General features: G+C 43.7%; 98 protein-coding genes, 5 tRNA genes, 1 other RNA gene, 1 pseudogene and 1 riboswitch (2 of these 106 running past the window's edge). Of the genes and pseudogenes, 59 read left to right on the top strand and 46 right to left on the bottom strand.

The annotated features are described in order from the left end of the window. From fahA to CTT31_RS14185, 4 genes and pseudogenes are all read right to left on the bottom strand, one after another. Window positions 1-728, bottom strand: the 5' portion of a protein-coding gene (gene fahA / locus CTT31_RS14200) for a fumarylacetoacetase (protein WP_260491474.1). It extends 586 nt beyond the left edge of the window; only the first 728 of its 1,314 coding nucleotides appear in the window; it begins with the start codon at window positions 726-728; its stop codon lies beyond the left edge, outside the window. Window positions 729-860: 132 nt separating this feature from the next. Then, on the bottom strand, window positions 861-1,907 hold the full coding sequence (gene hppD / locus CTT31_RS14195; protein WP_017216450.1) for a 4-hydroxyphenylpyruvate dioxygenase: 1,047 nt from the start codon (window positions 1,905-1,907) through the stop codon (window positions 861-863). A 419-nt stretch (window positions 1,908-2,326) separates the two neighbouring features. Continuing rightward, complete coding sequence (locus CTT31_RS14190) at window positions 2,327-3,763, bottom strand: peptide MFS transporter (protein WP_017216449.1); 1,437 nt, start codon at window positions 3,761-3,763, stop codon at window positions 2,327-2,329. A 567-nt stretch (window positions 3,764-4,330) separates the two neighbouring features. Further along, window positions 4,331-7,212: pseudogene (locus CTT31_RS14185) on the bottom strand (hybrid sensor histidine kinase/response regulator). Window positions 7,213-7,478: 266 nt separating this feature from the next. Between CTT31_RS14185 and CTT31_RS14180 the strand changes: the two are divergent. From CTT31_RS14180 to CTT31_RS14155, 6 genes are all read left to right on the top strand, one after another. Continuing rightward, entirely contained in the window at window positions 7,479-8,687 is a 1,209-nt protein-coding gene (locus CTT31_RS14180; RefSeq protein WP_260491473.1) for a serine hydrolase domain-containing protein, read from the top strand. Window positions 8,688-8,993: 306 nt separating this feature from the next. Next, a tRNA-Phe gene (locus CTT31_RS14175) sits at window positions 8,994-9,069 on the top strand. 63 nt (window positions 9,070-9,132) lie between these two features. Next, a tRNA-Thr gene (locus CTT31_RS14170) sits at window positions 9,133-9,208 on the top strand. A gap of 73 nt (window positions 9,209-9,281) precedes the next feature. Beyond that, window positions 9,282-9,357: transfer RNA gene (locus tag CTT31_RS14165), tRNA-Phe, on the top strand. Window positions 9,358-9,369: 12 nt separating this feature from the next. After that, a tRNA-Thr gene (locus CTT31_RS14160) sits at window positions 9,370-9,445 on the top strand. A 141-nt stretch (window positions 9,446-9,586) separates the two neighbouring features. After that, window positions 9,587-9,662 (top strand) — tRNA-Phe (locus CTT31_RS14155). Window positions 9,663-9,769: 107 nt separating this feature from the next. On the opposite strand, the gene CTT31_RS14150 is transcribed toward CTT31_RS14155, so the two are convergent. Together CTT31_RS14150 and cysZ are read right to left on the bottom strand one after the other, a co-directional pair. Beyond that, window positions 9,770-10,987, bottom strand: a complete 1,218-nt coding sequence (locus tag CTT31_RS14150; RefSeq protein ID WP_260491472.1) for a glycerophosphodiester phosphodiesterase family protein — start codon at window positions 10,985-10,987, stop codon at window positions 9,770-9,772. A 78-nt stretch (window positions 10,988-11,065) separates the two neighbouring features. Next, window positions 11,066-11,791, bottom strand: coding sequence for a sulfate transporter CysZ (gene cysZ, locus CTT31_RS14145; protein ID WP_260491471.1), 726 nt, complete (start codon window positions 11,789-11,791; stop codon window positions 11,066-11,068). A gap of 416 nt (window positions 11,792-12,207) precedes the next feature. On the opposite strand from cysZ, the gene CTT31_RS14140 reads away from it, so the two are divergent. Next, window positions 12,208-12,483: a hypothetical protein gene (locus CTT31_RS14140; protein ID WP_211858427.1), complete on the top strand. Its 276-nt coding sequence runs from the start codon at window positions 12,208-12,210 to the stop codon at window positions 12,481-12,483. Window positions 12,484-12,530: 47 nt separating this feature from the next. After that, a complete protein-coding gene (locus tag CTT31_RS14135) occupies window positions 12,531-13,124 on the top strand; it encodes a CBS domain-containing protein (RefSeq protein WP_010606047.1) in 594 nt (197 codons plus the stop codon). Between the two features lie 205 nt (window positions 13,125-13,329). On the opposite strand, the gene trmL is transcribed toward CTT31_RS14135, so the two are convergent. Beyond that, the gene (gene trmL, locus CTT31_RS14130; protein ID WP_017216443.1) at window positions 13,330-13,794 is read right to left on the bottom strand and encodes a tRNA (uridine(34)/cytosine(34)/5-carboxymethylaminomethyluridine(34)-2'-O)-methyltransferase TrmL; all 465 of its coding nucleotides are present in this window, start codon (window positions 13,792-13,794) and stop codon (window positions 13,330-13,332) included. Window positions 13,795-14,117: 323 nt separating this feature from the next. On the opposite strand from trmL, the gene CTT31_RS14125 reads away from it, so the two are divergent. Then, window positions 14,118-14,963, top strand: a complete 846-nt coding sequence (locus tag CTT31_RS14125) for a cation diffusion facilitator family transporter (RefSeq protein WP_082086207.1) — start codon at window positions 14,118-14,120, stop codon at window positions 14,961-14,963. Here the strand turns inward: CTT31_RS14125 and CTT31_RS14120 are convergent. From CTT31_RS14120 to CTT31_RS14110, 3 genes are read right to left on the bottom strand one after another with little or no spacing between them, the layout of a single operon-like run. After that, entirely contained in the window at window positions 14,915-15,877 is a 963-nt protein-coding gene (locus CTT31_RS14120) for an alpha/beta fold hydrolase (protein WP_260491470.1), read from the bottom strand. The genes CTT31_RS14125 and CTT31_RS14120 overlap by 49 nt on opposite strands. Before the next feature lie 2 nt (window positions 15,878-15,879). Beyond that, the gene (locus CTT31_RS14115; protein ID WP_260491469.1) at window positions 15,880-17,241 is read right to left on the bottom strand and encodes an ATP-binding protein; all 1,362 of its coding nucleotides are present in this window, start codon (window positions 17,239-17,241) and stop codon (window positions 15,880-15,882) included. Between the two features lie 3 nt (window positions 17,242-17,244). Further along, the gene (locus tag CTT31_RS14110) at window positions 17,245-17,931 is read right to left on the bottom strand and encodes a response regulator (protein ID WP_069023059.1); all 687 of its coding nucleotides are present in this window, start codon (window positions 17,929-17,931) and stop codon (window positions 17,245-17,247) included. A 207-nt stretch (window positions 17,932-18,138) separates the two neighbouring features. Here CTT31_RS14110 and CTT31_RS14105 point away from each other — a divergent pair, with 207 nt between their 5' ends. Beyond that, on the top strand, window positions 18,139-18,600 hold the full coding sequence (locus CTT31_RS14105; protein ID WP_211858417.1) for a Spy/CpxP family protein refolding chaperone: 462 nt from the start codon (window positions 18,139-18,141) through the stop codon (window positions 18,598-18,600). 371 nt (window positions 18,601-18,971) lie between these two features. Further along, on the top strand, window positions 18,972-19,280 hold the full coding sequence (locus CTT31_RS14100) for a helix-turn-helix domain-containing protein (protein ID WP_017216438.1): 309 nt from the start codon (window positions 18,972-18,974) through the stop codon (window positions 19,278-19,280). Between the two features lie 83 nt (window positions 19,281-19,363). Here CTT31_RS14100 and yacG read toward each other — a convergent pair whose 3' ends face one another. Next, window positions 19,364-19,606 (bottom strand): DNA gyrase inhibitor YacG, encoded by a 243-nt coding sequence (gene yacG, locus CTT31_RS14095; RefSeq protein WP_026000869.1) that lies wholly within the window; start codon window positions 19,604-19,606, stop codon window positions 19,364-19,366. A gap of 157 nt (window positions 19,607-19,763) precedes the next feature. Here yacG and CTT31_RS14090 point away from each other — a divergent pair, with 157 nt between their 5' ends. Further along, entirely contained in the window at window positions 19,764-22,094 is a 2,331-nt protein-coding gene (locus CTT31_RS14090) for an ATP-binding protein (RefSeq protein WP_260491468.1), read from the top strand. A gap of 81 nt (window positions 22,095-22,175) precedes the next feature. Beyond that, window positions 22,176-22,625, top strand: coding sequence for a response regulator (locus CTT31_RS14085; RefSeq protein WP_039493814.1), 450 nt, complete (start codon window positions 22,176-22,178; stop codon window positions 22,623-22,625). Window positions 22,626-22,671: 46 nt separating this feature from the next. On the opposite strand, the gene CTT31_RS14080 is transcribed toward CTT31_RS14085, so the two are convergent. The 4 genes from CTT31_RS14080 to rapA form a co-directional block, all read right to left on the bottom strand. Beyond that, on the bottom strand, window positions 22,672-24,030 hold the full coding sequence (locus tag CTT31_RS14080; RefSeq protein ID WP_039493813.1) for an L-cystine transporter: 1,359 nt from the start codon (window positions 24,028-24,030) through the stop codon (window positions 22,672-22,674). Window positions 24,031-24,447: 417 nt separating this feature from the next. After that, window positions 24,448-24,630: non-coding RNA, 6S RNA (ssrS, locus tag CTT31_RS14075), on the bottom strand. Window positions 24,631-24,827: 197 nt separating this feature from the next. Then, the gene (gene rluA, locus CTT31_RS14070; protein ID WP_260491467.1) at window positions 24,828-25,481 is read right to left on the bottom strand and encodes a bifunctional tRNA pseudouridine(32) synthase/23S rRNA pseudouridine(746) synthase RluA; all 654 of its coding nucleotides are present in this window, start codon (window positions 25,479-25,481) and stop codon (window positions 24,828-24,830) included. A 103-nt stretch (window positions 25,482-25,584) separates the two neighbouring features. Then, on the bottom strand, window positions 25,585-28,482 hold the full coding sequence (gene rapA / locus CTT31_RS14065) for an RNA polymerase-associated protein RapA (protein ID WP_045987708.1): 2,898 nt from the start codon (window positions 28,480-28,482) through the stop codon (window positions 25,585-25,587). Here rapA and CTT31_RS14060 point away from each other — a divergent pair. From CTT31_RS14060 to CTT31_RS14040, 5 genes are all read left to right on the top strand, one after another. Then, window positions 28,481-28,687: a hypothetical protein gene (locus CTT31_RS14060; protein ID WP_211858410.1), complete on the top strand. Its 207-nt coding sequence runs from the start codon at window positions 28,481-28,483 to the stop codon at window positions 28,685-28,687. The two genes, rapA and CTT31_RS14060, sit on opposite strands and share 2 nt — an antisense overlap. Before the next feature lie 89 nt (window positions 28,688-28,776). Beyond that, a complete protein-coding gene (locus CTT31_RS14055) occupies window positions 28,777-30,177 on the top strand; it encodes a PhoH family protein (protein WP_211858409.1) in 1,401 nt (466 codons plus the stop codon). A gap of 122 nt (window positions 30,178-30,299) precedes the next feature. Further along, window positions 30,300-33,941: a hybrid sensor histidine kinase/response regulator gene (locus CTT31_RS14050; protein ID WP_260491466.1), complete on the top strand. Its 3,642-nt coding sequence runs from the start codon at window positions 30,300-30,302 to the stop codon at window positions 33,939-33,941. Window positions 33,942-33,950: 9 nt separating this feature from the next. Continuing rightward, window positions 33,951-34,853, top strand: a complete 903-nt coding sequence (locus CTT31_RS14045) for a GGDEF domain-containing response regulator (protein ID WP_010372328.1) — start codon at window positions 33,951-33,953, stop codon at window positions 34,851-34,853. Between the two features lie 191 nt (window positions 34,854-35,044). Continuing rightward, window positions 35,045-35,383 (top strand): hypothetical protein, encoded by a 339-nt coding sequence (locus CTT31_RS14040; protein ID WP_138556349.1) that lies wholly within the window; start codon window positions 35,045-35,047, stop codon window positions 35,381-35,383. Between the two features lie 132 nt (window positions 35,384-35,515). On the opposite strand, the gene CTT31_RS14035 is transcribed toward CTT31_RS14040, so the two are convergent. Together CTT31_RS14035 and CTT31_RS14030 are read right to left on the bottom strand one after the other, a co-directional pair. Continuing rightward, the gene (locus CTT31_RS14035; protein ID WP_010606064.1) at window positions 35,516-35,896 is read right to left on the bottom strand and encodes a DUF3192 domain-containing protein; all 381 of its coding nucleotides are present in this window, start codon (window positions 35,894-35,896) and stop codon (window positions 35,516-35,518) included. Window positions 35,897-36,094: 198 nt separating this feature from the next. Beyond that, a complete protein-coding gene (locus tag CTT31_RS14030) occupies window positions 36,095-37,042 on the bottom strand; it encodes a D-2-hydroxyacid dehydrogenase (protein WP_260491464.1) in 948 nt (315 codons plus the stop codon). A 91-nt stretch (window positions 37,043-37,133) separates the two neighbouring features. On the opposite strand from CTT31_RS14030, the gene zntR reads away from it, so the two are divergent. From zntR to CTT31_RS14015, 3 genes are all read left to right on the top strand, one after another. Next, window positions 37,134-37,541, top strand: a complete 408-nt coding sequence (gene zntR / locus CTT31_RS14025) for a Zn(2+)-responsive transcriptional regulator (RefSeq protein WP_010606066.1) — start codon at window positions 37,134-37,136, stop codon at window positions 37,539-37,541. Continuing rightward, on the top strand, window positions 37,534-38,808 hold the full coding sequence (locus CTT31_RS14020) for an SO_0444 family Cu/Zn efflux transporter (protein WP_260491463.1): 1,275 nt from the start codon (window positions 37,534-37,536) through the stop codon (window positions 38,806-38,808). Before zntR ends, CTT31_RS14020 begins: the two co-directional genes overlap by 8 nt. 167 nt (window positions 38,809-38,975) lie before the next feature. Then, on the top strand, window positions 38,976-40,070 hold the full coding sequence (locus CTT31_RS14015) for a 1-acyl-sn-glycerol-3-phosphate acyltransferase (protein WP_260491462.1): 1,095 nt from the start codon (window positions 38,976-38,978) through the stop codon (window positions 40,068-40,070). Window positions 40,071-40,121: 51 nt separating this feature from the next. On the opposite strand, the gene CTT31_RS14010 is transcribed toward CTT31_RS14015, so the two are convergent. Then, a complete protein-coding gene (locus CTT31_RS14010; RefSeq protein ID WP_260491461.1) occupies window positions 40,122-40,664 on the bottom strand; it encodes a GNAT family N-acetyltransferase in 543 nt (180 codons plus the stop codon). A 137-nt stretch (window positions 40,665-40,801) separates the two neighbouring features. On the opposite strand from CTT31_RS14010, the gene CTT31_RS14005 reads away from it, so the two are divergent. From CTT31_RS14005 to CTT31_RS13985, 5 genes are all read left to right on the top strand, one after another. After that, a complete protein-coding gene (locus CTT31_RS14005) occupies window positions 40,802-41,467 on the top strand; it encodes a tRNA-uridine aminocarboxypropyltransferase (protein ID WP_260491460.1) in 666 nt (221 codons plus the stop codon). A 1,342-nt stretch (window positions 41,468-42,809) separates the two neighbouring features. Continuing rightward, window positions 42,810-43,814 (top strand): Fe(3+) ABC transporter substrate-binding protein, encoded by a 1,005-nt coding sequence (locus CTT31_RS14000; RefSeq protein WP_010372304.1) that lies wholly within the window; start codon window positions 42,810-42,812, stop codon window positions 43,812-43,814. After that, a complete protein-coding gene (locus tag CTT31_RS13995; protein ID WP_260491459.1) occupies window positions 43,814-45,445 on the top strand; it encodes an ABC transporter permease in 1,632 nt (543 codons plus the stop codon). Before CTT31_RS14000 ends, CTT31_RS13995 begins: the two co-directional genes overlap by 1 nt. Then, the gene (locus CTT31_RS13990; protein ID WP_260491458.1) at window positions 45,445-46,476 is read left to right on the top strand and encodes an ABC transporter ATP-binding protein; all 1,032 of its coding nucleotides are present in this window, start codon (window positions 45,445-45,447) and stop codon (window positions 46,474-46,476) included. The genes CTT31_RS13995 and CTT31_RS13990 overlap by 1 nt, the downstream gene beginning before the upstream one ends. 30 nt (window positions 46,477-46,506) lie before the next feature. Further along, on the top strand, window positions 46,507-47,421 hold the full coding sequence (locus CTT31_RS13985) for a Dyp-type peroxidase (protein ID WP_260491457.1): 915 nt from the start codon (window positions 46,507-46,509) through the stop codon (window positions 47,419-47,421). Window positions 47,422-47,495: 74 nt separating this feature from the next. Here CTT31_RS13985 and CTT31_RS13980 read toward each other — a convergent pair whose 3' ends face one another. The 4 genes from CTT31_RS13980 to argR all read right to left on the bottom strand — a co-directional run bounded on the left by CTT31_RS13980 (window position 47,496) and on the right by argR (window position 56,809). After that, window positions 47,496-52,994: a DNA repair ATPase gene (locus tag CTT31_RS13980; RefSeq protein ID WP_260491456.1), complete on the bottom strand. Its 5,499-nt coding sequence runs from the start codon at window positions 52,992-52,994 to the stop codon at window positions 47,496-47,498. A gap of 70 nt (window positions 52,995-53,064) precedes the next feature. After that, window positions 53,065-55,242 carry an SPFH domain-containing protein gene (locus CTT31_RS13975; RefSeq protein ID WP_017216416.1) on the bottom strand — a complete coding sequence of 726 codons (2,178 nt, stop codon included), beginning with the start codon at window positions 55,240-55,242 and terminating at the stop codon, window positions 53,065-53,067. 83 nt (window positions 55,243-55,325) lie between these two features. Next, the gene (locus CTT31_RS13970) at window positions 55,326-55,937 is read right to left on the bottom strand and encodes an OB-fold-containig protein (protein ID WP_017216415.1); all 612 of its coding nucleotides are present in this window, start codon (window positions 55,935-55,937) and stop codon (window positions 55,326-55,328) included. A 404-nt stretch (window positions 55,938-56,341) separates the two neighbouring features. Then, window positions 56,342-56,809, bottom strand: a complete 468-nt coding sequence (argR, locus tag CTT31_RS13965) for a transcriptional regulator ArgR (RefSeq protein WP_010372285.1) — start codon at window positions 56,807-56,809, stop codon at window positions 56,342-56,344. Window positions 56,810-57,050: 241 nt separating this feature from the next. On the opposite strand from argR, the gene mdh reads away from it, so the two are divergent. Beyond that, a complete protein-coding gene (mdh, locus tag CTT31_RS13960; RefSeq protein ID WP_017216414.1) occupies window positions 57,051-57,983 on the top strand; it encodes a malate dehydrogenase in 933 nt (310 codons plus the stop codon). A gap of 63 nt (window positions 57,984-58,046) precedes the next feature. On the opposite strand, the gene serA is transcribed toward mdh, so the two are convergent. The 5 genes from serA to CTT31_RS13935 form a co-directional block, all read right to left on the bottom strand. Then, window positions 58,047-59,276 (bottom strand): phosphoglycerate dehydrogenase, encoded by a 1,230-nt coding sequence (gene serA, locus CTT31_RS13955; RefSeq protein WP_130163536.1) that lies wholly within the window; start codon window positions 59,274-59,276, stop codon window positions 58,047-58,049. Window positions 59,277-59,287: 11 nt separating this feature from the next. Beyond that, window positions 59,288-59,941 (bottom strand): ribose-5-phosphate isomerase RpiA, encoded by a 654-nt coding sequence (gene rpiA / locus CTT31_RS13950; protein WP_130163537.1) that lies wholly within the window; start codon window positions 59,939-59,941, stop codon window positions 59,288-59,290. Between the two features lie 104 nt (window positions 59,942-60,045). Further along, window positions 60,046-60,675 carry a 5-formyltetrahydrofolate cyclo-ligase gene (locus CTT31_RS13945; protein WP_211858387.1) on the bottom strand — a complete coding sequence of 210 codons (630 nt, stop codon included), beginning with the start codon at window positions 60,673-60,675 and terminating at the stop codon, window positions 60,046-60,048. Beyond that, a complete protein-coding gene (locus CTT31_RS13940) occupies window positions 60,672-61,205 on the bottom strand; it encodes a hypothetical protein (protein WP_045987695.1) in 534 nt (177 codons plus the stop codon). Before CTT31_RS13940 ends, CTT31_RS13945 begins: the two co-directional genes overlap by 4 nt. Window positions 61,206-61,344: 139 nt before the next feature. After that, a complete protein-coding gene (locus CTT31_RS13935; protein ID WP_211858385.1) occupies window positions 61,345-62,856 on the bottom strand; it encodes a S10 family peptidase in 1,512 nt (503 codons plus the stop codon). Between the two features lie 275 nt (window positions 62,857-63,131). Between CTT31_RS13935 and CTT31_RS13930 the strand changes: the two genes are divergently transcribed. The 4 genes from CTT31_RS13930 (at window position 63,132) to mrcB (ending at window position 68,615) form a co-directional block, all read left to right on the top strand. Continuing rightward, window positions 63,132-64,361, top strand: coding sequence for a GGDEF domain-containing response regulator (locus CTT31_RS13930; RefSeq protein WP_010372263.1), 1,230 nt, complete (start codon window positions 63,132-63,134; stop codon window positions 64,359-64,361). A gap of 189 nt (window positions 64,362-64,550) precedes the next feature. Further along, window positions 64,551-64,889: a P-II family nitrogen regulator gene (locus CTT31_RS13925; RefSeq protein ID WP_010372259.1), complete on the top strand. Its 339-nt coding sequence runs from the start codon at window positions 64,551-64,553 to the stop codon at window positions 64,887-64,889. Window positions 64,890-64,902: 13 nt separating this feature from the next. Beyond that, a complete protein-coding gene (locus tag CTT31_RS13920) occupies window positions 64,903-66,132 on the top strand; it encodes an ammonium transporter (RefSeq protein ID WP_045987693.1) in 1,230 nt (409 codons plus the stop codon). 161 nt (window positions 66,133-66,293) lie between these two features. Beyond that, window positions 66,294-68,615: a penicillin-binding protein 1B gene (gene mrcB / locus CTT31_RS13915; protein ID WP_045987692.1), complete on the top strand. Its 2,322-nt coding sequence runs from the start codon at window positions 66,294-66,296 to the stop codon at window positions 68,613-68,615. Between the two features lie 43 nt (window positions 68,616-68,658). Here mrcB and CTT31_RS13910 read toward each other — a convergent pair whose 3' ends face one another. From CTT31_RS13910 to CTT31_RS13890, 5 genes are all read right to left on the bottom strand, one after another. Beyond that, window positions 68,659-70,500 carry a methyl-accepting chemotaxis protein gene (locus tag CTT31_RS13910; protein WP_211858381.1) on the bottom strand — a complete coding sequence of 614 codons (1,842 nt, stop codon included), beginning with the start codon at window positions 70,498-70,500 and terminating at the stop codon, window positions 68,659-68,661. 183 nt (window positions 70,501-70,683) lie between these two features. Beyond that, the gene (gene hemL, locus CTT31_RS13905) at window positions 70,684-71,964 is read right to left on the bottom strand and encodes a glutamate-1-semialdehyde 2,1-aminomutase (RefSeq protein ID WP_211858379.1); all 1,281 of its coding nucleotides are present in this window, start codon (window positions 71,962-71,964) and stop codon (window positions 70,684-70,686) included. Window positions 71,965-71,976: 12 nt separating this feature from the next. Further along, the gene (locus CTT31_RS13900; protein ID WP_010372246.1) at window positions 71,977-72,993 is read right to left on the bottom strand and encodes an aspartate carbamoyltransferase; all 1,017 of its coding nucleotides are present in this window, start codon (window positions 72,991-72,993) and stop codon (window positions 71,977-71,979) included. 124 nt (window positions 72,994-73,117) lie between these two features. After that, window positions 73,118-73,552, bottom strand: a complete 435-nt coding sequence (locus CTT31_RS13895; protein WP_095729554.1) for a CopD family protein — start codon at window positions 73,550-73,552, stop codon at window positions 73,118-73,120. A gap of 20 nt (window positions 73,553-73,572) precedes the next feature. Next, window positions 73,573-75,255 (bottom strand): chloride channel protein, encoded by a 1,683-nt coding sequence (locus tag CTT31_RS13890; protein ID WP_010372240.1) that lies wholly within the window; start codon window positions 75,253-75,255, stop codon window positions 73,573-73,575. A gap of 327 nt (window positions 75,256-75,582) precedes the next feature. Between CTT31_RS13890 and erpA the strand changes: the two genes are divergently transcribed. Together erpA and CTT31_RS13880 are read left to right on the top strand one after the other, a co-directional pair. Next, on the top strand, window positions 75,583-75,921 hold the full coding sequence (gene erpA / locus CTT31_RS13885; protein ID WP_010372235.1) for an iron-sulfur cluster insertion protein ErpA: 339 nt from the start codon (window positions 75,583-75,585) through the stop codon (window positions 75,919-75,921). Window positions 75,922-76,658: 737 nt separating this feature from the next. Then, window positions 76,659-76,901: a helix-turn-helix domain-containing protein gene (locus CTT31_RS13880; protein ID WP_017216404.1), complete on the top strand. Its 243-nt coding sequence runs from the start codon at window positions 76,659-76,661 to the stop codon at window positions 76,899-76,901. A gap of 44 nt (window positions 76,902-76,945) precedes the next feature. Here the strand turns inward: CTT31_RS13880 and CTT31_RS13875 are convergent, their stop codons facing one another. From CTT31_RS13875 to CTT31_RS13860, 4 genes are read right to left on the bottom strand one after another with little or no spacing between them, the layout of a single operon-like run. Next, a complete protein-coding gene (locus CTT31_RS13875) occupies window positions 76,946-78,331 on the bottom strand; it encodes an AmpG family muropeptide MFS transporter (protein ID WP_260491454.1) in 1,386 nt (461 codons plus the stop codon). Between the two features lie 9 nt (window positions 78,332-78,340). Beyond that, window positions 78,341-78,958 (bottom strand): peptidylprolyl isomerase, encoded by a 618-nt coding sequence (locus CTT31_RS13870; RefSeq protein ID WP_010606092.1) that lies wholly within the window; start codon window positions 78,956-78,958, stop codon window positions 78,341-78,343. Next, on the bottom strand, window positions 78,958-79,515 hold the full coding sequence (locus tag CTT31_RS13865; RefSeq protein WP_211858376.1) for a YajG family lipoprotein: 558 nt from the start codon (window positions 79,513-79,515) through the stop codon (window positions 78,958-78,960). The genes CTT31_RS13870 and CTT31_RS13865 overlap by 1 nt, the downstream gene beginning before the upstream one ends. A 4-nt stretch (window positions 79,516-79,519) precedes the next feature. Continuing rightward, on the bottom strand, window positions 79,520-80,650 hold the full coding sequence (locus CTT31_RS13860; protein ID WP_039493752.1) for a methyltransferase: 1,131 nt from the start codon (window positions 80,648-80,650) through the stop codon (window positions 79,520-79,522). A 38-nt stretch (window positions 80,651-80,688) separates the two neighbouring features. On the opposite strand from CTT31_RS13860, the gene CTT31_RS13855 reads away from it, so the two are divergent. The 21 genes from CTT31_RS13855 (at window position 80,689) to ung (ending at window position 99,271) form a co-directional block, all read left to right on the top strand. Continuing rightward, entirely contained in the window at window positions 80,689-81,282 is a 594-nt protein-coding gene (locus CTT31_RS13855) for an alpha-ketoglutarate-dependent dioxygenase AlkB family protein (RefSeq protein WP_039493751.1), read from the top strand. 45 nt (window positions 81,283-81,327) lie between these two features. Continuing rightward, complete coding sequence (locus tag CTT31_RS13850) at window positions 81,328-81,642, top strand: BolA family protein (RefSeq protein WP_039493750.1); 315 nt, start codon at window positions 81,328-81,330, stop codon at window positions 81,640-81,642. Window positions 81,643-81,747: 105 nt separating this feature from the next. After that, window positions 81,748-82,938, top strand: coding sequence for an enoyl-ACP reductase FabV (fabV, locus tag CTT31_RS13845; RefSeq protein WP_260491453.1), 1,191 nt, complete (start codon window positions 81,748-81,750; stop codon window positions 82,936-82,938). Window positions 82,939-83,365: 427 nt separating this feature from the next. After that, a complete protein-coding gene (locus CTT31_RS13840; protein ID WP_260491452.1) occupies window positions 83,366-84,709 on the top strand; it encodes a Na(+)-translocating NADH-quinone reductase subunit A in 1,344 nt (447 codons plus the stop codon). A 2-nt stretch (window positions 84,710-84,711) separates the two neighbouring features. Then, window positions 84,712-85,914 carry an NADH:ubiquinone reductase (Na(+)-transporting) subunit B gene (locus CTT31_RS13835; RefSeq protein ID WP_010606097.1) on the top strand — a complete coding sequence of 401 codons (1,203 nt, stop codon included), beginning with the start codon at window positions 84,712-84,714 and terminating at the stop codon, window positions 85,912-85,914. Beyond that, window positions 85,904-86,653, top strand: coding sequence for a Na(+)-translocating NADH-quinone reductase subunit C (locus tag CTT31_RS13830; RefSeq protein WP_010606098.1), 750 nt, complete (start codon window positions 85,904-85,906; stop codon window positions 86,651-86,653). The genes CTT31_RS13835 and CTT31_RS13830 overlap by 11 nt, the downstream gene beginning before the upstream one ends. Continuing rightward, complete coding sequence (locus tag CTT31_RS13825; protein ID WP_010606099.1) at window positions 86,653-87,285, top strand: NADH:ubiquinone reductase (Na(+)-transporting) subunit D; 633 nt, start codon at window positions 86,653-86,655, stop codon at window positions 87,283-87,285. The genes CTT31_RS13830 and CTT31_RS13825 overlap by 1 nt, the downstream gene beginning before the upstream one ends. A 10-nt stretch (window positions 87,286-87,295) precedes the next feature. Further along, complete coding sequence (nqrE, locus tag CTT31_RS13820; RefSeq protein ID WP_045987684.1) at window positions 87,296-87,904, top strand: NADH:ubiquinone reductase (Na(+)-transporting) subunit E; 609 nt, start codon at window positions 87,296-87,298, stop codon at window positions 87,902-87,904. A gap of 20 nt (window positions 87,905-87,924) precedes the next feature. After that, on the top strand, window positions 87,925-89,151 hold the full coding sequence (gene nqrF, locus CTT31_RS13815; RefSeq protein WP_211858375.1) for an NADH:ubiquinone reductase (Na(+)-transporting) subunit F: 1,227 nt from the start codon (window positions 87,925-87,927) through the stop codon (window positions 89,149-89,151). Window positions 89,152-89,259: 108 nt separating this feature from the next. Beyond that, complete coding sequence (locus tag CTT31_RS13810; RefSeq protein ID WP_260491451.1) at window positions 89,260-90,291, top strand: FAD:protein FMN transferase; 1,032 nt, start codon at window positions 89,260-89,262, stop codon at window positions 90,289-90,291. A 100-nt stretch (window positions 90,292-90,391) separates the two neighbouring features. Beyond that, window positions 90,392-90,604 (top strand): (Na+)-NQR maturation NqrM, encoded by a 213-nt coding sequence (gene nqrM, locus CTT31_RS13805; RefSeq protein WP_010372193.1) that lies wholly within the window; start codon window positions 90,392-90,394, stop codon window positions 90,602-90,604. 80 nt (window positions 90,605-90,684) lie between these two features. Beyond that, window positions 90,685-91,284 carry a histidine phosphatase family protein gene (locus CTT31_RS13800; RefSeq protein WP_211858365.1) on the top strand — a complete coding sequence of 200 codons (600 nt, stop codon included), beginning with the start codon at window positions 90,685-90,687 and terminating at the stop codon, window positions 91,282-91,284. 18 nt (window positions 91,285-91,302) lie between these two features. Beyond that, a riboswitch (cobalamin riboswitch) is annotated at window positions 91,303-91,430 on the top strand. A gap of 69 nt (window positions 91,431-91,499) precedes the next feature. Then, window positions 91,500-92,297, top strand: coding sequence for an ABC transporter ATP-binding protein (locus CTT31_RS13795; protein ID WP_260491450.1), 798 nt, complete (start codon window positions 91,500-91,502; stop codon window positions 92,295-92,297). After that, complete coding sequence (locus CTT31_RS13790; RefSeq protein WP_045987679.1) at window positions 92,294-93,319, top strand: FecCD family ABC transporter permease; 1,026 nt, start codon at window positions 92,294-92,296, stop codon at window positions 93,317-93,319. Before CTT31_RS13795 ends, CTT31_RS13790 begins: the two co-directional genes overlap by 4 nt. Then, window positions 93,312-94,367 (top strand): nicotinate-nucleotide--dimethylbenzimidazole phosphoribosyltransferase, encoded by a 1,056-nt coding sequence (gene cobT / locus CTT31_RS13785; RefSeq protein WP_211858362.1) that lies wholly within the window; start codon window positions 93,312-93,314, stop codon window positions 94,365-94,367. The genes CTT31_RS13790 and cobT overlap by 8 nt, the downstream gene beginning before the upstream one ends. After that, the gene (locus CTT31_RS13780) at window positions 94,367-95,149 is read left to right on the top strand and encodes an adenosylcobinamide-GDP ribazoletransferase (RefSeq protein WP_211858360.1); all 783 of its coding nucleotides are present in this window, start codon (window positions 94,367-94,369) and stop codon (window positions 95,147-95,149) included. Before cobT ends, CTT31_RS13780 begins: the two co-directional genes overlap by 1 nt. Continuing rightward, window positions 95,149-95,688: a bifunctional adenosylcobinamide kinase/adenosylcobinamide-phosphate guanylyltransferase gene (cobU, locus tag CTT31_RS13775; protein WP_211858359.1), complete on the top strand. Its 540-nt coding sequence runs from the start codon at window positions 95,149-95,151 to the stop codon at window positions 95,686-95,688. The genes CTT31_RS13780 and cobU overlap by 1 nt, the downstream gene beginning before the upstream one ends. Next, window positions 95,685-97,157, top strand: coding sequence for a cobyric acid synthase (locus CTT31_RS13770; RefSeq protein ID WP_260491449.1), 1,473 nt, complete (start codon window positions 95,685-95,687; stop codon window positions 97,155-97,157). Before cobU ends, CTT31_RS13770 begins: the two co-directional genes overlap by 4 nt. 1 nt (window position 97,158) lies before the next feature. Beyond that, window positions 97,159-97,755 (top strand): cob(I)yrinic acid a,c-diamide adenosyltransferase, encoded by a 597-nt coding sequence (cobO, locus tag CTT31_RS13765; protein WP_045987675.1) that lies wholly within the window; start codon window positions 97,159-97,161, stop codon window positions 97,753-97,755. Beyond that, window positions 97,755-98,606, top strand: a complete 852-nt coding sequence (locus tag CTT31_RS13760) for a cobalamin-binding protein (protein WP_211858357.1) — start codon at window positions 97,755-97,757, stop codon at window positions 98,604-98,606. The genes cobO and CTT31_RS13760 overlap by 1 nt, the downstream gene beginning before the upstream one ends. Beyond that, window positions 98,603-99,271, top strand: coding sequence for a uracil-DNA glycosylase (ung, locus tag CTT31_RS13755; protein ID WP_211858356.1), 669 nt, complete (start codon window positions 98,603-98,605; stop codon window positions 99,269-99,271). The genes CTT31_RS13760 and ung overlap by 4 nt, the downstream gene beginning before the upstream one ends. A gap of 40 nt (window positions 99,272-99,311) precedes the next feature. On the opposite strand, the gene CTT31_RS13750 is transcribed toward ung, so the two are convergent. Together CTT31_RS13750 and tal are read right to left on the bottom strand one after the other, a co-directional pair. Next, window positions 99,312-99,503, bottom strand: a complete 192-nt coding sequence (locus CTT31_RS13750) for a DUF3545 family protein (RefSeq protein ID WP_010606112.1) — start codon at window positions 99,501-99,503, stop codon at window positions 99,312-99,314. A 405-nt stretch (window positions 99,504-99,908) separates the two neighbouring features. Then, entirely contained in the window at window positions 99,909-100,859 is a 951-nt protein-coding gene (gene tal / locus CTT31_RS13745) for a transaldolase (protein WP_174169852.1), read from the bottom strand. A gap of 272 nt (window positions 100,860-101,131) precedes the next feature. On the opposite strand from tal, the gene yaaA reads away from it, so the two are divergent. Next, window positions 101,132-101,908, top strand: a complete 777-nt coding sequence (gene yaaA, locus CTT31_RS13740; protein WP_211858355.1) for a peroxide stress protein YaaA — start codon at window positions 101,132-101,134, stop codon at window positions 101,906-101,908. Further along, window positions 101,905-102,183, top strand: coding sequence for a hypothetical protein (locus CTT31_RS13735; RefSeq protein WP_130163554.1), 279 nt, complete (start codon window positions 101,905-101,907; stop codon window positions 102,181-102,183). Before yaaA ends, CTT31_RS13735 begins: the two co-directional genes overlap by 4 nt. A gap of 9 nt (window positions 102,184-102,192) precedes the next feature. On the opposite strand, the gene CTT31_RS13730 is transcribed toward CTT31_RS13735, so the two are convergent. From CTT31_RS13730 to CTT31_RS13710, 5 genes are all read right to left on the bottom strand, one after another. After that, complete coding sequence (locus CTT31_RS13730; RefSeq protein WP_211858353.1) at window positions 102,193-102,978, bottom strand: hypothetical protein; 786 nt, start codon at window positions 102,976-102,978, stop codon at window positions 102,193-102,195. Between the two features lie 59 nt (window positions 102,979-103,037). Beyond that, entirely contained in the window at window positions 103,038-105,017 is a 1,980-nt protein-coding gene (locus CTT31_RS13725) for a flavohemoglobin expression-modulating QEGLA motif protein (RefSeq protein ID WP_260491448.1), read from the bottom strand. Next, on the bottom strand, window positions 105,001-106,047 hold the full coding sequence (gshB, locus tag CTT31_RS13720; RefSeq protein WP_010372154.1) for a glutathione synthase: 1,047 nt from the start codon (window positions 106,045-106,047) through the stop codon (window positions 105,001-105,003). The genes CTT31_RS13725 and gshB overlap by 17 nt, the downstream gene beginning before the upstream one ends. Window positions 106,048-106,194: 147 nt before the next feature. Next, window positions 106,195-107,835, bottom strand: a complete 1,641-nt coding sequence (locus tag CTT31_RS13715) for a methyl-accepting chemotaxis protein (protein WP_211858349.1) — start codon at window positions 107,833-107,835, stop codon at window positions 106,195-106,197. 215 nt (window positions 107,836-108,050) lie between these two features. After that, window positions 108,051-110,282: a S9 family peptidase gene (locus CTT31_RS13710; RefSeq protein WP_260491447.1), complete on the bottom strand. Its 2,232-nt coding sequence runs from the start codon at window positions 110,280-110,282 to the stop codon at window positions 108,051-108,053. 112 nt (window positions 110,283-110,394) lie between these two features. Between CTT31_RS13710 and CTT31_RS13705 the strand changes: the two genes are divergently transcribed. Next, window positions 110,395-110,787: an HIT domain-containing protein gene (locus CTT31_RS13705; RefSeq protein ID WP_260491446.1), complete on the top strand. Its 393-nt coding sequence runs from the start codon at window positions 110,395-110,397 to the stop codon at window positions 110,785-110,787. Window positions 110,788-110,934: 147 nt separating this feature from the next. Continuing rightward, window positions 110,935-111,387 carry a hypothetical protein gene (locus tag CTT31_RS13700; RefSeq protein WP_260491445.1) on the top strand — a complete coding sequence of 151 codons (453 nt, stop codon included), beginning with the start codon at window positions 110,935-110,937 and terminating at the stop codon, window positions 111,385-111,387. A 31-nt stretch (window positions 111,388-111,418) separates the two neighbouring features. Here CTT31_RS13700 and CTT31_RS13695 read toward each other — a convergent pair whose 3' ends face one another. Both CTT31_RS13695 and CTT31_RS13690 read right to left on the bottom strand, forming a co-directional pair. Then, window positions 111,419-112,036, bottom strand: coding sequence for a hypothetical protein (locus tag CTT31_RS13695; protein ID WP_260491444.1), 618 nt, complete (start codon window positions 112,034-112,036; stop codon window positions 111,419-111,421). A gap of 169 nt (window positions 112,037-112,205) precedes the next feature. Continuing rightward, complete coding sequence (locus CTT31_RS13690) at window positions 112,206-113,906, bottom strand: dipeptidyl-peptidase 3 family protein (protein ID WP_260491443.1); 1,701 nt, start codon at window positions 113,904-113,906, stop codon at window positions 112,206-112,208. Between the two features lie 393 nt (window positions 113,907-114,299). On the opposite strand from CTT31_RS13690, the gene CTT31_RS13685 reads away from it, so the two are divergent. Continuing rightward, window positions 114,300-115,139 (top strand): HDOD domain-containing protein, encoded by an 840-nt coding sequence (locus CTT31_RS13685; RefSeq protein WP_017216375.1) that lies wholly within the window; start codon window positions 114,300-114,302, stop codon window positions 115,137-115,139. A gap of 75 nt (window positions 115,140-115,214) precedes the next feature. Here the strand turns inward: CTT31_RS13685 and CTT31_RS13680 are convergent, their stop codons facing one another. Continuing rightward, window positions 115,215-115,343: the final stretch of an EamA family transporter gene (locus CTT31_RS13680; RefSeq protein ID WP_211858342.1), read on the bottom strand. Its footprint extends 765 nt past the window's final position; the window shows 129 of its 894 coding nt (coding positions 766-894); its start codon lies off the right edge, out of view; its stop codon occupies window positions 115,215-115,217.

Below are 115,343 nucleotides of genomic sequence, written 5' to 3'. Positions count from 1 at the left end.
TTGAATAAACAGAAACCAAAAACGTGATCTTCAGCATCTTTAATTGCGATAGAGTCGCCAAGTTCATTACCTTTACCTAGGTAAATACCTAGCTCTAATTCGTAGTCTAGACGCTTACAAGGACCGAATGACGGCGTATCTGCATCTGGTGCTTTGGTCTGGCCTTTAGGGCGAGGGAACGTTTGACCTGAAACACCAATAGACGATGCACGACCATGATAACCGATTGGTACCCACTTATAGTTTGGCAGCAGCGGGTTATCAGGACGGAACAGACTACCTACCGCTGTTGCATGGTAGATTGAGGTATAAAAGTCAGTGTAATCACCAATGTGACAAGGCAAAGCATATTCCACGTCATCTTGTGCAACCAATGCGCCTTCAAGGCTTGATTGCAGCTCAGAACCTTCACGTAATGCGCGAGACAGGGCAAGTCGAAGTGCTGACCAGTACTGCTGGCCCATACCCATAAATTCATTTAATGCTGGGGCATTTGCAGCTTCGGCGGCCTCAGCTGCGTCGCCTGTAAATAGGTTAGCGTCAACAACAGCGCCAAGGTCTAGTACTTGATCGCCAATCGCAACACCGCCGCGAAACTCTTCATTACTGTTCTTACGACGAAATACTGCAAAAGGTAAGTTTTGAATAGGGAAATCAGTTCCAGTCGCATTCGCACTAGCTACCCAACTTGTTAATTGGATGTCGTGTGTTTCATTAATTTGAGACATTGCCTTTCCTTTAATTTTGGCTTTCAACTTGAGTTATGGTCAAAAGTGAAAAACTCAAGTCGTAATAGCAATTTGATAAACCACAAAAAGCAGCTATCACTAGCTGCTTTTTTATTAATTTGATATGTGTGTTTAGATTACACCACGGCGCTCTTGGTCGCGCTCAATTGACTCGAATAACGCTTGGAAGTTACCTTCACCAAAGCCGCCATCGTCAACACGTTGGATCATTTCGATGAAGATTGGGCCAAACAGGTTTTTAGTGAAGATCTGTAGTAGGTAGCAGTCTTCGCTTTGGCTATCTACTAGGATTTGGTGCTGTTTGATCTTTTCTTTATCTTCTTTAACCCAAGGCACACGGTCAAAGATAGTGTCGTAGTAGTGATCTACGATATCTAAGGTGGCAATGGTGCTCTTGTCTAGTTTATCTAGTGAACTAACCAAGTCGTCAGTCAAAAATGCTAAATGCTGTACACCTGGACCATTGTACTCATCTAAGTACTCATCGATCTGGTTGTTGTTGTCGTCTTTACCTTCATTGATTGGAATAGAGAAGGTGCCACATGGTGACTTAAGTGCATAAGAAAGCAGCGCCGTTTTTTGACCTTTGATGTCAAAGTAACGAACTTCAGTAAAACCAAATACGTCTTTATAGAAGTTAGCCCAAGTTTCCATCGTCCCTTTGTAAACATTGTTCGTTAGGTGGTCGATGCGCTTAAAGCCTTTGTCTTCAACAATTTTTTGCTCTTCTAGGTCAACGAAATCTTGCTCGAAGATTGACCCTTTATCGCCAAAGTTTTCGATGAAATAGATAAGGCTATCGCCAATACCGTAAATCGCTGGGTATGGTAAGTCTTTGTGTGTTGAGTCAGTCGCAGGTTTTGCACCACGCTCAACCGCAGTATCAAACGCCTTTTGCGCATTTTCTACACGCCAGCCCATAGAACAAATTGCCGGGCCGTGGCTTTTCGCAAACTGTGCTGAGAAGCCTTCACGCTCGTTATTCAACAGGAAGTGAATATCGTGCTGGTTGTAGTAAACGATATCTTTGTCTTTAAATTTCTTTAGTTTTGAGAATCCAAAGTCAGTGAATACTTTATCCATGTAATCAGCGTCAGGTGTTGCATATTCTGTAAACTCGATGCCGACTAGGCCTAGTGGATTATTTACTTCACTCATTGTTTTACTCCCGTATTAAGCACTGGGTGACTTGTTAGTATTTATGACTGGATGATTAATCAAATTACTGCAAAGGGGAAGTTAGAGGCAGTAAATAGCAGTAGGAGACTTTGTAAATTTAGTTGCACAATTGCCATGTAAAAGACACAAAATTGACACAGGCGTGACGATAATTATTTTTGCTTAAATTTTGACTAAAAACAGCAAGGTGCTTTGCGGGGTATTTCGTAACTTTATTTTTATATTACTATGATTTTATTTGTTTTTTATGTTTTTAGTTGATGGACTATATGAGAGAGGGGATTTTTATCACACGACTACATTGAGAGGGGAAATGGCGCTAAGTGTATTTAAATCTTTACGTATGGCTATTGTGGGAGAGGTAAACCACGCTAAATTAGCGTGGTTTACAGCAAATATTATTGCTTCTCAGCGGATACTTCTAGCTCTTCCGCAAGGTAATGTTCTTGCGTATGAGGTTCGTGCTTGCCCTCAGCGCCGTGCATCCAATCTACAAGCTTGTTGCTTAATAGATACATTAACACAGCAGATAGCAAGGCAACGCCGCCTAAACCAATGAAGATGCTCATCGCGTTTTCCATTGCTTCTTGGCCTTCACCGATGAAAGAGCCAACAAGACCAGCAAGCTTGTTTGCAACAGCCGTACATAGGAACCAAATACCCATTAGCAGTGATGCTAAGCGTAGCGGCGCCAGTTTACTTACCATAGAAAGACCGATCGGTGATAAACATAGTTCACCAAGGGTGTGGAACATGTAGAACAATACCAACCAAATCATGCTGATCTGAAGTGTGCCACCCGCTTCACCACCTTCTGTTGCAAGCGCAAGCATCATAGTTAAGAAACCAAGTGCTAAGAACACTAGACCAATTGCAAACTTCACTGGAGAATTCGGCTCTTTGTTATCTAGCTTTAACCAGATCATCGCTACCAATGGCGCAAATACAATGATGAAGATAGAGTTAAGCGACTGGAACCAAGAAGCCGGGATCTCAAAGCCCATAAACATACGGTTGGTATAGTCGTTTGCGAATAGGTTCATCAGACCACCAGCCTGCTCGAAACCCATCCAGAAGATAATTGAGAAAACACTCATGGTGAAAATAACACGGATACGATCTTTTTCTTTCTTCGTAAGCGGTTCTTTAGTCTGTGAGTCAGACATCTGTTGAGAAAGTTTAGCAGAAGGTACTTTACCGATATCGCCAAGGTATTTCTGGCTTAAGATAAGCTGCATAACCACAGAAATGATCATACCAATACCTGCTGCGATAAAGCCTGCCTGCCAGTTCACGACCGCTGCTACATAACCCGCAACAAGTGGACCTAATGCACCACCTAAGTTGATACCCATATAGAAGATAGTGAATGCACCGTCACGGCGCTTGTCACCTTCTTGGTATAAATCGCCAACCATCGTTGAGATATTAGGCTTGAATAAGCCATTACCTAAACAAAGTAAAGCCAAGCCCAGGTAGAAGACGTTTACTTCTTGTCCTGCCACAACGCTGTGAGGAATACCCATAATAAAATGGCCAGCAGCCATTAAAATACCACCAATAATGATGGCTTTGCGCTGACCTAATACGTTATCAGCAAGCCAACCACCAAATAGTGGGGTGAGATAAACGGCCATCGTAAACGTGCCGTAAAGACTTAGTGCGTCGGCATTACTCCAACCGAAGCCACCATTTTGTACTTGTGCTACAAGATAAAGAACTAAGATGGCACGCATACCGTAGTAGCCAAAGCGCTCCCACATTTCGGTACCAAATAATAAGAAGAGGCCTTTAGGGTGACCCAGAAATTCTCCGGCCTTCGGAACTGAATTCATATGTACTTCCTAATCTAATCAATGTGTTGTATCTGGCCATTTTTATAAAGGATGCGTTATTGCATCTAATGTTTTTCAATCAACACTGAATAATGAGCCATGTACTTAGCATGCAACGTTTGAAACGACGTGCGGTAAATAGAACACTTTTCAATGCAGATTGGCATTGCCCATCGAGTCACCGACTAAAAATCTTAATCAGATATTAGCTTGTATGAGCTCAGGCTTGCCTGTACTTTTTTTGAACGGGTGACCAGTACCTATTTCAACTAGCGTTTGTTGTATGTAACGACTAACTAATTTAAAAAAGCGCGTCAGTATACTCAGTGAGAATTAATAGGGGAAGTGTTTGGAGTCAGAAAGCGAATAAAATGCGGTCAGTGATTCAGGGAAGGATCATTCATTTAGATGGCGGTGATATCTAAATGAATGGCGTGAGCATTAATATCGCGATATTTCCCATTCATTGCAGGTGTAGGAGAGCAGGTCGACCCTGCAATCCGTTTGCTGAGAAAACGCCTGCCCCTTGTGGTGCTAGGAGTTGCGAGGGGCTGTGCCCCCACATCATTAGGCTTCTTGACTTAAATATTGTTGGATAAACTCGGTTGCGGCTAAAAAGTCTTGCTCCAATTTATCACGCATCTGGATCAGCTGATCGGTGGTAAGTGTGCCTTCCTTACATAAAGTTTCAAACTCTATGGCTGTTTCAGCTACTTTTTCGGCACCGATAGTTTTAGAGATGGACTTAAGTTGATGACAAGCTTCAATGATTTCTTCTTGGCTCATCGTGATCACCGCGCCATTTACGTCTCGTGTTAACTGACTACTTTGTTCTAAGTACATTCTGAAAAAGCGATTTCGTTTCGCTTCATCATGATTTACATACTTGTTGAGCATGTCCATATTGATAGCTGGAGCAGGTTCGCTGGCCTCAGCTTCAATAGCTTCAGGCTCTGCAACCATAACTTCACCAACTTCAGGCTCTAGCTCTGTTTCTTGTTCTGATCCCAACTGCACTTGGCTAGCGGCTGCTGGTACAGCAGCTGGTGGCTCAGCACTTGGTCTCGGTTGCTGTGCTTTTGGCAAGCTTTCTATACACTTATTAAGTGTTGCCTCTAATACATTTAACTCTACTGGTTTGGTGATATAGTCATTCATGCCACCAGCCTCACAACGTTCTCTTTCACCTTTGAGCGCATTGGCTGTCACGGCAATGATGTATGGTTGCTCGATGGTATCTGTTGCGGTTTCTACATAGTCTCTAATATGTTTGACCATGTCGTAGCCCGACATCTTCGGCATATGTAAATCGGTCAGTACGATTGGAAAGTGCTCTTTTTTCCAAAGCTCTAGGCCTTCCTCACCGTTTTCTGCAACCTCGACACCATAGCCTAACAGGTGTAATTGGTCGGTCAGTACTTGCTGATTTAATACGTTATCTTCAACTAACAACACCAGTTTGTTGGTTGCTCTTGCTTCATCAACGCTTAAAAAGTCGTTGATAGTGCGTGACGGTTTAATTTCCTTTGGTTTATGCAAACCAGCAGCAACCAAGATAGCCGTCATAAAGCTAGACTTACATAACGGTGATGCGTTGAGGTAGAAAATATTTTTGTGATTAAGGGCGGCTTCGTCCATTTTACTTAGGACAACAACCTGTTGTTCGTTTTTCTCAAGCGAATAAACTACGGTTCTTAGCTCTTCATTGACCTTGTCCATACCGTCTAAACCGTCTAGCACCCAGATCAACTTGTCTTCATGTTGGTTCTCGGTTATTTCGCTTTCATCGATAGCAACCACGCTCGCACCCATGAATGAAAGATAGCGATTTAAAATAGTGCGTCTCTCATTATTTGGGGTGAGTAGGGCAACAGTGCGGCCGTTTAACATTTGCTTATTTGCGTAACTGACTTTGCCATCTACACTAAATGGTAATTCCACAACAAACTCGCTTCCCATGCCAATATCCGAATTAACATGGATACTACCTAGCATGAGTTCGATTAAGCTTTTACAAATAGAAAGGCCAAGTCCAGTACCGCCAAATTCTCGGGTGATAGAGCCCTCAGCTTGAATAAACGGATTAAAAATTTCTCTCAACTGAGCTTTTGTCATGCCTTTACCATTGTCAGTGACGGTAAAGCGTAAGGTGTAATGCTCCGAGGTGTTTTGCGCAACTTCAACGGAGATTTTTACATAGCCTTGGATTGAATCATCTGTAGTCGTGAATTTAATGGCATTACTGCACAGGTTATAAAGTACTTGCCTAACGCGAACGGTATCACCAACTAAATTCGTGGGAATGTCGGGAGCAATAAACAGCTGTAAGTCTAACTTACGTTTTTTCGCTACTGATGAAAGCACACGTGCGACTTCCTCTGTGGTTTCAGCCACCGAGAAAGCACTATTGTCTATGCGTAATTTACCCGCCTCAATTTTAGAAAAGTCGAGAATATCATCGAGAATACCAAGTAAAGAGAAAGCCGAGTCGCGAATAATCGTGGTGAGGCGATGTTGAGCACCGTCAAGATCGGTTTGACGCAGTAAATCAATGGTCCCAATGACGCCGTTCATTGGCGTGCGGATCTCATGGCTCATGGTGGCTAAGAAAGTGGTTTTAGCATCACTGGCACGCTCCGCATTTAAAATCGCTTTTTCTAGCGCCAGCGTGCGGGCTTGAACTTCAGTTTCGAGACTTTCTTGAAGCTGTTTTAACTCATTTTGCGTTGCTTGATCGGACTCTATGGATGATTGTACTTGCTTTAACAGCGCATTTATCGCCTCAGCAATCTCAGCCAGACCGCCACTATAATAAGTACCAACTGTCGACTTGTAGTTTTTATCCATCGTTAGATGATTGATTTCTGAGATAAGCTCTTCAGTATCATTACTTGATGCGCCAGAAAGCCGACGAGCCGCAATTACAACAATCATCAAGGCGCAAATAATAGCGGCAGCGAGCAGTATATAGGCAATGAATGGATCGCCTGATGATGTAGTAGCAACGGGGGGGTATAAGTCAAAATGAGTTCACCAACGTTTTGCTCATCTAGTCGCAGTGGCATGTGGTAAACCTGCATTGTGTCTTTGTTATAGGACTCTTCGCGATTCAGTGCAATGATTTGCTCTCCTGCACTTTGTTGAAATACCAGATTTGGTTGCCCCATCCCCGTATTGACGTACAAATAGGCGCCCAAATGCTCGTTAGATGCTAATAATGCGGATACGATCTGTTTGGCACTGTCAAAACCGTGTTGTGTGACCACCTTGGCAAGGGGAGTTGCAACTGTTGTTGCTTGTTGTTGTAGGTTCACGGTTGGTGCGGTAGGGACGTCAGCTTGCTTTGGTAGTAGATAAGCACCTGCGGCGCTACATAGTCCAACAATCAGTATTGCGATAAATAAAAAAAGTATCCGTCCATTTGCATTGGTATTCGCGCTATTTGGCATGCTTAATCCTGAAAGAATTATTTATACTTATTAGTTGTAGCAATCCTATCACCTTCGGCAAGTTTTTACCTCTCGTTTTTCAATCAATAGTGGCAATACACTGAGAACACTTGATTGTTTTAAATCTTAAAATAATCAGGTTGTTATCTCGATAATTTTAACCACGCCTGCGATGTGTAAAGCATTAAACTTTAATAAAAATTAAATTTTACGTAACGTTTTTATAAAGTAGTATTCGTTCAACCTAATACTTATAAGGATATCTCATGTTTCTACGTCAAAGTCGGCTGGCGTTTGGTTGGCTTATCACACTGCTGGGCTGCGCCTTACTAACTGGCTGTAATAACAGTGACAATTCTATTGTTATTGAAAAGAGTGCTAACGAAGACATAGCCGTCACTCCGCCGCGCTATGGCAAGGTGGGAGACGGGCTACTCAACGAACAACTGGAAGCAATCCGAGCTGAGTTTGCTATGCCCGCACTTGGCGGATTTATCGTTTATGGGGATGAGTTGATTGAGCTTGATGTAGCTGGTGTGCGAGTGAGCACAGGGCAAGCTCTGGTCACCAAACTTGATAAGTGGTCGATTGGTTCGTTCAGTAAATCCATGACAGCAACCGTAGCTGCTCGCTTGGTTGAGCAGGGGTTAATTCGATTTGACAGTCGGGTGAGTGATGTTTTTCCTGAGTTAATCGGAAAAATTAACCCTGAATTTGAGTCTGTTACATTAACGGCACTGCTTTCGATGACTTCAGGCTTAAAGCGTGATCTTGACTCCATGTATTCTGGTAAGTGGCATTTAGATCAACGTGGCATGGTCGAGCAAAGGTATGCGTGGACTCAAGAGGCGTTAACGACGCAACCAGAAGTGACTCACGGAACCTATCTATATAGCAATGCAGGTTATGTTGTTGCAGGCCATATGTTGGAGCGTGTGACGGGGCAATCATGGGAAGCGTTAGTGAAGCAAGAAGTATTCATTCCTCTTGGAATGGAAAATATTGGATTTGGGCCTGCTAGCTATGGAGATCCAGAGGGACAGCCGAGTGGGCATCAGATGCGAGAAGGGCAGTGGCATCCAATAACACTGGCCGATAGGGTCGATCTACCAAACGTTGTTGGACCTGCTGGGTTAGTCAGTACGACCTTGACCGATCTGTCATACTATTTACGTGCTTATCTCGCGGGCGCCAGAGGTGGTGATAATTTGATTGGTGCTAATTCATATACGCGACTGCTCACACCGGTTAGCCCAGAGTATGGCTTAGGCTGGATCCTTACTCCAAACAACAATAGCTTTCATCACAATGGCTTTACTGGGACCTTCTATCTAGACAACTTAGTGTTGCCAGAAAAGAACATAGCGATATTAGCGGTAACTAACGGCGATACGAGTAATGCAAAGCAAGCGGTAGAAAAAGCGATACTGGTCATGCAACAAAGATTTGAAGCGCAACATAAAGACAATCTCTAAACAGGATTGATAAACCTTGTTGCTGAGCTTCGCTATAGGAATGAGATAGAATATGTATCTCCATTCTATTTTATTCCTTTAAGCACATATTTCTCTCAAGTGACGACTTTTTCTTTGTTGTAGGCCTAGAGTGGTTTGCCTACTTCATAGATATCAGCCGTTAAATACAGTAAAACATGGCTAGTCGGGTGTTTTTTCAGCGAAAAAGCGGTATTTTAACCGCTTTGTCTGAAAACTGTGCAAACGATAAATGTATTTAAAAAAAGGGTTGACTTAGAACCGCAAAACCCGTTTAATACGCCGCACGCCCAGATAGCTCAGTCGGTAGAGCAGAGGATTGAAAATCCTCGTGTCGGTGGTTCGATTCCGCCTCTGGGCACCAGATTAAAATCATTGCATTAGCAATGTGGTGCATGCAGAAACTGCATGGTACACGAATTAGTGTGCCGACTTAGCTCAGTTGGTAGAGCAACTGACTTGTAATCAGTAGGTCATCCGTTCGACTCGGATAGTCGGCACCATTTAATTTAGGCGTCAGCCAATAATTTCTAGTTAGCTCAGTAAGAAGAGTTTCCTAGACATTAAAAAAGATTTGCCCAGATAGCTCAGTCGGTAGAGCAGAGGATTGAAAATCCTCGTGTCGGTGGTTCGATTCCGCCTCTGGGCACCAATAATTTAGTGTGCCGACTTAGCTCAGTTGGTAGAGCAACTGACTTGTAATCAGTAGGTCATCCGTTCGACTCGGATAGTCGGCACCACTTTATTTAGGCGTTAGCCTGTGTTTTCTAGATAGCTTAGTTATTTATATACTGAAAAATTTGCCCAAATAGCTCAGTCGGTAGAGCCGTTTGGAGTTGTATTGAAAATCCTTTTAAGGATTTAGATACTAGAAAAAATTTGCCCAGATAGCTCAGTCGGTAGAGCAGAGGATTGAAAATCCTCGTGTCGGTGGTTCGATTCCGCCTCTGGGCACCATAATTTAAAAAGCCTCGCAATAGCGAGGCTTTTTGCTTTCTGGCATTTGCAAATCATAACTTAGTGCGGGATTCTACCTACACTAAGCTACAACTCTTATTAGCCTATCACTCAATTCCCATGCAGCTGGCGTAAAAGCTGGTAGTCGCAGGCCAGTCACTAAATACAGCAACTACGCCAACTTGCTTTGCCAATATGTCCAACACCCTAAGTATATCGCCATCATGCTTAACTGCGTTTTTTACAGATTGATAATACCAACCGCCGCCGTTCGCTAAAGGGCCTGAGCGCTCTAAAGACCAAGCAACTATTTTTAATCCTGCACGTTTAGCGGCTAGGGAGTACTGCGACGGAATGATATCGCCGTTTTTATCTTCGCTAATTAACATCCAAATTGGTGGAGCGATAATTTTTACCTTATTTTTGACTAAGTCTTCCATTGACGGTTGCCAAGTACTTGGTTTGTTAATATCAAAATGCTCGCCAGCTTCTCTACCATCAAGAAATACGGCATGGTTTGCAAAATCTGGTACATGTTTTATCCAGTACTGAATATCTTGGTACGAAAAGGATTGTGGAAAAACTTGAGATGGGGGGACATTGTGCTCAGTATATTCGCCCAACATTTTTTGCGCGAGCTGGTTTTGGCTTAACCCATTAAAGGGCATTGGCACTTCTGGCGCTTTTAACTCAGGTGTCATATTTACACCCAGCTGCTTAAATAAAGTAATGCTTTCGCTGTGGGTCATTAAGGTTCCAGAACTGGCATAAAGATCTGTACGCCAATTGGGAGTGCCTTTGACAAACTCTGCTACTGTGGTTGCTTGAGTATTCACACCATCCATTTTTCCTCTTAGTTGCTTGAATTCTGCTAAGGTAATGTCTGAGGTGCAGCATTGAGCAGACGCAAGTTTACCGGAGTCTGGATCCGCTGGGGTGAAGGGTTGTCTACACTTGCTAGCAAGCTTAGGCTGTAACAAGATATCGGTTGTTGCATGAAGGTCACATTGCGCATGGCGGCAAACTAAGGTCTTGTCTTTCGTAAAAGTAACATCACATTCGAGCGTTCCAGCTCCCATTTTTGCGGCGGCTATATATGATTCTTTGGTGTGCTCAGGGTATAAAAGTGGCGCACCGCGATGTCCTATGGAAAAACGTGTGCGCTTAATTGGTTTATCTAAACAGCTTGCAAGCTTTTCTTTAAGCTCACCATCTGGAAGTTGCGAGACTAAAAATTGAGGCCGTGTACCGACATCAAACTGTTTTGTTGCCTGGCACCCCGTTAAAAATACCGTTAACCAGATAAGGCCTAATGTTAGGCGCATAGCGACTCCGCTGAATACTTGCAAAAAAGTAAGTAAAGCATGAGTTTTTGACAGCTAGATGTCAGTCATACGAGCGTCTTAGCGATATTGCTGACGATAGTTCTCTACCCATAACTTAGTGGCGCCACAAACGGCAACGGGCATCACGATGAGGTTAACAAATGGGATTGAGGTCAGTACAAACACCGCAAAGCCAAAGCCATAAGACAGCCCTTGTTTACTCTTCAAATCGTCTTTCATTTGCTTGAAATGAATTTTATGGTTATCAAACGGATAATCATTATATTGCACGCTGTACATCCAACACGTAAACATAATCCATAAAATTTGCCCAACGATAGGCAGTATCCAAAGTAAGATGAAAAAGCCAAGTGCACGTGGAAGGTAATAGCAGAGTTTGGTCCATTCTCTACCCAACATTCGCGGCACATCTTTTATGGTATCAATTAGCTTATCATCATTGATGTGTTGGTTGGTCAGGTAAAGTTCCACTTTTTCGGAGAGTAAGCCATTGAAAGGCGCGGCAATAAAGTTGGTTATCACCGTGAAAATCATACTATAACTGAAAAGTATCACTAAGATAGCAATTGGCCACATTAGCCATTCCAGCCAACTGAGCCAATCTGGTAATAATCCGTTGAGATAAGTAAATCCTTGAGTCAGCCAGTCATAAAGAAAAAAGAGTGATGCACCAAATAACAGTACATTGATTGTTAAAGGAATAAATACAAAACGTCTTAATCCTTTTTGGGTGATTAAAGAAAAACCAGCAATAAAGTACTCGATACCGCGTGATAGTTGCACTGTACACCTCGTGTTGTAATACCAACTTGTCTTAATACTTGCTCAATTTGAAGGAGCAAATCTGACGCTAACCGCGTTAAAAATTTCTCATTTAGAACAAATAAATAGCAAAATCTTCGCCTGGTTATCGACAAGATTTTCTCGCCTCGAAAAGACCACTTAATTAAGCAAATTGGTATGGTTTAATTCTTTTGATTTAAGGCACATACCAAAATGTTGGCGTTAGTATAACGCTAAACGACGCGCTACAAATAGGAGATTAGTAACAATTCATCTCAGCTCACACAGTGCCTGAGTGTGCGTATGAAAATTAACCTTAGTGTATTTAGAAGCTTAGTAAATAGATTAGAAATAATACTTGTAAACGCAAGAAACTGCCCATACACTCAAAGTAAGGCAGTAGAAGTGAGAAAACTATGCGGTTAGTTCGTTGGATGATTACATTTTGTATGTTGAGTCTGTTGACAGTGTCAACGGCCGATGCTGCTAAATGTGATACCACGCTTTCAATCGCGCCTATCGTTGTCGACCTAGACAATTCTAACTCCAGCCCTGACTTAGATGATTGCGTTGTATCAACAACTCATCGTTTCGTGGTTGCTAGTAGCTTTATCATAGCGCAATCACAACCCATCTATTCTTATTCAAACTCAGTATGCGAGTCTATTAGAGCACCACCTGTCGCAAATTAATTTAGTCCTTTTCCGTGCTTAATTAATTTTAAAGATAGAGGTGATCTATGAACACTTACACAGTATTGAAAACTCAACCTGTTGCAAATTATGAACTTGCTGAAAATAACTTCCCAGCTTGTAACACTGACAACCTAGAGCAAGCGCCAGCACATTGCCTAATGCACAATTTACATTTGGCACCAATGCAACATATTGATGAAAACAGTAGCATAGATGAAGCTACGTTAGTACTAGACAAAACACACCGCAGAGCAAGCTTTGTCGTTGATAGCAAAGAAAAGCTTGTTGGTATGATCTCTAATGCAAGAATTGGTAGTCGCTACGTGTTGAGCATTGCAGAAAGACGTGGCTGTACAAGACGTGATTTAAACGTCAATGATGTCATGATCCCACTATCAGATCTTCGTCAAATCACCTTAAAACAAACTAGCCAAACAGTGGTTGGCAATGTGCTAAAAACAATGGAAGAAGGTGGCTTTGAGTTTTTACTTGTTATTGATGAAGTGACTCAGCATCCAGTTGGTTATTTTGACCTGATCGATATGATGAAGGCCTGTGGACGTGCAGTAAATTCAATGAAACCGGCAAATAAATTCAGTGATATTGTTGGTACGATTTTGCACCACGCAGAAATTTAAAAGAATCCCTATAGTTAATGTAAATTAAAGTTAGCAAGGCGTCGTAAGGCGCCTTTTTTGTGCCTCAAGTTCGCTCCTATGCAGTAGAGGATAGGAGCTATTTTTAGATATATACCAATTAGTGTTCTAAATGAGAAATTTTTAACGTAGTTAGCGTCAGATTTGCTCCTTCAAATTGAGCAAGTATTAAGGCTAATTGGTATTATTATTTTGCGCCAGCAAACCCAAGTTGTCTCCAAGACTCATAAACAAAAACGGAAACAGCATTAGATAGGTTCATACTCCGGCTATCGGGGCGCATTGGAATACGGACTCGTTGCGGCTCAGGCAGTGAAAAAATAATGTCTTCTGGCAAACCTCGAGTTTCAGGGCCAAACAGTAGACAGTCACCAGCTTCATAGGCAACTTCATGATGATACTTGGTACCTTTTGTTGTACAAGCAAATACTCGCTTTGGGTTTCGTTTGGCTAAGTATGCTTCAAAGTTTGGGTGGCGCTCTACTTCACTAAATTCATGATAATCAAGGCCGGCACGTCTTACCCGTTTATCATCCCACTCAAATCCTAGCGGCTCTATCAGGTGTAATGAATACCCTGTATTGGCACACAAACGAATAATATTGCCTGTATTAGGCGGGATCTCGGGTTGGTATAAAACGATATCTAACATGATAGGCCTCAATTAAATTTTGCCCGGCAGTATAGCTGATACTTGTCGACATTTATATGTGCTGCGCTTGATAGAGTGAAAGGTATTACCCAGTTTTTAAAGTACGACTGTTGTGAAAAACTATACAACCGTAATCTGTTTTTCATTTCAAAGCATTACCCTGTAATATAACAGCATCGCGATGCCGTGGCATTTTGCGAGTGGTTTGACGACTAATCATTTCAGTTAGCCAAACGTCAGATTAAATAACATGAAAAAATGAGGTGCCAGTGGATCGCAGCTATGAATTTTGGGTTAGGTTTTCGAGTGTCTTTACCATCATAATGGTGGGATTGATGATCGCAGCTAAGTGTTGGGCTTGGCTGTCTTCAGGTAGTGCCGCTATGCTCGGCTCTTTAACTGATTCACTGCTTGATATTAGCGCCTCTTTAATGAATTTCTTTGTACTGAGCTACGCACTGCGTCCTGCGGATGATGATCATCGATTTGGTCATGGAAAAGCAGAAGCATTAGCTGGGCTTGGACAAGCGGCTTTTATCGCGGGTTCTGCGAGTTTATTGGCTTTTCATGGTGTAGAGCGCATTATCAATCCAACCCACATTCCACATTCGTTGTTTGGTGTGTGGGTGAGTTTATTTGCGATAGTTTGTACTTTGTTGGTGGTTGCGGTGCAGTATCAAGTCGTTAAACGCACGCAGTCCATCGCCATTAAGGCCGACTCGTTACATTATAAGGGCGATATTTTATTAAACCTCGCGGTGCTCCTAGCGGTATTGCTTAACTTTTACGGCGTAGGTTATGCCGATCCGATTTTTGGTATTTTGGTGGCGATGTATTTACTTTATAACAGTTGGGATATTGCCAAGGAAAGTGCTGCGCACTTAATGGATAAAGAGCTGCCAGACGAAGAAAAAGCACAGATCATACTTATTGCGTCGAGTCATGAGGACGTTTACGGAGTACATGATTTGCGTACCAGGCAAGGTGGCAAAATCAAATTTATTCAACTGCATCTAGAGCTTGATGACGATATGCCGCTGATGCGAGCGCATCAGGTTGCGGATGAGGTGGTTGCTAGCATTAAAGAAGAGTTTGATTGTGAGATGGACGTACTCATCCATCAAGACCCAGTTTCTTTAGCGCTAAGTAGCTCGGCTGTAAACGCATAAAAATCATCTAGCACGGCTTTGCGGGTATTATCTTGCTCGCAAAGTAGTTCGTGTTTCCCGATAAACTCTGTAAGTGTCACATTGTCTCTGTGCGCGGCAAATTGACTTTGCGCCTGATTATCAACAATGCTGTCTTCACTGGCTGTCGCGATACGGATTGGCAGATCTAGCTTAATATCTTGAAACGAGCGGCATTTATGTAGTGCCGTGTATAACCAAGCAAAGCTGACGCCACCGAGTTGTAGCTCGGGAAATTGATCGTACAAACCTCTAAATAGCGCATATCTGATTGGGCAATCAGTAAGGTCATTATCTTGAAAAGGCTTGTTATGATAGTGCACCTGTCCCAATGCATAATGCTTACCTAGCCCAAATAAACAAGCTGCGCCTGCCAGTCCCTCGGCAAACCAAGCCGGGTAGGGAGTCGTGTTGATCCCAAGCATCGGGGCTGATAAATAGACTCCCTCTATGTTGTGAGGCGCAAATAATGTTAAATAATCGCAGGTAATGGCGCCGCCCATTGAATGTGCCAATATAAAAAGAGGCAAGGTATTTTGCTTGGCAACGATTTGATCCATAAAGCAGTGCAGCGTTGCGGCATAATCTTCAAAGCGTCTAACATAGCCGATGTGCTTGTCTTTAAGTAATCGCGGAGAGTAGCCTTGTCCTGGATGGTCATAGGTAAATACCGCTATGTTGTTTTGCGCAAACTCCCACAGCAATTCTCTGTATTTATGTGCAGACTCAATACGGCCATTAACCAATACCAGGCTGAAGGTTGCCTTTTTTGGAATGTGGTAGGCGTAAAATAGCCTACCATGAGGGGTATCAAAAAAGCCTTTTTGGCAGCCTTGCCAGTGCTTATCAATTTCCGGAAGGTGTGATTCAAGTTGCTGACTTTGGCTATAAAACATGGCTACCTGTGTAATGGAATTCGAATGCTGACTTGCAAACCAATATTATTACTAAATTCGATATTGGCGTCATGTACTTTTAACGCATGCTGCGCAATGGCAAGACCCAGTCCAAACCCGCCCATTTGATTTTTGCTTGGCGTGCGTGCGCTCGACACTCTGAAAAAAGGAATACAAAGCTTGTCGAGCATGTCTTCACTTACACCTTTACCATCATCACTGATAGTGCATAGCAACAGATCACCATCACTCTCAATATCGACATTAATACGGCTAGTCGCATACTTGATCGCGTTACGAATAATGTTTTCGAATGCGCGGTTAAGTAGCATTGGGTCGCCATAAAGTGTTGCCTCGGGTAGTGCTGTGACGACAAGGTTTTTCCCTAATTGTTGTGCTTCAAACAATGCATCTTCCAATATCGGGTCGAGCAGTTCATTGAGCTTAATTATTTGCTTATCGATTGGCACTTGATCCGCTTCGAGCTTGGATAAATGCAAAATATCGCTGAGCATATTTTCAACTAGCTGGGCTTCACGCTCAATGCGCTCGATATAACTTTGGCTTTGCGCTGTGGCATGGCCAGCAGCGAGGCCCGTGGCCATTTGCAAGCGGGTGAGCGGTGAGCGTAGTTCATGGGATATATCAGCAAGCAAGCGTTTTTGGTTGTTAACCAAAGACTCTAACTTATCAGCCATTAAGTTAAAATCATGACCCAGTTGACCGAGCTCGTCTTGGCGCTTGGTATTTATATCGGCTCTGCTCGACAATTCTCCACTGGAAAGTTTTGCAGCGGCTTTTTGTAGCTCTTTAATTGGCGACAATAGATCTCGAGTAAACCAAAAACATAGTAATAAGCTTGCGCCTAGCACGACCGCGATTTTTACCCAAAGCGGTAGAGTTCTTAATTTGATGAGTGCACTTGGAGTATGGTTTTCAAAAATTAAATATAGACGATAACTTTCACCTTGAAGTGTAAGCTCTAGGGGGCCAAAAGCCTTGTACTCTGGGGTAAAAATAGCGGCCGGTTTGGCATCTTCGGTAAAACTGAGTAAATCTAAATTCAGCGTTTTTATATTGGGATCGGCGGCAACGCTTTTTTCGGCATCGCGATGGCTCAAGTAGATATTTCGCGCCTTTCTTTTACGCAGTTTGGCGACCTTATTCAGTTCAAAGTTGGGGCGCTCGCTTGCGCGTATTAACGCTTGTTCTAATTGTTTTAGATTTTGCAGCATGGGTTTTGAGATGCGGTGAGTTTCTATAACATCGGGTTGTAGCATGCTGATCCCAAGCAACAACAACATAGTGGCAATGATAGTGAGCCAAAACCAGGCAAAAACCTTAACAAGTAAGTACCGCTTCATTCATTATGCCTTTAGAAATATATAGCCAGCGCCGCGGATCGTTTTGATATAAGTGTGTTCACTTAATGCGGCAATTTTCTTGCGAACATTAGAGACATGCATATCGATAGAGCGATCATAAGGCACAAGTGGCCGGCCTAGTACTTGTCGTGAAATAGTCTGCTTGTCGACCACTTCTCCAGCGGTTCTGACCAGCAAGAGTAGCACCTCGTATTCGGTGCCCGTCAGTGACAGCACCTCGCCATTAACAGTAGCACTTCTTGAAGCTACATCTAAACGCAGCTGATGGATAGTAAAGGTATCATCCGGGCTGTGTTGTTTATAATGATCGACGCGACGCGTAATGGCTTTAACGCGCGCGAGTAGCTCGCGGTGGTTAAACGGTTTTGGAATATAATCGTCAGCACCTAGTTCCAAACCAAAGATGCGGTCAAAGTCATCGCCTTTTGCCGTTAGCATAATAACGGGTGTCATCTTCTGGACACGTAACGCCTTTAGTACTTCAAAACCATCCATTTCGGGAAGCATTACGTCTAATAATATCAGGTCGAAATTTTGCTTTAATGCCAGCTGTAGACCTTCTGTTCCTGTGTGGGCCATCGCCACTTCAAAGCCTTCTGCAGTAAAGTATTCTTTTAACAAGCTGCAAAGTTCTTGGTCGTCATCAATAAGTAAAATGGAATGTTTCATTGTCATACTTAGTCCAGCATTGTTGATTGGCGTTGGCCTGAATAGTTCGGCTCTAGCATATTACACCTTACTTCAACGCCTTATGTAAATTGCCTTTGCTTTTTTTTGCAAAGCACTGACAAAACTTTACCTCTGTCTGACGTTCCTTTTCTTTGTGCTTGCTAAATTTGGAAGTGACAAAGCAATGGCGAACAAGGAGCCAATACCATGAAATTACTATCTACTTTAGCATTAGTTACAGCACTTGGCGTATCGACTTTCAGCTTCACTGCAAACGCGGGCCCGATGGGCGGGCAGCTTGAGCACTCAGCAAGGTTGCTACTATCAGATAAAGGCCAGAAGTTATTAGAGTTGACAGAAGCGCAGCAAGGCCAACTAAAGACAATTTATGCGGATTACAAAACTGCCAAAAAAGCGCTAAAAGAAAGCGGGAAAGAAGCACATTCAGCTTATCGTGAAGAAATGAAAGCACTTATGGCAGCGCCAATCTTTGATAAGGTTCAAGCGCAACTTTTACTGGAAAAAGGCCAAGATAAAAAGCAAGCGTGGGCGCTACTTTCAATGGAAACTCGCCACAAAGTATTCCATGTATTGAATGAAGAGCAGCGCGATAAGCTCCAAGCACTTAAATCACGTCGTAGTCACAAAGGCCATAAAAAAGCAGATTAAGTCTCAATGTTTCTCTCCAACTTAGCCCTGACCTTTCCGGTAAGGGCTTTATCATTTCTTGCCAATTACTTTTGAATAATGAGAGCTGGTACTCCAAATTGACAAAGAGTACAGGCCAATTGCGATTAATGTACAAAATATTACAACTGCTTGTACTGGTTTAAGTTACATGTTGATAACATGTTTGCGTTGTGATATTTTTCGATTAAGAGTACATCTTGCAAGTCTGCGGACAACTCTTTGAAATAGTATTGAATTGAAAAATTCTTAATTTACGCGCACAAACTTTCCAATAACTTTTGTTTTCTTCAGAGTAACTAAGGGTATTCTTTGTTGTTGGCTGTTTGTTACTAGGTATCACTGAGGGAGACATGCAGACACCTGAAGAATACGAGGTGACACTTAGGATCCGAGAACTGCTAAAAGAACTCAAAAAGCGTAAAGGCTATACTAAAAAAACCATTAGCCAAAAGCTCGGAATAGGTCTCACCACACTAGACGACTATCTTAACGGAACAAGCTCATTTCGCTTAGGTACCTTAATTAAATTGTCGGAAATTTGCCGGATCCAATTAAGTGATATTTTGGAAGGGGCGGGGCATATAGCTAAAACCTATCAAAATGAGGTGAGAAACACAGAGCAAAAGACGGAACAAGATCAAACGGAAATAGAGCGCTAGCACAAGCCGCTGAGTTTGAATTGTTTGTCTTGCCAAACAAGTTGCTAATGAGAGGGAAAGGCCGAGGAAATCGGCCCTCAGGTTTATTCTTTAAAAAAGCTGTCGTCGTTTTTTGCCAGCATCGCTTCTATATCTTCAATCAAACTTTCCGCATCTTGAGGCGTGAGCTCACCGCTTTTCATCGGTGTTGAAATCGTATTGGATTCGTCAGACCAATCACCTAAATCAATTAATTGACAGCGTTTTGAGCAAAACGGGCGAAATGGGCTTTTATCAGACCATTCAACAGCCTGTTGGCAGGTTGGACACTTTACTGTAGTTGTCATCATACACTTACTTTTTACTTCCTAATTGCATAAGTCTAATCGCATTTAATTGCTTTGTGAACCGAGTGCTTATCGACTTAGAGCAGCTTGCATACAAGGTAGGGATCCATGATAGGATGAGATTGCGAGGTAAACTAAGGAAAAAGGTGTACAGAAGGTGGAGAAGTTCGAAGCAACATTAGACAACTGTCATAAAGAGCCAATTCATATTCCTGGTTCAATTCAGCCGCATGGCTATTTATTGCTATTCGACACCAACACATTAACACTACGCTATTTTAGCGAAAACTTTGCTGCGCTTGTAGGACTTGAGCCTAGTGCTTTGGTCAATACTCATGCTGAAACGATTTTTGCGTCTCCATTTTCTGAGTTGCTTGCCAGCAACTGTAACTCCTCTGATATCCATCGTTTGAATCCGATGACAGCCAGCATAAAAGCCAAGGATTTAACATGCGTTGAATTCTCCGTAGTCGCTAGTCAAAACGAAGCTGGGCTCATATTAGAACTTGAGCAAAACACGGCGCATGGCGTTGAAATCAATCATTCAATGCAACACCTTATGAAGCATTCGTTGTCTAGTATGGTGGATTCTCAGTCGTTACAGGCTTCATACGAGATGGCCGTGGAAGAAATTAGAGAATTAACACGGTTTGACAGAGTGATGCTGTATAAATTTGACCATGAATATAATGGTGAGGTGGTTGCAGAATCGAAGCGTAATGACCTTAATTCGTTTTTAAACCAGCACTTTCCCGAGTCTGATATTCCAAAACAAGCAAGAGCACTTTATCTAAGAAATCCGATCCGCCTGCTTGCCGATGTTGATGGTGAAAATTCACCGCTTTATCCGCAAGACAGGGCGATTGATTTAAGCGCCTGTATTTTACGTAGTGTATCACCTATTCATTGCCAGTATTTACGCAATATGGGCGTTCAGGCAACCATGTCTATCAGTATTATTGTTGCTGGTAAATTATGGGGATTGATTGCCTGCCACCACTACGAAAAGCACATAGTCCCATTTAATACTCGTGAAGTCGCCCAGTATATGGGGTTGATGTTGTCTTATCTGATCTCTCTCAAAACCTCATCCTTAGAAGCAATGGCAGAAGCCAATGCACTGACATTGAGCTCTTCCGTCACAGAGCGCATGGCAAAAGAAATCTTTTTTGTTGATGGGCTACGTTACGAATCCGCGGCATTACAAGAGATGATGAAAGCTACAGGTGTCGCGTGGCGCGTTGAGAATGATTTGGAGTGCTACGGGCAAACTCCCGCAAAGGCGGATATTGAGAGTATTTATCGTTGGCTTGCAGAGCATCAACTTGGGGATGACTCCATTTTTTATTGCCATAATTTAGGTGAGCTTAACGAAGCATTTAAAGCCTTTGCGAAAACCGCGAGTGGGTTGCTATTGATGCCACTTTCAGCGGATGCTAATCACTTCATTATGTGGTTTAGAAAGGAAGTTATTCAAACCAAAAATTGGGGAGGGAAGCCTGAAAAATCCATTGAGTTTTTGGATGATGGTAGCCACCGTTTAATGCCACGTAGTTCGTTTAAGTTGTGGGTCGAGAATGTGAAGTGCAAATCTCACCCTTGGACGGAAGCCGAAGTAAGTTGTGCATTGAAGTTTCGTAATACCTTGGTTAATTATGTGCTGGCTAAATCTGAGCGATATAAAAAGCTTAACGCAATTCTAGAGCAAAAAGTTACCAAGCGTACCGAAGCGTTGGAAAATGAGATCACTTCGCGTCGTACTGCTGAACAATTACTGACGATAGCACTTGAGAAAGCACATGAGTCGAATCAAGAGCTGGAGCGTTTTGCCTTTTTAGCGTCCCATGATCTGCAAGAGCCGCTCAGAAAAATCCAAATGTTCGGCGATCGGATCCAGTGTTCAGCTGAGGGACTAAATGATAGACATGCCTCTTATCTTAAGCGCATGATGGATTCTGCTGAGCGAATGCAAAAGTTGATAAAAGGATTATTAAGCTTTTCACGGATTGATCGCAAAGGTGAGTCATTTAGATCATTTGATGGCGATAATGCGTTAGCTGAAACCTTACAGGATCTTGAGTTAGTTATTAAAGAGTCAAATGCACAAGTGGATACCACAGGGCTGGGTGATGTATTTGGAGACCGCAGACAGTTGCAACGCGTGCTGCTAAACTTAATCAATAATGGGATTAAATTTAGTGCGCCAGAAAGAGCACCACGAGTCTCGATTAGCAGCGAACGTAAAGCAAATGAACTGATTGTTGCCGTTAAGGATAACGGGATTGGTTTTGATCCCGAATTTAGTGAGCAGATCTTCAATCTTTTTGAAAGATTACATGGTCGTAGCGCATATGCCGGTACAGGGCTTGGGCTTGCTATTTGTAAAAAAATCGTCGAAAGACATCATGGTCGCATATGGGTCGAAACGGAAGTAGGGCAAGGTTCTACTTTCTATTTTAGCTTGCCGATTTCAGCGCAAGCGATTTAACTTAGCTGTAGAACCATTGATGCGGTTCTGATATCAGCATACAAACTCGAGGTTTATTGCGAGTTTAAGGAGAGAGTGTGTATGGTCCATCATCATGATTTAATTAAACAGCTTCACTCTGTAAACTATATCTTGGTTGCAGATGATGATTTCGACGACCAAGAATTAATCCGTGATGCATTTGAAGACAACGGCGTGATGGAGGCTAAGCTACAATTTGTCAGTGACGGCGTTGAGTTGATTGAAAAACTTAATAGCACCGAGCTATTACCTAGCCTTATTATTCTTGACTTAAATATGCCACGAAAAAGCGGTAAAGATGTGTTAGCTGAGATGCGTGGGGCTGCAAACCTTAAGCATATTCCAGTTATTATGTTCAGTACATCGGACTCTGAGCTAGATATAAAGCAGTGTTACTTACTTGGGGCGAATTCTTATATGACCAAACCTTCTCAATATCATGAGCTGGTGGATTCAATGAAGTCCTTGCTGACTTTTTGGCTTGGCACTGCAAAGCTCGTGATTGATTAAAAGTGAAGGGCCAGAATAACTGGCTGGCCCTTAAGCTGTCATAGCACTATATTGCTTCGTTAGTATGCTTTTGCTTTAACAAGCGACTTGTCACTGTACCTGCGGTCATTGAGCCCGATACATTGAGTGCCGTTCTTGCCATATCAATTAATGGCTCAATAGAAATAAGCAGCGCTGCAATTGTCACTGGTAGTCCCATCGCAGGCAGTACTACCAACGCTGCGAAAGTGGCACCACCTCCAACACCCGCAATACCAAACGAGCTAATTGCAACCATAGCGACTAAAGAGACAATAAAGTCGAGTGCGAACGGGTCAATTCCTACCGTTGGCGCAACCATTACAGCAAGCATAGCAGGATAAATGCCAGCGCAGCCATTTTGTCCGATTGTCGCACCAAATGATGCAGAAAGATTTGCAATCGCAGGGGGAACATTAAGCTTGTGGATCTGCGCTTCAACATTCAATGGGATGGTTGCCGCAGAGCTTCTTGAGGTGAAAGCAAAAGTTAAAACAGGCCAAATTTTTTGGAAGAAATGCTTTGGGTTTTCACCAACCAAAGTAACTAACAAACCATGCACCAAAAACATCAGTAAAATGGCAACGTAAGAGGCAATAATAAAACCGAGTAAGCTAATAATGTCAGCCATGCTTGATGTGGCGATCACTTTGGTCATCAAACCTGCTACACCATAAGGCGTGAGGGCAATGATCATACGTACTAATCTCAACACAACAGCCTGTGCGCCTTCAACTGCATTTTTTATCGGGTTACTTAAATCTGACTCTTCCATGATGGCTCTACGAGCAGCAATACCAGTTAATACACCAAAAATCACCACGGCGATAATTGAGGTCGAGCGCTCGCCAGTTAAGTCAGCAAATGGATTGGTTGGTACAAAGCTAAGCAGCATTTGCGGAATGGTTAAATCGGCAACGGTTGTTGCACGTTCTTCTAGTACTGCTATTCTCGCAGTCTCACGTGCGCCTTCTACTAAGCCAGCTGCACTTAGTCCAAATGCTTGAGTGATAAATATACCAATGAGTGCCGCAATGGCAGTGGTAAACACTAATATAGCGATAGTGACAAACGAGATCTTTCCAAGAGAGCCTTGATTATCTAATTTTACGACCGCGGCGATCATAGAAACCAAGACCAATGGCATAATCACCATTTTGAGAAGATTAACATAGCCGCTACCAACAATCGCAACCCAATCTAGTACAGTCTGTTTGGTGGTTAAGTCACCTGAGAAAACAAACTGCAGCGCGAGTCCAAATAGGCTGCCCGCAACTAAGCCTAATAATACCGTTCGTGACAGGGTTTCGGAGCGCTGTTGAAAGCGGTAAAGACCGAAAAGTATGGCAATAAAAACCGCCAGTGCGGCGATAACAGCAAAAGACATCAGAATACCTTTCGAAATATATGAAAATAACGCGCTACTATAGAGGTTTTGTTGATTGGGCTAAAATATTCTTTGACTATGGAATAGAACAAAAGGTTATCAATAAAAATGAAAGTTTTTAATGGTTTTTCCTTTCATATAAAGATGTCTTGTGGTGAGTTGGTACTAACTCATAGTAATTAAAAACACCGAGATATGAGCGTAGCTAATAATCTTTCGTAGCAGCGAGTTTATCTCGCGACTCTTTTTTAGAGTTTATCTCGCGACTCTTTTTTTTAGGGGTTGTCTCGCGACTCTTTTGCTTTGCGACGTTAACTGTGTGGCCGCTTTTATAGTATGGAGTTGAACATGTGGTTTATTGAGTATATGTAAAAGCGAGTTAGCTTTGAGGCGATGACATGCGTCAAGTGGGAAAGGTTGTTCCCCGGCTTCGCGGATGCCGATGTCAGCCCTTGAACCCTGAGGTTCAAGGCGGAGAGCAACAGCCTACCGTAGGCTTCTCGGTACATGCCGAGCATGCTCAATAGTAAACAAACTGCTATCCTAAACGAAATTTATCGGCTCAGGGACTTAATCAGCTGTCCTACGAGCTAGGGAACAATTACAGTATATAAAACATCTGCCGATCACGAAACCATAGTAATGCAATTTATGTGTTAACCGCGTGCTTTTTACTCGCTTTGTTTAGTGACTAAGCAAACGTTAATCTGAGCGTTAGCTGGCAACGCTAAATTTGCTTAATTTTTCGAAGGCCACAGTTTCTAAACCGTTTCTAACTAACAGAGTAAACAGGTTACTTAGAAAGGAACCGGTGCGGTAAAGGTCATCATCTCAGTGGTTGTTGGATGTGAAATTTGCAGCATTTCTGCATGCAACTGTAGACGTGAAGCCGCCGCTAATGCCTCTCCCGTAGCGTATAGCCTATCACCTAGGATAACGTGTCCAAGCGAAAGCATATGTACTCTGAGTTGATGAGAACGTCCTGTGATGGGGGTTAGCTTTACGCGTGTTGCTTGTGCTTCATATTCCATGACTTCAAAATGCGTTAATGAAGGTTTTCCGGTCTTATGACAAACCATTTGCTTAGGGCGGTTAGGCCAATCACACACCAGCGGTAAATCAACAGAACCCGTTTGCTGTTGTAATTTGCCATGAACCCGGGCGATGTAGTGTTTGTGGGTTAACCTGTCTTGAAATTGAATACTTAGATGGCGATGTGCTGCTTTATTCATCGCAAGGCACAGTACGCCGGATGTTGCCATATCAAGGCGGTGCACAATTCTTGCCGTAGGGTAGACAAAATTCACTCTGGCGATAGCGCTGTCCCAATGCTTTGGATCTTTACCTGGTACGGTGAGTAACCCGCTTGGTTTGTTGATCACCAACATATCTTCATCTTGGTACAAAATATCAAGATAGGGAGAAAGGGGGGGAGTGTAATTTAGTAACACCAGCTGCCTCAGCATGAACAGAACGAAGCCGGGTATTATATATGAGTTGCTAAGTGAGCGGTAGCGAGAAAGAGAGCCGAGGCTCTCTTTCGGTGTGGGAGGTTTATTGGTTGGCAACCACTATTAAACGAATCGCATCCAACTTAAGCTGCGCTTTTTCAATGTGTGTGCTCAGCTCAGCCCTTTGTTTATCAAATACTTGAACTTCTTCGTCACGGATGTTCGGATTGATAGCCTTAAGTGCTTGCAAACGACCTTGCTCATCACCTAATTGCTTTTGCATTTTATCCATCGCGCTGGCTTGAATGCTTTCAAGTTGAGCTTGTGCAATATCGCCAGCTTGAGTAATAAGCGGGTGAATAGCACTTTGTAGCGCATTAACTAGCTTGCTGCCGGTTTGTCTGCCAACGGCAGAAAGCTGTTGATTGAATGCATCAAACGCCACGTTTTGGGCTAAGTCATTGCCACCTTTATCCATTAGAACGCGAATTGGTGTTGGTGGTAAAAAGCGGCCTACCTGAAGAGACTTAGGCGCAGAAGCTTCTGCAACGAAGATCATTTCAACAAAGAAAGTACCGACAGGTAACTTGTTGTTTTTAAGCAGTGCCACTGATGCACAACCAAAGTCATCGTTACAGATCATATCCATCACGCCGCTGACCATGGGATGATCCCAGCTGATGAAATGCGCGTCTTCTTGTGACAGTGAGGTGTTACGGTCAAAAGTCACTGTGATGCCATCATCTTTCAAACAAGGGAAAGAAGGGTTAAGCATGTGCTCGGTAGGTTTGAGAATAATCGTATTCTCGCCTTTGTCTTCTTGGTTAACACCAAAAGTATCAAACACATTAATCATAAACGCAGGCAAAATTACGTCGTTATCAAGTGCTTCAAGTTCAGCAACGATATTATCTGTTTTACCTTGACCACTTGAGTGAAGCTCAAGTAGGCGGTCTCGACCTTGCTCCATCTTCGTGCGCAGCTGTGCGTTTTCTTTTGCGGCTTGCTCCAATAGAGGATCTAATTCGTCTTCGTCACAGTTGTGTTCAGCGATCAGCGCTAACAAATCATCAGAAAAAGACTTATACAGCATTTGCCCCGTAGTGCTGGTGGTTTCGAATGCATCTAAGCCCTCGTGATACCAACGTAGTAATACTTCTTGTGCGGTACTTTCAAAGTAAGGCACGTGAATATTGATGTCGTGCTTTTGACCAATGCGGTCAAGACGACCAATACGTTGCTCAAGTAAGTCAGGGTTAAGCGGTAAGTCAAATAGCACCAAGTGGTGTGAGAACTGGAAGTTACGACCTTCAGAGCCAATTTCAGAGCAGAGTAATACTTGCGCGCTATCATATTCATCAGCAAAAAACGCTGCCGCGCGGTCACGCTCAATGATAGACATGCCTTCGTGGAACACCGCCGCTTTAATCGCTTCGCGCTCACGTAATACTTGTTCAAGGCTAATTGCGGTTTCCGCTTTGGCACAAATAAGCAATACTTTTTCGTGCTTTAACTCTTTTAATTTAGCAATCAACCACTCAACGCGCGGGTCAAACTGCGCCCAGCTGCTTCCTTCACCTTCAAACTCTTGGAAGATTTTTTCTGGGAACAAAGCACGCATCGCGTTAAATTCAGGACTTTGAATACCACCAATGTTACCCATTACCGACATTGCTGTTTTGTATTGCTTTGGTAAAGGTACTGGGTATTGATGTAACAAACGACTTGGGTAGCCATCAATGCCACTGCGGCTATTTCTAAATAGAATACGGCCAGTACCATGACGGTCTAGTAACATAGACAAGATTTCAGCTTTGGCGTCGCTATCGCCACTTTGTGCCTTTGCAAGTAGCTCAGAAATATCGGTTTCTTTTAGCAGTGTACAAAGTGTTTGCTCTTCTTTTGCGTCTAACTTTTTGTCTTGCAGTAGGTTGTTCGCGGCTTCTGCGACTTCTTTATAATGACTTTCTTCTTCAACGAATACGTCGTAGTCGTAGAAGCGGTCTGGATCGAGTAGCTGTAAGCGCGCAAAGTGACTGCGGTGACCCAGTTGGTCAGGTGTTGCAGTCAACAAGATAAGTCCCGGAATATCTTGAGAAAGCTCAGCAATACGTTGATATTCAGTGCTTGGCTTTTCCTTTGTGACCGTCAGGTGGTGTGCTTCATCAACAATCAGTAGATCCCAATCAGCGAGTGTGGCTTGTTCAAACCAGCGGCGCTTTTTGGTAATAAACTCTAGGCTAACCAGTACCAGTTGCTCTGTTTCGAATACATTCGGTGCATCTGCATAAGCTTCGCTACAACGCTCTTCGTCAAAAATCGAAAAGTGCAGGTTAAAGCGGCGTAGCATCTCTACAAGCCATTGGTGTTGTAAGTTCTCTGGAACCACAATCAACACACGGTTGGCACGACCAGAGAGAATTTGCTGGTGTAAAATCATGCCCGCTTCAATGGTTTTACCTAGGCCTACTTCATCAGACAGAAGTACACGAGGTGCAAAGCGCTTACCGACTTCATCGGCAATATAAAGCTGGTGCGGAATAAGGCTAGCGCGCTGACCTATCAATCCTTTAAGGTGAGATTGTTCTTTATCAAACTGGTGTTGCCAAGTTTGATAGCGCAGCGTGTAGCGATCAAAACGGTCGATTTGGCCTGCAAATAGACGATCTTGAGGTTTGTTGAACTTGAGGAAGTGATCAAGAAAGGTCTCTTTGAATGAAGTCTCTTCTTCATTATCAACTCGAGTACCATGATAGCAAAATAGTCCATTTTGCTCTTCCACGCTGTCAACACGTAGTTCCCATTCTTCAACATGGCGGATCACATCGCCTGGGTTGAATACAACTCGAGTTACAGGTGCTTCCTGTACTGAGTAAACACGGTTTTCTCCGCTAGCGGGAAATAAAATAGTCACTTGACGCCCCTCAAGTGCCACTATTGTACCCAATCCCAAATCTGATTCCGTATCACTGATCCAGCGCTGACCTAAGGAAAAATTCATGGTTATCTCGTCTATGCAGAAAAAAGGCGGCTATGTTACCTATTCATGTCGGTTTGTTCAATACACAACAGTGACTCAAGCCTTTATTTATCAAGCGCTGGCGCTTTTTCTATTTAGTTGGCATGGCAATCGCCAACTAGTTGTTTTTTATCAATATGCAAGTTGGATTTTCTACTGTCATAAAAGCGACTTTTGTGACAAATAGACTAAACTTGAACTATACCCAAAACATAATCGGTCACTACGTTGTGTATTGGGTATAGCATAATAATCTGTAAACAACAGGAATGCGCTATGGTAAAACAAGACAAAGACCATAAAGTGTACGTGCTCGACACCAACGTACTTCTCCATGAACCGCTCGCTTACCTTTCCTTCCAAGAACACGATGTTGTTATTCCCATGACTGTCCTTGAAGAACTCGATCACATTAAAGATCGAAAGAGTGACGTGAGCCGAGATGCAAGAGTTGCCATTCGTGGGTTAGATGATGTGCTTCGCGATGCAACACCAGAGCAAATGCTAGAGGGGGTAGCGCTACCAACATTAAGGATTGAAAGTCACCGAACGCCCAGTTCAGGTAAATTGATTATTGTAAACGATCACCTGTTTCCTGATTCTATCTCCGGGCTACCCGGCAACGAAAATGACCACCGCATTATTAATTGTGCGGTACATTTGCAAACTCAGTACAGCGACAAAAAAGTGGTGCTAGTTACCAAAGACATCAACATGCGACTGAAAGCGAAGGGCGCTGGACTCAAGTATGTTGAAGATTATCGTACCGATCAGCTGATTGACGACATTGCGCTGTTAACCAGTGGCTTTAAAAAGGTTGAAGGTGATTTTTGGCAAAATGTTGGTGAGTGTCAAACGCAGCAGGAAGGGCGATACACGGTTCATGATGTGCCAAAATCACTCGTACCAGATGTGTTCTGTAATGAATATCTGATAGATGATACTAATCACTTCGCAGCTCGGGTTGTGGGTTACGACTCTGAGCACATTCGATTAAAAGACTTAGGCGTTGAACGTTTGATGCACCGTCAAGCATGGGGAGTAAAACCGAAAAATATCAATCAAGGTATGGCACTGGATGCATTACTTGATACTGACATTGAACTGGTGATACTAACCGGGCCAGCAGGGTGCGGAAAAACCTTATTGGCGCTTGCCTGTGCGCTTGAAATGATCATCGAAAAAGGGATTTACGATAAGGTAATTGTGACGCGAAATACGCCTGAAATTGCAGAGAGCATCGGCTTTTTACCTGGCACGGAAGAAGAGAAAATGGCCCCTTGGCTTGCGGCAATCACAGATACCTTAGAAGTGCTCCACAAACACGATGAAAGCCCAGTGACTAGCCGTAACTATATTATGGAAAAGGCGAACATTCAGTTCAAATCGGTAAACTTTATGCGTGGCCGTAGTATTCAAAATGCGGTCGTTATTTTAGATGAGAGCCAAAACTTAACAGCATCACAGTTAAAAACCATCATCACTCGCTGTGGTGAGGGAACCAAGTTAATTTGTACGGGAAACCTCGCTCAAATTGATAGTAATTATCTCACTCCTGTGACATCAGGATTAACTTATATTGTCGAGCGCTTTAAAGACTTTGAAGGTAGCGCTACCATTAACTTAAACGGTGTAGTACGAAGCCGCTTGGCAAGTTTTGCGGAAGAAAATTTATAGCTTGCCTTGAGCCGACTGGCTCGTTACTCTTTTGCTAACACTGTGTGCAAACGGGAACGAGCCAGTAGATGGATGCGACAAAAGAATTTTTACCACTAAAAAGTTACCGAAAGGGAATTTTAGTGGCGGTAATAATACCCATCCTACTTGTCCTCGTCTTAGCTTACCATCTCTATCAAATTAAACTCGAACGCCAGTACAAAGTACGTTTTGGTCAGTATGAATATGTTTCTCAGCAGCTGAAACAAGAGTTTTATGCTGCACATGTCGTTCTTGATAGCATCGCCGTTAACCTAGCGCAGCCCATTTCTTTTCAAAAGCCACCAGAGTGGTTAGAAGATATTGAGCAACATCCTGAACATTATTATCATGCGTTACCAAACAATGGTGGAGAGATTGTTGGTCGTGGGCAAGTCAGTGAAGCGCTTTTTGCCACTAAACGATGGCAAACCGTATTGTCGCTTAATACCGCTTTTGATGCTGCGCTCGCGTTGCAGGGTGGATTGTATGCGGTCGCATACGTAGAAGATGACGGTTTTGCGTATGTTAAGCGTCGAGAAGCCTCAAGCAGCCATTTCATCACGCGGTTAGTTCAAGGTAAGTTCGAACCAGACTTTAGCTTGGGCAATATCGTCGTTGGTCCACCCGTGAAGTTTTTCGATAGACAAATGTTTGCGCTCGGTAAGAAACTATCAACGGTGGATAACGCTCATGTATTGATGATCTATGATAGCGATATCATTGATAGGTGGTTGTTAAACATCGGCTCCTTAGACGGTACAATGGAATTTAAAAACCAAAGTGATGAGATTATCGCGGGGGAACGCTATGATCACGACCACGATGGGCTTATAAATTCATCAGCACCATGGCAGTATGGACTACACTTTATTGCAAAACCCGCCAAAGAGCCTATTAGTTTAAACTATCATGAAAGCTATGAGCAGTTTGCCGCTCCGCTACAGCGGGAGATTTTGCTCGAACTCGCACTATTACTGTTTTTTATTCTTTTTACCTTTGTGACTATTGTATGGTTAAGCGGACAAATATTTGTCCGACCTCTAAAGCATTTTGTGAATTATCTATCTTTGCAAGAGCATACACCACAAGCCACTTTAAACTATCCCATCCCCTCAGAATGGCAACCTTGGTTTATACAAATCAAACAGGTGGTGGAGCAAAAATCGCGCTTAATGCATGCCCTTAAGCAACATAATCAAGAACTAGACGACGAAATTAAGCGTAAACAACAGGCATTAAAGCAAAGCTTTGAGGCAAAAGAGCGTCAAGCTGCTTTGCTAAATGCAGTGCTTGACTCTGTGCCCGATATTATCTATTTCAAAAATATAGACGGTTCATTCATAGGCTGTAATCGCGCGTTTGAAGAGTTTATGGGGGTTGATAAGTCGGATTTAGTTGCGAAAACACAACCTGAAGTGACATCTGGATTAACCATCTTACTTGAGCAAGAAGCGGCGATGGAGCGCTCGCAAGAACAAGTGGCAACTAATTTTGTCCTTGGGGCAAATACCTACTTTTTGACTATCACGCCATTGAAATCGGAGACTGGAAAGCTCATCGGTTGTTTGGGGGTTGCGAGAGATATTACTGCCGCACAAGAGGCATATAATGCCCTAAGAGACTCTGAAGAAAACTTTAGGGCAGCGACTGAGTTTGCACCTAATGGCGTTATTTTGGCTGCGATCAGCGGTAAAATTTTGGAGATGAACAAGGCTGCTAAACGTTACTTGTCACTTGATAAGAATACCGGAGAAAAGCAGCTGGAACGCTTGTTTGATGAACAAAACTGGCAAGAGCTGAAGCCTGTCTTGGCTGGGCTATTAAAAGAGCAAAAGAAAGTCGTTGAACACATGATTTCACAGTCGGGTAAGCACCGCTGGTTACAATTGAGTATTTCTTTAGTTTGGGATAAAAATAAGCGCCCTAAATATTACGTGATCCATATTCAAAATATCACTGGTCTGCTGTTAGCGAAGCAAGATGCCGAGCGCGCAACGCTTGCCAAAAGCCGCTTTATTGCGAATATCAGCCATGAAATTAGAACGCCAATTAATGCCATATTAGGTTTGGCGGATATGATCAAAAGTGAGGCGCTGACTCGAGTTCAGAATAAAAAGTTGCAGCAGCTTTCTGGGGCTGCAAACGAGCTGCTTACCATGCTCAACAGTATTTTAGAGTTTGCCAAAGTCGAAAGTCATCAAGGCACAATTCAATACGAGACATTTCAGACCTGCCATGTATTTACCACGATAGAATCACTGATTAAGCCTTTATGTATACAAAAAGGTTTGGAATTTGAGTTACAGGTCGACCCTCAAGTTTGGCCTTACCTGTACAGTGATGAAGATAAGGTAAAGCAAATCTTAGTAAACCTACTTGGTAACGCTGTAAAGTATACCAATCATGGTAAGGTTGGTTTGAAGGTAACGTTAGTTAATGATAGAGCTGCAAAACAAACCATAAAGTTTGCTGTTTGGGACACAGGAGTTGGGATCAAATCGCAAGAGATTGAACATCTTTTTGACGCATTTACCCAAGGTGATGAAAGCTTCACACGTCGTCACGAAGGCATTGGTTTGGGGCTTGCGATTGTGAAGCAAGAAGTTGCACTCTTAGGTGGCGATATTGCGGTTAACTCAACCCCGAACGAAGGAAGCTGCTTTTTCTTCGAATTGGTGCTAGATAAAGGCGCTTGTCCAGTCGTGGATAGTCACAAAGAAGTTTACTGTCTCACCACCGAAGCGCATAGCTTACCAAGCTATTTTGCAGGTCTTGCAGAACCTTTATCTGTTGAACGATTGCACGCGATGAATACTCAGCTCGACAAGTCTATTGTTGTTATTCCACCGGAAGCAGCGCTTGACCCCGCTTATGCGCTACCTGGAAATACTGCATTACTACTACATTGTGAGGGGGAATTTCCTGAGCAAAGTAACCATATTGCGCTTAATCAAAATGTGTTTTACCAATCAGCCTATACATGGCTTGCTGAATTTGCCCATATGACGCAAACCGTCGACAACGTGTGTATGCAGGTTGCCGGTGCGCTTTGCTTGGTGGTCGACGATAACAACTTAAATTTAGATATTACTGAAAATATGTTGAAGCAGAATGGTATTTCTACCATAGGGCTACAAAGCGCCGAACATATTGAGGAAGTTTGTCGCTCACTGCAACCCGACATCATCCTGATGGATATCCATATGCCAAACATTGATGGCTATCAAGCGACCAAGCAGATCAGAGCCGTGTGGTCTGAAACTGAGCTACCCGTTATTGCCTTGACCGCCAATGCAAGCAAAGAAGAGCGGGCGAAAGCCACAGCCGTTGGCATGAATGATTATTTGCTAAAACCAATTAATAGCACACAGGCGTGCAAGGCATTGGCAAGTAATATTTTCCAGTCAGATAAAACAGAAGAAGCTTTTTTTGATTATGAGTTTGCTTTATCACAAATGATGCAAAATGAAACGTTTTTGCAAACAATGTTAGATAAATTTGCTAAACTTTGCCATGATTACCTAGAACAGGTTGCTGAAATAGAGCAAGGTTCAGCATTATTCGAGTTAGCACACGGAATTAAGGGCGCTGCAGCAGGTCTGGGCTTTAAGCGACTAGCAAAAGTTGCGAAAGACCTTGAAACGCAAAGCAAAACGATCACAACAATAACAAATCGCACTGACTTGGATGTGTTAACAAATGCACTTTCACAGGTGGTGTGCTTTATCGAGCTAAAAAGGTAGCGTCATAAGATGCAGCAAGCTGAGCACATTTTTATTATTGATGATGACCCAATAAATAAGATGGTCCTAAGTAATACATTAGGTGATGGCCATCGGTTATCCCATAGCACAGACACTAAGTTATGTATTGATGAACTAAAAGCAAGCAAACCAGACCTTATTATTTTAGATGTGTTAATGGCTGACGGCGCTGGGTTTTCTGTTTTAGAGTGCCTAAAAAAGGATGCGAGCACTTACGGTATTCCCGTTGTCGTGATCTCCGGTAGTGTGAGCTTTAAAGATGAAGCACGAGGTTTGGAGTTAGGGGCCGTGGATTATATTACTAAACCCTTTAACCCTTTGATTGTAAAAGCCAGAATCAAAAACCATTTAGCAATAAAAAAGAAAAATGATCTGCTAGAAAAGCTAGCCTCTATCGATGGTTTAACGGAGTTGCCCAATCGTAGATATCTAGATGAAGCGATGAAATCAGCATTAGAAATCGCAAAAGCTGATGGCAGTGCGTTTACCGTTATGCTGGTTGAGGTGGACTATTTTAAAACGTTTAATGAGCATTATGGCTACATGCATGGTGATGATTGTTTATTTAAGGTCGCCAAAGCGCTAGAAGAAGGCGCAACCCGACGTTCTTTATTTATTGGCCGTTTTGATGGTACTCGTTTTGCGTTGGTGCTAACTCAGCATAATATCGATGTAATTAATGAGATAGCAGAAGCGTTGCATGACTCGGTTAATGCGTTAAAAATCCCCCATATTGCCTCACCGATATGTGCTCATGTGAGCGTTAGCATTGGTGCAGTTCATATTGAAAATCACTGTAGTAGTGAGCTTGGTGAGTTGATCAAAATGGCGGACAGTGCCCTTGCTGTTGCACAAAAGCAGCAAAGCACGGTATTTATTAAAGCACTATAAATATCTAAAGCCATATGCAGTGACAAGAGTGTATCTGCATTCAGACAATAAGTGCACCGCATAAAGCTTGGCTATGCTCATGCTTTATAGATCTTTAACCGAGTATTTTGTGCCTTTTGGTGTGGTGTTAGGCTTATTCTATGGATATACGGCGTAAAATAATTTGGGTGGACTGTATCGCGGCTATATCCGTGGGGTTAATCGTATTGCTTTTCCACTCAATGATTGGTGCGATCTATCATATACCTGAACAAACCATTATCTTTATCGCATTATCAAATCTGTTGTATGGCGCGTACTCTTTTAGCCTTGCCATTCAAAAAGCGAAGAACATAAAACATTTGCAGCTTTTAGTGTTCGGCAATCTTTTTTGGGCGCTAGTCTGCGCTGGAGTGGTTGTTCAGTATTTTAACGTTGCAAGTCTAATTGGTATTGCTTTTATTGTTTGTGAAGCTATGTTTGTCATCATGCTTGCCTATTTCGAATGGAAGTATAGGTATGAGCTGGTATCAGAGGACAGTTCAGCTTAATTGGCTGGGTTATTAAAGTTTGGCTTGGTTTTGTTTTTAACTTATTAAGATGACAAGAAAATAAGGAGTTGGCTACACACATCTGTGCGTCAGTTTGCTCAGATTATTCACCATCCTTGGTGCGATAAAGTATTACTGAATTTGCTTTAATGCGTTGTCGCCAAAGCCAACCAGTTGGTTGTTTTTGAATACCAATGGCGTGCACTCATCTTTTGTTACTTTGCCGTCTGAGTGTTTACTGTTGGTTGCATAGTACAGCACTTGATAGTTATCGCCGTCTTTTGACACCAACTCGCTAAAATCAGGGGTTGCAAACATGTCTTTTACTGATGAGTAAGACGCGCCCATTTCAAGGTTGGCAATCTTTTCACGATTTTTACGCTGTTTATGTTCCCAGTTAGACGAGTTGTATTCAGAAGCCCAACCGTGCTCTACTTCACCGTCGGATACAGCAACGATACAGCCTGATAATAGAGTAGAGCTAAGCGCAGCCACTAACATTAATTTTTTCATTGTTGTTTTCCTTTTTAATTTTGTTGCTGAGCAAATAATGCAAACAGCCATTTGTTTTTTGCTTGAATTATCACAAGAGTTGCAAACTCTTTGCCAATTAATAAAGTTTATAAATATCAGTTTGTTGTTGGTTTTTAATCAGTTTATAGTTGATGGTTTTCACTAATATTTAGCGATATCACTCACTAAAACAGTAATCTAGACCACTCGGTTTCTCGTTGTCCCAGCCACAAAACTTTCAATATTAATGACAATTTCGCCGACTAAACGTTCGATGGCCTCTTTACTTGCCCATGCCGTATGCGGTGTCAAAAGCAAGTTCTCACCTTGGTATTGAACGAGAGGGTTGCTTGCTTGTGCCGGCTCTTGTGTCAGGACATCCACAGCAGCACCAGCTATTTGCTCGTTAGTTAGTGCATCCACCAGCGCTTGCTCATTGACTATTCCGCCTCTTGCGGTGTTGATAAGATAAGCATGATTTGGAAGTAGGGCGAACTCAGCACTTGAAATCAGGTTTTCTGTTTCAGCGGTAAGCGGGCAGTGAATCGATACAATATCCGCAATCTGCAGTGCTTCTTCAAAAGCCATTCGTCCTGCTCTAATCTCAGTTACGCCTCTACGTTCGGCAACAATTACTTGAGCTCCAAATGCTTGCGCGACTTTTGCAACGGCTTCTCCTAACGTTCCATGGCCTACGATCACAAAGTTTTTGCCTGCAATTTCGTTGATACTGTAATCCAAACGACAAAACATGTCACTTTGCTGCCAAAGCCCTGCATGGCAGTCTTGCTGGTAACGATGAATATTTGTCATTAAGTTACCAAGCATAGTAAAGGTGTGCTGCACGACAGAAGGGGTCGAATAACCAGCCACATTGGCTACCGCAATTTGATGAGCTTTTGCGGCTGTTAAGTTGATGTTGTTGACGCCTGTGGCTGCAACACAAATCAATTGTAATTGTGGTAACGCCGCGATTGTTTGTTCAGTTAACTGTACTTTATTGGTGATGATGACTGCTGCATCTTTACAGCGTGTGATGATGTCCTCACTGGATGTGGTGTCGTAAGACGTTAATGTGCCTAGTTTGGCAATGGGGGAAAGATCGGTTCCTGCAAGGGTTTTAGCGTCTAATACCACGATTTGCATTATTTTTATCCTTTTCTTGACTTTGGAGTTAACTCTAAGGTTTATACTTGTGATGTCGACTAGGATAATCTTCAGGACTTGGGAGTGTAAAGTGGTAAAGATTGGTGAGCTGGCAAAGCGGCTTAACGTATCAACTGACACGTTAAGGTATTATGAAGCAAACGATCTCCTACACCCTTGCACAAGGAGCGAGGGTGGGTATCGGTTGTTTGATGAGCAAAGTGAAAAGCAAATGCGATTTATTCTTCGCGCGAAGGAAGTGGGTTTCAGCCTCAAAGAAGTGCAAGACTTGCTGAAGATAAAGTTTGAAAAACATCAGCACAGTTGTGAAGAAGTGAAAACACTGACTATCACTAAACGGGATTTAGTGAGAGCGCGGATCGCTGAGTTACAAAAATTTGAACAATCGTTATCGACGCTAGCAGAGCAATGCTGCGGCGGTAAGGAAGCGGCTGTGAGCTGCTCGATTTTAACGGCCTTGGAGGCTATCGATGAATGAACTGATAGTAAATTTTTGGCAGCTATTTTTAGTATCTGCCCCGTGGTTACTGCTTGGCCTAATATTGGCCGGGTTACTTAATGTATTTATTCCAAAAGATTTGTTGCAAAAGCATTTAGGGAAAGAAGGATTTTGGACGACGATAAAGGCAGCACTGATTGGGGCGCCGATGCCGCTTTGCTCTTGCGGCGTTATTCCAGCTGCAGTGGGACTGAGAAGAGCGGGCGGCTCAAAAAGTGCGACAACCGCATTTTTAGTCTCAACGCCTGAAACTGGCGTGGATTCTATCTCGGTTTCTTATGTGCTACTTGGTCCTTTTATGGCAATAATTAGGCCAATTGCGGCTGTGGTTAGTGCAATTGCGGCTGGGTTGCTCGTTGGCAGTGAGAAAGATGATAAGCCTGTGTCGCTAAAGCACCTTAATACCTCAGAAGAACCAAGCGCGACTAGCGGTTGTTGTGACGCTAATCATCACTCAGAGCCAAAGCCTGCTGAAAAGCATCACAGCCATGATAGCTGTTGCGCCAGCACTAAAGTGGAAACCGCAAAAGTAAGCTCAAGCTGCTGTGCGCCTGCAGGCCCTCAATTAGCAATGGCAGGGGCGAATATGTCTTGTTGTGATACTCCGGAGCCTACCGTAACCAGTTGTTGCGATGCTTCATCAGCCACGACAAGTTGTTGTGAGCCTGCCCCCGTACCTGAAAACCAAGGGGTTTTTGGTAAAATTGTAGAAGCTGTTAAGTTCAGCTGTAATCAATTACTGTCCGACACCGCAGTTTGGCTTCTTATCGGTTTATTCTTTGCCGCGTTAGTGCAAACTTTTGTGCCTGAGTCTTTCTTATCTCAATGGGGCGACGGTATTATTGCCATGCTAGTGGTTATTCTTATCAGTATCCCAATGTATATTTGTGCCACTGCTTCAACTCCAATCGCTGCGGGTTTATTAATGGCTGGTGTTTCACCTGGTGCAGTATTGGTATTTATGCTCGCAGGTCCTGCAACTAACATCGCCACAATTGGGGTGGTAGGTAAAGAATTAGGGCGTCGTGCCGTGTTTGCCTATCTGGGCGGCGTTATCGGAGTTGCGCTTATCTTTGGCTATTTAACTGATTACTTAGTTAATACTTACGGTTTTGTAGTAACGCCGATGATAGGTGAGGAGCACGAAGTGCTACCACATTGGTTAACAGTATCGATGGGCGCATTATTAGCAGCACTCTTACTAAGATTAGCTATACTCAAATTAGGTAAAGTTGTTAGAAGATAAACAATTGTGGTACTTTTTACCGTATTACAATTGCATGACGCTTAAGCATTTAATGTCCCAAATTGGTGTATCGCCTTGGTGGTCAGACATGAAATGCTTAGCGTCTGTTTATTTGACACGATAGAATGCGTTCCAGTATTCGTTAATCCGACAGTTTGAGAAGTAGAGTGGATAAATACGCTGACATTAGACCGTATAATGATGATGAAGTAGTGCCAGCATTGGCACGTCTACTAGGTGATGATCAATTCATTGATGTGATCGCCAAATATAACCTGCCAGCTTGGTTGAATGCCTGGCCTGCTATTGCACGTCCACTCGTAAGAATGAAACTAAAAAAGAAGTGGGGAGATTTTTGTACGATTGAACAAGTACAAGATGAAGTGGCGTACTATCTACAAATTTTAATCAATAAAACGACGTCTAAAGTGACTTATTCTGGCCTTGAAACATTGGACTCGAATACCTCGTATTTATTTATTTCAAATCACCGTGATATCGTATTAGACCCTGCGCTTGTTAACTGGGGCTTGCATCAGCAAGATATGCGTACGGTGCGTATCGCTATTGGTGATAACTTACTACAAGTACCTTATATCACTGAGCTTATGCGCCTTAATAAGAGTTTTATAGTAAAACGTTCGGCAAAGGCGCCGAAAGAAATGCTAAAAGCATTAACCCAGCTTTCTGCCTATATTTTTGACTCATTGAGTGAAGGTAACTCCATTTGGATTGCGCAAAAAGAGGGGCGTGCAAAGGATGGAGTAGATCAAACCGATCCAGCACTGTTAAAAATGCTACAGCTCAATGGTCGCAAACAGAAGCTAGATTTTTCAGAATATGTAAAGCATCTCAGGATAGTGCCCGTTGCCATCTCCTATCAATATGAGCCATGCGCGGTTGCTAAGGCTAAAGAGCTATACCATAAAAAGCAGTTTGGCCAATATGTGAAAGCACAAGGCGAAGATATTGCCAGCATTGTCGAGGGCTTTAGTTCAGATAAAGGCCATGTGCATATCGCATTTGGCGATCCTATCACTGCGGATGTTGAAAACCCAGATGAGCTGGCGAATGTCATTGATAAACAGATTTTAGATTTATACTATCTGCATTCAACCAATCATCTAGCAGCAGGTGATGATGCACAAGTTAGTCCAGAAGATAAAGAGGACTTTATCTCTAAACTAGAGTCTGTACCGGAAGAGCTGAAGCAATTGGTGTTGAGCATGTATGCCGAACCACTGCGTCGCAAAGGCATTTAATAGCAGTGAGCAAGCGCAACCGTGGTGTTAAGTGGTTGCGCTTTTGTTCGGTTAATTAAGAACTTTATGATAATAAACGACTTCCATATCTCCTAAAATATCTTTGTGAAGCCCTTTTTTCACATAATTCATCCCAAGTTTCTGCATAATTTTGATGGATCCAAGGTTCTCTTCTTCAGCGATAGCGCTCAAGTGCGTCAAGGTAGGATTGGCTGCTATTAGGTCTGGAATAATATGTTGTGCGGCCTCTGTTGCAAACCCTTTGCCCCAAGAGGCTTGTTTAAAACGCCAACCAAGCTCTAAATCCTGATCGTTTCTTTGTTCTGAAAAGAAATTAGCAGGGCGAACCAAAATCCAACCAATAAATGCCTTGTTTGGCAGCTCGAAACAACCCCAAAGCCCCCAACCTTTGATCTCATCGGTAAACTCGGTTAAACGTGGAATATATACAGTTTTTACTTCTTCAAGTGAGTTAGTCTGACCGCCTGTGATGTATTTCATTACCTCAGGATCGCTATCAAGATCGGCGAGCAGCTGTGCATCTTGTGAGGTGAGTAGGCGATAACTCAGTCTTGCAGAATCCTTTACTTGCATTTTTTACTCCTAGTGAAACCCAATAAAACTTTAGAGTACAAAAGCTTATGTCATGAGTAAAGATGTTGCATAAGTTTGCATAGACGCCAGCCGAGCGCTTTACTAAAATACGCCGGCATTTTTAGATGGGGAACAGAGTGAATAATTCAGTACTAGCGCTTAGACAGCGTCAAATCGCTGCGGCTCAACGCGAATATAAGGCAAGGGGATCAAAGCTTGCGCGTTGTGAATGCTGCTTATTAGCTACGACTCTATGTATTTGCGACAAAGTCGAAGTGGCCAAAGCAGACTGTGCGGTGTGTTTACTTATGTATCATAATGAAAGCTTTAAGCCCTCCAACACCGGACGCTTGATTGCCGATGTGATCCCAGATAATCATGCCTTTCGTTGGGACAGAACTGAGCCTGACGCTGCGTTATTAGCGCTTCTTTTGGACGAGCAATATGCACCAATAGTCGTTTTTCCAGAGCAAGGCGTGGAGCCTGAACGGGTAATTACTAAGGTGACTCGCACTGAAAATAAAACACCACTATTTATCTTTTTGGATGGGACATGGCGTGAAGCTAAGAAAATGTTCAGAAAGAGCCCCTACCTCGATAGTTTACCTGTGTTATCCATCGCCCCTGAAAAGCTCTCGGATTACAAGCTACGAGTCGCGCCGCATGAACATCAGCTTGGTACGGCAGAAGTTGCCTGTGTGTTGTTTGCCGAATGCGGCGAGCAGGATGCGGCAGATAAATTAACCGCGCATTTTATCGATTTCAGAGATGCCTACTTAAAGGGTAAGCGCAGTAAACTGTAGGCTGAGCCCTAACCGTAGGTCGAGGTTTATCTCGACAAAAAAACCACATTGTTTACGCTGCATGGCGAGTAAGACGATGGTAGATCGAGATTTATCTCGACAAAAAGCTGCATTATTTACGAAATACAGCAAGCAAGATGCCGGTAGGTCGAAATTTATTTCGACAAAAAGCTGAATTGTTTACGAAATACGGCAAGCAAGATGCCGGTAGGTCGAGACTTATTTCGACAAAAATCTGAATTGTTTACTAAATGCGGCGAGCAAGATGACGGTAGGTCGAAATTTATTTCGACAAAAAGCTGAATTGTTTACGCGGTACGGCAAGCAAGACGGCGGTAGGTCGAGATTTATCTCGACAACACAAACATCTCGACAACACAAACGTAATATCACGCGATAAATAGGAACAAAATAAGAAGCGCGCGACCCATTGCTGAGTCGCGCTTACGGAATCTTCTAAATGCATCCTGCAAAGTTGAGTAGTTCAACGTCCTGAATCTTTCCTCTTCCATGGCATCGCTTGGTGTTCTCGTTTTGCGAATAAAGGCATCTTGCCCTGTGTCCATCTTCCTTTTACACGTCCGCTGTCTTATCCATTGCCATCCACTTGCTAAGAACAAGCCCTTGTTCTAATTGTCCCTATTTGCTACTTTCCAAAATAGCAGTGCCAATCATCACTTTTTTACCTTGACACTTGGTAGCCTGAACGTGTTGCTTCAAGCTAGGTGTTGCACTGTTAATTGCAACAATTGGCATCTCCTAAGCCACATTTTACCAGTACATCCGATGTACCTTCCTTCCTCATCCTTAACCACCTGCATATCCAATGCAGTAACGTTATCCCTCAACGTTTAGCCTCTCCCCTGAAGCAATCCTTAGGCTCGTCATGAACCTTTAATCCCTGTCCTTTAATGTAATCACACCATGTGACATACAATCTCGCTCGCTTTTCCCTATATTCCTTTAAGTGGGTGCTTATCCATTAGCAAATCCTGCCCTGAGCGTATCCCGTGTATCCTTTATCTCTCTTCCTGAGATGTTGTTAAGTATAAGCAGACTAAAAAAAATCGGGAGCGGTGAAATTCAATCTTTTTTGCGCCTTCTTCTAGTAATAATTAATAACTTATTATTTTTTAATTGCTTACTGTTATTTTGAGTGTTATTTCAGCGCATCTTTACTCAATTTCTGGTAGCTAAGTGAGATATATCTCACAGGTAATTCTCCCGTTTTCTACAACGCTAATTTTATCTTGAGCGTAGTTTCAAATATTCAGGGTGTAAAACGGCACAATTACAGGTAGAATTAGTTGATAATAATTATTGTTTACCTAATGGAGTCTTTATGAAAAAAGCACTTGTTACTATACTGGCAACGCTTACTTGCCTACCAGCAATGGCTGCAGAGGAAGTTAATATCTACTCGTTTAGACAACCTTTTCTGATCCAACCTATTTTGGATGACTTCACCAAGCAAACCGGTATCAAGACCAATGTGGTTTTTGCAAAAAAAGGCTTAATCGAGCGTGTTAAGCGTGAAGGCAAGCATAGCCGTGCTGATCTCGTACTCACTTCAAACTTCAGTGCGCTAATTCAACTTGAAGACGAAAACCTAACACAAGCAATTAACAGCGAAGCTGTAACCAAGAATATCCCAGCGAACTTCAGAGATCCTGAAGGTCAGTGGGTTGCGCTTACTAAGCGTGTACGCAATGTATATTCTGCAAAAGACCGTGTAGGCAAGTTAGATGCGCTTACGTATGAAGCGCTAGCGGATGAACAATACCGCGGTAAAATTTGTACACGCTCAGGTAAGCATCCCTATAACCTTGGTTTAGTGGCGTCTATGATTGCCCATCATGGCGAAGCAAAGACCAAAGAATGGCTTGAAGGTGTGAAGAAAAATTTAGCTCGTAAGCCTCAAGGTAACGACCGTGCACAAGTCAAAGCAGTAAAAGAAGGACTGTGTGATTTGGCCATCGGAAACAGCTATTACTTCGGTAAGATGATGGAAGATGAAAAGCAAAAAGCCTGGGCTGAAGCGGTATATATCAACTTCCCAAATCAACAAGATCGTGGTTCTCATATCAACGTTTCTGGTGTTGTCTTGACCAAGCACGCTAAAAATACAGAAAATGCCTTGAAACTCATTGAGTTTATGACCGACAATAAGGCGCAAAATATGTATGCGTCGATGAATATGGAATACCCGGTTAAACCTGGCGTCGAGTTATCGAAACTTGTGGCATCTTGGGGTGAGTTTAAGGAAGACAGCCTACCATTGTCAGAGATCAGTAAATACCGTCCGTTAGCGCTTAAGCTAATCGATGAGGTAAAATTTGACCTTTAATGCAATTATCATTTTCACTGTCTAAATGGCAGAGTTTTGCGTGGCTGATAGGGCTTAGCCTATCAGTCCCGCTGATGTTTTTAATCTTTGAGTCGCTACAACCTGACTCCGAAGTCTTTGCTCACCTTTGGAACACCGTTTTGTGGGACTATGTCCGCAATACGATTTGGCTGATTGTAGGTGTATGCATCCTTTGCGCTTTAATCGCGCTACCACTTGGCTGGCTAACCGCGTACTGTGAGTTTCCTGGACGGCGCTTTTTCGAATGGTCGTTGATGCTACCCCTTGCGATGCCAACCTATTTGATTGCTTACGTGTATACCGATTTGCTGGATTACGCTGGGCCTGTACAAATAGCGCTGCGAGAGTGGTTTGGCTGGCAATCTCCAGATGATTATTGGTTCTTTGATATTCGCACTTTGTCAGGCGCTATCGTGATGATTGCACTGGTGCTTTATCCTTATTTGTTTTTGATTTTTAGAACGGCGCTAAGAGAGCAGTCGTTTAAGCTGGTACAAGCCAGCCAATTGATGGGCAAGTCACCTTCACAGAGCTTCTTTAAGATAAGTTTACCTTTGTCGCGAGGCGCGATTGTGGCAGGGCTGGCACTGATCGCCATGGAAAGCATGGCAGATTTTGCAACCGTACATTACTTTGCCGTGAGTACACTAACCACCGCCGTTTACGATACTTGGTTGGGTTATTATTCACTTACTGCTGCGGCTAAAATTTCAGGCATCATGCTACTGTTTTTATTTTTAGCCCTAACACTGGAGCGAGTAAGCCGCCCAACTCAGGTAGTGCATGAGCGCCAATCGAGTGTTAACAGTACCACGCTTTATCATCTTAAAGGCGCGCAGGCTTGGTTCGCTAGCGCTTTTTGTTGGCTTATTCTTATTGCGGCTTTTATCGTGCCTACATGGGTGCTTGCAGATTACGCCGTCGACTATTTTGAACAAGCTTGGAATGACGACTTTTTCTTGTATGCGTGGCAAAGTTTAAAAATAGCGTTTTGGGTAAGTGTGGTATTAATTATCATGAGCATGCTGGTGGTGTTTAACCAGCGAGTTAGCAGTGGTAAACGCGTCACGCTGCCGGGTAAGCTTGCGAGTACCGGATACGCGCTACCGGGCACTGTGCTGGCAATTGCAGTACTTATTCCACTCACTTTATTAGACGACAAGCTAAATACTTGGCTTGAAGGTACTTCATTTGAGCCTGGTTTGCTGTTCAGCGGGACGATTTTTGCACTGGTTTTTGCTTACGTTGTACGATTTTATGCGATTGCGCAAGGCGCGGTCGAATCGAGTTATCAGCGGATCAGTCCAAGTCTAGATATGGCAAGTTTTTCGTTGGGTCGCAATCGTTTCAAAACCATGTTATCAATACATTTGCCATTGCTGCGTCGCGGTATTTTAACCGCAGCACTGTTGGTTTTTATTGAGTGTATGAAAGAACTTCCAGCGGCATTGTTATTACGACCCTTTAATTATGAAACACTGGCAACACACGTTTTCCAATATGTGAGTGATGAGCAGCTGGAGTTGGCTTCTGTCTCTGCGTTATTTATTGTGTTGGTTGGTTTAATTCCGCTTTATGTTGTAAACCGTTCTATGGAGCAGCGAAGTTAATGCATAGTTTAGTGCTTGAAAATCTCTCTTATCGTTATGACGGTGAAGCCGTTGTGGATAGCCTAAATCTGACCGTAGAACAAAACGAGATTGTTTGTTTGCTTGGTGCCAGTGGTTGCGGTAAAACGACCACGCTGAAGGCGATAGCGGGCTTGATTGAACCATTTCAAGGCTCTGTGAGTATTTTAGGCAAAGCCATGAATGGTAATGGCACTTTTGTACCTCCACAAAAACGCAATATTGGCATGATGTTTCAAGACTATGCGCTATTCCCACACCTCACTGTGGCGCAAAATGTCGCGTTCGGTTTAACCTCAAAAAGCAAGCGTGAACGTCAAGACCGAGTAGCTGAAATGCTCCATTTGGTGCAGCTGCAAGACTATAGCGACCGTTTTCCACACGAGCTTTCAGGTGGCCAACAACAACGTGTCGCAATTGCGCGAGCACTGGCGTACAAGCCAAATCTGTTGCTGCTTGATGAGCCGTTTTCAAATATAGATGCTCAAGTGCGGTTTCAGTTAATTAACGATATTCGCCGTATAATCAAAGATCAGCAAGTTTCCGCGATTTTTGTTAGTCACTCGAAAGAAGAAGCTTTTGCCTTTGCCGATCGGTTGGCAATAATGGATAAAGGGAAAATCGCACAAGTGGGCGAGCCGAGAACGTTATTCCAACGACCAAAGAGCAAAATGGTTGCCGAGTTTTTGGGTCAGGGAGTTTATATTCCTGCACAACGAGTGAATGGCGCTTCGGTAGAAACCCAATTTGGTGCAGTAAAATCACTCGTTGAGCTCGGTAATATCGACGCGAAGGGTGAAATGTATGTGAGGCCGCAGCACATTACGTTAGAAAATGCCGAGCTTGGCAGCGTTAAAATACTCAATCAGCGCTTTATGGGAACAGAGTACATTTACCGTGTTGCATTAGAGGGTCAAGAGCTCGAAGTACCGCATCCAGCGCATGAACCGCTCGACTTAAATCAACCAATCTCTTTAAAAATTAAGGCACATGCTGTAAATTTCTTTTCTTAATAGCAAATGAATAAACGCAGGGAGTAGAGCATGGCGCTTGCCCAATCAGGTGTGTGTGCTGAAGCCAATTTGCACGGCTTACACTTGTTCTTCAATGTGCTTGAAGGGCAAGACGAGGCGCTAAGAGCGGCGCTCGCAAATTGTGGACGCTTGCAAGAGGAGTTGGAAGACAGATTCTCCGAGTCTATGCTGTCGAGCTTTGTCGCGGTTGGTGCGCAATACTGGCCACACATTTATCCTGAGTTTATTCCTAAAGAGTTAAAAAGCTTTCCACATATTGTTGAGGCTGAGCACACCGTGCATACTCAGCCTTTTGACTTGCTTTACGTGATCCGCTCCGACCGAGAAGACGTTAATCATATATTTGCTCAAAGTGTGCTACACATGCTAAATGGCCTAGTCGAAATGGTGGCACATGTGCGCGCCTTTCGTTTCTTAGATGGTCGTGATTTTAATGGCTTTATTTATGGTGCAGACATCCCTAGAGGGCGTAATAAGCGAGAAGTTGCACTTGTACACAACCCAAATGCAGCCGACCACCTTGGTAGTTACATTCACGTACAGCGGGTGAAGTTTGATTTATTGCGCTGGCAGGCGTTGCCGCTCGCTGAGCAAGAGCAATTAATGGGGCGTACGCGTCTCGACAATGACCTAATTGAAGATTGCGAACCCTGTAATCATGCGGCATTAACCGAATTGAAAGACGCAAATGGCAATGCGCTACTGCTTAACCAAAGCATGCCGTTTGGTGATGTATTTGAACAAGGAAGCTTGTCGCTAAGTTGCAGCGCCAAAGGCGATGCTTTCGAGCAAGTACTAAGAAGCCGATTGGGGGAAGGGGATGAATACGACCCCATATTGGATTATTCTAGTGCCGATATGGGTTCTGCGTTTTTTGCACCCTCACTAGAGTTTTTGGCGGTGATGGCAAAAATGCCAGAATAAGTTATCTGGCACTTTACATCTCCAAAGCCCATCCATGCATGGGCTTTGACTTGTTTCGTAAGCGTTTTTCCCCGTTACAACATATACGGGTTTTTCGCAGGTGATCCGTTACTAACTACAGGCCTTGATTGAATATCCTCTAGCTTTTGTAAAATGTCTTTTAGCTGTTGCTGCTGGACTTGTTCAGCGCTTGAGTTTGCCAAGGTATTTGTTAGCAAAGTGGTGACGGCTTCAAGCGCTTTTGCACTGCTATCATCAATGTGATTGTCGACTTGAATATGCGGTTGTGCCACCGCTTCTAAGCGCTCAGACAGGTTTTCAAATAACGTATTTTGCTGCTGACCTTGTTGGCCCAATGCTTGTTGTATTTGCGCTTGGGTGCTGAGCAAGTCATTGAGTTTGCCAAGGTTAGTGAGTAGCTGCTCGTTGTTCGCGGTGTGTTTGATAGCGTTTTGCAGCCCCGCAATTTCCTCAGCGACTTGTTGCTGTGAAGCTATCAATTGTTTTAGCGGTGTAGCGTAAGGTTGCTGCGTTAAGGCCTCACGTAGCTCAGTTAACTGCGTGGCAAACTCTTGCTCATTAAGCACTTGAGCCAATTGTTGCAATAGCGCACTGTAATCAAAGCTAAGCTGCTCTTTGTCGAGTTTAGCGGCGATTTGCGAAAGGGATTTATTGACAAAGCTTAGCTGTTCAACTGCCAATTGCGCAGGGCTTCCCTCATCGCTATTGCGGTGCAGGCGGGCATATTCGGCCTTGATTTCATGCCAGCGCGTTGCTTCTTCATCCGTTAAGGTACCGCGTAATTCAGCCAGTTTCAGTAAGTTTTCTTCGCTGCCTTTGCTAAGCGTTTGTGCTTCACCGCGATAGTGATCTTGAATTAGGTTTTCAAGTTCACTGTCATTCATGGCAGCAACCACCTTTTCAGCCATCTTATTCATGTTCCGGTAACTGCCTTGTAGCTTAAACGGCGGCTCGGTTCGATAGTTATCATCTTGCGCTGCTGAAGCAATATATTGGGCATTTACTTTGAGCACGGTGTTGCGGATGGTGAGCAGCTTTTTCAGTACGCTGACAACTTCATTCACTTGCGCTTGAGAGTAATTAAATTCCAATTCATTGATGGAGATGTCTTCTCCGTCGGCAATGCGTACTAGCTTGTACAAGTCTTCCATACCACGATTAGCAAGTGGCGCAAGCACTGCATTGGAAGTGAGCGTATTTTCAATAAAGCTCATGGCAAATTCTTGTTCGCAGCCACTGAGGGTGTCACCGAGGTTGTAAATATCCGCACGGTTGGCAAGCATATCTGGGATCTTAAAGGATTCACCGGATTCGGTGTAGGGGTTTCCTGCCATCACAACGGCAAATTTTTTGCCTCTCAGGTCATAAGTTTTACTGCGGCCATTCCACACACCGTCTATGCGTCTTGAACCATCACATAAAGAGATGAATTTTTGTAAAAACTCGGGGTTGGTATGCTGAATATCGTCAAGGTACAGCATCACATTATTGCCCATCTCAAAGCTTTGGTTGATCTTCTCAATTTCTTTTGCGGCGGTCGCGTTGATGGCTTGAGCAGGATCTAAAGAGACTTGGTCGTGACCAATGGATGGACAGTTGACCTTAACAAAGGTGAGTCCTAAGCGGTTAGCCACATACTCGATTAACGTGGTTTTACCATAGCCCGGTGGGGAGATAAGCAGCAACATGCCCATTAAGTCGGTGCGTTTATTGTTTCCTGCAGCCCCTATTTGTTTTGCTAAGTTATCGCCAATAATAGGGAAGTAGACTTTGTCAATCAGCTGGTTACGTACAAATGAGCTTAGCGGTCTAGGTTTAAACTCATCCAATTGCAAGCGCTGCTTTTGCGCCTCAAGCACTTGTGCTTTTAACTGTTGATACTGTTTGTAGGCCGGAACATGAACCGTGAGATACTCGTTACTACGGGCAAAAAAGTCTGCGTAATCTAGGCGTAACACTTGGTTCTCGATACGTGGGTGTTGGCCCATTAAACCTGAAATTTCGGTTTTTATTTCGGCTTCTTTGACTTGGTAGGTGATATCTAACTGGGTGGAAAGCAAAATGCAGTTAGCGGCCTCAAGCAAGGTCTCAGCACTTTCATTTTGCTTACTGCCATAGGCGCGCAGCCAGCTGCTTAACAGGCGGCATTTGTCCGCAAGTTTAGTCAAATGTGTTAATGAGTCTTCAAGCTGTTGCCAAACGCCTTTGGCCTTTGCCATCGAGATAAACTGCTCGCTGGTGTGTTTTGCAGGTGAAGCCAAATCAAATTGTCTCGGCTTAACTTGCTTGGCAAGGGCTTTAATTAAGTAAGTTGCGCTTAACTCGCCTGAAAAGCGGTGTAGCTCGGTTAAATAGCTCGATAAATTTTGTTGGCAAAATGCCGTGATCTTTTCACTCAATTCTTTGCTTAGCTGTTGGCTAAAACTATGGTCATCTAACTTCGTTGCCATCAGCTCTGCTTGTGTGGCCTGAAACGCCAATTCAGCTAGCTCAGCCTTGCTTTGTTGAGTATAAAATAGCTGTGCCGCAATTCGACAGCTAGCAGGGTAGACGAGTAACTCAAGCTGTCGTTTTTGTTTTAGTAAATTAGCTAAGATCAGGCTGGCATCTTGATCATGAATGCCTTTTTCATAGCCTTCTTGATATCTGGGTTCTGCAAATTTTTGTACGATGGGCAGTAAACTTCCGTCATCAACGGCAAGTTCTAGATCTGCTTGACTAAAGTCGTTGCCGTCTTGCTCCGCAGCTGCTAATACTTGAGCTGCAAGGTACTCGCCTCGATATAAGTGACGATTTTCTGAGATCAGGTTTTGCTGCCAGTATGTGCTTGCGTCATTGAGTTGTTGATTGACAGTGGCGTCAGGAATAGTATCGAAATACTCAGTGCCGGTGAGGTGTAACATCAGCTGTTCACCACGAGGCAGCAAAGTCAAATCAAGGATTTGTTTATTGAAACTAAACGCATGTTTGCCGACTTTAACGGTATTGCCACCATCAATGTAAATATCTTGCTTGTCTCGCAAAGCGCGGATTGCTTGATCTTTGCAGGCCTTGAGTTTGGCTTGAATATCATCCGCCTTCACTTCATCGCTTAGGCGCTTTAGCTCTTGCGTTAAATCACGCAGCTTGCCAATCATAGGATCGGAGGCAAAATAGCTATTGATGTCGTCTAAGGTTTTAAAACTTTGCGAGCGTCGATTCACCCCCTGTAAAATACGCTCAGCAGCGTTTGCTAGGCTTAGTGCTCGGCGCTGTCTTTCGTCGATGAGCTGCTGTTTATGCGCCTCAAAGCTTTCATAAACGTCATCACGTTTAGCCAAGATCTCCGTTAAAAACTCATCATACTGACTAAATTGAGACTCGAGCTCTTCTAATTGGATAAGTAAGCGAGAGAGCTGATCGTCACATTGCTCTGGGGTTTTGGCAGCGCTTAGACCGCTGGTAATACTTTGGCTGAAAAGCTTAAAGCGAGCCGCGAATTCGGCTTTTGCTTCAACACTGCCCACGCTCTTTTTCTGGATTTCTAACGCTGCTTTGGCGCGGTTTACTTGACCATAAATGGCGCTGACATCTTCCAAAATTTTAGTGCGAATGCGGCTATCGTCAATGTCGAGATCCAGCATGGTATGGTTGAGCAAATCAAGTTCAGCGCTCAAGGTTTCCAAGGTTGCCAAAAAGCCGTTAAGCTCGGTGACACTCTCTGTCTGTGCTCTGGCTTGCTCTAAGGAGTCTAGTTGCTCGTAGTAGGGCGCCAAAGCACTATCTTGCTGCAAGAACTCCGCGGTTTTATGGCTTAAACTCAAGGTTTGCTCATCAATCTGCTGCAGCATGACAGATAGCGCGCCAAGATTGATATACTTCACTTCTTCAAGGCTTATCACTTTGCCTTTCAAGCGTTTGAGAGATTCTAAGCTCTGAACGAATTGCTCCGCTGTTTTAAAGCTATCAGGTCTCACCTCGCGAAGCACATCTTGCATGGCTTGCTCTATTTCCGCTTCTGCGCGCCGAGCGTCGGCCTCAATTTGGCTTACCTTTTCAAATTCGTCGAGTACCTGCTCCGAGGTTTCAAAAATTTCATGTAGTTTTGCTGTGACATCTGCAAAGTCCGCTTCGGCAAGCCAATGATAGCGGTCTAGGATACTGCGGGTGAGGGCAATTAAATCTTCATAATGAAAGACCGTGGGGCTTTGTTCGTTAATGGCCTTGAACACACTGTATAAATCAGAAATCGCGCGTACTAAATCCGGGTTGCCGATCCGGCCAAATAAGCCGGTTGCGCGAGGGGCTTGTGCGGCAAACTCGCTGCCACAAAATGGGCTTTGCCAGATTTGAATAGGGTGCACGCGCTCAGGCTCAGGCTCTGCTTTAAAGGTTAGCGCTAAGCCATCGTCATAAATTCCATAGCCATGACAATAAATAGGATTTTGCAGGTTTTTCTCAATAATATTGTAAGAGAAAAGTGCGTAGCGACCCTCGTTTGGTTCGTAGAAGATATACAGTACATCTTCACCATTGGGTGATTTGATCTGGCGATGGAAAATTAAATCGTCCAGTTGGTCGTCAAAATAGCGTGTTTGCCCAGATTGTAAATAATAGCCACCAGGAAAAATAATTCCTTGGTTCTCAGGTAATTGAACACAGGCACCACCCAGCGCATCTTGGCGCAATACCTGTTGGGTGCGGCAATTATAAATAAAATAACGCCATTGTTTTTCTCGGTAGGGAAGTAACTTTAACAACACCATTTCGCCAACTTCGGCAAAACGTAAATCGCAATCTGCGAGTGATTGACTGGCGTCATCAACGGCTTCTTGATAAATACCTTCACCGCTTTGGGTATTGTTTTCTATTTTTACGGTGAGTTTGCCACCCGATACTTCAATAAACACTTTGTCGTTTACATTAATATGTGGGTGACGGCCTTCGACGTGATCGGCGCGGTCGGTTTTTTGCCATTCAAAGTCAAAGTTTTCCACTTCGCCTATGTCACGCTCTCCTCGATTATCAATATAATCTAAGGTTTCATCTTTGGCGATTTGCCAGCGGAACACACGAACATCGGAGAGTTTTTCGCCAATTTGAAATAGCGCAAAGAGCTTGTTTGATTTAACAAATAGGTGTTGTAGCCGGGTGTCTTTGTAATATGTGTATAGTTCATCAAAGTCCCGTAAGAAACGTTGATCAGTGAGGAATTTGGTTTCTTGCGGGTAAGGTTCTATTTCGTAATGATCTTCTTGCAAGTGTAGCTTTTGTACGGTGAATACATCGCTGACTTGGGTATTTTGTTTAAGCCCCATAAAGACATTATAAGCAAAGATAAGCTTGTCGCCGATCAGTACGATGTCGCGCGGTACGCAGTTATGCTCAGTACGAACTCTTGCTCGACCTTTCACTTTAAGCTCGGTGCTGCCAAAAGTATCAACACGCTGTTGGTTGAGTTTATCTATTTGACTTTTCAGTTCGCTGCCAAAGTTACTAAGTCGGCGTTTAATCAGTTGATAAGAGTCTTGTTCGAGCGTTCGCTCTGGCGCTTGTTGCGTTGCTTCCGTCATTCTTTGCTTTCCTATGTGCGCTGTCGCAAATGGGGGAGAGGAGCCAAGAAAATTGACTCCTCAGGGTTAATTACTCTAGTGGTTCGCTTTGTTTACTGCCATTTAACGAGCCGCCAAGTAACTTGAGTAGCTGCTGTTTATCCGCATCTGAGCTATTGCTTAGCTGTTGGAAGAACTTACTCATGTTGATGTTTTTCAGCGTTTCCGACGACGCATTGGCACCAGCCAATACCCCTTTTAGGTCGTCCATCAAATTACGCTCACCGTTTAGGTGATCTTTGAATACGGTTTGTACCGTCTTACTCTCGCCGACTAAGCCGTCAATTGACTTGCCCACTGTGATGGCATTCATAAACTGGTTAAAGAATTGGCCATCGCCGCCCATAAAGTTGATATCAGCACCGCTCAGTGCTTTACCTAATACTTCAGCCTGACTTGCAGAAACCTGCTTGTTCGCTTCGATACTCGCAAGCGTCAGCTCTTTCTGTTGGTTTAACTGTAGGGTGAAGCCTTCGTATTCACGGGCGTCTTTATCCATCTTATTCAGTGCTTCCAGCTTCTCTGTAAGACCTTTGGCTTCTGCTGACATCTTACGTTCAAGGTTGATAGCTTCTGCTTCACCTTGTTTTTCAATTGCCTCAGCCATTGCTGATTGAACCTCAGCTTCTGCCAAACCAATTTCACGTTTGCCTTGTGCCTCAGCTTCACTTTGCTTCTTGGTTGCCTCTGCCATTGCTGCTTGTACTTCGGCTTCGGCGCGGCCAATATCACGTTTACCTTGTGCTTCGGCTTCTAGTTTTTGCTGTAGCACTTTAGCGTCTGTTTCGCCTTGTATCGCACTAGCAGCGGCTTTTGCCTTGATGATATCTGCTTCTGCAAGACCAGGTGCTGCCGCTTCAACTTGGGCAGCCTCGGCAAGAATTTTCTTCGACTCTGCGGTTTGGTTCGCAATACGTAGTTCTGCTGCGGCCATTTTTTCCATTTCACGGGCTTTAAATTCGGCAGCTTGCTCTTTAGCTTTAGCCGCTTCAATATCTTTAACCAACGCTTCTTCGGCCTCAGCTTGAGCAAGAATAATTTTTGCTTGTTTTTCACGCTCGGCTTCAGCAATACATTGCACGTCTTTGATGCGCTCTTGTTCCTCGGCAACGGTTTTCTCAACGGCAACCCGTTCGCGTTGGACATCGGCGATTTCTTTTTGCTCGACTTCCAGTGCTTTGGCTTTTTGGATACGTAAAATTTCGGTTTCGCGTTCGCGCTCAATAATTTCAATCTGGCGAGAACGCGTGACTTTTTCTTCTTCTATGCCGAGTAAGCGAAGGCGATTTTGCTCTGCAACATCGATTTCACGCTGTTTATTGTGCTCTGCAATTGCAATTGCTTCGTCCGCTTTGAGGCGTGCTTCTTCGGCTTTTAAGCGCTCTTCATGCTTAACACGTTCAGCTTCTGCGGCTTCGCGAGCGCGCACCGATTCGATTTCACGGCGCTGTCTTGCGCTAGCATCTTCTCGTTGGCGCTCGACTTCTGCTGCTTTTTCAAAGGCTGCTTGGTTTTGGTTGTCGATTTGCGCTTTTTCATCGCATTTAAGTTGGTTCGTTTCCACGTTTTGGCGTGAGGTTTTTTCGGTAATACGGCGAATACCTTCAGCGTCAAGAATGTTATTTGGATCTAACTTGTCGATAGAGGTTTGTTCAAGATAATCAATCGCCACATCTTCTAACGTATAGCCAGATAAATCTTGTCCAATCACTTCTTTAATAGAATCTCGGAACTCATTACGATGGGTAAATAGCTCCTCAAAATTCATGCGCTTACCAACGGTTTTCAAGGCTTCGGAGAATTTTGCCTCAAATAATGCTTGTAAGGTTTCTGGTGCCGATGCGCGGGCACAGCCAACTTGTTTAGCAACGCGTAGGATATCTTCTTTGTTTTCGTTTACGCGAATGTAAAAAGTGATGGCGATGTCAGCACGGATATTGTCTTTACAGATCAGGCCGCTGTTTTCACGACGCTCCAATACCATGCGGTTAGTTGAAATATCCATGACTTCCATTTTATGGATCACAGGTAGCACAATGCCGCCTGTAGTCGTGACATCCGGCTCGTTTTTCATCTTGTTGATGATCAATGCCTGACCTTGTTCAACCTTGCGGTAGAACTTTCCAATCAGAAGTAGAATGGCAAAAATAATGACGATGGATATGCCCACGATTGCGAGCACCGGTCCGAGGTTGTTTAGAAATTCCATGTTTTTTCCTGCGTTGCGCTATGTTGTTTGAGCTGGTATTAGCTATACCAACTAGTTCCTAAATTCCGTTATTTTCCGTACTATTACCAAGGTTTAGCCACAATCGTGTAGCTATGTGTAAGGGTGTCATGTTCGATAAGTAAGGCACTGTCTCCTAGTGTGAAAGTGTTATCTTCATCCGAGCGCACTTCGATGAGTTGCTCTGTTCCTTGAATATATACTCTGGCTTGACCGAACGTGTTGCTAACTCTTGATGTTGCAATAACGCATTCGAGCCCAACCAGCGCTTGCTTTGATGTGGTTTCTTGGCTTTCGAAAAAGCGTCGTAATGGTCTTACAATTACAGCGGTTAGTGGTAATGCAGCAATGAGGCTGGCAAGCATAAATACCGTGCCCATCAGGTAGTAAAAAATGCCATCGCCTAGTAGGTAAGCAAAAAACTGTTGCACATAAATACTGACAATCCAGCCCAGCGCGATGATTAAACTTAATGAAATACTCACAGGGACTCCGCCAAAAGCGACCTCCCAAAAAGAACCAGAGCTTGCGCCTTCGGCTTCAATATCAACATCGCCTTCTAAGATATCGATATCAGCAAAACCGAGTAAAGCAATTAGCCAGAACAACAGCACTATCAGTAATAGTGTTGAAAAAATAACAGTGGGAAACGTAAATGCAGTATTTAAAAATTCCATTGCTGTTCCTTAGTTCCTTGTATTTCCTTTTAAGCGGTTAAGTAAGTGAATTGTCCACTCAGCGCCATAAGGTATCTTTGTGTGCATCAAGCGGTGAGTTCCGCATCATAGAATGTGAGATGATTGAGTGAAGCGAATAGCGCTCGTGTCCGGAAAGACTGAGACACTGTAGGAAACAAATCCGAAAAGCTAGTCAATCAGCTTAAAAACCATCCATGCGTTGTGAGAAAGCCTCACATGTGTTTCTAAAGTTGCCACATTTAGACATATTATGTCAAACGTTTTTTTGCTGTAAAGATAAGCAATTTATTTTGTTTATCGTGATAGTGGGAAAGCGTGTTTGTAGAAGCTAGAGTATCAGAATATGTGCTAACCTGTGAGTTAGCACCGATAAAAATAATAGACTAAACGTTATCGAACAGAGTTTTTACTTTATCTAAAGTAACGTCGATTTCAGATACTTTGGCAGGGGCAATAAAAATCGTGTCATCGCCAGCGATGGTACCTAATACGCCGTCTGCGGTGCCTAATGAGTCAAGTAGCCTCGCAATTAACTGTGCAGCACCAGGACTGGTTCGAATAATAATCATCATTTCGTTGTGCATAATATCAACGACTAACTGACGTAAAGGACTTTTTGCTGTTGGTACGCTCATTTCGGCGGGTAAGCAGTAAACCATTTCTTGTTTGGCATTACGTGTACGCACAGCACCAAACTTGCTCAGCATGCGCGACACTTTGCTCTGACTGACGTTGTCAAATCCTTGTTGTTTTAGAGCATCAACAATTTCACCTTGAGAGCCAAAGTTTTCTTCTTTTAAAATGGCTTTAAATGCTTTGATCAGTGCTTCTTGTTTTTCTTGCGGCTGCATAGTCTGTCTTCTTTTACGGCTAATCTTTAAATTCTACACAAAACCACCGAGATTCCCAAATTTGCGCGACCAAAATAGCAGTCGTAAAGCATAAGAGTACAAAGTGTCGCGATCTTTACACTTTTATTTAAGACATTAGTCAAAAAATCTCGAAAATAACCGTGATTAATTTGTGTTTAACAGCGCTTTTCATTATCTTTACTGCACACTCAATTCCACCTTCAAATTATGGAGAATTCAAATGAAAGTTGCTGTATTAGGTGCCGCTGGCGGTATCGGTCAAGCTCTATCTTTATTGCTTAAAAATGGTCTTCCAGCTGGCTCTGAGTTAGCGCTTTATGACGTTGCACCTGTTGTACCTGGTGTTGCAGTTGACTTATCTCACATCCCAACTGCGGTAAAAGTAGCGGGTTATGGTAAAGACGACCTAGACTCAGCTCTTGCTGGTGCTGACGTAGTGCTTATCCCTGCTGGTATGCCTCGTAAGCCTGGTATGGACCGTGCTGACCTATTCAACGTTAACGCAGGTATCATCAAGACACTTGCTGAAGGTATCGTTAGAAGCTGCCCTAAAGCACTTGTTGGTATCATCACAAACCCAGTAAATGGCACGGTACCAATCGTTGCTGAAGTGTTCAAAAAAGCAGGTACTTATGATCCAGCTCGCGTATTCGGTGTAACAACGCTTGACGTTATCCGCGCTGAAACCTTCATCGCAGAGCTTAAAGGTCTAGACGTTGCTGAAGTTAAGATCCCAGTAATTGGTGGTCACTCAGGTACTACAATTCTACCTCTGCTTTCTCAAGTTGAAGGTGTTGAGTTCACTGACGAAGAAGTTGCTGCACTAACGACTCGTATCCAAAACGCGGGTACTGAAGTGGTTGAAGCTAAAGCGGGTGGCGGTTCAGCTACGCTTTCAATGGGTGCAGCAGCAGCACGTTTCTGCTTCTCACTAGTGAAAGGCCTACAAGGTGAAGAAGTACTTGAGTACGCATACGTTGAAGGTAACACAGGCGATGCAACATTCTTTGCACAGCCAGTTATCCTTGGTAAAAACGGTGTAGAGAAGTTACTTCCTTACGGTGAGCTAAGCGCGTTTGAGCAAAAAGCAAAAGACGACATGCTAGCGACACTTGAAAAAGACATCAAAGAAGGTGTTGATTTCATGGCGTAAGCCAGATTGATACAAAAAAACCAGTCGCTTCACAGTGACTGGTTTTTTTATGTGTGATTATTCTTAGTGAAGAATACGTGCTCTAATAGTTCCTTCAACTGCACTTAACTCTTTCAACGCCACTTCAGAGTGGTCGCTATCGACGTCGATAACCACGTAACCAATAGATTCATCCGTTTGTAGGTATTGCGCCGCAATATTGATACCGTGCTGAGCGAACGCTTGGTTGATTTGCGTTAGTACGCCTGGGCGGTTTACGTGTACGTGTAATAAACGACTTCGGTTTGATAATTCAGGTAGAGAAACCTCAGGGAAGTTCACAGCCGTGACTGTTGAACCGTTATCTGAATATTTCGCCAACTTACCCGCGACTTCCACACCGATATTTTCTTGTGCTTCTTGGGTAGAACCACCGACGTGTGGTGTTAGCAGCACATTGTCAAACTCGCGTAGTGGTGAGACGAATTCTTCATGATTAGATTTTGGCTCAACGGGGAATACATCAATAGCAGCGCCGGAAAGCTTCTTGGCCGCCAATGCTTCAGCTAAAGCGTCGATATCAACAACCGTTCCACGTGATGCGTTAATTAGGATTGCGCCTTGCTTCATCACTTCAATTTCAGCCATGCCGATAAGGTTTTTGGTCTGTGATGTCTCCGGTACATGCAAACTGACCACGTCCGCTCTTTGTAACAATTGCGTAAGCGTGTGTAACTGCGTTGCGTTGCCGAGCGTGAGCTTATCTTCGATGTCATAAAACTCGACGTTCATCCCGATATTCTCAGCCATAATGCCAAGCTGGGTGCCAATGTGACCATAACCAATAATACCTAGCGTTTTACCACGAGCTTCGTATGAACCGTCGGCAGATTTATCCCACTCACCGCGATGCGCCTTTGCGTTGCGCTCAGGAACACGGCGCAGTAACAAGAGAATTTCACCCAGTACAAGTTCAGCCACAGAGCGAGTGTTAGAAAATGGCGCGTTGAATACGGCGATACCACGTTTTTTAGCGGCATCCAAATCCACTTGGTTGGTGCCGATGCAGAAACAGCCAACAGCGACCAGCTTTTCAGCTTGGTCTAATACTGCTTCCGTAAGGTGGGTACGCGAGCGGATCCCGACAAAGTGAGCGTCTTTGATCCGCTCGATCAGCTCAGGCTCCGGTAAGGATGTTTTAACGTAGTCTATGTTGCTATAACCGTTGCGCTTTAGCGTCTCAACGGCGCTTTGATGCACGCCTTCTAACAACAAAATTCGAATTTTATCCTTTGATAACGAAACCTTGCTCATCTGTAATCTCACTAGTTGATTTTAGGCCCTTCTGGAGTGCCTGTTATTACAACGTCAGCGCCACGCATGGCAAATAAGCCATTAGTCACGACGCCAACAATCTGGTTAATTTTTTCTTCAAGCGCTTTTGCTGCGCTAATTTCTAGGCCATGCACATCAAGAATGACATTGCCGTTATCAGTGATAACGCCTTGGCGGTAAACTGGATCGCCACCTAATTTTAGTAACTCTCTTGCCACGTAACTACGCGCCATTGGGATCACTTCAACTGGTAGTGGAAATGCGCCTAGCGTCTCAACATGCTTTGTATTATCAACGATACAAACAAATTTCTTGGCAACGGCTGCAACGATTTTCTCGCGCGTCAGTGCTGCGCCACCGCCTTTTATCATTTCGTTGGTGCTGTTGATTTCATCTGCACCATCAACATATACCGCAAGCTCTGACACATCGTTTAACTCGAAAACTTCAATACCAAGTGCTTTTAGCTTCTCTGTTGAAGCTTCAGAGCTTGATACTGCCCCTTTGATTTGATCCTTGATACTGCCAAGCGCATCAATAAAGTGGTTTACCGTCGAGCCTGTACCAACCCCAACAATGGTGTTTTCTTCTACATAGTTCAAAGCTGCCCATGCTGCGGCTTTTTTCATTTCATCTTGAGTCATAACGCTACACTTAGTTGTCATTGAAGTTGTATGGAGTATAACTCAATCAAAGTGTCAGCGTCATGGTCAAAAGCGCCTCAAAATGCGCTTAACTGTTTGCCTGCTCAATTATTTTTTGGCCAAGTGTATAGTTGGGTTGGAGTGAGGATAGTTGGGAGCGGTACATCCCAAGCTGCTGTTGGTAAGCTTGGAACTTGCTGGCAATCATGAGCAAGGCCAACAAGTGCTGGTTTAGCTCGCTGCTCAGCGTAGTGTAACGCTAATGTTCTATCGTAGTACCCACCGCCCATACCGAGGCGATTACCTTGCTCATCAAAAGCAACCAGAGGCATCAACAGTAAATCCAATGATGCAAGCGGTGCCACAGCTGAACAATCTAACTTAGGTTCCAAGATAGCATAGCGATTTGTCTTCATGGGTGAGTTTTTTTCATACTTCTGGAAGAGTAAATTTGCAGGGTTGAAGGGGTGAATTACGGGTAAGAAAACCTGGTGTTTTTTGTCCCAAAGCGATTGAATTAAAAGGGATGTATCTAGTTCGCCATCGTTTTGAATATAGACCCCTACATTGGCATTTTCTGGGAGGTTTATTTGTTGAAAAAAATTAATGTTGAGATGTGCCGCGGCTGTCTTCTGTTGCTCTGCCGATAGCGAGTTTCTTGCATTTCTAATCATTTTTCTCAAATTAGCACGAGTAACTTGAGATTTATTTATGTTGTTATTAGTTTTACTCATTCTAACGCGAGCCACTCAGGGAAAAACAAACTTACACCAAGCAGAATAAATAAAATAATTAATACAGCGAGCAGATAATATAGCCAAGTCTTAGATTTAGCCGGAGGGCTAGGCTCAAAGTCCAGTTCATCAAATAGCTCCTTCGTCTCCCATTCTTCGTCTGTTGTATCTTCTATTTTAGTATGGGGAGTTGGTGCTACGCGTTGCTCGAGCTCCTCTAATCGCTCTTCGATACGTATTAGACTGCTTGTGATGTAATCCAGCGCTTCAAATACGCGCTCTTGATCTGCGTTAGTTGGAGTAGCGGCTGTTTGGCTTTGTAGCTTGGCATTGATCCCCGCACTTGCAAGTAATTTTACCTGTTTTAGTGCTTTGGCTTTATCAGCAGGAGCAAACAAGTTTTTGCCAGCGTAAAATTGCTGGATCTTTGAGGGTGAGGTTTTCAACCTGTCTGCCATTGCGATAGCGGCGCTTTGTTGATCCTTACCGTCGGCCATGCCAACGAAGACGACTTTAAACTGCTCGTTCATGGTGCGTGCCTAAGTTGTAGAGAGATAGTATTGAGTATATCTAGATTATAGGTAACTGTAGAAGGATAAAAGGAAATTTTTACAATCTGGTGAGTATTAAGATAAGTGACCGCTTGCGCGGCCACAATGGGTTGGGAATTTAGTAAAGCGCTGACTGATCCGCTTTGGGGGTTGTTTTTAAGATAAACTCGCGGAGATCTTCGTTCGATTTTTGTAAATCTTCATGACGCAGGTACATCATGTGCCCGGAGCGGTAGCCTTTAAAGCTTAAGCGATCACGCATTTTTCCGCTCGGATCGAGTTGCCACATATTGTACTTGGCATCAAAGTAATTCGTTGCGCCATCGTAGTAGCCAGACTGGATCATCACGTTTAGGTAAGGGTTTTGTGCCATCGCTAATCGTAATTGCTCACCGACATTATTATCGCTGTTATCCCAAGGGTAAACTGAACCAAACATATTATATTTTACATCGGTTTTATAGTTGAGCTCCGTTGCGAAGTAATGATTGATCGCTGGCGTAAATGAGTGCAACCAAGAGGTCAGCTCAGGCCAATAATCAGGGCGAGAACCAGCGTCTCTTTTATCAATACCAAGGTAGCGTGAGTCCAAACGACCTAGGGTATAGCCACGCTCACGCAACAGTTCTTTCCAAAATGCCGCAGTAGGAATATCTAGGTTGTTTTGAGCTACAAAGCGCTCGCTTAAGCCACTATATTTAGCAACGGCCTGTGTCACACTTTGCTTTTCTTGGGCACTGATAAATGCGCCTTTGGCGAGTGCGGGAAGATACTGATCAACCGTATATTGTTCAACCTCTGCAAGTACTTCGAGTAAATCTTTATTTTGCAATTCAGAAGACAGCGCCTTGTGGTACCAAGCGGCAGCAGCGTAATATGGTAAACGGTTTGCCACTTCAACCGGACCTTCTCGTTTAATGCCGATTTCTGTAGGAGATACCAACACCACGCCATTGAGGTAAAGCCACTGGTTGTTTTGCATCGCGTGCGCAAGACCTGACACTCGAGTCGTGCCGTAGCTCTCACCAATCAGGTACTTAGGGGAAAGCATACGCTCATTGCGATGAATAAATGTATTGAGCCATTCGGCTAAGTACTTCACGTCCGCGTTGACACCAAAAAACATCTTTGTTTGTTCGGCTTTACTAGGATATTTACCTTCAGCATTTTTGAGTACGCGAGAATAACCTGTGTTGACTGGGTTTACATAAACAATATCGGCAACATCTAGCACTGAATATGGGTTATCTTTCAAGCCGTAAGGTTGCAGTGGATACCCTTCGTCATCAATTTTTAATACTCTTGGGCCAGTATAGGCAATATGCATCCACACGGAAGCAGAGCCCGGACCACCGTTAAATGAGATCAACAGCGGGCGTTTGCTCATATCTTTGATTTTTGTGCGCTTATAGTAGGTGTAATGCAACGTTGCAACTGCGTCGCCGTTTTCATTCCACACCGGCTGTGTGCCTGTTGTTGCGGTGTAGTTAATACGTTCACCTTTTATTTCGGCTCTATGCTCAGTTGTTATTTTATGATCTATCTCAATTGCGCGGTTGTGCTCTTCAGCTATGCTTGGCGCTGAGAGTAGGGCACAACTCACGAGCAATAGTGGTAGTAGTTTTTTCATTGCTTCCTCGGTATTACAGTAGGTATGTCTGCATTAAAGAAGTATTTCATCTGAAATTCAAAGCCATTGAGACAAACTCAACAAAAAAAACGGCAGGTTTGAAAGTAGGCTGTTGTAACCTCGTTTATCGAAAAGTAACGAATTTGAGCCGATTTGGTTTTTTTTAGTGCAAAATTCGCGTATATTTAGTACTTTATTATGTAGTAATAAAGTATTTAGCCCCGTTAAATTCTTGTTTCACTGCGCTTCTCGTTGTACTTAAGAGATCTCAATCCATGCAAAGAATTTTAATTGTTGAAGACAGTAAAGTCGTACAACAGGTATTGCGACACCTTGCTGCTCAGCATCTAGATGTCGAAATCGATTTTGCTTGGTCCCTCAAGGAAAGTAAGGACTTCTTAGCACAGCACCAATATACATTGGCGCTGGTAGATTTAACGCTGCCCGATGCGATGGACGCAGAGGTCGTGCAGCTCACGCTCAGCCACAAAATTCCTACCGTGGTGCTGACCTCAAAAATAGATGAATATAGCCGCCAGCAAATGCTTGAAATGGGCGTGGTGGATTATGTGATTAAAGACAACCGTGATTCATACCTATACGCGGTCAAGTTAGCATCTAGACTGTTGAGAAACCAAGGTTGCAAGGCGCTGATCGCCGATGATTCTGTGATCAGTCGAGCTGTAATGAAGCAGATGCTTGAAAAGCAATTATTTACAGTGCTTGAGGCGCAAGATGGCGAACAGGCATTGGAGATGTTGTTATCTGACCATGAAATTAAATTGCTGCTGACAGACTTTGCGATGCCGACGATGGATGGCTTTGAGTTGGTGAAATCCGTTCGTAATAGTCGTGGGCGAGATGAGTTGGCGATTATTGGTCTGTCTGGCGCTGGAAGTCATGGTTTGTCAGCAAAGTTTATCAAATACGGCGCCAATGACTTTTTGGCAAAACCTTTTATGAGTGAAGAGTTTCATTGCCGCATCATGCAGACGATGGAGCAGCTCAATTTGATTGCAGAAATCAAAGAATATGCCCATCGAGACTATTTAACAGGACTTTATAATCGCCGTTATTTCTGTCAGCAAGCAGAGCGTTTAATCAAGAACAAACCGAGTCAGCATATATTGGCATTGTTAGACCTCGATCATTTTAAATCTATTAATGATCAATATGGTCATGAAAGCGGTGATGATGTACTTAAACAAGTTGCTGATTTACTGCGTAGTGCATTTGGTCACTACATTGTCGCACGTATTGGTGGGGAAGAGTTTGCTTTGCTTATTCCAAGCTCAGATATGAAGATGGCAAAGCACATGCTAGAAGACTTTAGAGAGCGCCTTGCGCAGCAAGCATTCAAAATTCCTGAGGGTAAGCATTATTGCACCATCAGTATTGGCCTCGCGGCTTGCCAATCAAAGAGTCTAAGCGAAGTAATGCGCAAGGCGGATAAAGCGCTCTACAAAGCGAAGGACAAACAACGAAATTGCGTTATCGCGCATTAGCTTTTCGTTATTTGGGTGCTTATGCACCAACTCAGTTCAGACTTAATATCAATGCACCTAGATGGTGCATTTTTTATGCGTGAAATTCCACTTCTCACTTTAATTCATTGTTAATTAAGGAATAAAAAATTTGGCATAAAGGTTGGATTACTACATACAACAGGATCAACTGTCCTAAGGGGACTCAGCATGAAAATGATAAGTGCAATAATAAAACCATTTAAACTGGATGAGGTACGTGAAGCGTTAGCCGATCTGGGGATTGAAGGCATGACGGTTGTTGACGTTAAAGGGTTTGGGCGTCAGCGCGGCCATACCGAACTGTATCGCGGTGCAGAATATCAAGTCGATTTCATTCCAAAAATAAAAATAGAAATTGCGACGTTAAGCGAAAACGCCGAGCGTGTTGTGGAAACGGTTACAAAGGCTGCGTTCACTGGAAAAATTGGTGATGGAAAAATCTTTGTTTACGACTTAGACCAAGTTGTTCGGATCCGTACCGGCGAACTTGATGAAGAAGCCATTTAAGGGGAGCCAAGCAATGGAAAATACAATAATAGAACTAAAATTTTCATTAAATACCTTTTACTTTTTGATCTCTGGCGTCTTAGTTATGTGGATGGCAGCCGGATTCGCTATGCTTGAAGCGGGATTAGTACGCTCAAAAAATACCACTGAAATCCTTACCAAGAACGTCGCACTGTACGCTATTGCTTGTACTATGTATTTGCTTATTGGTTACAACATCATGTATGTCGATAATGCCGAAGGTGGGGTTTTACCAAGTCTTGGTGCGCTCATTGGCAGTGCTGCTAAGGATGCCGACCATGCACTGCAATCCGACTTTTTCTTCCAAGTGGTATTTGTTGCAACGGCCATGTCAATTGTCTCGGGCGCTGTTGCTGAGCGTATGAAGTTGTGGGCGTTTTTAGCATTTTGTGTGGTGTTAACTGGTTTTATCTACCCATTAGAAGGCTATTGGACGTGGGGCGGTGGTTTCTTATCTGAGCTTGGCTTTGTTGACTTTGCCGGCTCTGCCATTGTGCATGGTGCCGGTGCTGCTGCGGCACTAGCGGGTGTTTTGTTACTTGGTGCGCGCAAAGGAAAATATGGCAAAAATGGTGAGATTTACCCAATTCCTGGTTCCAACATGCCACTGGCTACACTAGGCACCTTTATTTTGTGGATGGGGTGGTTTGGCTTTAACGGTGGCTCTCAGCTGTTCCTTGCCGACAAAGAAAATGCCATCGCGGTCAGCCAAATCATGTTAAATACCAATGCGGCGGCGGCGGCAGGTGCGGTGGCTGCACTGTTGGTGTGTAAATTAATGTGGGGCAAGGCGGATTTAACTATGGTGCTTAATGGTGCACTAGCAGGTCTGGTGACCATTACCGCAGAGCCTGCCTCTCCAACACCTGTACTAGCGCTTATCCTCGGTGCCATAGGTGGTGCATTGGTGGTGTTTAGTATCGTTGCGTTAGATAAGGCAAAAATTGATGATCCTGTCGGTGCTATCTCTGTTCACGGTATATGCGGTGCGCTGGGTGTGATGATGGTGCCATTTTCAAACTCAGACGCTACTTTCCAAGGTCAGGCTGTGGGACTCATCACTATTTTAGGTTTTGTTTTCATTGCTTCTTATATTGTCTGGAGTGTATTGAAAGCGAGCATGGGGATCCGCGTTGGCGAAGAAGAAGAGCTAAGCGGTATGGATCAACATGATTGTGGCGTAGATGCCTATCCTGAGTTCGTGACAGTTCGCGGACAGTAATACCAATTTGGCTCTCGGTCAATATTGTAAAGTTCTCGTTGTCTAAACAAAGTGGGTCCAGTAGGGCTCACTTTTCTTTATAAATATTATTCTACTTTCAGCAGTTGTTAATTTAGGTTACCCTACCATCTTGCGATTCATTTTTTAGTTTTACTTGGGTCATGACGGATAAAAAGAAAAGAACACCTGCCAACAAATCAAACGTCAAAGCGAACACTTCGCGTAAAAACAATACCCAGCAAAACGGTTCTAAGATGCAAAGAATTAAAAGCCGTGTACTGAGCACGTTGTGGTCTTTCTTTTGGAAGGGGACTATTGCGGCGATATTCCTTGTTGCAATCTATATCATCTACTTAGACGCTAAAATAAGCCGGCAGTTTGAGGGTAATAAGTGGGAACTTCCCGTTCAAGTTTATGCCAGATCGATGCAGTTTTTTCCTGATCAGTTCCTTAATGAGGATGAAGTGCTGTGGGAGCTGAAGCGGCTTAACTATTCTCGTGTAAATCGTATCAGCCGTACCGGTCAGTATACCGTTCAAGGTCGTACAATCACCATTCATCGTCGCGCGTTCGAATTCTACGATGGCCCAGAAACAGCGCGTATTTTTACGCTTAATTTTGCTGGTAAGAAGCTTGCCAATATTGTTGATAATCAAGGTCGGCGTTTAGCTGGGGCTCGCCTAGAACCGGTGCAAATTGCTCGGATCGGCAATGAATCGCGGCAAGACAGAGAGTTTGTTCCGTTCGATAAATTCCCTAATATTTTAAAAGAAACGCTGCTGGTGGTAGAAGATAGAGACTTTTACCAACATCATGGTGTTTCTGCGCTGTCTATTTTACGTGCGCTGTATGCCAACATCAAAGCTGGGCGAACTGTGCAAGGTGGCAGTACGCTTACGCAACAGCTCGCAAAGAACTTTTATCTCACCAGAGATCGCACCTTAATCCGCAAGGTGAATGAAGCGTTCATCGCATTGATTTTAGATTTCCGTTACAGCAAAGATGAAATCCTCGAAGCCTATTTAAACGAAGTGTTTTTGGGGCAAGCCTATAATCAAGGCGTTCATGGTATGGGGCTTGCGGCCGATTTTTATTTTGGTAAGCCAGTGGACGAGCTTGAGTTTGACCAAGTCGCTATGCTAGTTGCGATGGTTAAAGGGCCATCTTTTTATAACCCAAGACGCTATCCTGAGCGGGTAATGGAAAGGCGTGATTTAGTCTTGAGGCTAATGGTGGAAAATGGCCTTATCACAACGCCCGAATATCGCGCAGCGCTGGCAAGGCCGATTGATGTACAGCCTTTAAAAGCGAGCCGTATGCAGTCTTATCCTGGATATTTGGAGCTGGTGAATCGCGAGTTAAAGAAACTGGTGCCTGATGATGACATTGTCGACTCTGGAATTCGGATTTTTACCTATCTCGATTTACAAAAGCAAACGGCGATGGAAGATGCCGTTAAAAAGGGCTTACCTTACTTAGAGCGTCGCTTTAAAACGGAAGATTTAGAAACTGCCATGCTGTCAGTTAATGTTGAAAAAGCGGGTGTATCGGCGTTAGTTGCTGGTCGTCAGTTGAAGTTTTCAGGTTTTAATCGGGTATTAGACACCGAGCGTAATATAGGTTCACTGGTCAAGCCCGCTATTTATTTGAGTGCTTTGTCGAATCCAAACTACCATTTGGGCATGCTGCTTGATGACAGCCCCCTTGAAGTGACAGACGGTTCAGGTAAGGTCTGGTCTCCAGAGAACTTTGATCATAAATTCAGAGGCCAAGTGCCAATGTTTGAAGCGTTCAGCAATAGCATCAATATTCCGGCAGTAAACCTTGGTTTGGATGTGGGGGTTAATCGAGTCGCACAAACTTTGAATGACCTTGGTGTCTCTAAGTCGATTCCACTTTATCCTTCTTTATTATTGGGCGCGTTAGAGCTATCTAGTTTTGATATTGCAGAGGCGTACACCACGCTTGCTGCAGATGGTAAGCAGAGCGAGTTGACCAGCGTCATGGCTATCACCGATTCACTGGGTAAGCTGGTATACGAACATCCGGTACAAAAAAGCCAAACGCTAGACAGCGACGCGGTATACATGACGAAATACGGTATGAAACGCGTAACCAAAAAAGGCACAGCAAAGCGTCTCAATCTTCACTTCCCCTCAATTCAACTTGCAGGGAAAACGGGGACGAGTAATGATTTAAGAGACAGCTGGTTTGCAGGTTTTGACCAAAATACGGTCACCGTTGCTTGGATTGGTCGCGATGATAACAAGCCAACGGGATTAACGGGCAGCCAAGGTGCGCTTGAGCTCTATATTCGTTACCTAAAACCACTAAATCCACAAGCGATTGTTGATGAGCGTCCAAAGTCCATTCGCTGGGCGTTTATCAATCCGAAAACGGGTAAGCAGTCGCCTCCGAGTTGTGGTCCTGTATTGCAGCTACCTATTAGAGAGAGCATGTTCGAACCAAGACCTGGATGTTGAACCAAGTCTTGGCTACTAGGGTTTGTTGACCCTAGCACAGTCTCTAAGCTTTAAATTTATCGATTTCTTTATTTAAAGTTTGTGAGAGCTTGCCAAGTTTTTGTGCATCGCTTTGGGTCGCTCTTGCGGAACCCAGAGTATGCTGTGCTAAGTTACTGATCTCAGATGATTCATTCAATGCGTGTTCGGTCGCTTGGGTTTGTTGCTGTACCAGCTGACTGATCAATTTCCCTTGCTCGTCTATGTCTCGCATGCTTTGCTCTGCGTGCTGTAGGACTTCATTAGTATCATTCGCGGCGATAACACTTTGCGCCATATTGTCTTCACTGCTGCGCATTTTGTCTTGCGTGTCTCTGGATGCAGCTTGTAAAGATTGAATAATATTGTGTATTTCTTCCGTTTGTTGCTGCGTTCTTTGCGCAAGCGTTCTAACCTCATCCGCTACCACCGCAAATCCTCGGCCTTGTTCACCAGCACGAGCAGCCTCAATTGCGGCATTGAGCGCAAGTAAATTGGTTTGCTCGGCAATCTCTCTAATCGCGGAGCTCACCTGACTAATGTTTTGCGTGTCTTCCGCGAGCTTATCTAAGGCAGCACGACTTTGTTGAAACTCAGCTTGTAGTTCGGTCATTTGCTCTGCAAGGGCTGTGGTATTGACGCTACTTTGCTTTACTTGTTTGGCTGCTACGGAGGCCAGCTCTGTTGCGCTAAATGCGGCATCCTCAACCGAGCGAGCGGATTGTGCCATATTCTCGAGAGAATGGTGGATAGACTGGATTTTATTCTCCTGCTGGGCAACGTCCTTCTCAGTATCTTGGCTTATCTTATTGAGTGTTCTTGTTGCTTGCTGTAGCTCGTCACTACTTAATCGAACGTTACCAAGTAAAGAGATAAAGGCATGTAGTACCGCATTAAATTGTTCAATAATTTGGCTAAGCTCATCGGAGCCAGTTGTCTGCGCTTTGATACTTAAATCCCCTCGAGAAGCGCTCTGTGCGGCATGTGAGAAAGTTGTGATGGTGCCCATGACCGAGGAGTAAAAGCCAATCATAAGATAAATAGCGATGATCAGTGCGAGTAGTGAAGCCAAGGCAACGGTGTTTCTGATCCACCGTTGCTGGTTTTGTTTTTCAGCGACAAGCGCGGCAAGCGTGGGTGTTGCAACATTAACAAACTGCTTGATAGCATCACTTGCACTTTGGTAGTAACGGTTAAATTGCGCTTGTGAGAGTGCTAGTTCATCAGGGTCTAACAAGCCTGTTTTCACCGCTTGCTGGTAATCAGAGAGGCTAGACTCAAGCTCAGCTAAGGGCTGACTAAGCTGCTTTTTGAGTTGCTGGTTATCATTGATAGCAATGTTAAGTTTGCCTGAAAATTGTGTCGTGACGCCAGGTAATCCTTTGTTTAAATTGGACAGTGCAATAAAACTATCTGGAGTAAAACTGCCTCTACTGATGATATCGCGTGCCTGCGCCTCAATTTGATTGATTTGCGATATGAGTCTTGGCGCAGACTCAACAAGCGTGCGATTCAGGTAACTGCGTCCAAGATCATCATCGACGGCAAGTTGAGAGGCAATAGAGAGCTGCTCAAGGGCGCTTGCGCCTGCGGCGCTCACTTTAGGTAACTTAGCGCGTTGCAATAAAATTGAATTATCGGAAGCTTTACCCGCTAAAATGTTTTCCAACATACTAGGGTAAAGCGTGAGCCCTTGCCTCTGCATCTCACTGACAGAAATAGAATGGTTAAGTACACTGTTTAGAAAAAACAAGCTGAGGCTTAGCGGTAGTAATAAAATACCAAATACAACGGCCATTTTGGTTTTGTATCGCAACCGCGCCATCAAACGGGTTGCAGGATTAATTAGTGTATTAAATCCAGCCATCACTTCCTCTGTATGATAGTTTTAACTTAGCACAGCGTTATTACCTAAGTGCGCCTAAATAACTTGAGTCTAGGTTAAATAGACCGAAGCTTTTGAAAAGCTTATTCAAAGCGTAGCTGAAAAAACAAAAAAAGCCCTGAGCGGGCTTTTTAAATACAAACTAATATGGGTTGTAATCTGTGATTACAACTTGGCAAATGCACGCTTTGCAGCATTGATAGTGTTAGCGATTTCTTCGTCAGAATGCATTGTGCTCACGAAACCCGCTTCGAATGCAGATGGGGCTAAATAAACGCCTTCATCTAGCATCAAGTGGAAAAACTTTTTGAAGCGCTCTAGATCGCATTCAGTTGCTTGTTGATAGCTGGTTACTTTCTTAGCGTCAGTAAAGAAGAAGCCAAACATACCACCTGCGTAGTTAGTCGTAAGCGCGATACCTGCTTCATCAGCAGCCGCTTGGAAGCCTTCACACAGGGCTTTACTCTTAGCTTCAAGCTCTGCGTGCAGCCCTTCTTTTGAAAGTAGCTCTAGCGCTTTTAAACCAGCAGCCATGGCAATTGGGTTACCAGATAGCGTGCCCGCTTGATAAACAGGACCAACTGGGGCGATGTAATCCATGATTTCTTTTTTACCGCCAAACGCACCCACTGGCATACCGCCACCAATCACTTTACCTAAACAGGTTAAGTCTGGGGTGATGTTGTAGTACTGTTGAGCACCACCAAGTGCAACACGGAAACCCGTCATGACTTCATCAAAGATAAGCACACTTTGATTGTCAGTACATACTTCGCGCAGGCCTTCTAAAAAGCCTTCTACCGGTGGAATACAGTTCATGTTTCCAGCAACAGGTTCGATGATCACACAGGCGATTTGATCTTTGTACTGCTCAAAAATCGCTTTTACTTCATCAAGGTTATTAAATGAAACCGTTAGCGTATGCTTAGCAAAGTCGGCAGGAATACCAGGGGAGTTAGGCACGCCCATGGTAAGTGCACCTGAACCTGCTTTAACAAGCAAGGAGTCAGCGTGACCGTGGTAACAGCCTTCAAACTTTAAGATCTTATCGCGGCCGGTGTAACCACGAGCAAGGCGAATAGCGCTCATGGTCGCTTCTGTACCAGAGCTTACCATACGCACTTTTTCAATAGATGGTACTAGCGATTTTACTTTTTCCGCCATTAGGATTTCAGTTTCCGTCGGCGCGCCGTACGATAGGCCATTTTCAACCGCTTCAAGCACTGCTTGTTTAATCTCAGGATGGTTATGACCTAAGATCATCGGGCCCCAAGAACCCACATAATCAATGTACTGTTTACCGTCGGCATCAAAGGTGTGAACGCCTTCGGCTTTAGTGATAAATAGTGGCGTACCACCTACACCATTAAAAGCGCGAACAGGAGAGTTAACGCCTCCAGGGATTGAGTCTTGGGCGCGTTTAAATAAGTCTTGACTGATTGTCATTGTCGATCCTTTTTAGCTTTCACGTTTGCGGCTAAACCAAGGTACTTCTACCTCGTGTTTTTCCACTTGGTTTTCAACACCTAGCGTTAGGGCAAAAAGTGCCATACGGATCAATACACCATTTTGAACTTGGCGGAAGATAGCTAGGTTGTCGTTGTTATTTAGGTCGTTGTCTAGCTCGTTTGCATCGCTACGGCTGTCGCGAGGTAACGGGTGCATTAATACTGAGCTAGGTTTACAGTGAGCGTCATAAATCGCTTGGCTGATCCTAAAACCACCACGGTATTTGTTTGCTTCTTCTTGAGAAGGGAAACGCTCTTCTTGAATACGAGTCTGGTAAACGATATCGGCAGCTAAATTGCCTTCCATCTTAGACACGACTTCAATACGATGACCGGCATTGTCTACGACATCTAAAATAGACTGAGGCATTTGTAAGCCATCCGGTGCAACCATTGTAAAGCGGATATCTTTGTAGTGGCTCAGTAACTTTGATAAAGAATGCACAGTGCGGCCGTATTTTAAATCACCGACTAGGGCGATGTGCATGCCGTCAATTCCAGTACCAAAGCGGCTAAGCTCTCGGTCAATCGTCAGTAGATCCAGCAGTGCTTGAGTCGGGTGCTCATTTGGGCCATCGCCACCGTTGATAACAGGAACGTCGGAACCGGTTGCAAACTCGGCAACTGAGCCTGCGTCTGGGTGGCGCATTGCCACGGCGTCAGCATAGGCAGAAATCACGCGAGCGGTATCATACAAAGATTCGCCTTTTGCCAGTGCTGAGCTTTGCATACCTGTGGTTTCACGGACTAGGCCGCCCAGCAGGTTAAATGCGGTGCCGAAACTTACGCGTGTTCTCGTGCTTGGTTCAAAAAATAGATTTGCCAAAATCGCCCCATTAAGTACTTGGGTACGTTTTTGCTTTTTAGCATAGGGTTCCATTTTTTTGGCAATGGAGAAGATGTGTTCAATAGAATCTCTGTCTAATTGATTGACAGAAAGAATGTTTTCACCTTGGAAACTGAACATTTGGCGATTCCTAAAGACAAATTGACTACCGGGTTGCAAGGTCGCTCACCCAACCAGATAACACGCAGATTGTGGGCGGTTACTTGGGCGCATATTATACCCAAGTACCCCCAATAATGCACGGTTACAGTGCAGGTTTTAAAACGGCAAGAAAGACAATGGCTAATAGAATTAGTACGGGAAATTCGTTGAAAAAACGATAGAACTTGTCGCTTTTACGATTGCGATCATGTTTGAAGTCGGCAAGTAATTTAAAGCAATAACCATGATACATATAGAGTAAAATCACTAAAGTCAGTTTATAGTGTAGCCACATACTGTGCTTAAACCACTCACGTCCGTATTCTGTAATCGTTAAGACCCCAAACACAGCGGTGAGAATAGCAAATGGGGTTACAAAAAAGAGCAGACGGCGCTCCATGATTTTGAGCATTGAGCTACAAGATTTTTCTTCAGTCATTGCGTGGTACACAAAGAGACGTGGCAGATAAAAAATCCCTGCAAACCAGGCAATCATAAAAAAGATATGTAAGGCTTTATACGTTAGCAATAAGCTCATTATAAATTCCACTTTTTAGATTAGAGTAAACTGTTTCTGGTGGTGAGTATGTGACGAATTTGGTCCCATCGCAATAACCCAAGTATTTGTTTTTCATCCTTTTGGTTGTAGATATACACTGCGCCTGAACGTTTATCTTTTAGCACATCAAAGGCGTCTGCTAAGGTCGCTTGTGTGCTTAGTCCTTGTAGCTCGATATAAGAGACCGATACGCTGCCCTCGGAGATTAAGTTTAAATCGTATTCGGCTAAGCGGTAGCCGCTTTGTTCATCATAAACAATGAGCGGTGTTTGGCTATCAACCGCGGATAGAGTTTCCTTTATCTGCTCTTTGTCATCGGAATAGAGCAGTTTAAAATTCTCATCCATCTCAGCCACAATCCCCACTTTTTGCAATGCCTCTTTTGCGGGGGATACTTGGTAAGGCAGTCCTTGAAAGTCCAGTTGTTGAATAAAAATGGAACGGTTGCCAAACGCCTGTAAAGCCGTAACGTAAGCTGTGGTGATCACCAGCATAGCTGGAACGATTATTTTTGGATTGGAAGTCAGCTCCATTACCGCTGTGAGTGCAGCAAGCGGGGCGTGCAAAGTTGCCGCAAGTAAGCCTGCCATACCGAGTACACCATAAGTTCCCGCAACATCGACGCTGGGTTCAATAAACTGGGCAAAGAAAGACATCAAGGTGCCCATGATGACCCCAAGCCCAATCACTGGACCAATAATGCCACCGGGAATACCAAGTCCAATCGCAAATAAAGTCGCCATCAGCTTAGCAATCAATATTGTGGTGAGTAGCTGTAAGTTATGTGGAGATTCAACGGCTTGGGTGATAGCGCTCATACCTGAACCCATGGCACCCGGTACGGCGTAGCCAATTAATCCCGCAATTAAACCCGCTAATAAAAGGCGAGGAAACATGCTGATGGGCTTAAAAGTTTTGATGATCAGCATTAGATTTTGATTGAAGGCAAAAGCAACAGCTCCTAATGCTGCACCACAAATAATTAAATAAGGGTAATGCCAAAAACTCAACGGAGTGATATGAATGAGCGCCAGCTCGGAACTATTACCAAACACATATTGCGTGCTCATTGCACCGATCACTGAGGCTAACATCACGGGCACGAAAATGTGGATTTTATACTCCCTGAGCACGACTTCCATAACGAATATCACCGCCGCGAGCGGAGTGTTAAATGAGGCAGCAATACCTGCAGCTACACCGCAACCAGCCAAAGTTCGCGCAGCATTGAGTGGTAGATGTAAACGCTCTGATAGAATGCTCGCTGCTGTTGCCCCCATGTGCACAGATGGTCCTTCTCGACCAACAGAAAAGCCACTGATCAAAGCAACGGCACCACCAAAAAACTGGTTAGCAGAATTCCAAATTGGCATATGACCGTAGTGGTGTTTGATCCGGTTGATCACATATGGAATGCCCAAACGGTAATGCTTAAACCCGGTTAAGGCGGCAAAGACCGCGATGAGTAGCGCAGCAAGCACAGGCAAAAATAGCCGATGTAGCTCAGAAAGCTCGGTAAAGTCATCAGGTTTATCGAGAAATGTGCCTTGGATTAATTCAATAGTAAGACGAAAAGCAATGATAAGTATCGCCGCAAGCAGGCCAGCACCAGCACCAAGTAGGCACAGTTGCGCTGAAGTTTTAGGTTTTGCAAGGCTTCGTCTTAATGTATCCAACGACATGAACGTCATTCCACAATAGTAAACCGTTTAAGAATATCAAATTTTTTACACTAAGTCCTTGTGCTAACGCAACTTAACTGAGGCAATAGTCTTACTTTCTTTGGTTAAGCATTATAGATACCAATATACATTCAATAGCAGGTTAGGTGCAGAGTTAAAAATCTCTCAATGACAAAAAATAAATAGAACCGTTTTGACAGGTGAACAACGAGTTCTTTGTTCCAAAAATGGATCATTTATCAAAGATAATTGGTACAAACGCTATACTTGATTAAAATACTCAGGTATTAGATAATTTGCAGATTACAGGATTAGGGGTCTAAATCTATGTCTGAACAATTACCAATTCAGTTTTCTGACGCTGCCGCAAGCCGCGTAAAGGAACTTATTGAAGAAGAAGAGAATGCCAATCTTAAGCTACGCGTGTATGTAACGGGTGGCGGTTGCTCAGGCTTTCAATATGGTTTCACTTTCGATGAAAAAGTAAATCCGGGTGATTTGGAAATCGTAAAAAACGGTGTCACTATGGTTGTCGACCCAATGAGTATTCAGTATCTAATAGACGGAATCGTAGATTATACTGAAGGACTTGAGGGTGCACGTTTCTTTGTGAACAACCCCAATGCAACAACCACTTGTGGCTGTGGTGCAAGTTTCAGCGTCTAGACATTATTCGCACTACGTTTCTCTAAAGAGTCATGCGTTTGTCATGGCTCTTTTTGTTTCTGCCCATCACAACTCAATTTGCTTTATTCGTCACAAACTCCCTGTTAAATACATCATTAAGACAAAAAAGCCCAAAACAAAAGATGAAAATACTAAGATGTAGATAAAGCCTTTTTTCCCTTGCTTAAGCGGCACGCCGTTAGAACGAAGGAAGTAAATCCAGCCTAAGCACAATAGAATTGGCAGTAAAAACAGTAATCGAATCATCTAGTAATAGCCTCTTTTTTAACCACTTAGTAAATGTTAGCTGTAAGTTTTTATTTTTTAAAGAAAAATAATTTATTTCAAATACTGGTACATTTTTTAAAAAATTTGTTAAAGTGTTACTGGATATTACAACCCTTAATGAATTAAGAAAAAGTAAAAAATTAATTAGGTGTTACTCGTGTTTTAGTCTATACCTAATTGGGTACATAGGGACAAGTTAACATTTTGTCTACGTGTTACTGGTTTGGCATAACTTATCGCAGCTAGCTGGTAAGTTGTACCGCATTCAGGGTAAACTGTAAGCTTGATCGAGTTCTAAAGGCAAAAATGCTGAGTTCATACAGGCTTAACATTTTGCATTGTAGAGTTCCTCGATAAGCTACAACTGTAATATTTAGATAATAACTAAATGAGACGGGCATATTTCATTTAGATAATTTAGTCTTTCATCTAGTAGGAGATGTTTAATTATGATGGGTAAAACGGTTTCTTCTGAAGAAAACGGCAAGCTAACGAAGTGGCTAAAATCAAAGCGCCACGAGAAAGGTCACACAATGCGTAGTCTTGCGCAAGTGTTAGGTACGCCTCATTCATTCATCGGTAAAATTGAAAACCAAGAGCGTCGATTGGATGTCATTGAGTTTTTACGTTACTGCGAAGCGTTAGAAGTTGATCCTTATGAAGGCTTACAGCTAATCAAAGAAGATCAATAAGCGTTTAGTTAGCAAGAACGTAAAAGGTGCAAGGACCTGCACCTCTAGCTTTTGTTAGCATGATACGCCTTCTCAATAGCATAAAGCTTGTGCCGAATTAAATATAAAAACAATAATGACGGAAGCACCATAAGCGCAGTTAGCGCGAAGAAGAGTGCCCAATTACCTCCAAGCAAATCATCTATCACAAAACCACTATAGCCTGATAGCACGGTACGGCCTAAGCTACCAAGTGATGCAAGTAAGGCATAGTGGGTTGCGCTAAACGCTCTATCACAGAGCATAGAAATAAACGCCACCATCGCTACCAGTGACCAAGCTTGGGTAAAACCGTCCACCACAATTGCTAGTGCGTACAGGTGTTCTTGAGGGCCTGCTATGGCAATCCAAGAAAACATTAAATTTGATGCTGCCATAGCAACACCACTAATAAATAAGCCCTTCACGATACCGTATTTATGGTTAAAGATACTGCCAAGAAAAGCAAATACGATAGTGATCACACCGGTACCAAGCTTTGAATATTGCCCAATTTGGGTGTTTGTAAAACCCACTTCTTTATAAAATACGATGGACATACGGGCTAAAAAGGCCTCTCCTATCTTAAATAGGAAAATAAAGGCGAGTAGGGCACATGCCGTTTTAACCCCATTCTTTTCAAAAAATCGCTTAAAGGGCTCAACCAGAGTCACAGCAAGCCAGGCATAGATCTTTTTAGAAGCACTTGATGAAGCGCTGTGGTTAAGTTTCTGCTCGTAACTCTTCTGTAGCTGTGCCTGTACTTGCTCGCGATGAGATTGTGGCTCTTTTGCCAACAAAGTGACAACTAACAAACACACTACGATGACGCTTAGCATCTGATAGATAATGGGCCAACTAAAGCCGGGTAAATCGGCCATAAAGAACGGAATTGCACCAAGTAAGGCATAGCCAGACCACCAACCTGAAGTCGCCATTGCTGCTGCCGCCGTTGCCTTTTCACTTTCATCTTCTGGTAAAATGTCGATGCGATAAGCATCTATTGCAATATCTTGGGTAGCTGAAAATAACGCAATAATAAAGCACAATAATGCAGCATGCGAAAGGTGGTCTTTAATTGAAATAGTGGCTAATGCAAAGGTGGCAACAATAATAATAAACTGGCAACTTGCTATCCAGCTTCGTCTTTGCCCTAAGCTATTATACAGAAAGGGTATTTTTACTCGGTCAACGAGTGGTGACCACAAAAAGTTGATAGTATAGGCGCCATATACTAGGCCAAATAGGCCAATGGTGCTGCGGCTTAACCCTTCATCTTTAAGCCAAGCTGACATCACCGAACCAATCAATACCCAAGGAAAGCCGCTACTTATTCCAAAAGCAAAGACAGTTAATAGACGTTTGTCTTTGTAATAACCAAGATATTGTGAAAAGCTAGATGATATCAACATAAAAGGGTATTACTCTGGCTGCTTTAATACTTCGACTGAAAGAATAATGACGGGCTCTTTAGGTATAAAGGTATAGCCAAGCTTTTCATTGTAGCCGGTTTCCACCTTCATAATCGCGTCCAGTGTTTCATAGCCTTCAGACACATTCCCGAACACGGCAAAACCCCAGCCTCTACCTGGGTTCAAGTGATCGTTGTCATCCATATTAAAGAAAAACTGTCTGGTACCTGAGTGTGGTTTGTTGTCTTGGTATGCCATGGCAATGGTATACATATCATTTTTCAGACCATTACCGCTTTCATTGAAGATAGCTTCGCGCTCAAACATGCCATCGTACTCTTTGTCGTAGCCTCCACCTTGGATAACAAAGTCTTTTTCATTGGCTTCATCACGCTCAACTCGATGAAAGACAGAGCCGTTATAGTCTTTGTTGATAACGTAAGTTAAAAAGTTATTTACTGTAATAGGCGCTCTCGATCTGTCTAGTTCGACAATAATCGGCCCTTTACTGGTATTGATTTGAACTCGAGGGAATAGATTATTCTTTTGTACGAATTTACCGTTCATTTCGGCAAATACATTCATACTTAATAATAGGATGGTTAAGCTTAGAATTATTTTTTTCATTAACTTCCTCTCACAAATTGAATAAATTCAGGATCTTGAACGATTCGAGTCACAACCTGTTGAGCTAGATTGTTGAGCTGCTCTTCGATTTTGGCTTGGTCGTGTTTTAGTGGGCCATTTAAATTAGCACTACCTTTATATTGTTTTTCGAAACTGCGAGCGCCTTGCTTTATTAGTACGGTGACGTCAGCTTCAGCATCACTTTGGTGAGTCGAGAAAGACTCTTCAATAATGGCTTTAAAGCGATTGATATCCACAGTGACTTGCGTTGCTGCAACCGGTGTTATTTGCGCGCCATGTGCAGTGAGTGCTTGCGTCAATACCTGATAGAAGTTAACCGGTAAATTAGCATCAGGTACGTAAAGTGCGGGTTCTTGGTTTTTCACGCGAATGGTGTATTTTGTAGTCCGCAGGTCATTTACTTTGACCGCCACATTGGCGGCAAGCGCGTTTGACGAAGGTCCTTGATACTCCGGATGAAGAATGACACTGCGTGGTGAGCTTTCACAGCCCACGAGTATCAAGGTTAGCAAAATAATCAGCAATGAAAAACGCATGAAGTTAGCTCCTCTTTATTGCACTTAAAACCGTGAATTTTTTGTTGTTGCCTAGTGTCTTGCTGTTACCGAACAAACGCTTGAGTTTGTCGTCGTATTCCAAGTGGCGGTTACCGATAATTCTTAACTCTCCCCCTTGGCGAAGCGCAGCCTTAGCTTGTAAAAACATCTGCCAAGCAATGTGATCGGTGATTGCGTTGGCCTGATGGAATGGTGGGTTACACAGTATCAGATCCGCACCGTAATTTTCAAAACCCGTAAGGCAGTCGTTTTGAACGAACTGACAATCAGCAACACGCTCGGGTAGGTTATTCACGATATTTTGCTCCGCGCTATGCACCGCCATCGCGGACTCGTCGATAAAGGTGACGGTGGCATTTGGCATTTTTGCGAGCGTCATCAATCCGATGACACCATTACCACAGCCGAGATCAATGACCTTCAATGGTTTTTTACCCATAGGAAGGTAATTGATAAAAAAACGTGCGCCAATATCAAGAGAGTCTCGTGAGAAGACATTTGCTTCATTCGACAAGATAAAATCGGTTTTTTCCAGCGGCCAAGACACAGGGAATTTACTATCAATGGCTTTGGCTGACGTCTTGCTGAACACTAAGCGCGATTTTTTTACCGCTAAGCTAGTCGTTGGCTCTGTCAAAAAGTGGCTAAAGCTTTTTAAAGTTGAAGTGTGAATTTCTTTTGCTTTGCCAGCCGCAATTACGGGAATGTCCGTAGTCAGTTTACTTAACCGTGCAAGCTGCGCTTGTAATAGCCCTGAATTTTTGGGAATTTTTATTAATATCAGATCGATATCTTTTGGTAGCTCATCCATGCTAGTGAGTACATCAACCTGAGCGTCCGCAAGTTCGTTGGCCTCTAAATTATACTCATAGGCGAGGGTACTTACATAAGAGTCGGTGACTACTGTGCAGTGCTTGTCAGCAAGTGCACAGCATAATGCGCCAAAACTATCGTTGAGAATGAGAATACGGTTTGCATCGCGGTGATGTTCAAAGACATAATCTAACAGGTATTCGTCGGCTGAATCCCAAGCTTGTAAGCTGCGATTTTTTTGATCGAGTGGAAACCTATGTAGCGTAAAAGGGTTTCCGGCTAGAATTGCATCAGTCGTCATGTGAATGTTCTATAAATAAAAGCAGCGGGTAGTTTAACATGAGAGCAGTAGACAAAGCACGGAACTTGCCGAGCGGTTTTAGCTATCAAGCACAGGCTATTAGCTTCGACAAAAGTCTAGCGCTATATAATGTACTACTGAATAGTCTTGCGTGGCAGCAAAATACCATCACCTTATTTGGTAAGACCCATCAAACGCCTCGACTTGAACGCTTTATTGCCGACCCAGACGTGCATTATAGTTATTCGGGAAAGCGACTCGAAAATGCTCCTTGGCCTTCGGTATTGCTTGGGATCAGACAAACGCTAGAACGCAGATTTAATATTCCTTTTAATGCGGTATTGGCCAATTATTATCGTAATGGTCAAGACAGTATGGGCTGGCACAGTGATGATGAACCCGAACTCGGTTTGACGCCCATAATTGCTTCACTGTCGCTTGGCGCGACCCGCAAATTTAAAATACGCCACAAAGTAAGCCTCTCTGTAACCGACATTTTATTGGAAACGGGCAGCTTATTGGTAATGCAAGGTGATAGTCAGCGCGACTATCAACATGCTTTGCCAAAGCAGGCCAAGGTGACTCAGGGGCGTATTAATCTCACCTTTCGAAGTGTTGGAAATACGCGCTGAACGGCGTATAGTAGCGTCACGAATTGCTCTAGGAGACAAAGTATAATGTCAATGCAATCACAGATTTATGACAAAATAGCTGAAGCCGTTGCGTGCAAGCATCTGAACGTTATCAATGAAAGCCATATGCACAGCCGTGGCGAAGAGTCTCACTTTAAAGTCATTGTTGTAAGCGAACAATTTGTCGGCCAGAGGCTGCTGCAACGTCACCGAAAGATCAATGAAGTGCTAAAAGATGAATTACAAAACCATATTCACGCTTTGGCCATTCATGCCTATACACCAGAAGAGTTTTCAGACAAAGAAGGTCAAACGCCAGAGTCACCAAAATGCTTGGGTGGTTCTAAGTTCGATAGCTGATCAGATGTGTGTTTTACATATCTGCCAGTACACTACGCAGTAATTTTAATAAAGTGAGACCAATCTCACTTTTATTTTGTATCAAATCAATGGATAGGATCTCTTATGGTCATCAAACCAAAAATTCGCGGATTTATTTGTACGAATGCGCATCCGGTAGGCTGTGCTGCACACGTTCAAGAACAGATTGAATACGTAAAACAACAAGGCCAAATCGAAAATGGTCCCAAGAATGTATTAGTAATTGGTGCATCGACAGGTTATGGCTTGGCATCGCGTATCACGGCTGCATTTGGTGCCGGTGCGAAAACGCTAGGTATCTTCTTTGAAAAAGAAGGCTCAGAGAAGAAAACAGCATCAGCGGGTTGGTATAATACGGCTGCTTTCCAGCAAGCTGCAGAAGAAGCGGGTTTGTGGTCTAAAAATATCAATGGCGATGCGTTTTCTGATGAGTTGAAGCAAAAAACCATCGACACCATCAAAGCTGAACTGGGTAAAGTAGATTTAGTGGTATATAGCCTTGCGTCTCCTCGTCGTAAAGACCCTAAATCTGATGAAGTTTATTCTTCAACACTTAAGCCAATTGGCTCAGCTATCACAACTAAAAACCTAAATACTTCTAAACGCGTTATTGATGAAATGACAGTTGAAGCTGCTAACGAAGACGAAATCGCCAATACGGTTAAAGTGATGGGTGGTGAAGACTGGGAACTTTGGATTGATGCGCTTAAGCAAGCAGATGTACTGGCTGATGGTTTCAAAACAACGGCATACACTTATATCGGTAAAGAGTTGACTTGGCCAATATACGGCCACGCAACGATTGGTAAAGCAAAAGAAGACTTGGACCGTGCGACGCTGGCAATTCGCGAAACCACTGCTGATATTAATGGCGAAGCTTATGTGTCTTCACTGAATGCAGTAGTAACGCAGGCAAGCTCTGCTATTCCAATTATGCCTCTTTATATCTCTGCACTATTTAAAGTGATGAAAGGTGATGGTACATATGAAGGGACAATCGAGCAAATTCATGGATTGTTTACTGAAAATCTATATGGTCAATCGCCACGCTTTGATGATGGCGGTCACTTGTTCCAAAACTATAAGGAACTAGAAGACGGCGTTCAAGCTCGTGTACAAACTATTTGGGATACTGTTGATACGGATACAATCGATGAACTGACTGATTATGTTGGTTATCACAACGAATTCTTGAAGCTATTCGGCTTCGGACTTGACGGCGTAGATTACGAAGCTGATGTGGATGCAACGGTAGAAATTAATCACCTCGTTTAATTTCACTGTTTTTGATTTTGCGGGCAAAGTGCTACTTGGTACTTTGCCCGTTTTTGTTTGACCGTGAATTTTTACTTATTTTGCAGATTAGGGTAAGAAAAATTTTATCTATGCAACTTTGGTCTATACTCCTTCCAGTGATGGATTTTTCAACTAATCTAAATCCACGTTAAAGTCGTATTAATTTCATAATTCCACTCGCATACTCAGTACGATTAATGTTAAAATCAGAGAAATATGTGAGGACTTTTATCACGACGCTGCTTTTTTGTGCGCGTTGAGAGGTATTTTAAAGGGGCTTGTTTGGGAACCCTATCCGGACTCATAACTTTCTGCTCTTTATACCTAATACTTAGTACAAACGAGGTGGCGCTGTGGTGACTAAAGATATTTTCAGTTTCTTTCCGTTAATGTAATGCAAGTGCGTATGATCAACATAAAAAAAGGTCTGGACTTACCAATAGAGGGCGCACCTCAGCAAGTTATTCATGATGGTTCTGCTGTCAAACGAGTAGCTGTGCTAGGTGAAGAATTCATCGGTATGCGTCCTACCATGCATATTCGTGTGGATGACCAAGTCAAAAAAGGCCAAGTTCTTTTTGAAGATAAAAAGAACCCAGGCGTCAAGTTTACTGCGCCAGCTTCTGGTGTAGTTAAAGAAATTAACCGTGGTGCTAAGCGTGTACTTCAATCCGTTGTGATCGAAGTTCAAGGCGACGAGCAAATCACTTTCGAGAAGTTTTCAGCTGCTGATTTAGGCAACTTAGACTCTGAAAAAGTGAAGGAAGTGCTAATCGAGTCTGGTCAATGGCCAGCGCTTCGTGCACGTCCATTCAGCCGTGTCGCTGTGCCGAGTGCAACACCTAGCTCAATCTTTGTGACAGCAACAGATACTAATCCGTTAGCAGCAGATCCTGCTGTTATCATCGCAGAAAACGTGGAAGCGTTTGAAGCGGGTCTAGCGGTTGTATCTCGTTTGACTGAAGGCAAAGTATTTGTGTGTAAGAAAGCGGGTGCTAACGTACCTAGTTCTTCTATCTCACAAGTAGAAGTTCATGAGTTTGCAGGTGTGCACCCAGCAGGTAACGTGGGTACTCACATTCACTTCCTAGATTCTGTAGGTACAAACAAGCAAGTTTGGCACATTGGTTACCAAGATGTCATCGCGTTTGGTAAGTTGTTCCTGACAGGTGAAATCTACTCAGACAGAGTTATTGCTCTAGCAGGTCCTCGAGTTAAGAACCCTCGCTTAGTAAAAACTCATGTCGGTGCATCGCTAACAGATTTAGTTGCAGGCGAGCTTGAAGACGGTGATAACCGAGTCATTTCTGGCTCTGTGTTAGCTGGTAAAACAGCAACTGGCCCTCACGCTTACCTTGGTCGTTACCATACTCAAGTATCAGTTTTACTTGAAGGTCGCGAGAAAGAGCTATTTGGCTGGATCGCTCCGGGTAGTGACAAATTCTCAGTAACACGTACATTCATTTCACACTTAGCACCTAGCCGTTTGTTCAAGATGACAACGTCTACTGGTGGTTCTAAGCGTGCGATGGTACCAATCGGTAACTATGAGCGTGTTATGCCACTCGATATTTTGCCAACGCTATTATTACGTGATCTTATTTCACGTGATCTAGATTCTGCGATTTCGTTGGGTGCACTAGAGCTAGATGAAGAAGATTTAGCACTATGTACATACGTATGTCCGGGCAAATATGAGTACGGTTCAATCCTGCGCGATTGCCTGACTACTATCGAGAAGGAAGGTTAAAAATGGCCTTAAAGAAATTTTTAGAAGACATTGAACCTCACTTTGAACCTGGTGGTAAACACGAGAAGTGGTACGCGCTTTACGAAGCCGTAGCAACTATCTTCTATACTCCAGGTTATGTAAATAAAGGTGCAACGCACGTTCGCGATAACATCGACCTAAAACGTATTATGATTTTAGTGTGGATGGCGACGTTCCCTGCAATGTTCTTTGGTATGTTCAACATCGGTCACCAAGCTGCGCTTGCACTAGGTAACGGTTTTGAGCTTGCTAATACTTGGCAGGTAGCTATCTTCCAAGCACTTGGTGGTGAATTAACCGCTGATGCCGGGTGGGGCGCCAAAACGTTCTACGGTGCGTGCTTCTTCTTGCCTATCTATGCAACCGTGTTTGCGGTTGGTGGCTTCTGGGAAGTGTTATTCGCGTCAGTTCGTAAGCACGAAGTAAACGAAGGCTTCTTTGTAACCTCGGTTCTATTTGCGCTTATCCTGCCTGCGACAATTCCGTTGTGGCAAGCTGCTTTAGGTATTACGTTCGGTGTAGTTGTTGCGAAAGAGATCTTCGGTGGTACAGGTCGTAACTTCTTAAACCCAGCGCTTGCAGGTCGTGCGTTCTTATTCTTCGCATACCCAGCTGATATCTCTGGTGACACAGTGTGGACTGCTGTTGACTCATTCTCTGGTGCAACTTATCTAGGTCAAGCTAGCGCAGGCGCTTTAGATTACAGCAATATGGACCTTTGGTTTAATGCGTTTTATGGCTTTATCCAAGGTTCTGTTGGTGAAACGTCGACCTTAGCTATTTTATTGGGTGGTTTGTTCCTCATTTATGTTCGTATTGCATCATGGCGCATTGTACTGGGCACATTCATCGGTATGGTTGTGATGTCATTTGTTCTAAATGCAATCGGTTCTGAAACTAATGCTGCGTTTGCAATGCCTTGGCATTGGCACTTAGTACTTGGTGGTTTCGCATTTGGTATGTTCTTTATGGCAACAGACCCTGTATCTGCGTCTTTCACAGACAAAGGTAAGTGGTTATACGGTGCGCTAATCGGTGTAATGGTTGTGCTTATCCGTGTTGTTAACCCGGCATATCCAGAGGGCATGATGTTGGCAATCCTATTCGCTAACCTTTTTGCTCCACTATTCGACCACTTCGTAGTGCAGTCTAATGTGAAGAGGAGATTGGCACGTGTCAACTAAGAATGAATCAATGGGCAAAACGCTCGGCGTAGTTGTTGGCTTATGTTTAGTGTGTGCAATCGTAGTATCTTTTGCTTCGGTTCAGCTTCGCCCTATGCAGCAAGCAAACAAAAACGAAGATATTCAACGTAACATTTTAGCCGTTGCTGGCTACGATAAAGTTAAAAACGTGTCTGAAGTTTTTAACCAAAATATCGAATCACGTGTTGTTAGTCTTAAAACAGGTGAGTTTGTAGAAGACGTTAAAGCGGAATCTTTTGACTTTGAAGCGACTAAGTTTGATGCCAAACGTAGCTACAAACTTTCAAAAGCAGAAGACAAAGCGGGTATTCAACGTATCACGAATAACTCTCCAGTTTATTTCGCAAAAGATGACCAAGGTAAAGTGTCTACTATCATTCTACCAATTCAAGGTTACGGCCTTTGGGGTGTGATGTATGGCTTCCTTGCGCTAGAAGCTGATGGTGAGACGATTAAGTCAATCAACTTTTATAAGCACAGCGAAACTCCAGGTCTTGGTGGTGAAATCCAAAATCCTAAGTGGACTGCACTTTGGGATGGTAAAGAGCTTCCTATCGACGTAGTTAAAGGTAGTGCTGGCGGTAACGAACACAAGGTAGATGGTCTATCTGGTGCGACACTTACTTCTAATGGTGTTGATCACACAGTTGATTTTTGGACAAGCGACAAAGCGTTTGGTCCATTCCTTGCGAAAGTACGTAAAGGAGCATTGAACTAATGGCTAATGCAAAAGAAATGAAGGAAGTCTTGTTTGGTCCTGTTTTTGCGAACAACCCGATTGCACTACAAGTGTTGGGTATCTGTTCTGCATTAGCGGTAACATCAAGCCTTAAAAATGCACTTATCATGTCAATCGCGTTGACATTGGTTACTGCGTTTTCAAGTTTATTTATCTCAATGATCCGTAATCACATTCCTTCAAGTGTGCGTATCATTGTCCAAATGACGATTATTGCATCTTTAGTAATCGTTGTAGACCAAGTGCTTCAAGCCGTTGTTTACTCAACAGCAAAAGAACTATCAACGTTCATTGGCCTTATCATTACTAACTGTATCGTAATGGGTCGTGCAGAAGCATACGCAATGAAGTCGCCACCAACAATGTCATTCCTTGACGGTATTGGTAACGGCTTAGGTTACTCTGTTGTACTTCTAACAGTTGGCTTTATCCGTGAACTATTTGGTGCAGGTACATTGTTTGGCGTTGAAATCCTTCCACTTATTTCTGAAGGTGGTTGGTATCAGCCTATGGGTCTACTAGTTATGCCATTCAGCTCGTTCTTTATTGTTGGTTCTTTCATTTGGGTACTTCGTACTTGGAAGAAAGAGCAAGTAGAAGCGAAGGCATAAGGGGAGAGAGATGGAACAGTATATTAGTTTATTCGTTAAAGCGGTTTTCATTGAAAACTTAGCTTTATCTTTCTTCTTAGGTATGTGTACTTTCTTGGCGGTATCTAAGAAAGTAACAACGTCGCTAGGTCTAGGTATTGCGGTAGTTGTAGTACTTGGTATCTCTGTACCAGTGAACAACTTAGTTTATCACGCAGTGCTAGCGCCGGGTGCATTAGAGTGGCTAGGTTTTGCAGAAGTAGACCTTAGCTTCCTACGCTTCTTGACGTTTATCGGTGTAATCGCAGCGCTAGTTCAAATTCTAGAAATGACGTTAGATAAGTTCTTCCCTGCGCTATATAACGCACTTGGTATCTTCCTACCGCTAATCACAGTTAACTGTGCGATTTTCGGTGCGGTATCATTCATGGTTGAGCGTAACTTAAACTTCGGTGAATCTGTAGTTTATGGTCTAGGTTCAGGTGTGGGCTGGGCACTTGCTATCGTATTGTTAGCAGGTATTCGTGAGAAGATGAAGTATGCAGACGTTCCTGATGGTTTACGTGGCTTAGGTATTACCTTTGTTACTGTAGGTCTAATGGGCTTTGGCTTCATGTCATTCTCTGGTATTTCACTGTAAGGTAGCGAGGAAACTATACGATGGAAACTATTGTATTAGGCGTAAGCATGTTCATCGCTATCGTTGTGATGCTAGTGCTTATCATCATTGCAGCGAAATCGAAGCTTGTAGCAAGCGGTGACGTTACAATTGATATTAACGGCGATCCTGAAAAAGCGATCAAGACTCCTGCTGGCGGTAAGCTACTAGGCGCACTTGCAAACGCGGGTATTTTCGTATCGTCTGCATGTGGTGGCGGTGGCTCATGTGGTCAGTGTCGCGTACATATTAAAGAGGGTGGTGGTGATATTCTACCAACCGAACTTGACCACATCTCTAAAGGTGAAGCACGTGAAGGCTGTCGTCTAGCGTGTCAGGTTAATGTTAAAAACGACATGGAAATCGAAGTTGAAGAATCAATCTTCGGTGTTAAGAAGTGGGAATGTACTGTTATCTCTAACGATAACAAAGCAACTTTCATCAAGGAGCTAAAACTAGGCATCCCTGAAGGTGAAGTTGTACCTTTCCGTGCTGGTGGTTACATTCAGATTGAAGCACCAGCTCACCATGTTAAATATGCAGACTATGATATTCCTGAAGAATATCGTGCTGACTGGGAACGTTTTGGTTTCTTTAAGCTGGAGTCTAAAGTTGACGATGAAACGATCCGTGCGTACTCAATGGCTAACTATCCAGAAGAGTTTGGCATCATCATGCTAAACGTACGTATCGCAACTCCGCCGCCAAATAACCTAACATTGCCTTGTGGTAAGATGTCATCGTACATTTGGTCACTTAAAGAAGGTGATAAGGTGACTATTTCTGGTCCATTCGGTGAATTCTTCGCGAAAGACACTGATGCAGAAATGGTATTCGTTGGTGGTGGTGCTGGTATGGCGCCAATGCGTTCACACATTTTCGATCAGCTTAAGCGTCTAAACTCTAAGCGTAAGATGTCTTTCTGGTACGGTGCTCGTTCTAAGCGTGAAATGTTCTACGTGGAAGACTTTGACGGTCTAGCAGAAGAAAATGATAACTTCGAATGGCATGTTGCACTTTCTGATCCTCAACCAGAGGATAACTGGGAAGGTTACACTGGCTTCATCCACAACGTACTTTATGAAAACTACTTGAAAGATCATGAAGCACCTGAAGATTGTGAGTTCTACATGTGTGGTCCTCCAATGATGAACGCGGCAGTTATTAACATGCTTAAAGACTTAGGTGTTGAAGACGAAAACATCCTACTTGATGACTTCGGTGGTTAATTAGGTTTCGGTCTAACAATGAACTTAAGTTAGAATATAAGCCCTCCAGCAAAATGCTTTGCTCGAGGGTTTTTTTATACCCGTTGGTACTAAACTCAGGGAATTCTGATGCAAGCAAGTTACGCTTTTTTATCTAGATTTTTTATTATTTCGTTTTTATTCGTTTTTTTAACAGGGTGCCAAGACGCCAAACCTGAAGCCAAGGAAATCGTGCTGTCTGGTAAAACCATGGGCACGACTTACAACATCAAGGTATTCCCCGGCGAAAAGCCGCTCGAACAAGCGCAGTTGCATGAGGAGGTAGAGCAAGCATTAAAGGTTGTTAATCAATCTATGTCCACCTATATCCCTGACTCTGAGATTAACCAGTTCAACCGTTTAGCAGCGCATACCGTCATGCCTATTAGTGAAGATTTTCGCTTGGTAGTTGCAGAATCTATCCGCCTTGGAAAGTCGACTAAAACGCTTGATGTTACGATGGGGCCGCTTATCGATTTGTGGGGATTTGGTCCTGACAAAAGACCAACAATGCGTCCGTCACAGGCCGAGTTAGACGATATGCGCACTCGTATCGGTGTCGATAAGCTTATTTTAAATGAGCGTGGCCTTGCGAAAACAGTTGCGGGGCTGGAATTATCATTCTCTGCAACCGCTAAAGGTTATGGCATAGATAAGGTCGCTGAGGTGATTGAGAGTCATGATATTCATGACTATATGGTTGAAATCGGTGGCGAGCTTCGCGTTTCTGGCAAGAAGCCGGATGGTGAGTGGCGTATTGCTATCGAGAAACCCGATGCGCCTGTTGGTCAACGCCAAATTCACCGCGTGATAGAGCCCGGCAAAAATGGTATTGCAACTTCAGGAGACTACCGTATTTTTTACGAAATGGACGGTGAAACCTTTACACACCTTATTGACCCTACAACGGGTCGCCCAGTTAAACATGAGCTGGTATCGGTAACGGTACTACATCCATCTGCGATGACGGCTGATGGCCTAGCAACAGCATTGACTGTGATGGGCACTGAACGTGCAAAGGCGTATGCCACCGAGCATCAACTCCCCGTGTATTTGATGTATAAAAGTCCTGAAGGGATCAAGAGTTACGCGAGTGAAGCATTTCAGCCGTACTTGAATTAAGCTGTACAACACCCCATAATTTAATTGTGAGTGACGCCATGAAAGCGTATAATTTGCGCGTCGTCACTCAATTCAATGTAGCAATAAAAGGGGCTAGATAATGTCTTTATTCCTCCTTACTTTCGGTTTACTTATGCTTATCGCTGTTGCGATGGCAGTAGGCGTTATCGTACAAAAGAAATCCATGGCAAGTAGCTGTGGTGGTTTGGGCTCAATGGGCATTGACAAAATTTGTGATTGCGACGATCCATGCGACAAACGCAAAAAGCGGTTAGCAAAAGAAGAGATGTGGAAAGAAAACCAGATCCTGTAACCGTAGAATGATATTAATTGAAAACGCAAGCTTAGCTTGCGTTTTTGCTTTTTGGGTAACAAACCTTAGGTTAAGTAAAAATGCAGCGGCAGCTATATTTTGTTCGTCATGGTGAAACGACTCTATCAGGCCATTTACTTGGAGTGACAGATCCCGAGCTCAGTACCATAGGTGCTCAGCAATTGCTGCAATCGTTAACGAGTCTAAGTGGCCTGCAGCGTATTATTAGCTCTCCAAGGAAGCGCTGCCTGAATACAGCCACAGCCTTTGCAAAGCAGTATCAACTCCCCGTTGAGGTGGAGGCAAATCTCGCCGAATTTGATTTTGGATTATGGGATGGACAACCTTATGATACGCTTTGGCGCGAAACCCAATTTCCAAGCATCGGTGACTTTTGGCAAAACCCTTGGCTGCACACGCCTCCTGAGGGCGAGTCCATGTATGATTTTCATCACCGGGTCGCCACGTGGTGGCACAGCATTTTGGCGTCGCCAAGTGAAGAGTGTATCGCCGTCGTAGCGCATGCAGGAGTAATAAAAGCGCTTGTAACACTTATTCTCGACCTATCGCCCGAGCTCACCGCATACCAATCGAAGATAGATATTCCTTATGCGGGTATAGTAAAAGTTGAGGTGTTTTACGACAGCTGCCAAACTGCTTGGCCAAAAGTTGTATTTTAGACGTCTAGACTTCATAATATTGCAAATTTCGTGATAGGCAGATATTGGGAATGAGGTGTGAGTCCTCAACTGTCCCCGCAACTGTAAGTGTATGAGCCTTGTCTCTTGCATAAGTCAGATACCAAGGCCTATCCATATACTTAAGCGGGCAGACTTAAGTCAAAGTTGTCGCTTGTCTATAAGCTACTACTTTGCCGTGCCCAATCAGAGGTGCTATGGCAGTCACTCCACAATTTCAAGTCGATAAACTTAGCGTACAGCTTGGTGGTAAAGCCATCTTAAAGGCACTCAGCTTTGCTATTAATTCGGGTGAATTTATTGGTTTGCTCGGACCGAATGGTGCTGGAAAGTCGACTTTGCTGCGCACTTTATATCAATACACAGCACCAAGTTCTGGGGCGCTACTTTTCAATGATAAGCCGTTAGCTAGTTATGGACGTAAAGCCTACGCGAGACATGTTGCTGTGGTGCTACAAGAGATCCCCGCTGAGTTTACTCTGCCATTATTTGATATGGTATTGATGGGGCTAACACCGAATAAATCACTGCTCGCGACAACAACGGCTGCTGAAAAACAGGCAATCTTACATGCCATTGAGCAGGTTGGATTGAGCCATAAATTGGAGCAATGTTTTAGCTCCTTGTCTGGTGGGGAGAAGCAAAGGGCAATGATCGCACGTGCCATGGTGCAAGCGCCTCAAGTATTGATAATGGATGAGCCCACCAGCCATTTGGACATTAAATATCAAATCCAAATTATGGAGCTGGCCAAACAGCTTGGTGTTACTATTATTGCGTCTTTTCACGACTTAAATTTGGCTAGCGCCTTGTGCGACCGCTTATTAGTATTAAATAACGGTGAGCTTGTTGCAGATGGGTCGCCACTTGAAGTCATTACCGAAAGCCTATTAAGCCAAGTTTTTGGGGTATGCGCAGAGGTTTCTACTGTCTGCCATCCGCCAAATAACAGTGAGATCCCACATATACGCTTTCATTACGGGTATCAATTATGATTGCCGCAAAGCGGATCGCGTTGATATCGATACTGCTATTGAGCTTGTGCTGTTTTAGCATGCTGATGGCACTTAAGATCGGTGCGATTGATTTATCTTGGCATACGGTTATACAAGCGATTATTAATTTCGATCCCAACGTACTTCAACAACGAGTGGTAGTTGAGCTTCGTCTGCCACGGACGTTACTGGCGATGAGCGCGGGAGCAGGACTGGCGATAGCGGGTCTTATTTTACAAACCGTGACGCGTAACCCTCTAGCTGATCCTTATTTATTTGGTATTTCTTCAGGTGCTTCATTCGGTGTGGTGGTGCTTATCGCGCTATTTGGTGCACAGTCTAGCCTAATGATGTCTGGGGCTGCATTTGTCGGAAGTTTGCTGTCTATCTTGCTACTTTTATTTGTGGCAAATCGCAATGCGCTACAGCAGGTGGAAACTATGCTCTTGGCGGGCGTTGCACTTTCTTTTCTGTTCAGTGCCTTTACCAGCTTGTTGCTTTATTGGAGTGACCCTCAAGCCATCAGTGCAATCTTGTTTTGGAATCTAGGCTCATTTGCAAGGGCGAGCTGGCAATGGCTATGGCTTCCTTGTTTGGTCGTGCTACTGAGTTTTATCACGCTTTTAGTGATGCGTCGGCCACTCAACGCTTTGTTGCTCGGAGATGAGAGTGCCACCACGCTTGGCGTGAATGTAGGACGAGTGCGAATAGGTATGTTGTTATTGAGCTCCTTACTCACCGCAGTACTTGTGGCTGCGTGCGGCGGAGTCGGATTTGTAGGCTTGATGATCCCGCATATCGTGCGCTTTTTTATCTCGCAAGCAAAGGTCATTGGGCTTGTGGCCACCGCGCTTTGCGGTTCGCTTTTGATGCTATGGGTGGATGTATTGTCGCGCACGCTTATCGATAATCAGGAACTTCCCGTGGGGGTGATCACCGCCGCCATTGGCAGCGTGTTCTTCTTAGCATTGCTTATTTTCAAAAATCGCCGCTCTGGAGGCGTCGGAGTTACCCATGGTTAAACCGTTAGATACTCGCTTAAACACGCTTATTCAACAGCGCATTGATTTAAAAACCAAACCGCTAGGTGCGCTTGGTAAGCTTGAAGTCTTGGCTGCGCAGCTAGTACAGATCTTCTCACAAGGGCAGACGCAATTAAACATAGAGCAGTTAGCAATAACACGCCCTGCAATGTTTGTTTTTGCGGGTGACCATGGTATTGCAAGCCAAGGGGTTTCTATTGCGCCAAGCGAAGTGACTGGGCAAATGGTTGCAAACTTTGTGCAGGGCGGTGCAGCGATCAACGTCTTTTGTCGACAACTTGGTTGGCAGTTAACCGTAGTAGACTGTGGCACGTTAGTGCCATGCGAGCCTGCGCCGAATTTGCGCTCGCAGCGACTTGGCGATATTACTCATGCCTTCCATAAACAACCCGCGATGAGCGAAATGCAGCTCAAGCAAGGACTTGAATATGGAGAGCAAGTGGTGATGTCCGCTATTGAAGCGGGTAGCAACGTGATTGCTTTTGGTGAAATGGGGATTGGCAATACCAGTTCTGCAGCTGCAATTTTAGCGGCGCTCAGCGGGGCGAGTGTGGAATTGTGTGTGGGGCGCGGTACAGGCATTGACGATGAAACGCTTTGCAAAAAACGGGCACTTATCAAACAGGCTCTAGAATATCATCAAGATAAGCTTGCGACACCAGAGCAAATTTTGCAGCTCCTAGGTGGCTTTGAAATTGTGCAAATGGTTGGTGCCATGCTGGCGGTTGCTCGGGCACAAAAAGTAATCATAGTGGATGGCTTTATCTCCACCGCAGCGGCTATGTTGGCAAGTAGAATAGCACCGCATAGTAAGCAATATATGGTGTTTGCTCACGGCTCTATGGAGCAAGGTCATAAGTTAATGTTAGAGCAGTTAAACGCTGAGCCATTACTACATTTAGATATGCGCTTGGGTGAGGGAACGGGCGCCGCTCTAGCGCTTCCATTATTACAAGCTGCGCTAGGCTTTTTTTGCGAAATGGCAAGCTTTGCCGATGCCCATGTTACGCAAGTGGTAGACGCATAATGCAGTGGCAACAAGAGTGGCGACTGTTTAAGCTTGCCGTGGTGTTTTTAACGCGGGTGCCAATTCGTTTGGATCCTGCCCCTTCATCTGATGAACTTAACGAAGTGAGTGGTTACTTTGCTTTAGTTGGTTTATTTGTTGGTAGCTTCTCGGCCATACTTGGCTATGTTGCCAGTAGTAGTGTGTCGCTAATGTTCGGCGCCGTCGTTGCACTGGCTGCGAGTATTATACTTACCGGCGCTTTCCATGAAGATGGTCTTGCCGATGTTTTTGACGGTTTTGGCGGTGGCTGGAGCCGTGAACAAAAGCTTGAGATCATGAAAGATAGCCGTCTTGGTACATACGGTAGTTGTGCGCTGATATTGCTGTTATTGGCCAAATCTTCGCTATTGACCATGCTCTTTAATGACTTTGCAGTGACACTCGCTGCACTTATTTTGGCCCATAGCCTAAGCCGTGCCTTTGCGGTGTCTTTAATCGGTGCACTTGACTATGTACAAGCTGATAAGCTGAGCAAAGTTAAGCCTGTAGCTAAATATCTATCGAGTGCTGCAGCGACTCGTCTTACGCTTACTACCATCGCGATTTTAATTTTCTGTTGGCCATGGCTTGCGCTTTCACTGTTCGACTTGCTGATGCTGTGTACTTGCTTATTTGTGTTAAGACTTGTGTGCATTAAATGGTTTAACGCGCAGCTCGGTGGTTACACCGGAGACTGTTTAGGGGCTGCGCAGCAACTTGCTGAGCTTGTTATTTTGCTTTTTATTGTGGGTCATCTCTAATGGCACAAATACAGTTAATACTGGGCGGTGCTCGCTCAGGCAAGAGTCGCTTGGCAGAGCAGCGCGCTATTCTAATGTTAGAGCAAGGTGCGGTGAACGAACTTTACTATGTTGCAACTGCAAAAGCCCAAGATGAAGAAATGAAAAGCCGAGTGTTTGCTCACCAGATGCAGCGCGATAGCCGCTGGCAGCTAGTGGAAGAGCCATGGCATATTGATAAGCTTATTGCTACTGCACGCGAAGATGCGCTGTTACTTATCGATTGTTTGACTTTATGGCTGAGTTTTGGCTTATGCGAAATGGGCAAAGCCGCGACCATAGACAAAAAAGAACATGTGCTGGTGGCACTAGAAAGCTGTGCTGCCACTGTTATTTTGGTTAGTAACGAAGTGGGACATGGGATAATTCCGCTTGGCGAGCTAAGCCGTGAGTTTGTTGATGAGTCTGGTTGGCTCCATCAAGACATTGCCAAAGTGGCCGATAGAGTCGATTTTGTTATTGCAGGCTTGCCACAATGTTTAAAAGGTCAAGACGTATGAAAACCTTAATGGTGCAGGGCACCACGTCGGATGCCGGTAAAAGTACACTGGTTGCGGGACTTTGCCGGGTGCTGCAACGAAGAGGCTTATCGGTTGCGCCTTTTAAGCCGCAAAATATGGCACTAAATAGTGCCGTCACACCGTGCGGCGGTGAAATTGGTCGGGCACAAGCACTCCAAGCCGAGGCCGCAAAAGTCCCGCTATCCACAGACTTTAATCCTATTTTGCTTAAGCCAAACTCTGACACTGGCGCTCAAGTGATCATTCACGGCAAAGCCATTAGCAATATGGAAGCAGCCGCTTATCATGATTACAAAAAGGTAGCGATGGAGGCCGTACTTTCCTCACATCAACGCCTCAGCGAACAATTTGAGCTGTGCATAGTGGAAGGGGCGGGGAGCCCTGCTGAGATCAATCTGCGTGAAAATGACATTGCCAATATGGGGTTTGCCTGTGAAGTTGCATGCCCCGTGATTATTATCGCTGATATCGACAAAGGCGGGGTGTTCGCACACTTGGTTGGCACACTTGCGCTATTAAGTGACTATGAACAAAGCTTGGTTAAAGGGTTTGTGATCAATCGCTTCCGTGGTGATATTGCGTTATTGCAATCTGGACTTGACTGGCTCGAGCAAAAAACGGGTAAGCCTGTACTTGGGGTATTGCCCTATTTGCATGGCTTAGCGCTCGATGCAGAAGATGCGGTGACGGTGGACAATATCTGTGAACGGGGATCGTTAAGCGTCAGGGTTTTACTATTTCCTCATATTAGCAATCACACCGACTTTGACACCTTGCGCTTAAACCTTGAAGTGGATTTGCGTTATGTACGCTATCAAGAATCTATCGGTCCTTGTGACTTAATCATTCTGCCTGGCAGCAAAAATGTGTTGAGCGATTTAACCTTCTTACGCAAACAGGGTTGGGCAGAAGAAATCAAACGGCACCTGAGGTACGGTGGTAAGGTACTAGGTGTGTGCGGCGGTTTGCAAATGTTAGGTAAGTTCATCAGAGATCCAAATGCGGTGGAATCAACACTTGGTGAAGTTGCTGGGCTTGGTCTGGCTGACTTTGAGACCACACTCTCAGAGCAAAAAGTACTGACGCAAGTATCTGGCATTTGCCAATTGGATGAGCAAAGTGCTGAAATTTGTGGTTACGAGATCCATGCAGGGGTTTCTTCTGGAGCGGCATTAGAGGTGCCATTCTTGCGATTTAACACACATCCAAATAATAGTGTGCAGGACGGTTTTATCTCCCGAGATAATCAAATTGCAGGCACCTATTTACATGGTTTATTTGATACGGTTGCCGCAACACAGGCTATCTTGTCTTGGGCTGGTAGTAATCAAGCGGGCACTGCCGCGATTGATTTAGCGAAGCACAGAGAGCAACAAATTACGCGTCTTGCCGATAGCTGTGAAGCACATTTAGATTGGCAAAAATTGATGAAAATAATTGAGGAATAACATGAGCGAACAACAAGATAAACATCAGCAACGACAGCAAAAAGTAAAACAACAAGTCGATGAAAAAATTGCCGCGGCGCAGCAAGAGCAGGGCATTTTGCAAGTGATCACAGGTAACGGTAAAGGCAAGTCAACATCTGGTTTCGGCACCGTTGCGCGTTGTGTCGGTCATGGTATGAACGCTGCGGTTGTACAGTTTATTAAAGGAACCTGGGATTGCGGTGAACGCAATTTGCTCGAAAAAGTTGGCGTGCCATTTGCGGTCATGAAAACGGGCTTCACATGGGAAACGCAAAACCGTGAAACCGACACTGCCGCCGCGCAGGCTACGTGGCAACAAGCAAAAGTATGGCTACAAGATGAAAGCATCGACTTGGTATTGCTTGACGAAATTACGTATATGTTGAGCTATGACTATCTAGATTTGGACGAAGTCATAACGGCGCTAGAAAACCGTCCTACCATGCAATCAGTGATTGTAACTGGGCGCGGTGCACATCGACGCCTGACCGAGCTTGCAGATACCGTGAGCGAAGTGCGTAATGTGAAGCATGCGTTTGAGGCCGGCATTAAGGCGCAAAAAGGGTTTGACTACTGATGCTAAAATTCGCCTTATTTATTGTTCTAGGTTTTGCCTTTAGCGTTAGTGCTAAGCCCGCAGAGCGGATCATCGCGCTTGCGCCTCATATTGTCGAAAATCTTTATGCAATAGGAGCTGGGGAGCGGATTGTAGGCACGGTAGCCTATGCAGATTATCCAGAATCAGCCAAGCAACTGCCTCAAGTTGGTGACTATCAAGGTATTTCGGTTGAGAAAATTTTGGCACTTAAGCCTGATCTTATCATTGCGTGGAAAAATGCAAGTCACGTTCCTATGCTTGAAAAGCTCGAAAGCTTTGGTGTTGACGTGATTTATAGTGAAGCGAAATATCTAGATAAACTACCCGATGAGTTGCTACGCCTAGGTAAAATTACTGGCTTTGGAGCCCAAGCTCAGCAACAGGCGGATTTATTTGCTAAACGCTTAAATGAGCTAAAAGCTCAGTATAAGCAAAGCGCTAGCTTAGCTGTATTTTATCAATTGTGGCCATCTCCGCTGATGACCGTGGGAGGCGAAAGTTGGTTACAGCAAGTATTTACTGTGTGTAATGTGAAAAATGTTTTTGCCGACGCCACCACGGACTATCCGCAAATTAGCATTGAGAATGTTCTGTTGAAATCACCACAAGTGATTGTGATCCCTGAAGAAAAGACCAAACAAGAAGTTAAAGCAATTGCATGGCAGCAATGGCCGTCGATCCCTGCGGTAAAGTACCAACAAACTATTTCGGTAGATGCCGATCTGCTCCATCGTTATAGCTATCGTATGCTCGAGGGAATATCGGATTTATGTGGTAAACTCGACGCTTCTCGAAGCCATTATAATATGATGAAAAAAGGTGAAGCATGACAACGTGGAGTGACGTGTTAGGTCAGGAAAAACAACAAGATTACTTTAAGCAAACCATGGATTACGTGGCAGAGCGTCGCGCTCAAGGTATAAATGTATTTCCGCCCCATGAACAAGTATTTGAAGCGTTCAAAGTCACGCCTTTCGATCAGGTTAAAGTGGTGATTTTAGGGCAAGACCCCTATCACGGTCCTAATCAAGCCCATGGTTTATGTTTCTCTGTGTTGCCTGGGATTAAGCCGCCGCCGTCGTTAAATAATATGTATAAAGAGTTGGTGCAGGATATTGACGGCTTTCGCATACCTAATCACGGCTACCTAATTGACTGGGCTAAACAGGGCGTACTGCTGTTAAATACGGTGTTGACAGTAGAACAAGGCCAAGCCCATTCACATAAGCATTTAGGCTGGGAGCGCTTTACAGATGTAGTGATTGAAAGGCTGAATGCCCACAGCGAAGGTGTGATTTTCTTACTTTGGGGCTCACACGCCCAGAAAAAGGGTAAAAGCATAGACACAAGCCGTCACCATGTTTTACACGCACCACACCCTTCGCCGCTCTCAGCACATCGCGGCTTTTTTGGTAGTGGCCATTTCAGTAAAACCAATCAGCTGCTCACACAAATGGGTAAGCAGCCAATCGACTGGCGATTGGCCGAGCTATAGCAGATAAAAACCAAAAAGAGCGCCGTGAAGGGCGCTCTTTTTAGTTAAAATCAAATTCGTCTAAATCAACATTGTCTGCGAAAATATCCAATTCCTGTAGTTCTTTGCGTAGTCGCTGTTTATCTTTTAGCGCTTCAATTTCACGCCATTTTCTTTTTTTGCCCTTAGATGAAGTTTTTTTCCTAGTATCCGGACTTTCTAATAATTCTAATAACTCGTCTAGGGTATCCATGAAAATCTCCTATTGATAAAAACAACCTAAAGTGGCATTTGCTTCGGCTGTTGTTAGCACTACAACTGCAATGACACCGTTGATTTCTTCATACTATTTGGCAAACCTCAACATGAGGAACCGATAAAAGTCTGATAGCTAAAGTACGCTACAAACAACCCCGCGTTGCTTGCTTTTTGTACCAAAACCAGAAAGTAGCGGCATCAATTTTCACTTCAAGTGATATTGATATACCACAGACGGGATAAAAATAAAACACAATTGTGTCTTTTGAGTTAAAACCAAGTGACAGTTTGATGAAGGTCAATTCGGGTGATATCTAGGAGGTGTCAGAAAGGTTTGTATTGAGAGCGATAACAAAAACGCCGCAATATGCGGCGTTTCGAAATCGAATGTTTAAGGCGCTTACAGTGCTTTAAAGCGTGCGACTAGTGTTTCTTGTGCATCGGCAAATGAGCGAATACCTTCAGCAAGCTTTTCTGTGGCCATTGCGTCTTGGTTATGTAACCAACGGAACTCACTTTCGCTAAGCGCAGCAGGTTTTGCTTTAGGCGCAAAGTCAGCCTCAAGTAGGTAATCTTCGTTTGCAGGCATTGCAGCGAGCTCTTCTAATAGAGAAGGGCTAATCGTGAGCTTATCGCAACCCGTTAGGGCTAGAATTTCACCTGTATTTCTGAAGCTGGCGCCCATTACAACGGTTTTATAACCGTGCTGCTTATAGAATTCAAAAATACTACGAACAGATTGTACACCCGGATCTTGTAGTGGGTCAGTTGGTTTTTCTAGGCCGTTGGCAACGTGCCAATCTAGAATACGCCCAACAAATGGTGAGATTAAAAATACGTTTGCATCGGCACATGCACGTGCTTGCGCTTCGCTAAATAGCAGCGTTAGGTTACACTTAACACCTTCTTTTTCCAGTGCTTCAGCGGCTTTAATACCTTCCCAAGTCGATGCAATCTTAATCAAGATTTTGTCTTTGCTTACGCCTTGCGCTTCATATAAATTTAATAGCGTTTTTGCTTTTGCGATAGTCGCTTCGGTATCAAAAGATAAACGTGCGTCTACTTCTGTTGAGATATATCCCGGCACAGAGTTTGCGATTTCTTTACCAATCACAACGGCAAAATAGTCACAAGCAAGCGCTAATTGCTTGTCAGCGTCACTTTCATTGGCTTTGGCATAATCCCAAGCTTCTGTTAGATAAGGCTGATAAGCAGGCGTCTCTGCCGCTTTAAGTAAAAGAGAAGGATTAGTTGTTGCATCCTCAGGCTGTAGCTTGCGGATGGCTTCAATGTCACCGGTGTCAGCGACGATTGATGAATGTTGTTTTAGCCTATCTAATGCTGAAGTCATGTGTTCCTCATTCCAATATTGATAACAGCGAAGTGATATTAGACGCCTTATGTTGCAACACCATTAAATAGCTGAATAGGTCATATGTCCGTATCGGGCGACATATCACACTCGTTATTTAGGGTTATTGTTATATAAGGTCGAGTTGTAAAGCGAAGCTGTACTTTAACAGCGAATTGCTTAAGCCCAAGTGAAAGCGGACAAACACTTGAAGTTACTTGGGGATAGTGTTGAAATTGACATTAATTACTAGCTAAGTCAATAGGCAAACCATGATCACAGTTATCTCTCCAGCGAAAAACCTAGACTATGAAACACCTGCGCCAACCAAGATGCACACACAGCCAGAGCTGCTGGAGCATAGCGAGTCACTTATTCAAGTTTGTCGCGATTTATCACCACAGCAGATCGGTAGCTTAATGAAGATAAGCGACAAGCTCGCGGGCTTAAATGCGGCAAGGTTTGCCGAGTGGTCAGAGCCTTTTACACAAGACAATGCTAAACAAGCTATTTTTGCTTTTAATGGCGATGTGTATGTCGGTTTAGAAGCGCAAAGCCTAACTGAGGCTCATTTAAATTATGCGCAAAATCATTTACGTATCTTATCTGGGCTGTATGGCATCCTAAAACCACTTGACTTAATGCAGGCTTATCGTTTAGAAATGGGTACAAAGTTAAGTAACCCGCGTGGCAAAAACCTGTATGAGTTTTGGGGCACGATTATCGCTGAAAAACTGAATAAGGTCATGGAAGGGGCACAAACACAATACTTGGTGAACTTAGCTTCAAATGAGTACTTTAAAGCGGTAGATAAGAAAGCGCTGAAAGGCGAAATTATCACTCCTATCTTTAAAGATTGTAAAAATGGTCAATACAAAGTCATCAGTTTTTACGCGAAAAAAGCGCGCGGTATGATGGCAAGGTATATCATTGAGAACCAAGTATCGGATTTGGAAAGCCTGAAAGCGTTTGATATTGCAGGATACCGCTTTAGTGAAGAAGCAACGCAAAAGGCCCAAGAACCGGTGTTTTTGAGGGCAGAACAATGACAACAAAATTATGGGTAGCAGCAGTGTTCGCCGCTGTGTTTGTTAGCGGCTGTAGTGGACATTTTACAACTAGAGTCAGCAATGTGCCGGTCGATTGCGAAGGTGATTCACGTTCGTGTTCTATGAGCTGTCGCAGAGATTACTCAGATCCGATGCAAGTACAAAACTGTGAGGACAGGTGTTTCCAACAGCAAAATCAATGTCGAGTGGATAGACCAACAGAAGATAAATGGGAAATTACGGACGAAAAACCGACTTATCCCGCTTCCTTCTAATTCACTACGCTACGCGCCTTTGGGTAGGCTCATATAGGCGCGTACGACTCTATCTCTAAATGCTAAATCCGCTGCTTTATCGGCAGCTCTGTATAGCTGGCAAAACCCCTCGGGCTTTCCTGTTTGCAATAAGATGTCATCTAAAGCATCGATGCCAGTTAGGGTCTGCTGCCAGCGAGATACGATAACAGAGTCAGGCTCTGGCAGCTGACAGAGGATTTGCTCAGATAGCCTAAACTCACTGTTGGTAGCGACTTTGATCATATCGTCATTGGCCGCAGCTAACCAAGTAGCGCCTTTTGCGTTGACACAAATTAACGGTAAATAAGGCGCGATGGCTGGAAAGACGGTGTTTTTAAACACCTCCACTTGCCAGTAAGCGCGAGCAATCTTCACAAACTGCTCGAAATTGGTGATGGCTGAAAAGCCTGATTGTGCGATGGGTTTGATTTCAACTCTGGGTTTGTTTGCATTCACCGTATCGTTTGCGGTATCTATATACCAATCTCCCACCAACATCGCATTTTGAAAGTACTCATCGCGTAGCGAACCCCATACTTTTTTGAGCTCGGCATTCTCTTTAAGCATGTAATTTCTGAGCACAGATAAACGTTCTGAATTTTGCTTGAGCTCTGTGGTGACGAGTTTAAACATTTCATCGCGAATTTCTAGGCAGCGACCAAGCGGGTAGGGTTTATCTGAAAAATAACTGTACTTTGGTGCAAGCGTAAGATCGGCTTTGAGACGAAGGTTTGCCAGCTCAAAAGCGAGTAAATCTATTTCCTGTTGTGTCAAAACAAAGCCACTGGGTAGATACTAGATGGCACTAGTATAACCACAGTGGCGAATTTGGCCTATTTAATTGAAGAAATTAAATAACTTAGGATTGCATCAGGCTTAGGATCTCGGCTCGTATCCGGCAGATATTTAGGCCTTGTGAATATACCTTGCTCTACTAACGCGTCCAGCGCATCTAAGTGCGCAATGCCCGTTTTACCGAGATATAAGTTATCTAAGCTGCGGGTATTGGCAAGCTGCACTATGTCTTTAAAGCCTTTTAAGTAGAGATGATCTTTAGTAAAGCCACCACCACGGAAAATTCGCGTGGTCAGCGCAAAGGCTTCATTGACGTTTAATACCCCCGAGTCAGCCAAAAATTCATACACTTGATAGAATTTATCGCCTTTAAGCAGCATGTTAACCGCAATTACCCTAAGCGCTAATACTTTTAATCGTGTCAGGTTTATTTGCCCAGATTGATACTCGCGATAGATGGCAAGGCCTTCTTGAGTATAGGTATTGCCGGGTAGACCTAAGTGCAGCACTTTAAGTTGCTGGGCGTCAGCATTTAAGGTCGTGAGCAAGTGCACGCCTATTTCATGCTCTATCAAGGCATTGATATCAAGCTCAGATAGCATCGCACTGCTATTTACAAGCAGAAGACGCTTACTATTGTCGACCATTGCTTTGGCAACGAGCTTGCTTGATATAGCGACCTTACAAGGTAAGCCCATGGTCTCAATCGCTTGATTAAAACGTACTAGGGCCTGCTCGGCTGTAATGTCTTTTTTTGGCAAGGTTTCGGTTTCGCGCGCGTGTAGCAAGAAGGTCGCATTATTTATATCGTTGTAATCCGGCTCACCATAATAGCGTAGCGAGTTATACAAAAAGGCTTCGCGACCAATTTGGGTGATCAGTTCGATTTTAGTGGCGTAGCTGTCGATCACTTTATGATATAAATCTTTTACGATCGGATCTTGGATTTTCCCAACGGGCAAGCGATAGAGTTGCTCTTTAAACTCATACGGGTCAATTTTCAGCGGGCGATATTTAAACGCAGGCTGATAATGACGTTTCGAGAAAAAGCGACGTTTCTCTTGGGCGATATTACTTGGGTTAACGTAATGCAGCGTTTCAAGGTTTCTGGCTATGCGGTATAGCGCTGAGTCCACGTTGATCAGCGCAGGGTCAAGCTGCGACGTTGATTTTGCTTTGCGAAGTGGCTTATAGCAGTGATTTTTAGCAAATGTTTTTGCCGTTTTATTCAAAGCAACATGCATGTTGCGCTGTAGTTTTTCAAACACCACAGGGAATAATTCGCCACTGTTTTCGTCCATAAAGACTTTTTTGACTTCCAGCGGTACCACTAAGGTGTTATCAAAGTGGCTGGTAATATATTGCGCTTGATAACCATGGCCCTGAAAGACGGTATTTTCAGCACAATCCACCAGCTGGCCTGCCAGTTTTTTCAGTCCTAGCTGCTTTTTCAGCTCATCTAATACGGCGCGAAAACGCAAGGTATCAAGTTGTGCAGTGCCAATATTAAAGGTTGGTGCATAAGGGTAGCTACGAATTTGATAATTATAGCTGTGTACATCAAATAGCAAGCAGGCACCAAACTTACGCTCAAGCGTGGTTAACAGCGCACTGAGCACACGGTAATAGGCTGCATGCTTTGACAAGCTAACATCTATGTCTGCATTTGGTAGCGCTTGGCTCCACACTTGTTTACCCCATGCTTCTTTGTATATCGCAAGCTCTGGCGCACGGTTAAGATCGTATTCATAACGTGAGTCACGCGCGATAAGCGTGATGGGTAATGATTCAATCATGCCGTCGGTAAACGGATCTTCCTCTTGTAAACGCTCAGCATCGCTAATGGCGAACAAGCCTTTTAGGCTAGCACGGGTGCGGTGGCCTGCGTGTACAGCAGTGGCGACATAAGGCACGTATTCCCTCACTTCGAGGTGAAAAGCACCTTCAGCAAATTGTCCACTGATGGGTTTGCCGGCTTCAAGCGCGGCAATGATGGCTTGTTCAGATAGCATGAGCATCTTCTATTACTTGACGGAATTGGTTTTTGCGATGCGTTACTAGCTCTTTGGCGTGCACCACACTCTCTACAAAATCAATAACTTGCACTTGCAGCTTACAGCGGTTTAAACGGTTAATACGGGTTATCCCGCCAGGCGAGAGTACGTTAACTTCGATAAGCTTGCCGCCTATCACGTCAATGCCAACAAAATACAAACCATCACGCACAAGCTTAGGACCGATGTGCTTACATAACGCTTTTTCTTGGTTGGTGAGTTTGTGTTTCACTACCTTGCCACCGGCATGTACGTTGGCACGCACTTCATTTGCTGCAGGCACACGTTTCATGGCACCAATCGGTTCGCCGTTAAGCATTAGGATGCGAACATCACCCTCGTCGGCACCTTCAACATAATCTTGTAAAATGACGTAGTTGCTGCCTTTACCAGCCTCGTCGCCACCAATATAAAACTCAAGGAGTGAGCTAAAGCTTTGCTTCGCGCGTTTTTCAACGACGATAACACCGCGACCGCCAAAGCCATCAAGCGGCTTTAAGATCATTTTCTCTTGCTCTGACTCAGAGAATATACGCTCTAAATACTCTTTGTTTTTAGATACATGCGTATTTGGAATAAACTCTCTCGCGATGCCTTGGAAAGATGCCGTGTATAGCTTGTTATTAGCAATGCGCAGGCCATCAATGTCGTTGATGATGAAAGTATCATCACGAACAGAGTCTAAAAAGTTCATCGCTAAGGTATCAAGCGGCGGATTAGCGCGCATAAATATTGCGTCAAAACCTGCCAAAGGAAGCTGTACTTTTTTAAACTCAGCTTTGTTGTAAAAGCTCACGAAGTTATCAGATACTTTTTGGCCTGCAACAAATACATCACAGAAGGCACTAGCAACACTTTCGCGAATAGTGAGGTTGTTTACGGTGGTGATGGCAACGACGTGACCGCGCGATACGGCTTCGTGGATAAGTCTTAGCGTGCTGTCGTTTTCAGCTTCTACACGCTCCCAAGGGTACATAATAAAACAGATTTTCACGGGCTATTTTTGCTCAGCAAATAAATTGGCAATATAGCGGTAAAATAGCTTAGACGCTCACGGATTATTTTTATCGACAAGATAAGGAATATCAATCATCTACTGGGCAAGAAGCAGAGCACTGACAGGTGCTCCGCAGGGTGGATATCATACTCTAAAGCGGTTAACTATGTCACTCAATTCGTGACTTGCCCTTGTCAGTTGCTCACTGGTGTTGTTGAGTGAATGTGTGGTATCCAAAGAGTGATGGGTGGAGTCAGAAAGCTGAGCGATCCGTTCATTAACTTCTTGTGCTGCAAGACTTTGCTCGTCGGTGGCTTTGGCGATGTGGGTACTCATATCCGAGATAGCGTCAATAAGGCGCTCAATTTCGGTTAATGCGTTATCGGCAAGCTGTACTTGTTCAACCGTTTGCTCCGAGATTTGTTGGCTAATTTTAACTGCTGCTACGGCCTGCTGCGCTTCTTTTTGCAGTCGCTCGATCATGTTGTGGATTTCATCTGTGCTTTGGCCCGTACGACTTGCAAGGGTGCGTACTTCATCTGCAACAACAGCAAAGCCTCGTCCTTGTTCACCTGCTCGAGCGGCTTCTATTGCCGCGTTTAATGCAAGTAAATTAGTTTGCTCCGCAATACCTCGAATAACATCGAGCACCGATCCTATATGTTGACTCTCTTGCGCAAGGCTCGTTGTGGTCACGCTCACAGATTGAATTTGCTCCGACAGTTTTTTAATGGCGGCGATGGTTTGAGAAATAGTTTGTTTGCCTTTTTCACTGTAATTGCGTGCGTCTGCGGCGGAATGCTCTGCAGTGTCTGCATTGCTACTGATCTCACGAACTTGCATGGTCATTTGTTCGGCAGCCGTGGCGACTTGGCGGCTATTGTCATTTTGCGACTCAATAAATGCCAAGTTTTCTTCGCCAGCCGCTTTTACCTGATTAGCCAGTGTTTCAACTTCTTTAGCGTTATGGGCCACTGTCGCGATGGAATGACGCATCTTCTCAGTATACAAGTTAAAGTATTTGGCAAGCGCGGTTATCTCATCTTTACCGCTTTCGTCGAGTTGTCGAGTCAAATCGCCTTCGCCTTGAGCGATATCTTTCATCATGTCTTTGGCTTGTTGAATGGGGGTGATGATGCTCTTACCTATGATTGCACTAAATGGGAATAGCAAAATAATAAGCACCGCCATCTCAAGTAATAGCAAATTTCGAATGTGTGCAAACTCAGCTTCGATAGTGTCGAGGTACACACCGGAGCCGATGATCCAGCCCCAAGGTGTAAACGCTTTGACGTAAGATATTTTTTCGACAGGAGCTTCTTTACCGGGCTTTGGCCAAAGGTAGGGAACAAATCCCGCACCACTTTTTTCTGCCACTTGTACCATTTCAACGAATAAGCGCTTGCCGGTGGGATCTTTTGATTGGCTGAGATCTTTGCCGTTGAGCTCGCTTTTAAATGGGTGCATCACCATTTTAGGTTGATAGTCGTTGATCCAGAAGTAATTGTTACCTTCGTATCGTAAAGCGGCAACGGCATCAAGGGCTGCGGATTTCGCTTGCGCCTCTGGGAGTTTCCCAGATACATATTGTTGATGAAAGTAAGCCACCAAACTATAGGCATTTTCAACAAGGTTTTGAGTTTTATGATATTGCTGCTTTTCGAGTGCATCATACTGTTGCGATAAGCTTACTGCGCTTTGAAGGATAACGCCGATAATAACGACAATGATAAGTAACGCGAGGCGCTGGAAAATGGTGAGATTTCGAAAAAACTGTTTGGACATAACGCAATCCTTATGTCGTTTTTATTATTGAGAGAAGCAGGCGCGAACGCCTCATCAATTCATACTAATTAATCTTAGTAGTAATAACTTGAGATAGAACAATAATTTCAGTTTTTCTTAGTCTAGAAGAATAAACAATTAGACCAATGGACTAGAACTAAATGTAGAGAAAAGAAGAAGCGCCAGCTCATAGGAAGCTAGGCGCTATTAAGTGTTTACTTAGCTTCAACGTCAAAATGACGATTAAAGAAGTCAGTAATGGTTTGATGCAAGTGGGTTTGTACTTTTTTGCCACGTAAGCTGTGCTTCGAGCCTGGATAAGTCATCATTTCAAATGGCTTAACCTCGTCCTGCAACTGCTTAAATAGTTTCGTTGCATGGGTAAATAGTACGTTATCGTCCGCCATACCGTGATAAATCATCAGCGGGCCTTTTAGTCCATCAGCATAAGGGAACACCGCGCTTTGCTCATAGCCCTTGGCATTTGTATCTGGGTGACCTAGGTAACGCTCAGTGTAATGCGTGTCATATAGAGCCCAATCGGTTACTGGCGCACCAGAGACACCAGCTTTAAAGTAGTCGCCTGCTTTAAACATTGTCATCAGCGCCATATAACCACCATAGCTGTGACCATAAATACCAATACGCTCAGGGTCGACGTACTCTAGCGTACGTAAGAACTCAACGCCTTTAATTTGGTCAGCCACTTCCACTACACCTAAGTGCTTGTAGATTGGATCTTCAAACTTTTTACCACGGTTGTATGAACCTCGGTTATCTAATTGGAAAATCACATAGCCTTGCTGGGCAAGATACTGGAAATACAGGTTTTTGCTACGCCAGCTGTTGGTCACGCGTTGTGCATGAGGTCCGCCATACACGTTCACAATAACCGGATATTTCTTACCGTTTTCAAGCTTTGCTGGCTTAAATAAGCGGTAATACATGGTTTGACCATCTTCCGCTTTAAGCGTGCCATATTCTGGCGTGGCTAGATTGCTCAAATAAGGCGTTAACGGATGTTCGTTATTCAGCGCATTTTCTTCAAGCCAAGTCACAAAGTCACCATTCACTTTGCGTAGCGCAACGGCTGGTGGACGGTTTACAGAAGAGCTTTTATCGATAAAGGTACGGTTATCTTTCGCCAGTACAACACTGTGATAGCTGCCTTTTTCGGTAATACGTTTTGCATCGCCATCTTTAAAAAGTGGTACGCTGTATAGGTGGCTTTCAAGCGGCGTGTCTTTGCGGCCGGAGAAGTATACGATACCTTTTTTCTCATCAATGCCCTGAAGGCTTTCAACAATCCAATCGCCTTTAGTGATTTGGCGCACAAGTTGGCCATTGGTTCTGTACAGGTAAAGGTGCTTAAAGCCATCGCGCTCAGATGCCCAAACGAAATGCTTTTTATCCTTTAAGAATTCAAGGTCAAAGTGTAGGTTAATCCAAGTATCACTGGTTTCGGTTAGGGCGACTTGCTGCTTTTTGCTTTTAGTATCGTAAAAACGCAGTTCCAGTTTTTGCTGTGAGCGATTTTGCCACTGATATGACAATGTTTTGTTGTCTTTCAACCAGTTTGCACGGGCGATGTAAATGTCTTTATCTTCGCCTAGATCAATCCAATCCACCTTTTGGTCATTGATCTTTACAACACCTAATTCAATCTCAACGTTAGCAGTCCCGGTGTATGGGTATCGTTGGTTGAATAGCTTGACCTCTTCGGCATAGATTTCGTTACGAATGGCTTCTTGAACTGGGCTTTCATCAATGCGTGTGAAGGCGATTTGTTGCTCATCACCCGACCACCAGTAACCCGTCATGCGGCTCATCTCTTCTTGAGCAACGAACTCGGCCATGCCGTTTTTAATTACGCCACCGCCGTCTTTAGTTAATTGCGTTTCTTTACCCGATTTAAGATCAATGGCATAGAGGTTTTGCTCACGAATAAAAGATACAAAATTGCCTTTTGGCGAGAAGCGAGCGTCGGTTTCGAATGCTTCCGTTTCCGTTAGTTTCTTGCTCTTACCAGAAACGATTTCATAGTAGTACAAGTCGCCATTGAGTGGGAAAAGTAGCGCTTTGCCATCTTTTGACCATTTATATTCTAAAATACCACGGCCAAAAATACGTTGACGCTCACGTCGTGCTTTTTCTTCATCTGAGAGGTTCTCTGGGCCAGAAAATAGCGCCGCAGAATCTACCAACAAGCGGTTGGTATTGTCTTTTAGATTGTATTCCCAAAGGTCGTAACGGTTATAGTCTTCATTTTTACCTTGAAGATAAGTAACACGAGAACCGTCAGGAGAAAATTGCAGTTTTACAGGCGCTTTACCTGAAAGAGACGGGTCGTCAAAAAGTCGCTCTAGCGTTAGTTGCTCTGCGCTAGCGGTGACAGAGGCAAGTGCTAATGGAAGAGCGATGGTGTAGTGTTTAATGCGAGAGTGCACGGTAGCCACCTTGTTATATTTTTAAAGTCTGATCGGATGGTAATGAAGCCGCTTTGCAATAGCAACAAATTCGGATAGAGTGCCGAGTAAATAGGATTTAAAGAACTTCACTATGTCATTTGAATTAGCTAAAGAATTACAACGAGACTGTATCTTAATTACCGAGTGGCCGCTGTGTAGCGTATTGTTAATGAATGACTCACAATACCCTTGGTTTATCTTAGTACCTAGGGTTGTGGGCGCGAAAGAAATTATTGATTTACCTGAGTCGCAGCAAGTTCAATTTTGGCAAGAATCGGCCAAGCTCAGTCGTTTGTTACAAGACACCTTTACCCCAGATAAATTAAATGTGGCTGCACTTGGTAATATGGTGCCGCAACTACATGTGCATCACATCGCACGATTTAAAACCGATATTGCATGGCCGAAACCGGTTTGGGGGCTTTTTTCTGCAAAACCTTATGAAGATAAAGAAATTGCAAAAATAAAAACAAACTTTGAATAGATTAGTATTGTATTAGGGACGAGGCTCGATTAAAGTTTTATTGAGCTTGTTTCTGTAAAAGGGATTTTAGTTGAAATGTTAAATGATAGCTTCCTCTCTTTTCCAGCTCAAGCTAAATAAGAATAACTTCTAAAACAAAGGAATATTATGAAAGTTACCAATCTATTTAAATCAATTGCGCTTGCTTCTTTGGTTGGCGCTTCAGCTATGTCTTATGCTATCTCGGAAGGTGAGTTAAGCTCGCAACAAGGGGCCGTGATAAGTGCAGAAAATATGGAGATGGGTGAGCAGGGGGCTAATCGAGGACGCTGTGAGACTTATAAGTACACCAGATATAAGAGTGCTAAAGTGGGCCAAGAAGTTACCCTAACTCGCTTTTCTAGCGCTAGTATTAGCTGCAACTCTTACTTCTTCACCATAGAGAAAAACTATGACGGCCATGATATGGAGTTAATTCTGTACAGAGGCACGGATGAAATTGATTCGGGAACCCACATTGGTCGATACTTACCAAGAGGCAACTATACACTTACGTTGAGAAATAATGGCGGTGGTACAGGTACACGTGGTGGTGTACGTTACGAATACCGAGAGAATTAATTCAATAGGTGCTCAATATTGCGCAGGCCACTTAAGCCTGCGTATCAATCAATTGAGTTTCTTGAGTTTTTAAAAATGCTACCGCTTTTTCCTGATACTCTTTAAGGAAAGATTCTGAAGTGATTTTGGCTACTGTTTGTTGCTTTTGCTGGGCGATGCCATGTGAACCATGAAATGCGCGATAATTTTCTTGCTCCATCTTGGCGGTTCTCTCTACACTTTCGGCAAAAAAATCGCTGATCTTTATCTTATCATCAGCACTGTAGTCAAGCTCAGAAAAGTCAGTATTATCTAGTGCTCCTTTAACGCCCATCACATCATCCCAAAAAGTGTCACGCAAGCTACCCGAATATCCGCTAGCGCGAGCCATATCCGATTCTAAAGTTCGAATTGCATCGACAATATCGGTAAATTCGTTAATAGACATGTTATCAAAGTCGAAGCCATCGGGATTAAGTAACGCACTGTATGGTGAGCTATTAAGTGTGTCACCAGTATATGCCGCGACAGTCATTGGTTTGTCAGACGGTTGTTGTACTTCACCTCCCGTAAGGGGGGCAGCTTCTGATGGTGCTTTCACTTGCGTAGCAGCAGACTTTGCGGATGTCATAATCAGTGATGCAGAATGGATGCGAAAGTTCATTGTCATAAAAACTCCTTTTTGTTTTAACACAATGTTTGTTTTCTATCGGCCTTGTTCCTAGTTTACTTTAGGTGATGTCGCGATTTTTATTTAACTTGCAGTGTAATGGAGTAAGTCATGCCATAGGCGTTTAGCTTGTCGCTTCAGTCACTATGGCATGGTGTTCTAATTCATACTAGAGTCCTAGCACCTGCTTACCTTGCTTAAAGGTAACATCAACAGGAATGTTCGCTTTTGAAAGCTTATCTAGGTCTTTTTGTAGTTCTGCTTTGATATCGCCGTGCGTGGCGATCAGTTGATCGACTTTTTGATAGTCGCCGTCACCTTGTAGCGTTAGGATAAGGTTAGACAGTTTCTTCATCGCTGCGCCCATCTTCTCCATATTCACTTGATATAGACCGTCCGTGTTTTTAGAAAATGCGCCTTCTTCTTTAAAGAAGTTAAAGCGGATCATGTTCGCTTTACCATGTGCACTGGATGCGCCAAAACGTACTGAGCGGAAGATACCAGCCATAAAGGTGATGTAGTAATCCTCAAGCGTACCTTCGGTGATCTCGCCTTTTTTAAGTAGTTGCTCAACCATGTATAGGCCTAGAATATCGGCTTTACCTTCTTCAAGTGCACTGGCGTGTTCTTGCAGTGATTGGCGCACAGTGCCTTTACCTGTAATGGTATTTTTAATGCCTAGACCATGGGCCACCTCATGGAACATGGTATTAGCAAAGAAAGCATCAAAGGTGATGTGTTTACGTTGCTCCTGGACGATAAGTTGATCAGCGATCGGTACTAAGATCTTATCGAATTTTGCGCGCATAGCGTTTTTAAGCTGTAGGCGACGCGTGCCTTTTTGGAGTTGCACCTCTTCGTCATTTGGCAGGTTAATCGCAATGGTTTTACTACCCGCGTTTGAGTGGCCTGCATAATAAATGACGTCATATGCGTTTAGGTCGGCGTCAGAGCCTGGCACTTCTTGCTTGTATTTATCATCAACTGGCAAGCCAGTTTGTAGCTCAGGTAAAAAAGCGGCAAACTTAGCGAGACGCTCACTCCACGCCAAGTCTTTCACTAGAACGTAAGATTCAAAAGCGGCGCGATAGCCAAATAGCTGGTCTTCATAGGTTTCAATTGGGCCAATCACCACATCAATCGGGTTATTCTTCATGTCCATCCAAGCAAAATCAGACGCTTGGTAGCTATTATTGACTAACGCATCTGCACGCAAGTTTAAGTAGTTTGCAAACTCTTTGTCTTGTGCCAGTTTACTTGCTTGGCGTAAAAGCTCTGCGGCTTTATCCAATTCAGCTTTATACGCGGATGAGTAAGAAGTGCTGTATAGCTTGCCGTTTTCATCGCGGCGGATAACAGAATACAATCCTGTTTTATCTTTTACTTCGGCGTTATTTAGCTCGTCTTTGGTAATGTCGCTTGGGTAAAATTCTGCACCCAGTGCTTTTTCTTCAAAGCCAGAAAGAAAAACTTGGTCGCCATTTAAACGATCCCAAGGTCCATAGTTAATGTCCGCGAATTGGCGTACTTTTTCGTCTGAGATTTTGCTTAGGAATGTTGCTTTGTCTTCGCCGAACGCTTGTTGCCAAAATAAATCATCCATAATAACCGAAGCATCGATGAGTAAAGCTAACATCTTTTTCTGGTTATCGTTTAAGTGACTTAAGTCTGTTTCTAGCGTTACTGGGGTATAAATATCTAGCCGATCTTGAGATGCATTAACGAGCTTATAGCCTGATTGTTTAGTATCAACTTGTGCTTGCTCAGTTTGTGCACTAGTTTTCTCAGTTGAGGTTGATGGCTCAGAGCAGCCAGTTAGGGTGAGACCTGTTGCAAGCGCGATTGCAACCGAAATCATTGAGTGTTTCATAATGCTCCCTTGTTGTCTTAATTCTGTGGTGATCACCTTACACGATTTTGTATCACAATACTTAGTTAACTTAGATTAGCATGTGGTATGCAAGCCGCTGTTAACGTGAAAGGTCATCATTTGTGTCCAGCTGTGGGTCATTTTCAGTATTTTTGCGGCAAAGTTTGCCACAATACACCGTATGCTATGAATTCTAACTTGCTAATTATTGAGGGTATATAAATAAAATATTATTTTTTTAGATTTTCTTAACTTTATCCGAAAGTTAGACAATACTTACGTCATAGATACTAAAAATCAGCAGTGTGACCTCCAGCAAGCAAGTACTTACTTTTACCATAAGCATACGCTTGTAGTCAGGTCTATTATTCAGTTATTAAGGGATTTGGTTTCATGTCTACAGAAAATGCTTTGCTCACGATTCTAACTGACAGAATTAATAACGACACCTTGGTATTGCCGACATTACCTGAGATTGCAGTGCGGGTTAGGCAAGCGGCAGATGACCCTGAAATTAACTTGATGCAGATGGCTGACGTAATTTCTCATGACCCGGCCCTTGCAGCACGTATGATCAAAGTTGCCAACAGCGCTTTTATGGGCCGTTCGGTGAAGGTAAACACCTTAAACCAAGCGGTAACTCGTATCGGTCTCAGACAAATCAAGAATATAGCGACTGCAATGGCGATGGAGCAGCTATTTGTTTCTAATAACAAGCTTATTAAAACTTACATGGACAAAGCTTGGCAGAAAACGCTAAAAGTTGCTTGCCAAGCGATAACAACGATGGATTTTTATCTTCGCGTCAATAAGCATACGTCGCTTAACAAAGATACAATCACTTTGGCTTCTTTGGTGTTTAATATCGGTGTTTTACCGATTTTGACAGAGGCTGAACGTCACCCCGAAGTGTTTGCCAATCCAAGCTTTTTGGCTCATGCCATCCAGAAATTAGGCGGCAAAATTGGGGGGGCAATAATGCGAGAGTGGGAATTCACCGATGAGTTTGTTGAAGTCGCAGAAAGCTGGGCAAATCCAAATTATCGGCCTGAACATGTTTGTTATGTCGACTTTATTCGTGTTGGTGCAATTGTAGAAGGTATTTTGCAGGTGTCGGATAAGTCTGCAGCGCTAAAACAGTATGAAGAAAAAGGGGTAATAAGAGAGGTGAATATGTTTGCTGATGACACTTATTTGAATGTACTCGAAGACGTTAAAACAATGTTTGCTTAATCCCTGTACTCAATACGCGGTTTCAGCGCTTTTGTTTGCCGTGAATATAAAGACCTCTGTTGAGGTCTTTATCGTTTAGGGTATAGCCTCGGCCCGAGGCTTTCTAACTATTCTGCTTATCCGAGCACCTGTAACTGAAATCGTTAAGCCACATAAAATAAAACCACCCCCAACGGCTTCCATTAGCATCAATTGCTCATTGAG

This window comes from Pseudoalteromonas maricaloris, assembly GCF_024746855.1.
Taxonomy (GTDB): Bacteria; Pseudomonadota; Gammaproteobacteria; order Enterobacterales; family Alteromonadaceae; genus Pseudoalteromonas; species Pseudoalteromonas maricaloris.
Note: the sequence above shows the minus strand (reverse complement) of the source record. Positions and strands in the feature narration are given on the sequence as shown.

Coding starts and splice junctions, on each gene's coding strand:
- rapA (WP_045987708.1), bottom strand. CDS start 28,482: ATGAATTTTTCCTTAGGTCAGCGCTGGATCAGTGATACGGAATCAGAT.
- CTT31_RS14035 (WP_010606064.1), bottom strand. CDS start 35,896: ATGAAAAAATTAATGTTAGTGGCTGCGCTTAGCTCTACTCTATTATCA.
- CTT31_RS13855 (WP_039493751.1), top strand. CDS start 80,689: ATGAGAGCAGTAGACAAAGCACGGAACTTGCCGAGCGGTTTTAGCTAT.
- CTT31_RS13690 (WP_260491443.1), bottom strand. CDS start 113,906: ATGAAACACTCAATGATTTCGGTTGCAATCGCGCTTGCAACAGGTCTC.
- CTT31_RS13930 (WP_010372263.1), top strand. CDS start 63,132: ATGCAAAGAATTTTAATTGTTGAAGACAGTAAAGTCGTACAACAGGTA.
- CTT31_RS13860 (WP_039493752.1), bottom strand. CDS start 80,650: ATGACGACTGATGCAATTCTAGCCGGAAACCCTTTTACGCTACATAGG.
- CTT31_RS13780 (WP_211858360.1), top strand. CDS start 94,367: ATGCAGTGGCAACAAGAGTGGCGACTGTTTAAGCTTGCCGTGGTGTTT.
- CTT31_RS13800 (WP_211858365.1), top strand. CDS start 90,685: ATGCAGCGGCAGCTATATTTTGTTCGTCATGGTGAAACGACTCTATCA.
- CTT31_RS14055 (WP_211858409.1), top strand. CDS start 28,777: ATGGTAAAACAAGACAAAGACCATAAAGTGTACGTGCTCGACACCAAC.
- CTT31_RS13715 (WP_211858349.1), bottom strand. CDS start 107,835: ATGTCCAAACAGTTTTTTCGAAATCTCACCATTTTCCAGCGCCTCGCG.
- argR (WP_010372285.1), bottom strand. CDS start 56,809: ATGCAGCCGCAAGAAAAACAAGAAGCACTGATCAAAGCATTTAAAGCC.
- erpA (WP_010372235.1), top strand. CDS start 75,583: ATGTCTGAACAATTACCAATTCAGTTTTCTGACGCTGCCGCAAGCCGC.
- CTT31_RS13880 (WP_017216404.1), top strand. CDS start 76,659: ATGATGGGTAAAACGGTTTCTTCTGAAGAAAACGGCAAGCTAACGAAG.
- CTT31_RS13890 (WP_010372240.1), bottom strand. CDS start 75,255: ATGTCGTTGGATACATTAAGACGAAGCCTTGCAAAACCTAAAACTTCA.
- CTT31_RS13870 (WP_010606092.1), bottom strand. CDS start 78,958: ATGAAAAAAATAATTCTAAGCTTAACCATCCTATTATTAAGTATGAAT.
- fabV (WP_260491453.1), top strand. CDS start 81,748: ATGGTCATCAAACCAAAAATTCGCGGATTTATTTGTACGAATGCGCAT.
- CTT31_RS14110 (WP_069023059.1), bottom strand. CDS start 17,931: ATGAAACATTCCATTTTACTTATTGATGACGACCAAGAACTTTGCAGC.
- CTT31_RS13850 (WP_039493750.1), top strand. CDS start 81,328: ATGTCAATGCAATCACAGATTTATGACAAAATAGCTGAAGCCGTTGCG.
- yacG (WP_026000869.1), bottom strand. CDS start 19,606: ATGACAACTACAGTAAAGTGTCCAACCTGCCAACAGGCTGTTGAATGG.
- cobO (WP_045987675.1), top strand. CDS start 97,159: ATGAGCGAACAACAAGATAAACATCAGCAACGACAGCAAAAAGTAAAA.
- CTT31_RS13810 (WP_260491451.1), top strand. CDS start 89,260: ATGCAAGCAAGTTACGCTTTTTTATCTAGATTTTTTATTATTTCGTTT.
- CTT31_RS13990 (WP_260491458.1), top strand. CDS start 45,445: ATGCATAGTTTAGTGCTTGAAAATCTCTCTTATCGTTATGACGGTGAA.
- CTT31_RS14190 (WP_017216449.1), bottom strand. CDS start 3,763: ATGAATTCAGTTCCGAAGGCCGGAGAATTTCTGGGTCACCCTAAAGGC.
- nqrF (WP_211858375.1), top strand. CDS start 87,925: ATGGAAACTATTGTATTAGGCGTAAGCATGTTCATCGCTATCGTTGTG.
- tal (WP_174169852.1), bottom strand. CDS start 100,859: ATGACTTCAGCATTAGATAGGCTAAAACAACATTCATCAATCGTCGCT.
- CTT31_RS14080 (WP_039493813.1), bottom strand. CDS start 24,030: ATGTCTTTTGCTGTTATCGCCGCACTGGCGGTTTTTATTGCCATACTT.
- CTT31_RS13900 (WP_010372246.1), bottom strand. CDS start 72,993: ATGTTCAGTTTCCAAGGTGAAAACATTCTTTCTGTCAATCAATTAGAC.
- CTT31_RS13835 (WP_010606097.1), top strand. CDS start 84,712: ATGGCCTTAAAGAAATTTTTAGAAGACATTGAACCTCACTTTGAACCT.
- CTT31_RS13770 (WP_260491449.1), top strand. CDS start 95,685: ATGAAAACCTTAATGGTGCAGGGCACCACGTCGGATGCCGGTAAAAGT.
- nqrE (WP_045987684.1), top strand. CDS start 87,296: ATGGAACAGTATATTAGTTTATTCGTTAAAGCGGTTTTCATTGAAAAC.
- yaaA (WP_211858355.1), top strand. CDS start 101,132: ATGATCACAGTTATCTCTCCAGCGAAAAACCTAGACTATGAAACACCT.
- mrcB (WP_045987692.1), top strand. CDS start 66,294: ATGACGGATAAAAAGAAAAGAACACCTGCCAACAAATCAAACGTCAAA.
- CTT31_RS14085 (WP_039493814.1), top strand. CDS start 22,176: ATGGTCCATCATCATGATTTAATTAAACAGCTTCACTCTGTAAACTAT.
- CTT31_RS14135 (WP_010606047.1), top strand. CDS start 12,531: ATGAACACTTACACAGTATTGAAAACTCAACCTGTTGCAAATTATGAA.
- CTT31_RS13825 (WP_010606099.1), top strand. CDS start 86,653: ATGGCTAATGCAAAAGAAATGAAGGAAGTCTTGTTTGGTCCTGTTTTT.
- CTT31_RS14125 (WP_082086207.1), top strand. CDS start 14,118: ATGGTGGGATTGATGATCGCAGCTAAGTGTTGGGCTTGGCTGTCTTCA.
- CTT31_RS14140 (WP_211858427.1), top strand. CDS start 12,208: ATGCGGTTAGTTCGTTGGATGATTACATTTTGTATGTTGAGTCTGTTG.
- CTT31_RS14060 (WP_211858410.1), top strand. CDS start 28,481: ATGGTTATCTCGTCTATGCAGAAAAAAGGCGGCTATGTTACCTATTCA.
- CTT31_RS13790 (WP_045987679.1), top strand. CDS start 92,294: ATGATTGCCGCAAAGCGGATCGCGTTGATATCGATACTGCTATTGAGC.
- mdh (WP_017216414.1), top strand. CDS start 57,051: ATGAAAGTTGCTGTATTAGGTGCCGCTGGCGGTATCGGTCAAGCTCTA.
- CTT31_RS13995 (WP_260491459.1), top strand. CDS start 43,814: ATGCAATTATCATTTTCACTGTCTAAATGGCAGAGTTTTGCGTGGCTG.
- CTT31_RS13910 (WP_211858381.1), bottom strand. CDS start 70,500: ATGGCTGGATTTAATACACTAATTAATCCTGCAACCCGTTTGATGGCG.
- CTT31_RS13925 (WP_010372259.1), top strand. CDS start 64,551: ATGAAAATGATAAGTGCAATAATAAAACCATTTAAACTGGATGAGGTA.
- nqrM (WP_010372193.1), top strand. CDS start 90,392: ATGTCTTTATTCCTCCTTACTTTCGGTTTACTTATGCTTATCGCTGTT.
- CTT31_RS13875 (WP_260491454.1), bottom strand. CDS start 78,331: ATGTTGATATCATCTAGCTTTTCACAATATCTTGGTTATTACAAAGAC.
- CTT31_RS13920 (WP_045987693.1), top strand. CDS start 64,903: ATGGAAAATACAATAATAGAACTAAAATTTTCATTAAATACCTTTTAC.
- CTT31_RS14150 (WP_260491472.1), bottom strand. CDS start 10,987: ATGCGCCTAACATTAGGCCTTATCTGGTTAACGGTATTTTTAACGGGG.
- CTT31_RS14120 (WP_260491470.1), bottom strand. CDS start 15,877: ATGTTTTATAGCCAAAGTCAGCAACTTGAATCACACCTTCCGGAAATT.
- CTT31_RS13750 (WP_010606112.1), bottom strand. CDS start 99,503: ATGGATACCCTAGACGAGTTATTAGAATTATTAGAAAGTCCGGATACT.
- CTT31_RS14115 (WP_260491469.1), bottom strand. CDS start 17,241: ATGAAGCGGTACTTACTTGTTAAGGTTTTTGCCTGGTTTTGGCTCACT.
- CTT31_RS13760 (WP_211858357.1), top strand. CDS start 97,755: ATGCTAAAATTCGCCTTATTTATTGTTCTAGGTTTTGCCTTTAGCGTT.
- CTT31_RS14000 (WP_010372304.1), top strand. CDS start 42,810: ATGAAAAAAGCACTTGTTACTATACTGGCAACGCTTACTTGCCTACCA.
- CTT31_RS13700 (WP_260491445.1), top strand. CDS start 110,935: ATGAAAGTTACCAATCTATTTAAATCAATTGCGCTTGCTTCTTTGGTT.
- CTT31_RS14045 (WP_010372328.1), top strand. CDS start 33,951: ATGCAGCAAGCTGAGCACATTTTTATTATTGATGATGACCCAATAAAT.
- CTT31_RS13840 (WP_260491452.1), top strand. CDS start 83,366: ATGATCAACATAAAAAAAGGTCTGGACTTACCAATAGAGGGCGCACCT.
- CTT31_RS14180 (WP_260491473.1), top strand. CDS start 7,479: ATGTTTCTACGTCAAAGTCGGCTGGCGTTTGGTTGGCTTATCACACTG.
- hppD (WP_017216450.1), bottom strand. CDS start 1,907: ATGAGTGAAGTAAATAATCCACTAGGCCTAGTCGGCATCGAGTTTACA.
- rpiA (WP_130163537.1), bottom strand. CDS start 59,941: ATGACTCAAGATGAAATGAAAAAAGCCGCAGCATGGGCAGCTTTGAAC.
- CTT31_RS13895 (WP_095729554.1), bottom strand. CDS start 73,552: ATGAGCTTATTGCTAACGTATAAAGCCTTACATATCTTTTTTATGATT.
- CTT31_RS14105 (WP_211858417.1), top strand. CDS start 18,139: ATGAAATTACTATCTACTTTAGCATTAGTTACAGCACTTGGCGTATCG.
- trmL (WP_017216443.1), bottom strand. CDS start 13,794: ATGTTAGATATCGTTTTATACCAACCCGAGATCCCGCCTAATACAGGC.
- CTT31_RS13935 (WP_211858385.1), bottom strand. CDS start 62,856: ATGAAAAAACTACTACCACTATTGCTCGTGAGTTGTGCCCTACTCTCA.
- CTT31_RS13945 (WP_211858387.1), bottom strand. CDS start 60,675: ATGAGTAAAACTAATAACAACATAAATAAATCTCAAGTTACTCGTGCT.
- cobU (WP_211858359.1), top strand. CDS start 95,149: ATGGCACAAATACAGTTAATACTGGGCGGTGCTCGCTCAGGCAAGAGT.
- ung (WP_211858356.1), top strand. CDS start 98,603: ATGACAACGTGGAGTGACGTGTTAGGTCAGGAAAAACAACAAGATTAC.
- hemL (WP_211858379.1), bottom strand. CDS start 71,964: ATGACAATCAGTCAAGACTTATTTAAACGCGCCCAAGACTCAATCCCT.
- CTT31_RS13940 (WP_045987695.1), bottom strand. CDS start 61,205: ATGAACGAGCAGTTTAAAGTCGTCTTCGTTGGCATGGCCGACGGTAAG.
- CTT31_RS13975 (WP_017216416.1), bottom strand. CDS start 55,242: ATGGAATTTCTAAACAACCTCGGACCGGTGCTCGCAATCGTGGGCATA.
- serA (WP_130163536.1), bottom strand. CDS start 59,276: ATGAGCAAGGTTTCGTTATCAAAGGATAAAATTCGAATTTTGTTGTTA.
- CTT31_RS13695 (WP_260491444.1), bottom strand. CDS start 112,036: ATGACAATGAACTTTCGCATCCATTCTGCATCACTGATTATGACATCC.
- cobT (WP_211858362.1), top strand. CDS start 93,312: ATGGTTAAACCGTTAGATACTCGCTTAAACACGCTTATTCAACAGCGC.
- CTT31_RS13970 (WP_017216415.1), bottom strand. CDS start 55,937: ATGGAATTTTTAAATACTGCATTTACGTTTCCCACTGTTATTTTTTCA.
- CTT31_RS13705 (WP_260491446.1), top strand. CDS start 110,395: ATGTCATTTGAATTAGCTAAAGAATTACAACGAGACTGTATCTTAATT.
- CTT31_RS14100 (WP_017216438.1), top strand. CDS start 18,972: ATGCAGACACCTGAAGAATACGAGGTGACACTTAGGATCCGAGAACTG.
- CTT31_RS13980 (WP_260491456.1), bottom strand. CDS start 52,994: ATGACGGAAGCAACGCAACAAGCGCCAGAGCGAACGCTCGAACAAGAC.
- CTT31_RS13735 (WP_130163554.1), top strand. CDS start 101,905: ATGACAACAAAATTATGGGTAGCAGCAGTGTTCGCCGCTGTGTTTGTT.
- CTT31_RS13725 (WP_260491448.1), bottom strand. CDS start 105,017: ATGCTCATGCTATCTGAACAAGCCATCATTGCCGCGCTTGAAGCCGGC.
- CTT31_RS14020 (WP_260491463.1), top strand. CDS start 37,534: ATGAATGAACTGATAGTAAATTTTTGGCAGCTATTTTTAGTATCTGCC.
- CTT31_RS14010 (WP_260491461.1), bottom strand. CDS start 40,664: ATGCAAGTAAAGGATTCTGCAAGACTGAGTTATCGCCTACTCACCTCA.
- CTT31_RS13685 (WP_017216375.1), top strand. CDS start 114,300: ATGTCTACAGAAAATGCTTTGCTCACGATTCTAACTGACAGAATTAAT.
- CTT31_RS13985 (WP_260491457.1), top strand. CDS start 46,507: ATGGCGCTTGCCCAATCAGGTGTGTGTGCTGAAGCCAATTTGCACGGC.
- CTT31_RS14030 (WP_260491464.1), bottom strand. CDS start 37,042: ATGCAAATCGTGGTATTAGACGCTAAAACCCTTGCAGGAACCGATCTT.
- CTT31_RS13795 (WP_260491450.1), top strand. CDS start 91,500: ATGGCAGTCACTCCACAATTTCAAGTCGATAAACTTAGCGTACAGCTT.
- CTT31_RS13865 (WP_211858376.1), bottom strand. CDS start 79,515: ATGCGTTTTTCATTGCTGATTATTTTGCTAACCTTGATACTCGTGGGC.